The organism is Variovorax sp. 350MFTsu5.1 (assembly GCF_048302515.1).
Classification (GTDB): domain Bacteria; phylum Pseudomonadota; class Gammaproteobacteria; order Burkholderiales; family Burkholderiaceae_C; genus Variovorax; species Variovorax guangxiensis.
Genome location: NZ_CP157620.1, coordinates 5,419,169 through 5,529,806 on the forward strand (window position 1 = coordinate 5,419,169; position 110,638 = coordinate 5,529,806).

General features: G+C 67.7%; 109 protein-coding genes and 1 tRNA gene (1 of these 110 only partly in view). 56 read left to right on the plus strand and 54 right to left on the minus strand.

The features are described from left to right. Positions 1–39: 39 nt before the first annotated feature. A complete protein-coding gene (locus ABL843_RS24615) occupies positions 40–453 on the plus strand; it encodes a response regulator transcription factor (RefSeq protein WP_184642541.1) in 414 nt (137 codons plus the stop codon). Positions 454–514: 61 nt separating this feature from the next. Here ABL843_RS24615 and ABL843_RS24620 read toward each other — a convergent pair whose 3' ends face one another. After that, positions 515–1,147: a response regulator transcription factor gene (locus ABL843_RS24620; RefSeq protein ID WP_019656595.1), complete on the minus strand. Its 633-nt coding sequence runs from the start codon at positions 1,145–1,147 to the stop codon at positions 515–517. 131 nt (positions 1,148–1,278) lie between these two features. On the opposite strand from ABL843_RS24620, the gene ABL843_RS24625 reads away from it, so the two are divergent. From ABL843_RS24625 to ABL843_RS24650, 6 genes are all read left to right on the plus strand, one after another. Next, the gene (locus ABL843_RS24625; protein WP_126024801.1) at positions 1,279–2,598 is read left to right on the plus strand and encodes a CHASE3 domain-containing protein; all 1,320 of its coding nucleotides are present in this window, start codon (positions 1,279–1,281) and stop codon (positions 2,596–2,598) included. A gap of 208 nt (positions 2,599–2,806) precedes the next feature. Beyond that, entirely contained in the window at positions 2,807–2,971 is a 165-nt protein-coding gene (locus ABL843_RS24630; protein WP_093198217.1) for a DUF1328 domain-containing protein, read from the plus strand. Between the two features lie 54 nt (positions 2,972–3,025). After that, complete coding sequence (locus ABL843_RS24635) at positions 3,026–3,403, plus strand: hypothetical protein (protein WP_369661013.1); 378 nt, start codon at positions 3,026–3,028, stop codon at positions 3,401–3,403. A gap of 43 nt (positions 3,404–3,446) precedes the next feature. Continuing rightward, positions 3,447–3,830: a phage holin family protein gene (locus tag ABL843_RS24640; RefSeq protein WP_126024719.1), complete on the plus strand. Its 384-nt coding sequence runs from the start codon at positions 3,447–3,449 to the stop codon at positions 3,828–3,830. After that, positions 3,817–4,401 (plus strand): hypothetical protein, encoded by a 585-nt coding sequence (locus tag ABL843_RS24645; RefSeq protein WP_418117657.1) that lies wholly within the window; start codon positions 3,817–3,819, stop codon positions 4,399–4,401. Before ABL843_RS24640 ends, ABL843_RS24645 begins: the two co-directional genes overlap by 14 nt. Beyond that, a complete protein-coding gene (locus ABL843_RS24650) occupies positions 4,398–4,967 on the plus strand; it encodes a ferritin-like domain-containing protein (protein ID WP_126024717.1) in 570 nt (189 codons plus the stop codon). The genes ABL843_RS24645 and ABL843_RS24650 overlap by 4 nt, the downstream gene beginning before the upstream one ends. Before the next feature lie 73 nt (positions 4,968–5,040). Here the strand turns inward: ABL843_RS24650 and ABL843_RS24655 are convergent, their stop codons facing one another. The 20 genes from ABL843_RS24655 to serA all read right to left on the minus strand — a co-directional run bounded on the left by ABL843_RS24655 (position 5,041) and on the right by serA (position 25,013). Further along, complete coding sequence (locus tag ABL843_RS24655) at positions 5,041–5,571, minus strand: BON domain-containing protein (protein ID WP_418117658.1); 531 nt, start codon at positions 5,569–5,571, stop codon at positions 5,041–5,043. 101 nt (positions 5,572–5,672) lie between these two features. Further along, on the minus strand, positions 5,673–5,870 hold the full coding sequence (locus ABL843_RS24660; protein WP_093198234.1) for a CsbD family protein: 198 nt from the start codon (positions 5,868–5,870) through the stop codon (positions 5,673–5,675). A gap of 127 nt (positions 5,871–5,997) precedes the next feature. Further along, positions 5,998–6,822 carry a DUF429 domain-containing protein gene (locus tag ABL843_RS24665; RefSeq protein WP_418117659.1) on the minus strand — a complete coding sequence of 275 codons (825 nt, stop codon included), beginning with the start codon at positions 6,820–6,822 and terminating at the stop codon, positions 5,998–6,000. 4 nt (positions 6,823–6,826) lie between these two features. Then, positions 6,827–7,708 (minus strand): DMT family transporter, encoded by an 882-nt coding sequence (locus tag ABL843_RS24670; protein WP_418117660.1) that lies wholly within the window; start codon positions 7,706–7,708, stop codon positions 6,827–6,829. 102 nt (positions 7,709–7,810) lie between these two features. Then, the gene (locus ABL843_RS24675; protein WP_126024714.1) at positions 7,811–8,233 is read right to left on the minus strand and encodes a BLUF domain-containing protein; all 423 of its coding nucleotides are present in this window, start codon (positions 8,231–8,233) and stop codon (positions 7,811–7,813) included. Between the two features lie 3 nt (positions 8,234–8,236). Then, a complete protein-coding gene (folE, locus tag ABL843_RS24680; protein WP_126024713.1) occupies positions 8,237–8,968 on the minus strand; it encodes a GTP cyclohydrolase I in 732 nt (243 codons plus the stop codon). A gap of 73 nt (positions 8,969–9,041) precedes the next feature. After that, entirely contained in the window at positions 9,042–9,809 is a 768-nt protein-coding gene (locus ABL843_RS24685; RefSeq protein ID WP_418117661.1) for an endonuclease/exonuclease/phosphatase family protein, read from the minus strand. Further along, positions 9,806–10,282, minus strand: a complete 477-nt coding sequence (gene nudB, locus ABL843_RS24690; RefSeq protein WP_418117662.1) for a dihydroneopterin triphosphate diphosphatase — start codon at positions 10,280–10,282, stop codon at positions 9,806–9,808. Before nudB ends, ABL843_RS24685 begins: the two co-directional genes overlap by 4 nt. A gap of 119 nt (positions 10,283–10,401) precedes the next feature. Beyond that, positions 10,402–12,201 carry an aspartate--tRNA ligase gene (gene aspS, locus ABL843_RS24695; RefSeq protein WP_126024710.1) on the minus strand — a complete coding sequence of 600 codons (1,800 nt, stop codon included), beginning with the start codon at positions 12,199–12,201 and terminating at the stop codon, positions 10,402–10,404. Between the two features lie 39 nt (positions 12,202–12,240). Beyond that, entirely contained in the window at positions 12,241–12,873 is a 633-nt protein-coding gene (locus tag ABL843_RS24700; protein ID WP_126024709.1) for a DUF502 domain-containing protein, read from the minus strand. 18 nt (positions 12,874–12,891) lie between these two features. Continuing rightward, entirely contained in the window at positions 12,892–13,221 is a 330-nt protein-coding gene (locus ABL843_RS24705; RefSeq protein ID WP_126024708.1) for an FmdB family zinc ribbon protein, read from the minus strand. A gap of 103 nt (positions 13,222–13,324) precedes the next feature. After that, positions 13,325–14,776, minus strand: coding sequence for a sodium:solute symporter family protein (locus tag ABL843_RS24710; RefSeq protein ID WP_418117663.1), 1,452 nt, complete (start codon positions 14,774–14,776; stop codon positions 13,325–13,327). A gap of 13 nt (positions 14,777–14,789) precedes the next feature. Next, entirely contained in the window at positions 14,790–16,355 is a 1,566-nt protein-coding gene (gene ubiB / locus ABL843_RS24715; RefSeq protein WP_184642549.1) for a ubiquinone biosynthesis regulatory protein kinase UbiB, read from the minus strand. Next, positions 16,352–16,924: a ubiquinone biosynthesis accessory factor UbiJ gene (locus tag ABL843_RS24720; RefSeq protein ID WP_184642550.1), complete on the minus strand. Its 573-nt coding sequence runs from the start codon at positions 16,922–16,924 to the stop codon at positions 16,352–16,354. The genes ubiB and ABL843_RS24720 overlap by 4 nt, the downstream gene beginning before the upstream one ends. A gap of 56 nt (positions 16,925–16,980) precedes the next feature. Beyond that, positions 16,981–17,988: a Tim44 domain-containing protein gene (locus ABL843_RS24725; RefSeq protein ID WP_126024704.1), complete on the minus strand. Its 1,008-nt coding sequence runs from the start codon at positions 17,986–17,988 to the stop codon at positions 16,981–16,983. 34 nt (positions 17,989–18,022) lie between these two features. After that, positions 18,023–18,754 carry a bifunctional demethylmenaquinone methyltransferase/2-methoxy-6-polyprenyl-1,4-benzoquinol methylase UbiE gene (gene ubiE / locus ABL843_RS24730; RefSeq protein WP_126024703.1) on the minus strand — a complete coding sequence of 244 codons (732 nt, stop codon included), beginning with the start codon at positions 18,752–18,754 and terminating at the stop codon, positions 18,023–18,025. 148 nt (positions 18,755–18,902) lie between these two features. Further along, on the minus strand, positions 18,903–19,316 hold the full coding sequence (locus tag ABL843_RS24735) for a gamma-butyrobetaine hydroxylase-like domain-containing protein (RefSeq protein ID WP_184642552.1): 414 nt from the start codon (positions 19,314–19,316) through the stop codon (positions 18,903–18,905). Continuing rightward, positions 19,316–19,759, minus strand: coding sequence for an HIT family protein (locus ABL843_RS24740; RefSeq protein ID WP_184642553.1), 444 nt, complete (start codon positions 19,757–19,759; stop codon positions 19,316–19,318). The genes ABL843_RS24735 and ABL843_RS24740 overlap by 1 nt, the downstream gene beginning before the upstream one ends. Then, the gene (locus ABL843_RS24745) at positions 19,756–23,634 is read right to left on the minus strand and encodes a DUF3683 domain-containing protein (RefSeq protein ID WP_418117664.1); all 3,879 of its coding nucleotides are present in this window, start codon (positions 23,632–23,634) and stop codon (positions 19,756–19,758) included. Before ABL843_RS24745 ends, ABL843_RS24740 begins: the two co-directional genes overlap by 4 nt. A 146-nt stretch (positions 23,635–23,780) precedes the next feature. Then, on the minus strand, positions 23,781–25,013 hold the full coding sequence (gene serA, locus ABL843_RS24750) for a phosphoglycerate dehydrogenase (protein WP_019656569.1): 1,233 nt from the start codon (positions 25,011–25,013) through the stop codon (positions 23,781–23,783). 276 nt (positions 25,014–25,289) lie between these two features. Here serA and ugpB point away from each other — a divergent pair, with 276 nt between their 5' ends. The 6 genes from ugpB to ABL843_RS24780 all read left to right on the plus strand — a co-directional run bounded on the left by ugpB (position 25,290) and on the right by ABL843_RS24780 (position 32,645). Further along, positions 25,290–26,603, plus strand: coding sequence for a sn-glycerol-3-phosphate ABC transporter substrate-binding protein UgpB (ugpB, locus tag ABL843_RS24755; RefSeq protein ID WP_019656568.1), 1,314 nt, complete (start codon positions 25,290–25,292; stop codon positions 26,601–26,603). Between the two features lie 101 nt (positions 26,604–26,704). Then, positions 26,705–27,586, plus strand: coding sequence for a sn-glycerol-3-phosphate ABC transporter permease UgpA (ugpA, locus tag ABL843_RS24760; RefSeq protein WP_019656567.1), 882 nt, complete (start codon positions 26,705–26,707; stop codon positions 27,584–27,586). A gap of 1 nt (position 27,587) precedes the next feature. Beyond that, a complete protein-coding gene (gene ugpE, locus ABL843_RS24765) occupies positions 27,588–28,439 on the plus strand; it encodes a sn-glycerol-3-phosphate ABC transporter permease UgpE (protein ID WP_019656566.1) in 852 nt (283 codons plus the stop codon). Between the two features lie 3 nt (positions 28,440–28,442). Further along, on the plus strand, positions 28,443–29,450 hold the full coding sequence (locus ABL843_RS24770) for a sn-glycerol-3-phosphate import ATP-binding protein UgpC (RefSeq protein ID WP_418117665.1): 1,008 nt from the start codon (positions 28,443–28,445) through the stop codon (positions 29,448–29,450). A 3-nt stretch (positions 29,451–29,453) separates the two neighbouring features. Next, a complete protein-coding gene (gene ugpQ / locus ABL843_RS24775) occupies positions 29,454–30,200 on the plus strand; it encodes a glycerophosphodiester phosphodiesterase (protein WP_418117666.1) in 747 nt (248 codons plus the stop codon). A gap of 51 nt (positions 30,201–30,251) precedes the next feature. Beyond that, complete coding sequence (locus ABL843_RS24780; protein WP_418117667.1) at positions 30,252–32,645, plus strand: DUF3772 domain-containing protein; 2,394 nt, start codon at positions 30,252–30,254, stop codon at positions 32,643–32,645. A gap of 114 nt (positions 32,646–32,759) precedes the next feature. Here ABL843_RS24780 and ABL843_RS24785 read toward each other — a convergent pair whose 3' ends face one another. Further along, positions 32,760–33,230 (minus strand): Lrp/AsnC family transcriptional regulator, encoded by a 471-nt coding sequence (locus ABL843_RS24785; RefSeq protein WP_126024693.1) that lies wholly within the window; start codon positions 33,228–33,230, stop codon positions 32,760–32,762. A gap of 246 nt (positions 33,231–33,476) precedes the next feature. Here ABL843_RS24785 and ABL843_RS24790 point away from each other — a divergent pair, with 246 nt between their 5' ends. Genes ABL843_RS24790 through ABL843_RS24805 form a run of 4 tightly spaced genes read left to right on the plus strand, consistent with a single transcriptional unit; the run spans position 33,477 to position 36,657 of the window. Next, positions 33,477–34,421, plus strand: coding sequence for an ABC transporter substrate-binding protein (locus ABL843_RS24790; protein WP_418117668.1), 945 nt, complete (start codon positions 33,477–33,479; stop codon positions 34,419–34,421). A gap of 30 nt (positions 34,422–34,451) precedes the next feature. Next, positions 34,452–35,348, plus strand: coding sequence for an ABC transporter permease (locus ABL843_RS24795; RefSeq protein WP_418117669.1), 897 nt, complete (start codon positions 34,452–34,454; stop codon positions 35,346–35,348). Beyond that, positions 35,348–36,142: an ABC transporter ATP-binding protein gene (locus tag ABL843_RS24800; RefSeq protein WP_126024692.1), complete on the plus strand. Its 795-nt coding sequence runs from the start codon at positions 35,348–35,350 to the stop codon at positions 36,140–36,142. The genes ABL843_RS24795 and ABL843_RS24800 overlap by 1 nt, the downstream gene beginning before the upstream one ends. After that, positions 36,142–36,657 carry a GNAT family N-acetyltransferase gene (locus ABL843_RS24805; protein WP_418117670.1) on the plus strand — a complete coding sequence of 172 codons (516 nt, stop codon included), beginning with the start codon at positions 36,142–36,144 and terminating at the stop codon, positions 36,655–36,657. The genes ABL843_RS24800 and ABL843_RS24805 overlap by 1 nt, the downstream gene beginning before the upstream one ends. A gap of 13 nt (positions 36,658–36,670) precedes the next feature. Here the strand turns inward: ABL843_RS24805 and ABL843_RS24810 are convergent, their stop codons facing one another. After that, entirely contained in the window at positions 36,671–36,949 is a 279-nt protein-coding gene (locus ABL843_RS24810; RefSeq protein WP_126024690.1) for a hypothetical protein, read from the minus strand. A 112-nt stretch (positions 36,950–37,061) separates the two neighbouring features. On the opposite strand from ABL843_RS24810, the gene hemA reads away from it, so the two are divergent. The 6 genes from hemA (at position 37,062) to ABL843_RS24840 (ending at position 42,630) form a co-directional block, all read left to right on the plus strand. Beyond that, positions 37,062–38,333 carry a glutamyl-tRNA reductase gene (gene hemA / locus ABL843_RS24815; RefSeq protein ID WP_093302366.1) on the plus strand — a complete coding sequence of 424 codons (1,272 nt, stop codon included), beginning with the start codon at positions 37,062–37,064 and terminating at the stop codon, positions 38,331–38,333. Positions 38,334–38,430: 97 nt separating this feature from the next. Continuing rightward, complete coding sequence (gene prfA / locus ABL843_RS24820; RefSeq protein WP_418117671.1) at positions 38,431–39,519, plus strand: peptide chain release factor 1; 1,089 nt, start codon at positions 38,431–38,433, stop codon at positions 39,517–39,519. Further along, the gene (gene prmC, locus ABL843_RS24825) at positions 39,516–40,370 is read left to right on the plus strand and encodes a peptide chain release factor N(5)-glutamine methyltransferase (RefSeq protein ID WP_369661003.1); all 855 of its coding nucleotides are present in this window, start codon (positions 39,516–39,518) and stop codon (positions 40,368–40,370) included. The genes prfA and prmC overlap by 4 nt, the downstream gene beginning before the upstream one ends. Positions 40,371–40,399: 29 nt before the next feature. Further along, positions 40,400–40,729 (plus strand): Grx4 family monothiol glutaredoxin, encoded by a 330-nt coding sequence (gene grxD, locus ABL843_RS24830; protein ID WP_126024687.1) that lies wholly within the window; start codon positions 40,400–40,402, stop codon positions 40,727–40,729. Between the two features lie 17 nt (positions 40,730–40,746). Next, positions 40,747–41,265, plus strand: a complete 519-nt coding sequence (locus ABL843_RS24835; protein WP_369661002.1) for a cupin domain-containing protein — start codon at positions 40,747–40,749, stop codon at positions 41,263–41,265. Positions 41,266–41,319: 54 nt separating this feature from the next. Continuing rightward, the gene (locus tag ABL843_RS24840) at positions 41,320–42,630 is read left to right on the plus strand and encodes a hemolysin family protein (RefSeq protein WP_126024685.1); all 1,311 of its coding nucleotides are present in this window, start codon (positions 41,320–41,322) and stop codon (positions 42,628–42,630) included. A gap of 34 nt (positions 42,631–42,664) precedes the next feature. Here ABL843_RS24840 and ABL843_RS24845 read toward each other — a convergent pair whose 3' ends face one another. Both ABL843_RS24845 and ABL843_RS24850 read right to left on the minus strand, forming a co-directional pair. Beyond that, on the minus strand, positions 42,665–43,345 hold the full coding sequence (locus ABL843_RS24845) for a lytic transglycosylase domain-containing protein (RefSeq protein WP_126024684.1): 681 nt from the start codon (positions 43,343–43,345) through the stop codon (positions 42,665–42,667). Further along, complete coding sequence (locus tag ABL843_RS24850) at positions 43,342–45,087, minus strand: proline--tRNA ligase (protein ID WP_418117673.1); 1,746 nt, start codon at positions 45,085–45,087, stop codon at positions 43,342–43,344. Before ABL843_RS24850 ends, ABL843_RS24845 begins: the two co-directional genes overlap by 4 nt. 138 nt (positions 45,088–45,225) lie before the next feature. Between ABL843_RS24850 and ABL843_RS24855 the strand changes: the two genes are divergently transcribed. Further along, a complete protein-coding gene (locus ABL843_RS24855) occupies positions 45,226–45,897 on the plus strand; it encodes an RNA pyrophosphohydrolase (RefSeq protein WP_126024797.1) in 672 nt (223 codons plus the stop codon). After that, a complete protein-coding gene (locus tag ABL843_RS24860; RefSeq protein ID WP_184642158.1) occupies positions 45,842–46,438 on the plus strand; it encodes a CNP1-like family protein in 597 nt (198 codons plus the stop codon). The genes ABL843_RS24855 and ABL843_RS24860 overlap by 56 nt, the downstream gene beginning before the upstream one ends. 62 nt (positions 46,439–46,500) lie before the next feature. Here ABL843_RS24860 and proB read toward each other — a convergent pair whose 3' ends face one another. The 4 genes from proB to rplU form a co-directional block, all read right to left on the minus strand. Next, entirely contained in the window at positions 46,501–47,640 is a 1,140-nt protein-coding gene (gene proB, locus ABL843_RS24865) for a glutamate 5-kinase (protein WP_418117674.1), read from the minus strand. A 99-nt stretch (positions 47,641–47,739) separates the two neighbouring features. Next, a complete protein-coding gene (gene cgtA, locus ABL843_RS24870; protein WP_418117675.1) occupies positions 47,740–48,816 on the minus strand; it encodes an Obg family GTPase CgtA in 1,077 nt (358 codons plus the stop codon). Positions 48,817–48,887: 71 nt separating this feature from the next. Continuing rightward, complete coding sequence (gene rpmA, locus ABL843_RS24875) at positions 48,888–49,148, minus strand: 50S ribosomal protein L27 (RefSeq protein WP_093057448.1); 261 nt, start codon at positions 49,146–49,148, stop codon at positions 48,888–48,890. 21 nt (positions 49,149–49,169) lie between these two features. Beyond that, positions 49,170–49,481, minus strand: coding sequence for a 50S ribosomal protein L21 (gene rplU / locus ABL843_RS24880; RefSeq protein ID WP_019656543.1), 312 nt, complete (start codon positions 49,479–49,481; stop codon positions 49,170–49,172). Between the two features lie 196 nt (positions 49,482–49,677). On the opposite strand from rplU, the gene ABL843_RS24885 reads away from it, so the two are divergent. The 10 genes from ABL843_RS24885 (at position 49,678) to ABL843_RS24930 (ending at position 59,085) form a co-directional block, all read left to right on the plus strand. Further along, on the plus strand, positions 49,678–50,670 hold the full coding sequence (locus tag ABL843_RS24885; RefSeq protein WP_126024680.1) for a polyprenyl synthetase family protein: 993 nt from the start codon (positions 49,678–49,680) through the stop codon (positions 50,668–50,670). A 51-nt stretch (positions 50,671–50,721) separates the two neighbouring features. Then, positions 50,722–50,798, plus strand: a tRNA-Pro gene (locus tag ABL843_RS24890). A gap of 116 nt (positions 50,799–50,914) precedes the next feature. After that, positions 50,915–52,648 carry a type IV-A pilus assembly ATPase PilB gene (gene pilB, locus ABL843_RS24895; RefSeq protein ID WP_126024679.1) on the plus strand — a complete coding sequence of 578 codons (1,734 nt, stop codon included), beginning with the start codon at positions 50,915–50,917 and terminating at the stop codon, positions 52,646–52,648. Between the two features lie 26 nt (positions 52,649–52,674). After that, positions 52,675–53,904 (plus strand): type II secretion system F family protein, encoded by a 1,230-nt coding sequence (locus ABL843_RS24900; protein ID WP_418117676.1) that lies wholly within the window; start codon positions 52,675–52,677, stop codon positions 53,902–53,904. Continuing rightward, the gene (locus ABL843_RS24905) at positions 53,904–54,869 is read left to right on the plus strand and encodes a prepilin peptidase (RefSeq protein ID WP_418117677.1); all 966 of its coding nucleotides are present in this window, start codon (positions 53,904–53,906) and stop codon (positions 54,867–54,869) included. The genes ABL843_RS24900 and ABL843_RS24905 overlap by 1 nt, the downstream gene beginning before the upstream one ends. A 7-nt stretch (positions 54,870–54,876) precedes the next feature. Next, positions 54,877–55,488: a dephospho-CoA kinase gene (gene coaE / locus ABL843_RS24910; RefSeq protein ID WP_418117678.1), complete on the plus strand. Its 612-nt coding sequence runs from the start codon at positions 54,877–54,879 to the stop codon at positions 55,486–55,488. A 69-nt stretch (positions 55,489–55,557) separates the two neighbouring features. Then, positions 55,558–57,051 carry an MBOAT family O-acyltransferase gene (locus ABL843_RS24915; protein ID WP_126024676.1) on the plus strand — a complete coding sequence of 498 codons (1,494 nt, stop codon included), beginning with the start codon at positions 55,558–55,560 and terminating at the stop codon, positions 57,049–57,051. A 4-nt stretch (positions 57,052–57,055) separates the two neighbouring features. Further along, positions 57,056–58,090 (plus strand): hypothetical protein, encoded by a 1,035-nt coding sequence (locus tag ABL843_RS24920; RefSeq protein WP_418117679.1) that lies wholly within the window; start codon positions 57,056–57,058, stop codon positions 58,088–58,090. A gap of 30 nt (positions 58,091–58,120) precedes the next feature. Beyond that, entirely contained in the window at positions 58,121–58,876 is a 756-nt protein-coding gene (gene zapD / locus ABL843_RS24925; protein WP_418117680.1) for a cell division protein ZapD, read from the plus strand. After that, a complete protein-coding gene (locus ABL843_RS24930) occupies positions 58,873–59,085 on the plus strand; it encodes a DNA gyrase inhibitor YacG (RefSeq protein WP_184642167.1) in 213 nt (70 codons plus the stop codon). Before zapD ends, ABL843_RS24930 begins: the two co-directional genes overlap by 4 nt. Before the next feature lie 18 nt (positions 59,086–59,103). On the opposite strand, the gene ABL843_RS24935 is transcribed toward ABL843_RS24930, so the two are convergent. The 6 genes from ABL843_RS24935 to secA all read right to left on the minus strand — a co-directional run bounded on the left by ABL843_RS24935 (position 59,104) and on the right by secA (position 68,616). Further along, positions 59,104–61,074, minus strand: coding sequence for an acyltransferase family protein (locus ABL843_RS24935; protein WP_418117681.1), 1,971 nt, complete (start codon positions 61,072–61,074; stop codon positions 59,104–59,106). A 51-nt stretch (positions 61,075–61,125) separates the two neighbouring features. After that, entirely contained in the window at positions 61,126–63,093 is a 1,968-nt protein-coding gene (locus ABL843_RS24940; RefSeq protein WP_418120511.1) for an acyltransferase family protein, read from the minus strand. A gap of 7 nt (positions 63,094–63,100) precedes the next feature. Further along, positions 63,101–63,511 (minus strand): NUDIX domain-containing protein, encoded by a 411-nt coding sequence (locus tag ABL843_RS24945; protein ID WP_418120512.1) that lies wholly within the window; start codon positions 63,509–63,511, stop codon positions 63,101–63,103. A gap of 50 nt (positions 63,512–63,561) precedes the next feature. After that, entirely contained in the window at positions 63,562–64,437 is an 876-nt protein-coding gene (locus ABL843_RS24950) for an ATP-binding protein (RefSeq protein WP_369660995.1), read from the minus strand. After that, positions 64,434–65,663 carry a bifunctional glutamate N-acetyltransferase/amino-acid acetyltransferase ArgJ gene (gene argJ, locus ABL843_RS24955; protein ID WP_418117682.1) on the minus strand — a complete coding sequence of 410 codons (1,230 nt, stop codon included), beginning with the start codon at positions 65,661–65,663 and terminating at the stop codon, positions 64,434–64,436. Before argJ ends, ABL843_RS24950 begins: the two co-directional genes overlap by 4 nt. 166 nt (positions 65,664–65,829) lie before the next feature. Next, a complete protein-coding gene (gene secA / locus ABL843_RS24960) occupies positions 65,830–68,616 on the minus strand; it encodes a preprotein translocase subunit SecA (RefSeq protein WP_126024668.1) in 2,787 nt (928 codons plus the stop codon). A gap of 173 nt (positions 68,617–68,789) precedes the next feature. Here secA and ABL843_RS24965 point away from each other — a divergent pair, with 173 nt between their 5' ends. The 3 genes from ABL843_RS24965 to ABL843_RS24975 all read left to right on the plus strand — a co-directional run bounded on the left by ABL843_RS24965 (position 68,790) and on the right by ABL843_RS24975 (position 72,745). Then, on the plus strand, positions 68,790–69,098 hold the full coding sequence (locus ABL843_RS24965; RefSeq protein ID WP_126024667.1) for a hypothetical protein: 309 nt from the start codon (positions 68,790–68,792) through the stop codon (positions 69,096–69,098). A gap of 58 nt (positions 69,099–69,156) precedes the next feature. After that, complete coding sequence (locus ABL843_RS24970; RefSeq protein ID WP_418117683.1) at positions 69,157–70,143, plus strand: ornithine cyclodeaminase family protein; 987 nt, start codon at positions 69,157–69,159, stop codon at positions 70,141–70,143. Between the two features lie 607 nt (positions 70,144–70,750). Continuing rightward, positions 70,751–72,745 (plus strand): YadA family autotransporter adhesin, encoded by a 1,995-nt coding sequence (locus ABL843_RS24975; RefSeq protein ID WP_418117684.1) that lies wholly within the window; start codon positions 70,751–70,753, stop codon positions 72,743–72,745. Between the two features lie 119 nt (positions 72,746–72,864). Here ABL843_RS24975 and ABL843_RS24980 read toward each other — a convergent pair whose 3' ends face one another. Further along, positions 72,865–74,010 carry a threonine synthase gene (locus tag ABL843_RS24980; RefSeq protein ID WP_418117685.1) on the minus strand — a complete coding sequence of 382 codons (1,146 nt, stop codon included), beginning with the start codon at positions 74,008–74,010 and terminating at the stop codon, positions 72,865–72,867. 105 nt (positions 74,011–74,115) lie between these two features. On the opposite strand from ABL843_RS24980, the gene ABL843_RS24985 reads away from it, so the two are divergent. Next, complete coding sequence (locus ABL843_RS24985) at positions 74,116–74,745, plus strand: helix-turn-helix transcriptional regulator (protein ID WP_418117686.1); 630 nt, start codon at positions 74,116–74,118, stop codon at positions 74,743–74,745. Between the two features lie 12 nt (positions 74,746–74,757). Here the strand turns inward: ABL843_RS24985 and ABL843_RS24990 are convergent, their stop codons facing one another. Then, positions 74,758–75,750 (minus strand): tripartite tricarboxylate transporter substrate-binding protein, encoded by a 993-nt coding sequence (locus ABL843_RS24990; protein WP_418117687.1) that lies wholly within the window; start codon positions 75,748–75,750, stop codon positions 74,758–74,760. Between the two features lie 17 nt (positions 75,751–75,767). Continuing rightward, entirely contained in the window at positions 75,768–76,958 is a 1,191-nt protein-coding gene (locus ABL843_RS24995; protein ID WP_418120513.1) for a threonine synthase, read from the minus strand. A gap of 140 nt (positions 76,959–77,098) precedes the next feature. Here ABL843_RS24995 and ABL843_RS25000 point away from each other — a divergent pair, with 140 nt between their 5' ends. After that, entirely contained in the window at positions 77,099–78,019 is a 921-nt protein-coding gene (locus ABL843_RS25000) for a LysR substrate-binding domain-containing protein (protein ID WP_418117689.1), read from the plus strand. Between the two features lie 7 nt (positions 78,020–78,026). On the opposite strand, the gene ABL843_RS25005 is transcribed toward ABL843_RS25000, so the two are convergent. The 3 genes from ABL843_RS25005 to ABL843_RS25015 form a co-directional block, all read right to left on the minus strand. After that, complete coding sequence (locus ABL843_RS25005) at positions 78,027–78,749, minus strand: hypothetical protein (protein WP_240650789.1); 723 nt, start codon at positions 78,747–78,749, stop codon at positions 78,027–78,029. Positions 78,750–78,831: 82 nt separating this feature from the next. Beyond that, positions 78,832–79,839: a response regulator transcription factor gene (locus ABL843_RS25010; protein ID WP_126024792.1), complete on the minus strand. Its 1,008-nt coding sequence runs from the start codon at positions 79,837–79,839 to the stop codon at positions 78,832–78,834. 20 nt (positions 79,840–79,859) lie between these two features. Next, the gene (locus ABL843_RS25015) at positions 79,860–83,426 is read right to left on the minus strand and encodes an ATP-binding protein (RefSeq protein WP_418117690.1); all 3,567 of its coding nucleotides are present in this window, start codon (positions 83,424–83,426) and stop codon (positions 79,860–79,862) included. A 104-nt stretch (positions 83,427–83,530) separates the two neighbouring features. On the opposite strand from ABL843_RS25015, the gene ABL843_RS25020 reads away from it, so the two are divergent. The 7 genes from ABL843_RS25020 to ureG all read left to right on the plus strand — a co-directional run bounded on the left by ABL843_RS25020 (position 83,531) and on the right by ureG (position 88,576). After that, positions 83,531–83,833, plus strand: a complete 303-nt coding sequence (locus ABL843_RS25020) for an urease subunit gamma (RefSeq protein ID WP_042578881.1) — start codon at positions 83,531–83,533, stop codon at positions 83,831–83,833. 38 nt (positions 83,834–83,871) lie between these two features. Further along, positions 83,872–84,471 carry a HupE/UreJ family protein gene (locus ABL843_RS25025; RefSeq protein WP_418117691.1) on the plus strand — a complete coding sequence of 200 codons (600 nt, stop codon included), beginning with the start codon at positions 83,872–83,874 and terminating at the stop codon, positions 84,469–84,471. 10 nt (positions 84,472–84,481) lie between these two features. After that, positions 84,482–84,787: an urease subunit beta gene (locus tag ABL843_RS25030; protein WP_126024658.1), complete on the plus strand. Its 306-nt coding sequence runs from the start codon at positions 84,482–84,484 to the stop codon at positions 84,785–84,787. Beyond that, positions 84,787–86,505 (plus strand): urease subunit alpha, encoded by a 1,719-nt coding sequence (gene ureC, locus ABL843_RS25035; protein WP_418117692.1) that lies wholly within the window; start codon positions 84,787–84,789, stop codon positions 86,503–86,505. The genes ABL843_RS25030 and ureC overlap by 1 nt, the downstream gene beginning before the upstream one ends. A 92-nt stretch (positions 86,506–86,597) precedes the next feature. Next, the gene (gene ureE, locus ABL843_RS25040) at positions 86,598–87,233 is read left to right on the plus strand and encodes an urease accessory protein UreE (protein ID WP_418117693.1); all 636 of its coding nucleotides are present in this window, start codon (positions 86,598–86,600) and stop codon (positions 87,231–87,233) included. Further along, positions 87,178–87,906 carry an urease accessory protein UreF gene (locus ABL843_RS25045; RefSeq protein ID WP_418117694.1) on the plus strand — a complete coding sequence of 243 codons (729 nt, stop codon included), beginning with the start codon at positions 87,178–87,180 and terminating at the stop codon, positions 87,904–87,906. The genes ureE and ABL843_RS25045 overlap by 56 nt, the downstream gene beginning before the upstream one ends. Before the next feature lie 16 nt (positions 87,907–87,922). After that, complete coding sequence (gene ureG / locus ABL843_RS25050; RefSeq protein WP_369660984.1) at positions 87,923–88,576, plus strand: urease accessory protein UreG; 654 nt, start codon at positions 87,923–87,925, stop codon at positions 88,574–88,576. Between the two features lie 43 nt (positions 88,577–88,619). Here ureG and ABL843_RS25055 read toward each other — a convergent pair whose 3' ends face one another. Both ABL843_RS25055 and ABL843_RS25060 read right to left on the minus strand, forming a co-directional pair. Next, positions 88,620–88,799: a DUF3606 domain-containing protein gene (locus tag ABL843_RS25055; protein ID WP_126024654.1), complete on the minus strand. Its 180-nt coding sequence runs from the start codon at positions 88,797–88,799 to the stop codon at positions 88,620–88,622. After that, entirely contained in the window at positions 88,789–89,058 is a 270-nt protein-coding gene (locus ABL843_RS25060) for a hypothetical protein (RefSeq protein WP_418117695.1), read from the minus strand. Before ABL843_RS25060 ends, ABL843_RS25055 begins: the two co-directional genes overlap by 11 nt. Before the next feature lie 11 nt (positions 89,059–89,069). Between ABL843_RS25060 and ABL843_RS25065 the strand changes: the two genes are divergently transcribed. Together ABL843_RS25065 and ABL843_RS25070 are read left to right on the plus strand one after the other, a co-directional pair. Then, positions 89,070–90,551, plus strand: coding sequence for an ATPase domain-containing protein (locus ABL843_RS25065; protein WP_418117696.1), 1,482 nt, complete (start codon positions 89,070–89,072; stop codon positions 90,549–90,551). Then, the gene (locus tag ABL843_RS25070; protein WP_418117697.1) at positions 90,548–92,125 is read left to right on the plus strand and encodes an ATP-binding protein; all 1,578 of its coding nucleotides are present in this window, start codon (positions 90,548–90,550) and stop codon (positions 92,123–92,125) included. The genes ABL843_RS25065 and ABL843_RS25070 overlap by 4 nt, the downstream gene beginning before the upstream one ends. A gap of 39 nt (positions 92,126–92,164) precedes the next feature. Here the strand turns inward: ABL843_RS25070 and ABL843_RS25075 are convergent, their stop codons facing one another. The 8 genes from ABL843_RS25075 to ABL843_RS25110 all read right to left on the minus strand — a co-directional run bounded on the left by ABL843_RS25075 (position 92,165) and on the right by ABL843_RS25110 (position 99,398). Next, positions 92,165–92,695 carry a hypothetical protein gene (locus tag ABL843_RS25075; RefSeq protein ID WP_418117698.1) on the minus strand — a complete coding sequence of 177 codons (531 nt, stop codon included), beginning with the start codon at positions 92,693–92,695 and terminating at the stop codon, positions 92,165–92,167. A gap of 78 nt (positions 92,696–92,773) precedes the next feature. Continuing rightward, positions 92,774–94,285, minus strand: a complete 1,512-nt coding sequence (locus ABL843_RS25080) for a tripartite tricarboxylate transporter permease (RefSeq protein ID WP_418117699.1) — start codon at positions 94,283–94,285, stop codon at positions 92,774–92,776. 50 nt (positions 94,286–94,335) lie between these two features. Continuing rightward, positions 94,336–94,824 (minus strand): tripartite tricarboxylate transporter TctB family protein, encoded by a 489-nt coding sequence (locus ABL843_RS25085; RefSeq protein WP_418117700.1) that lies wholly within the window; start codon positions 94,822–94,824, stop codon positions 94,336–94,338. Between the two features lie 132 nt (positions 94,825–94,956). Continuing rightward, the gene (locus tag ABL843_RS25090) at positions 94,957–96,327 is read right to left on the minus strand and encodes a sensor histidine kinase (protein WP_418117701.1); all 1,371 of its coding nucleotides are present in this window, start codon (positions 96,325–96,327) and stop codon (positions 94,957–94,959) included. After that, positions 96,324–97,007: a response regulator transcription factor gene (locus ABL843_RS25095; RefSeq protein WP_369660977.1), complete on the minus strand. Its 684-nt coding sequence runs from the start codon at positions 97,005–97,007 to the stop codon at positions 96,324–96,326. Before ABL843_RS25095 ends, ABL843_RS25090 begins: the two co-directional genes overlap by 4 nt. A 233-nt stretch (positions 97,008–97,240) precedes the next feature. Beyond that, positions 97,241–97,852, minus strand: a complete 612-nt coding sequence (locus ABL843_RS25100; RefSeq protein WP_418117702.1) for an ATP-binding protein — start codon at positions 97,850–97,852, stop codon at positions 97,241–97,243. Beyond that, complete coding sequence (locus ABL843_RS25105) at positions 97,852–98,115, minus strand: hypothetical protein (RefSeq protein ID WP_418117703.1); 264 nt, start codon at positions 98,113–98,115, stop codon at positions 97,852–97,854. The genes ABL843_RS25100 and ABL843_RS25105 overlap by 1 nt, the downstream gene beginning before the upstream one ends. 122 nt (positions 98,116–98,237) lie before the next feature. Continuing rightward, positions 98,238–99,398, minus strand: coding sequence for a porin (locus tag ABL843_RS25110; RefSeq protein WP_418117704.1), 1,161 nt, complete (start codon positions 99,396–99,398; stop codon positions 98,238–98,240). A 202-nt stretch (positions 99,399–99,600) separates the two neighbouring features. On the opposite strand from ABL843_RS25110, the gene ABL843_RS25115 reads away from it, so the two are divergent. From ABL843_RS25115 to ABL843_RS25125, 3 genes are all read left to right on the plus strand, one after another. After that, positions 99,601–100,272, plus strand: a complete 672-nt coding sequence (locus tag ABL843_RS25115) for a nuclease-related domain-containing protein (RefSeq protein WP_184642194.1) — start codon at positions 99,601–99,603, stop codon at positions 100,270–100,272. 83 nt (positions 100,273–100,355) lie between these two features. Continuing rightward, the gene (gene bamA / locus ABL843_RS25120; protein WP_418117705.1) at positions 100,356–102,758 is read left to right on the plus strand and encodes an outer membrane protein assembly factor BamA; all 2,403 of its coding nucleotides are present in this window, start codon (positions 100,356–100,358) and stop codon (positions 102,756–102,758) included. A gap of 18 nt (positions 102,759–102,776) precedes the next feature. After that, entirely contained in the window at positions 102,777–103,496 is a 720-nt protein-coding gene (locus ABL843_RS25125; protein WP_369660973.1) for a response regulator, read from the plus strand. Here ABL843_RS25125 and ABL843_RS25130 read toward each other — a convergent pair. Further along, positions 103,462–104,322 (minus strand): intradiol ring-cleavage dioxygenase, encoded by an 861-nt coding sequence (locus ABL843_RS25130; protein WP_184642197.1) that lies wholly within the window; start codon positions 104,320–104,322, stop codon positions 103,462–103,464. The two genes, ABL843_RS25125 and ABL843_RS25130, sit on opposite strands and share 35 nt — an antisense overlap. Continuing rightward, complete coding sequence (locus tag ABL843_RS25135) at positions 104,319–104,480, minus strand: hypothetical protein (protein WP_369660971.1); 162 nt, start codon at positions 104,478–104,480, stop codon at positions 104,319–104,321. The genes ABL843_RS25130 and ABL843_RS25135 overlap by 4 nt, the downstream gene beginning before the upstream one ends. A gap of 176 nt (positions 104,481–104,656) precedes the next feature. On the opposite strand from ABL843_RS25135, the gene ABL843_RS25140 reads away from it, so the two are divergent. Next, positions 104,657–106,294 carry an ATP-binding protein gene (locus tag ABL843_RS25140; protein WP_418117706.1) on the plus strand — a complete coding sequence of 546 codons (1,638 nt, stop codon included), beginning with the start codon at positions 104,657–104,659 and terminating at the stop codon, positions 106,292–106,294. Beyond that, positions 106,291–106,992 carry a response regulator gene (locus ABL843_RS25145; protein ID WP_184642200.1) on the plus strand — a complete coding sequence of 234 codons (702 nt, stop codon included), beginning with the start codon at positions 106,291–106,293 and terminating at the stop codon, positions 106,990–106,992. The genes ABL843_RS25140 and ABL843_RS25145 overlap by 4 nt, the downstream gene beginning before the upstream one ends. Before the next feature lie 31 nt (positions 106,993–107,023). On the opposite strand, the gene ABL843_RS25150 is transcribed toward ABL843_RS25145, so the two are convergent. Beyond that, positions 107,024–108,241 (minus strand): acyl-CoA dehydrogenase family protein, encoded by a 1,218-nt coding sequence (locus ABL843_RS25150; protein WP_126024968.1) that lies wholly within the window; start codon positions 108,239–108,241, stop codon positions 107,024–107,026. A gap of 142 nt (positions 108,242–108,383) precedes the next feature. Between ABL843_RS25150 and ABL843_RS25155 the strand changes: the two genes are divergently transcribed. Both ABL843_RS25155 and yccS read left to right on the plus strand, forming a co-directional pair. Further along, positions 108,384–109,679 (plus strand): NUDIX hydrolase, encoded by a 1,296-nt coding sequence (locus ABL843_RS25155; protein WP_369660965.1) that lies wholly within the window; start codon positions 108,384–108,386, stop codon positions 109,677–109,679. 64 nt (positions 109,680–109,743) lie between these two features. Then, on the plus strand, positions 109,744–110,638 hold the 5' portion of the coding sequence (gene yccS / locus ABL843_RS25160) for a YccS family putative transporter (RefSeq protein WP_418117707.1). 1,325 nt of this gene lie beyond the right edge of the window; only the first 895 of its 2,220 coding nucleotides appear in the window; the start codon lies at positions 109,744–109,746; its stop codon lies beyond the right edge, outside the window.

Genomic DNA, 110,638 nt, shown 5'->3' on the forward strand with positions numbered 1-110,638 from the left:
GAAGGCGTCCGCAAAAGCTCAGAGGAAGAGTGGTTCGGCATGGATTCCAGATTGCAGACTTATGTTGTCGAAGACAACCTCACGATCCGTGAAAACCTCATCGGCACGCTGGAAGAGCTCACCTGTACCACCGTGGTCGGCTTCGCCGACACAGAGAGCGGCGCGCGCGCATGGCTGCTCGGCCACGACGGCGATTGGGACCTCATGATCGTCGACCTCTTCCTCAAGCAGGGCAGCGGCCTCGGCGTGCTGCAGGCCTGCCAGGCCCGCAAGCCGGTGCAGAAGGTGGTGGTGCTCAGCAACTACGCGACGCCCGACATCCGGCGGCGCTGCGCGGAATTCGGGGTCGATGCGGTTTTCGACAAGTCGAACGAGATCGACGCGCTGGTCGAGTTCTGCCTCGTGCAGGCCCGCGACCGGGCCTCGCGCTCCTCGCCCGGAGCCACCGGCTGAGCAATGAAAGAAGAAGCGAGAAGAAGCCCCCTTGGACCCCTTCGCCGCCCATCAGCCGATCTCAGTCGATCAGCTTGTTCTTCAGCGCGTAGTACGTGAGGTCGCTGTTGGAGGAGAGATTCATCTTCTCCATCAGGCGCGTGCGGTAGGTGCTCACGGTCTTCACCGACAGCGACAGCGTCTTGGCGATGTCACCGGCGGTCTCGCCCTTGGCGAGCTTGAGGAACACCTGGAATTCACGCTCCGAGAGCTGCTCGTGCGGCGCGGCGTCGTCCTTGCGGTCGAGCTGGCGGGCCAGCAGTTCGGCCACGGCGGGCGTGATGTAGCGCCGGCCCAGGGCGATGGTGCGGATGGCGTTGACGATCTCGATGGGATCGCATTCCTTGTTGAGGTACCCGCTCGCCCCCTGACGGATCAGGTTCATCGCGTAGTGCTCCTCGGGGTATCCGCTCAGGATGAGGATGCCCACGTCCGGCGCCTTGGCGCGGATCATGGCGAGTGCGTCGATACCGCTTTGCCCGGGCATCGAAAGGTCCATGACCAGCACGTCCAGCTCCGTGGTGCGCACCAGTTCGATGGCCTCGCGGCCGCTGGCAGCTTCACCCGCCACGCGCAGGTCCACGTGCTCGGAGAAGAACTGCCGGAGGCCCGATCGCACGATGGCGTGGTCGTCCACAATTCCGATTTTGATCATTTGTTACTTTCGTCGTTGTGTTGCGCACCCGAGGGTCGCAACATGCCAGGTCCCTGATTGTTGTCAATTATTCACGAACTTGCGCCGCAAGCAGCCTTGAAAGTTTCATGCACTGGTTAGCCCCACCAAGAATGGCCGTGAGCCTGCTGCTCGCGGCACTGGCCGCGCTGGCCCTCGTCGGCATCAACGAGGCCGGGTACCGGCAGTCCAGCCGCGCCCTCGCCGACATCGACGAGGCGCAGCAGGTGCGCGGCACGCTCAACCAGCTGCTGCAGAACATGCTGGACGCCGAGACCGGCCAGAGAGGCTACCTGCTGACCGGCGAGGCCGGCTACCGAAAGCCCTACGACGACGCGGTCAAGCAGGTCGACGGCCACCTCGCCACCTTGCGCCGCCTGTACGCCGGCCGGCCAGCCGAGCTCGCCCAGCTGACCGAGCTGTCGAAGCACGTGCTGCGCAAGATCGCCGAGATGGACATGAGCGTGCGCCTGCGCCAGGACGGCAAGGAGGACGCCTGGAAGTTCGTCATCACCACCGACGTCGGCAAGGAGGAGATGGAGGCCATCCGCACCACCGCCGGCGAGCTGGTGAAGATCAGCAACGGCACCCTGCACCAGAGCCAGGCGCAGGTGCTGCGCTCGCTGCAGCTGGCGCGCATCGGCACCTCCATCGTGGCGGTGGCCGCGCTGATCGCCTTCTTCCTGTATCTGCGGCAGACCCATGCGCTGCGCTCCATCGGCGAGCGCCAGCAGGAGGCCCTGCAGCGCGAGCGCAACGCCCTGGAAGACGAGGTGCGCGAGCGCACAGCCTCGCTGGCCGAACTGGCGACCCACCTCCAGGACGTGCGCGAGACCGAGCGCGGCTTCCTTGCGCGCGAACTGCACGACGAACTGGGCTCGCTGCTCACCGCCGCCAAGCTCGACGTGGCGCGGCTGAAGTCGCGGCTGGCGGACGCGCCCGACGCGATCCAGCGGCTGCAGCATCTGACCGAGCTGCTCAACAGCGGCATCGCGCTGAAGCGCCGGATCATCGAGGACCTGCGGCCCTCCTCGCTGGCCAACCTCGGGCTGGTCGCTTCGCTGGAGATCCTGGGGCGCGAGTTCGGCGAGCGCTCGGGCCTGCAGGTGGAGATGGTGCTGGAGCCGGTGACCATGGATGAATCGCGCCAGCTCACCATCTACCGGATGGTGCAGGAGAGCCTCACCAACATCGGCAAGTACGCCGAGGCCACCGAGGCCACCATCGTCCTGAAGAACTACGACAACCACGTGGTGGTGGAAGTGGCGGACAACGGCAAGGGCTTCGACACGCTTCGCGTGCGGCCCTCCACCCACGGCCTCGCGGGGATGCGGCACCGCGTGGAAGCCGCGCGCGGCAGGCTCACGGTGGCGTCGGTGCCGGGCAAGGGCACGCGGCTGAGCGCCATGCTGCCGATCGTCAAGCCGGCCTGAGCCCGGGCCGGGACGGTCGAGGCCGGCACTTCTGCACACGCCGCCGCAAGGCCACTCGGCCATCTCCTACGCACCCCAGCCACGGCCGCTGACAGGTCGGGGACGGCCCTCCACTTAAGGTTGCATCCATGGCGCCGGAGCCTTCCTTTTCTGGGGAGTCCGGTGCGATGTTTTCAAGACAACGAGCCAAGCCTCGAAGGAGTTCCACATGCTGCATTACGCCGTGGTGTTTCTGGTCATCGCCCTGATCGCCGCCCTCTTCGGGTTCGGCGGCATCGCCGCCAGCGCGGTGGGCATCGCCAAGATCCTCTTCGTGATCTTCGTGATCCTCGCGATCGCGAGCTTCCTTGCCGGCTTGCTACGACGCAAGTAGCGTCGTTACGATCAACAGGCTTGCGCATTTCACTTTTCCGGAAAGGACTTTCAAATGAACACGACGACCAAGACTCCCTCGCAACTCGCCGAAGAAGCGCGCCAGACCGCCCGTGACGCGGTCGAAACGACCCGCGCCTATGCACAGAACGCGGTGAATGCGGCGGGCGAAAAGGTCCGCGACCTGCAGCGCGATTCCGAGCCGGCCGTCGAGCAGCTGGCCGCCCGCGTGCAGCAAGCCGTTCAGCGCGGCCTGGACGCCGCGTCCACCACCAGCGCACGCGCGCAGCGCCGCCTCGAGCAGGCCGCCGACGTGACGGGCCGCTACATCTCCGACCAGCCCGTGCGCTCGGTGCTGCTGGCAGCGGCGGCCGGCGCCGCCATCACCGCGCTCATCGTGCTGGCCAGCCGCCGCAGCCGCGACGACTACTGATCGATACGGCAACAGGCGTTCATCGTCGATCGACCCCGGCACCATGCTCCATCCGATTTTTTCCACGGTGCTCGGGCATCCGGAACTCGTCGCTGAACACCTCGCCAACTACGCCGCCCTCATCCGGCAGGAATCCGCCCAGGCGGGACGCGGCATCGCCACGCGCATCGTCGCGGCCGTGCTGGCAGTGGCCACCATCACCCTGGCGCTCGGGCTGATAGGCGTTGCGATCCTGCTGGGCGTGATGCACGGCAGCTTCCACTGGGTGCTTGTGGCCGTTCCGGGCGTGGCCGTGGTGATCGCGGCCATCTGCACCTGGTACGCGGCGCGGCCCGCACCCCACTACGCCTTCGAGGATCTGCGCTCGCAGCTCGATGCCGACCTGCAGGCCCTGCACGAAGCCGGAGCACGCCATGACCGGTACTGAGCGCCGCCATTCGCATTCCGAGCAACTCTCGCCTCAGCAGCGCCTGGCCCTTTCGCGCCGCGCGCTGGTGCGGCAGCTGAACGGCGGCGTGGACGACGACAGCCATCAAGGCCGCGGCCACGCCGGCTCCGATCCCCGGTTGGACGACCTGGAATACGCACACGATGAAGCGCAGGCCACAGGCCGGCGCCAAGGCCACCCGCACGAAAGAGGAGAAGGAGATCCCACAGGGCAAGGGGAACGCGGAGGCAGCCGAAGAAGAAACGAGAACGTATGGCTCGCCGTGGGGCGCAGCGTGCTGGAACGCTGGTGGCGCAGGCATCCCGCGCATGCGGTCGGCCAGCTGGCGCGGCCGATGCTGGAGCACTACGCCCGCAAGGAGCCGGCCAAGCTGATGGCAGCCGCGGCCGCCACCGGCGCGCTGCTGGTGCTGGTCAAGCCCTGGCGACTGCTGTCGGCGACGGCGGTGCTCGCGGCCGTACTGAAGACATCCGACGTGGCCGACCTCGTCAACACCCTGATGAGCAAGACCCCGAATTCAACTCGCCCCCCACGAAAGGACTCTCCATGAAAAACGACGTTTCCTCCACGGCAGCCTCCTCCAAGGCCTCCGGCCACCAGCACCTGGCGCTCGACCAGAGCGGCCTCGACGCAGCCCGCAACAGCCTGGACGACGGTGCCGTCACGCCGAGCTACGGCCCCTGGCGCGACGACGTCGTGAAGCTCCTGAACGATGCGCTGGCCACCGAGCTGGTCTGCATCCTGCGCTACAAGCGCCACTACTTCACCGCCAACGGCGTGGAGTCGCCGGCCATCGCCGACGAGTTCCTGGTGCACGCCAACGAAGAGTCGGCCCATGCCGACCTCATCGCCGAACGCATCGTGCAGCTGGGCGGCGAACCCGACTTCGCGCCCACGCACCTGCTCGAACGCAGCCATGCCTCCTACGACGAATCGACCGACCTGCAGTCGATGGTGCGCGCCAACCTGATCGCCGAGCGCATCGCTGTGGAGTCGTACCGCCAGATGATCTCGCTCATCGGCGACAAGGACCCGACCACGCGCCGCATGCTCGAAGGCATCCTCGCCGATGAAGAGGAGCATGCCGACGAACTGAAGGACTGGCTCGGCCACTGAGCGACGAAGGCCCCGCCCATGAGAAAGCCCGGCAGCGCCGGGCTTTTTCGTTGCCGGGGGTCGAAGGGGATCTTCAGCCCTTCACCTCGAGCTGGTTGCTCACCGAGGTCACGCCCTGCACGCCCTTGGCGATCTCCTCGGCCCGCGCCTTCGCGGCGGCCGAGGGTGCCGGCCCCTTCAGGCTCACGGCGCCGGCCTTGGTGTCGACGTCGATCTTGATGGCGCTCAGGTCCGGGTCCCTGGCAAGGCCAGCCGAGACCGAGGCCGTGATGGCAGCATCGTCCATCGTCGCGCTCACTGCCGCGCCTGCCTCCTTGAGCGCTTCCTTGGCATTGGCGGCGCCTTCCTTCACCTCTGCGGTGGTGTTGGACGACTCGACCTTGGCCTTGGCGTCCTTCAGGGCCTCGCCCGTCTTTGCCGCGGCGGTGTCGGCCGCCTGCTCGGTCTTCGCCACGGCGCTGTCGAGCTTCTCGCCGGCAGTGCGGTTGTCGCCCTTGTCGCAGCCGGCCAGGGCCAGCGCGGCGCCGGCCAGCAGCATGGCAAGACAGACGTGCGCGTACGGCATGCCGGAGACGCGTTGTCGAATGTTCGATCCGTTGTTCATGGCAGTCCTCCTGTCGCTTCTTGGAAATTGGAAATGGGGAAGAAAAAGAGAGTGTGTGAACGGGGCGGCCGGGCTGGATGCATGCCCCCGCCCCCGACCGGTCACAGCTTGTCGGCGCCCGACTTGATCGCGTCCTTAGCCTTTTCCTTCACGTCGCCGTAGGTCTTCTGCACCTTGCCGGCGGCCTGATCGGCAATGCCCTCGCCTTCGAGCTTCTCGTTGCCGACAACCTTGCCGGCGACTTCCTTCAGCTTGCCCTTGGCTTCCTCGACGCGGCCTGCCACTTGATCCTTGTTCATGTCGCTTCCTTCCTGATGGATTGATGTTGAAACAGGTGGGCCGGGGTAGCCCACCGCAGTCAATCTAGGCGCCGCCGCATGGCGGCGAACGCCGACGGAAGCCCGAAGCGGTGTAGGACAACGAGGCTCAGGCGCTGACGATCCATCCTTCAAGCGGATCGAAGTCTTCCGGCAGGCCATGGCCCGGGCCGGGGCTTGCGGCGCGCTGCAGGCCCCAGGCGGCCTGCAGCAGGCACAGCACGGCGTCGATGTCGTCGCCGCGTTCGTCCGCGAGCAACTCCGCGCGCTGCGGCGCGGTGACGGCCAGCTTCAACCCGAGGCGGGACGAGCCGGCTTCGAGCGCCGCCAGCAGGTCGGCGCGCGCGGCTCGTCGCTCGGGTGTCTGCTTCGCCAGGTCGTCGCTCTTGTAGCTGCGCCGTCCGATCAGTTCGCGCGCCAGCAGGCCCGGATAAGCCTCCAGCGCGATGCGATCGGCCCCCCTGCCGGCATGCAGCCCCGGCATGCGCGCACCCGCCGCGAGCAGGCGCGGCACGCCGGCATGGAGCATGTAGGCCACCGGCGGGTTGACCCACTTCATCGAGGGGCTGGAGCCCGCGGGCCCATCGGCCTTGCGGTGCGCGAACTTGCCGCCCACCGGGCGCGCCGCGCAGAAGGCGGCGAAGGTCTGGCGGATCTCGGCGCGGCTCAGGCCGGCGTAGTGGGCCATCAGCGGCTCCCACTGCAGCGGCCATCGCAGCTGCTCGACGAGTTCCCGCGGCAGGCTGAACGGAAAGTCGAAACCGCCGGTCCAGGACGGCGTGGTGCACAGCCATTCGCCCCAGGCGTCGAGCGTGGAAAAGCGCTGCAGGCCACGCAGCACGACCCTGTCGGTGCCGCTCTGTTCGCCTGTTGCGATGACGATGGGCTTGCGTGCCGTCGGCGCGCTGGAGAAGTCGCAGCCGAACAGCAGCACTGGCTCAGCCCAGGGCGAGCGCCACCACGCCGGCGGCGATGAACATCGCGCCCATCAGCCTCAGCAGCCGGTCTCCCTCGCGCAGCAGATGGCCCCCGATGAGCGCCGCGAAGAGCATCGACACCTCGCGCGCCGGTGCAACGTGCGAGATCGGCGCCTGCTGCACCGCGTAGAGCACGAGCACGTACGAGACGGGGCTGATCGCCGCCACCAGCAGCGCGTATTTCCACTGGTCGCGCCACATGCGCACGGTGGTCGCGCGGTCCTGCAGCGCCGCGGGCAGCAGCAGCACGATGCGCACGAGGTTGCCCATGTAGTCGAGCAGGATCGGCGACATCGCGAGGAACTTGACCGCGTAGCTGTCGGCCACCGTGTAGGCCGCGATGAAGGCGCCGGTCAGCATGCCGTAGCGCATGCCCTTGTGCACCCGCGCGCGCTGCGCCGGGTCGTGCGCCTTCTGCCACAGGCGCGGGCCGCCGGCGATGAGGAACACGCCGGCCACCACGCCAAGGATGCCGGCCACGCCGACGAGGCTGATCTTCTCGCCGAGGAAGAGCACCGCCACCAGCGAGGACAGCAGCGGCCCCGAGCCGCGCGCCAGCGGATAGACCACCGTCAGGTCCGACTTGCGGTAGCCACGCAGCAGCACGATGAAATAGAAGACGTGCAGCACGCCGCTGAGCACGACGAAGCTCCACTCGGCCCGTCCCCAGTTCGGCACCACATTCCAGCCGAGCACGATGCCCAGCGGCGCCCAGATGACCATGTTGAACACGCTGGTCTGGAAACTGAAGCGCGCATCGCCGTTCGCCTTCTTGGCGGCGATGTTCCAGCTGGCGTGGATGATCCCGGCGAGCAGGATCAGGGCGAACGCGGAGAGCGGCACCTCGAGCTACGCGAGACCGAGCGCCGCCGGGCCGTCCCAAGGCGCGAGCGGCCCCCTCGGGGGGCAGCGAGGACACGAAATGCCGAGCGTGGGGACCACGTTCTAGTGGCGGCCGACGATGGCGGCAGTTGCCATCAGTTCCTCGAGCAGCGCCAACGAGACCTTGCCCGACACCGCGTACGGGTTGAGCTCGGGCTTCTCGGAATACTTCAGCAGCGTCGATGCGTTGAGCTTCGACAGGTTGACCTGGCCCATCGTCCAGCCGCCGAAGCGGCGCTCGGAGATCTCTTCGTAGTGCAGCAGCACCACGTCCTTGTGGCGCGCATCGCGCTGGATGTGGCCGTAGAGCTCGGAGATGGCCATGCGGCCGCCTTCGATGGCCTGCAGGAAGGTGCCCGCGCCATAGCAGAGGATGCCGGTGATGCCGCACGCGGTGTTGTGGGTGCGCGATTGCGCCAGGATCGACTCGATGGCCTCGGGGCTGGTGTCGACGGCGCGGCTGGCGTAGAGGAGTCGGACCAGCATGGCTCAGTCCTTTCTGGGCAGGAGGGAGAGGAATTCGCGGCGCAGGCTCGGATCTTTCAGGAACACGCCGCGCATCACGGAATTGATCATCTTGCTGTCCATTTCCTTCACGCCGCGCCAGGCCATGCAGAAGTGCTCGGCCTCCATGACGAGGGCCAGGCCGTCGGGCTGGGTCTTTTCCTGGATCAGGTCGGCCAGCTGCACCACGGCTTCTTCCTGGATCTGCGGACGGCCCATGACCCATTCGGCCAGGCGCGCGTACTTCGACAGGCCGATCACGTTGGTGTGCTCGTTGGGCATCACGCCGATCCAGAGCTTGCCGATGATCGGGCAGAAGTGGTGCGAGCAGGCGCTGCGCACGGTGATCGGGCCGACGATCATCAGTTCGTTCAGGTGCTCGGCGTTCGGAAACTCGGTGAGCGAAGGCGCCGCCACATAGCGGCCCCTGAACACCTCGTTGAGGTACATCTTGGCGACCCGGCGCGCGGTGTTGTCGGTGTTGTGGTCGTTCTCGACGTCGATCACCAGACTCTGGAGCACGTCCTTCATCTTGACCTCGACCTCGTCGAGCAGGGCCTCCAGCTCGCCGGGCTGGATGAACTCGGAGATGTTGTCGTTGGCATTGAAGCGCTTGCGCGCCGCGGTGATGCGCTCGCGGATCTTCACGGAGACGGGCGTGCCCTCGTCATCGTCGTTTCGATCGGGGCGCGGTTCGACGTCGGTTTTCCTCAGCATGGCAAAGATCGTACCAGTGAATGGCTCCAGACATTCGGGGCCGCAACGCCCGTCCCTTCTCGGAGCAATGCTATCAATTAAGGAGTGAAAAATCAGCCACCAGCGGCAGGTGGTCGGACATGCGGGCCCAGATCGGTCCGCGCGGCACCACGCAGGACAGCGGCTCCAGCCCGCGCCCGTAGACGAAGTCGAGCTGCGCCACCGGCAGGCGCGAGGGATAAGTGAGCGTGCGCGGACCGCGCAGATCGCTGGTGTCGCGCAGGCCCATGGCGTTCATGGCGTAGCGCATGCGCGCGCCCCAGTCGTTGAAGTCGCCCGCCACCACCACGGCCTCGCCGGGCGGCACCTCGCGGTCGATGAACTCGCGCAGCCGCGCGATCTGCCGCACTCGGCTGCCCTTGATGAGCCCCAGGTGCACCACGATGGCGTGCACCCGCCGGCCTTCCACGTCGATCACCACGTGCAGCAGCCCGCGCTGCTCGAAGCGGTGGTCGGAAATGTCCTGGTGGTTGGTGCCCAGCACCGGCCAGCGCGTGAGCAGCGCGTTGCCGTGCTCGCCATGGCGCGTGACGGCGTTGGTCTCGTAGACGGCGGTGTAGCCCTCGGGCGCGAGGAAGTCGGCCTGCGGCAGCTCGGGCCAGCGCGCGAAACGCGCCGCCGCCTGCCGGTTCATCTTGCGCACTTCCTGCAGGCAGACGATGTCGGCGTCGAGCTGCTCGATGGCGTGGCCGAGGTTGTGGATCTCGAGCCGCCGCGCGGGGCCGATGCCCTGCACACCCTTGTGGATGTTGTAGGTCGCGACGCGGAGGTTCTGCACCGCTGCTGCTGCCGGCTGGTTCATCGCGCAAATTCTGGCAGCAACAGAATGGCTTCGGCATTCGACGGGGAAAAGCAGGCGTCCGCCGCCTCGCGGTACGGCAGCCAGCGCCAGTCGGTGTGCTCGCAGGGGTCGAGCGTGGGCACGACGCGTTCGGGCACGCGCAGGCCGAAAAGGTGCTCGGTGTTGTGGGTGACGCCCGGTGCATAGCGGGCGCGCCAGCGCGGATAGATCTCGTAGACGTTGCGCAGCTGCCAGTCGACCAGTTGCGAGGCCAGCGGCGTGCCTTCGCCGCACAGGATGCCGGTTTCCTCGGCCACCTCGCGCGCCGCGGTGAGCACCAGGGGCTCGTCGGCCACGTCCTTGCTGCCGGTGACCGATTGCCAGAAGTCGGTCTCGGCATCCGCACGCCGGATCAGCAGCACATCGAGCGCCGGCGTGTGGATCACGACCAGCACCGACTCCGGGATCTTCCAGGGCCGAGAACCAGTCGTCATCGGGGGCGCTCAGTTTTCTTCGCGGAACACCGAGGAACCGGCTTTGCCGGGCCTCAGGTGTTGCCCCCGGTCGGGGGTTGGCGAAGCGACACGAAGTGCGCGCAGCCTGGGGGCGAGCCTCATGCTTGCGCGTTGCGCAGCTTGATGTGGAGTTCGCGCAGCTGCTTCTCGTCGACCGGGCTCGGCGCCTGCGTCAGCAGGTCCTGCGCGCGCTGGGTCTTGGGGAAGGCGATCACGTCGCGGATCGACTCGGCGCCGGTCATGAGCATGACCAGGCGGTCCAGGCCGATGGCGATGCCGCCGTGCGGGGGCGCGCCGTACTGCAGCGCATCCAGCAGGAAGCCGAACTTGAGCTGCGCGTCCTCGGCGCTGATCTTCAGCGCGCGGAACACCTTGCTCTGCACTTCCTCGCGGTGGATACGCACCGAGCCGCCGCCCATCTCGATGCCGTTGAGCACCATGTCGTAGGCCTTGGCGATGCACTTCTCGGGCGCGGTGTCCATGAGGTCTTCGTGGCCGTCCTTCGGCGCGGTGAACGGGTGGTGCACGGCGCTCCAGCGCTGGCCTTCCTCGTCGAACTCGAACATCGGGAAGTCCACCACCCACAGCGGCGCCCAGCGGTCGTCGAACAGGCCGCTCTTCTTGCCGAAGGCGCTGTGGCCGATCTTGATGCGCAGCGCGCCGATGGCGTCGTTGACGATCTTTTCCTTGTCGGCGCCGAAGAACAGGATGTCGCCGTTGCGCGCACCCGTGCGCGCGATGATCTCGGCCAGCGCGTTATCGTCGAGGTTCTTCACGATCGGGCTCTGCAGGCCATCGCGGCCGGCAGCAGCGTCGTTGACCTTGATGTAGGCCAGGCCCTTGGCGCCGTAGATCTTGACGAACTCCTGGTACGCGTCGATCTCGCCGCGCGAGAGACCGCCCTCGGCACCGCCGCCGGGCACGCGCAGCGCCACGACGCGGCCGCCGGCCATGGTGGCGGCGTTGGAGAACACCTTGAACTCGACACGCTTCATCAGCTCGGTGAGTTCGGTGAACTCGAGCTTCACGCGCAGGTCGGGCTTGTCCGAGCCGTACTTGAACATCGCGTCCGCGTACGTCATGGTCGGGAACACCGGCAGGTCGATGCCCGCGGCGTTGCGGAACACGTTGCGGATCATGCCTTCGAACATCTCGCGGATCTCTTCCTCGGCGAGGAACGAGGTCTCGATGTCGATCTGCGTGAATTCGGGCTGGCGGTCGGCGCGCAGGTCTTCGTCACGGAAGCACTTCACGATCTGGTAGTAGCGGTCGTAGCCGGCCACCATCAGCAGTTGCTTGAAGAGCTGGGGCGACTGCGGCAGCGCGAAGAAGCTGCCGTCGTGCACGCGGCTGGGCACGAGGTAGTCGCGCGCGCCTTCGGGCGTGGACTTGCCGAGCATCGGCGTCTCGATGTCGATGAAGCCGTTGGCGTCGAGGAACTTGCGCGTTTCCATCGTCACCTTGTAGCGCAGCAGCATGTTGCGCTGCATGGCCGGGCGGCGCAGGTCGAGCACGCGGTGCGTGAGGCGGGTGGTTTCCGACAGGTTGTCGTCGTCCAGCAGGAACGGAGGCGTGACCGAGGGGTTCAGCACCTTCAGCTCATGGCACAGCACTTCGATCTTGCCGCTCTTGAGCTGGTCGTTGGTCGTGCCTTCGGGCCGCGCGCGCACCAGGCCGGTGATCTGCACGCAGTATTCGTTGCGCAGGCTCTCGGCCACGGCGAAGGTCGAGGCGCGGTCGGGGTCGCACACCACCTGCACGTAGCCTTCGCGGTCACGCACGTCGATGAAGATCACGCCGCCGTGGTCGCGGCGACGGTTGACCCAGCCGCAAAGGGTGACGGTCTGGCCCAGCAGGGCTTCGGTCACGAGACCGCAATATTGAGTACGCATGGCCATAGGAATCCATTCCGGCGCCTCGAGGGCGCGTTCGTTCTTTTATGAGTTGGAAGACTTCACCGCCACCGTGGCGGGGCCGCCTGGAACGACCACCCCCATCGAGACGATGTACTTGAGCGCTTCGTCCACGCTCATCTTCAGTTCGATGCAGTCGCTGCGCTTGAGCATCACGAAGTAGCCGCCCGTGGGATTGGGCGTGGTCGGCACATAGACGCTGAGGAACTCGCCCTCGCCGAGATGCGCGGCGACCTCGTTGCCGGGCGCGCCGGTCACGAAGGCGATGGTCCACACGCCTTCGCGCGGCCATTGCACCAGCACCGCGGTGCGGAAGGCATTGCCGTTCTCGGAGAACAGCGTGTCCGACACCTGCTTGACGCTGGAGTAGATCGAGCGCACCACCGGGATGCGCCGGACCACGGCGTCACCCCAGCCGAGCAGGCGCTTGCCGACGAAGTTGCTGGCCGTGGCCCCCACCACCAGCAGGATCGCCAGCGTGAGCAGCACGCCCAGGCCGCGCACCTTGTGGTCGCTCAGCCAGGTCTGCCACTGCTCGGGCAGCAGCCACAGCGTCTGGTCGAGCGTGCCGATGATCCAGTTCAGCACGCCGAGCGTGATGACCAGCGGCACGATGACCAGCAGGCCGGACAGCAACCATTTGCGCAGGGCGAGCATGGCGGTCGGGGGGGCGTTTCAGTCGCCGCTCGTCGCGGCCGGCGCGGGAGCCGGTGCGGCGGGCGCCGGAGCGGGGCTCGGCGCGGCTGACGTGGTGGAAGAAGAGGAGGAAGACGAAGATTCGCCGGAGGCGGGCGACGTGGCCGGCTCGGACTTCTTGCCTCCGCCGTCACGGAAATCGGTCACGTACCAGCCCGAGCCCTTGAGTTGGAAGCCGGCGGCCGTGACCTGTTTTTCGAACGCACTCGCGCCGCACGCCGGACACACCGTGAGGGGTGCGTCGGACATCTTCTGCAAAGCGTCCTTGGCGAAGCCGCAGGCGCTGCACTTGTAGGCGTAGATGGGCATGGGAAATGAGGTCAAAAAAGCGGCGCAGCGGCCGCTCGCAAAGCCCTCGATTATAGGGGCGCCCCCGTGAAAGGACGCCCGGCCCGGCCGGCGGGCCCCGGCTTCAGGCCGGCTCCGTGGCCAGCGGGCGGTGCGGCGTGTGAGTGTTCGCCAACCATTGCGGCAGCAGCGAGCCGGCCACCATGCCCGCGAAAGAGCACAGAACACCCGCCAGCTGGGCCGGGAACACGGCTCCCCAGGACGGCACCTGCAGGAACAGCAGCCACACGCCGATGCCCAGGACGATCGAGGCGACCGCGCCCTGCGTGGTGGCCCGGCGCCAGTACAGGCCGCACACCAGTGGCACGAAGGCGCCCACCAGCGGCACCTGGTAGGCGCCCGAAACCAGTTCGTAGATCGGCGTGCCCTGCATGCGAATGGCGTAGGCCAGCACGGCGGCGCTGAACAGCAGCACCGTGATGCGCATGGTCATGAGGTTCTGGCGGTCGGTGCCGGCCGGGCGGAACTGGCGCCAGATGTTCTCGGTGAAGGTGACGCTAGGGGCCAGCAGCGTGGCCGAGGCAGTCGACTTGATGGCCGACAGCAGTGCGCCGAAGAACAGCACCTGCATCACGAAGGGCATCTTCTCCAGCACCAGCGTGGGCAGCACCTTCTGCGGATCTTCCTTCAGCAGCGCGCCGGTCTGCTCCGGCATGATGAGCAGCGCGCTGGCCACCAGGAACATCGGCACGAAGGCGAAGAGGATGTACGCCAGGCCGCCGATCACCGGGCCACGGCGGGCCGCCTTGACGCTGTTGGCCGACATCACGCGCTGGAACACGTCCTGCTGCGGGATGGAGCCCAGCATCATCGTGATGGCCGCGGCGAAGAAGAACACCATGTCGTGCCAGCTCGGCTCGGGCCAGAACTTGAAGAGGTCCTTGCTGACCGCGAAGGCCACCACCTTGTCGGCGCCGCCGGCCATGTTGCCCGCGAACATCGCGATCACGGCAAGGCCGGCCACCAGGATGATCATCTGGATGAAGTCGGTGACGGCCACCGACCACATGCCGCCGAACAGCGTGTAGGCCAGGATCGAGACCACCCCGATCACCATGCCCATCGGAATGCTGATGGCGCCGGCCGACAGCAGGTTGAACACCAGCCCGAGCGCCGTGACCTGCGCCGACACCCAGCCCAGGTAGCTCAGCATGATGATCAGCGAGCAGGCCACCTCGACGGCGCGGCCGTAGCGCTCGCGGTAGTAGTCGCTGATGGTCAGCAGCGTCATGCGGTAGAGCTTGCCGGCGAAGAACAGGCCCACCAGGATCAGGCAGGTGCCGGCGCCGAACGGGTCTTCGACCACGCCGTTGAGCCCGCCCTCGATGAACTTGGCCGGGATGCCGAGCACCGTTTCGGAGCCGAACCAGGTCGCGAAGGTGGTCGTGACGATCATGTAGAGCGGCAGGTGCCGCCCGGCGATGGCGAAGTCGGTGGTGTTCTTCACCCGCTTGGCGGCGTACAGGCCGATCGCGATGGTGACAAGCAGATAGACGATGACCAGCGTCAACAACACGGCACAGACTCCTCTAGAACAGACGCACGCGCACCAGCAATTGCATGGCGAGCAACCCCAATACAAAACCTATGCCACCGTAGACGATGGTCTGCAGCAACCGGTTGGTGCGCTTCTGTTCGGCCAGCAGCTCGAGCAGCTCGCGGCGGTTGTCGACCGGGCGATTCTCCAGGAAATCGTGCAGTAATCGAGGCAATTGGGGCAGCAATTTGGCGTACCTGGGCGCCTCGGCCTTGAGCTGCTGCAGCAGCTTCTTGGGGCCGATCTGGTCGACCATCCACTTCTCGAGGAAGGGCTTGGCCGTGGCCCAGAGGTCGAGTTCGGGGTCGATGTTGCGCCCCAGGCCCTCGATGTTGAGCAGCGTCTTCTGCAGCAGCACCAGCTGCGGCTGGATCTCGACGTGGAAGCGCCGCGAGGTCTGGAACAGGCGCATCAGCACCATGCCCAGTGAGATTTCCTTCAGCGGCCGGTCGAAGTACGGCTCGCACACGGTGCGGATGGCCGCCTCCAGTTCATCGATCCGGGTGCCCACCGGCACCCAGCCGCTTTCGAGGTGCAGCTCGGCCACGCGCTTGTAGTCGCGCCGGAAGAAGGCCACGAAGTTCTGCGCGAGGTATTCCTTGTCCGACTCGGTCAGCGTGCCGATGATCCCGAAGTCAAGCGAGATGTAGCGCCCGAAGGTCTCCGGCTCCAGGCTCACCTGGATGTTGCCCGGGTGCATGTCGGCGTGGAAGAAGCCGTCGCGGAACACCTGCGTGAAGAAGATGGTCACGCCGTCGCGCGCCAGCTTGGGAATGTCGACGCCGGCCGCGCGCAGGCGGTCCATCTGCGCGATGGGCACGCCCTTCATGCGCTCCATCACGATGACCTCGGGGTGGCAGAAGTCCCAGAACATCTCGGGGATCAGCACCAGGTCGAGCGCGGCCATGTTGCGGCGCAGCTGGGCCGCGTTGGCGGCCTCGCGCACCAGGTCGAGCTCGTCGTGCAGGTACTTGTCGAACTCGGCCACCACCTCGCGCGGCTTCAGGCGCTTGCCGTCGGCCGAGAGGTTCTCGAGCCAGCCGGCCATCATGGCCATCAGCGCCAGGTCCTTCTCGATCACGCCGCGCATGCTGGGGCGCAGCACCTTCACCGCCACCTCGCGCTCTTCGCCCTCGTTGGTGCGGATGGTCGCGAAGTGCACCTGCGCGATCGATGCGCTGGCTATGGGCGTCTCGTCGAACTGCACGAACACATCGCTCACCGGGCGGCGGAACGCGCGCTCGATGGTGGCGATGGCCACGGAAGAGGGAAACGGCGGCACCCGGTCCTGCAGGAAGGCCAGCTCGTCGGCGATGTCGGGCGGCAGGAGGTCGCGCCGGGTCGACAGAACCTGGCCGAACTTCACGAAGATGGGGCCGAGGCTTTCGAGCGCCTCGCGCAGGCGCTGGCCGCGCGGCGCATCGAGGTTGCGCCCGAAGGAAAGAACGCGCGTGACCCCGCGCACCCAGGGCTTCTGGAAGCTCGAGAGCACCAGCTCGTCGAGGCCGTAGCGCAGCGCGACCCAGACGATGAAAAGTCCGCGGTAGAAGCGCCTCATTCGGCGTTGCCTGCGGGGCCGACAGCAGAACCGCCGGCCTTGCCGGCCGTGCGGCTGCCGACGAACTGGCGCAGCGCACCGACAACACGGCGCACGGCGTTGCCCAGCGTATGCGCGGGCACGTCGCCGATCACGCGGGCCAGATCGTCCTCGACGTCCCAGCGCACATGGTCGACCAGCCAGTTGACCTCGGCCGCCAGCTGCACGTCGCCGATGATCTGCACGGCGGGCTTGTCGCCTCGAAGCGCGGCGCGGGCAATGTCGAAGGGGGAGTCGTCGGTGACGGTGAGCGTCAGCTCGGGCACCGAACCGGCCGGGGCCAGGTCGAGCAGGCCGGCCGGCGTGGCCACCAGCTCCATGGTCACGAAGCGCCACTGGAAGCGCACCACCCGCCCCTGCTGGCGCAGCAGCCGCTGCTGGGCCTCGGGCTCCTGCTGGAGCACATGGTTGAGGAACAGGACCGCGCGGTTCTGGATCTCGTGGACCGCCCAGTCCGGGGGCTGCAGGCGCTCGCCAATGGTGTTGAAGAGATCGCCTAGAAAGGAAAATGGGGACGATGGTGTGGCCATGTCCCCATTATCCCGCCTGCGTTGCGGCCCCGTGAGGGCCGCTTTTCAGCTTTTTATTACTGCAGTGCCTGTACGCCCGCGACCAGCCAGCCACTGTTGCCGCTGACCGGCTTGGTCATGTTCCACACTTCGCGGAACGGGCCCGGGCCGGCCGAGGCGTCTTCGCGGATCATGCCGGAGAACTCCACGCTGGCCATGTAGGCGTCTGGCAGCTCCTCGATGCCGAGCAGCTTGGCGTCGAGCATCACGACTTCGGTCTTGTTGGAGGCACCACCGGTGTGGCTGGCGCGGTCGGCCAGCTGGGAACGGATTTCGTCGACCATGCCGTCGGTCATCATCGAACGCAGCGTCGACACGTCGGCGCGGTCCCACGCGTCCTGCAGGGTCACGAAGTTGCGCTTTGCAGCGCCGAGGAAGCCGTCGACGTCGAAGCCGGCGGGAATGCCCCACGACTGCGAACCGCCGAGTGCCGAGCCGATCATGCTGCCGCCTGCCGCTGCGCCAGCCGCCGAAAGGCTGCTGCCGTGCGGCGTGGCATCGAAGGCAGCGTTGTTGCGCTCCCAGGGACGCGCCGATGCGTCGTTGCCCACGTTGTTGGGGCTGTACTGCGCCGGAGCGCTCGCGTTGCTCGGGCTGGCACCGGCGCCCTGGAAGGCGAAGCCGCCCTGGCGATTGGCAACGGGCTGCGAGCGCGACTTGATCATGCGCCACACCACCACGCCTGCCAGCACCAGCAGGCCGATCAGCAGGATGTTGGCGAAGCCGGCGCCGAGGCCCAGCGAATTGGCGAGCCATGCGAGGCCCAGGCCGGCGGCCAGGCCGCCGAGCATCGCGCCCCAGGGACGCTTCGGTGCAGCTGCCGCGGGCGCGGGCGTTGCGGGCTTGGCCGCTGCCGCGTTGGTCGCGTTCTGCTGCGCGGGTGCCGAAGGCGCTGCGGACTCGCGCTGCGTCACGTTGGACGACTGGCGACCCATCGACTTGCCGCCACCGATGCGCGCAGCCTCGGCCTGGACACTGACCAGGACCAGCGCGGCTGCCAGGAACAAAGAACCCAAACTCTTCATATCGTCGTCTCCTCTCGAGCGAAAGATCCGCTTTTCAACACTTGATTCCAACATGGAGGGCAGCGATTCCCCCAGTCATGTTGTGATAGTCCACATGTCCGAAACCGCCCTCTTTCATGAGGGTCTTGAGCTCCTCTTGCGAGGGGTGCATCCGGATGGATTCGGCGAGATAGCGATAGCTCGCATCGTCGCCAGCCACGAGCTTGCCGAGCCTCGGCAGCACGTTGAAGGAGTACCAGTCGTAGGCCTTCGCGAGCGGCTTCGCGACCTTCGAGAACTCGAGCACCAGCAGCTTGCCGCGCGGCTTGAGCACGCGGTTCATCTCCTTGAGCGCGGCGTCCTTGTGCGTCATGTTGCGCAGGCCGAAGGCCACGGTGACCACGTCGAAGTGGTTGTCCGGAAAGGGCAGCTTCTCCGCGTCGCAGACCATGGTGGGCAGCACCACGCCGGCGTCGAGCAGCCGGTCGCGGCCGGTGCGCAGCATGGCTTCGTTGATGTCGGTGTGGACCACCTGGCCGCTGGCGCCGACCTTCTTCGCGAAGGCCAGCGCGAGGTCGCCGGTGCCGCCCGCGATGTCGAGGACGCGCGAGCCTTCGCCCACGTTCGCGACCATGACGGTGTACGCCTTCCAGGCGCGGTGCAGGCCTGCCGACATCAGGTCGTTCATGATGTCGTAGCGCGATGCGACCGAATCGAAGACACCGCGAACGCGGCGGGCCTTCTCGCTTTCGTCGACCGTTTCGAAGCCGAAGTGTGTGGTACTCATGCGACCGATGTTAGGCCGGAAGCCTTCACATCAAGTCGACGACCCCGCGACCACGGCGGACATTTGTTGCTTTTTCAGCCCCGCCCTTTCTGGGCGTAGGGCTATCTTTTCAATAGCAGCGGCGGATTCTTTCGCTGCCTCGAAGGCCTCAGTGGCTGCCGCAGGCGTGGCCGCCCTTCTCGATCATCGGCGCGTCGCGGTCGACACCCGCCTCGGCCAGCCGGCGCTCATAGGCAGCCCACAGCTCGGCCTGCTTCTCGCCCAGTTCGTAGAGCAGGTCCCAGGAGTAGATGCCCGTGTTGTGGCCGTCGCTGAAGGTCGGCTGCACCGCGTAGTTGCCCACCGCCTCGAGCTCGACGAGCTCGACGTCGCGCTTGCCCGTCTGCAGCACTTCCTGTCCGGGACCATGGCCCTGCACTTCTGCCGAGGGCGAGTAGATGCGCATCAGCTCGAAGGGAATGCGGAAGGTCGCGCCGTCGGAGAAGCCGACTTCGAGCACGCGCGACTGCCCGTGCACGGTGATCGACTGCGGCGTCGGTGCGCCCGGTTTCAAGCCTGCCATCAGAAGCTCCTGTTGCCCAATCGCTCGATCATCGCAGCCTCGACGGCAGGCAGGTGCGCGGCGATGTCCGCCTCCAGCGCCGCATCTCGCTCGCGCTGCACGGGCGCCCACACCGAGCCGGGGAAGTGGCTGTCGTTCGGGAAGCGCGCGATCACGTGCCAGTGCAGGTGCGCGACCATGTTGCCGAGCGCGGCGAGATTGATCTTCGCCGGCTTCAGATGCTCGCGCAGGCACTGCTCGACCACTGTCACCGCTTCCATGCACAGGGCACGGTCGGCCGCGTCGAGATCGGAGAACTCCGGCGCGTGCTCGCGCCACACCACGCGATAGAAGGCCGGGAAGCCCGCCTCCTCGGCATGGATCACGCGCAGCTTCGCGCCCTCGAACACGAGGCGCCCGCCCGGGCCCTCGCACAGCACGCAGCCCTGCACCTTCGACGTCACACCAGCACCCGCTCGATGCCGCCCTGATTGGCGGCTTCCACGTAGTTCGGCATCCAGTCTTCGCCGAGGATCTTGTTGGCCATCTCGACCACGATGTAGTCGGCTTCGAGCAGGCCGTTGTTCAGGTCGTTGCCGTAGCGCGAGAGGCCCTGCAGGCAGCTCGGGCAGCTGGTGAGGATCTTCACGTTCTCCTTCTCGCCGACCTTGCCGGCTTCGCGCAGCGCGGCTTCGCCCTTCTTCAGCTCCTGCTCCTTGCGGAAGCGGATCTGCGTGGAGATGTCGGGCCGCGACACGCCCAGCGTGCCCGACTCGCCGCAGCAGCGGTCGTTCTTGAGCACGTTGTCGCCCACCAGCGCCTTCACCGTCTTCATCGGGTCCTGCTGCTTCATCGGCGAGTGGCAGGGGTCGTGGTAGAGGTAGCCGCCGCCTGCCGCATCGGCGAGCGTGATGCCCTTTTCGAGCAGGTACTCGTGGATGTCGACGATGCGGCAGCCCGGGAAGATCTTGTCGAACTGGTAGCCCTGCAACTGGTCGTAGCAGGTGCCGCAGCTCACCACCACCGTCTTGATGTCGAGGTAGTTGAGCGTGTTGGCCACACGGTGGAAGAGCACGCGGTTGTCCGTGATCATCTTCTCGGCCTTGTCGAACTGGCCGCTGCCGCGCTGCGGATAGCCGCAGCACAGGTAGCCCGGCGGCAGCACGGTCTGCACGCCCGCATGCCAGAGCATGGCCTGCGTGGCCAGACCGACCTGCGAGAACAGCCGCTCCGATCCGCAGCCCGGGAAGTAGAAGACCGCCTCGGTCTCGGAGGTGGTCGCCTTCGGGTTGCGGATGATCGGCACGTAGTCCGCATCCTCGATGTCGAGCAGCGCGCGCGCCGTCTTCTTCGGCAGGTTGCCCGGCATCTTCTTGTTGATGAAGTGGATCACCTGCTCCTTGACCGGGGCCGGCCCGAGCGACGCCGGCGGCGCGGAGGTCTGCTTCTTCGCGAGGCCGCGCAGCAGGTCGTTGGCCAGGCGCTGCGCCTTGAAGCCCACGCCCACCATGCCCGCGCGCACCGCCTTGATGGTCTGCGGATTGGTCGCGTTCAGGAAGAACATCGCTGCCGCATTGCCGGGGCGGAAGCTCTTCTGGCCCATCTTGCGCAGCAGGTTGCGCATGTTCATCGACACGTCGCCGAAGTCGATCTTCACCGGGCAGGGCGTGAGGCACTTGTGGCACACGGTGCAGTGGTCGGCCACGTCCTCGAACTCCTCCCAGTGCTTGATGCTCACGCCGCGCCGGGTCTGCTCTTCGTAGAGGAAGGCCTCCACCAGCAGCGAGGTCGCGAGGATCTTGTTGCGCGGGCTGTACAGCAGGTTGGCGCGCGGCACGTGCGTGGCGCACACGGGCTTGCACTTGCCGCAGCGCAGGCAGTCCTTCACGCTGTTGGCGATGTCGCCGATGTCGCTCTGCTGCATGATGAGCGACTCGTGCCCCATGAGGCCGAAGCTCGGCGTGTAGGCGTTGGTCAGGTCGGCGTGCAGCGTCTCGGGCTTGCCCGCGGGCGCGCGCAGCAGCTTGCCCTTGTTGAAGCGGCCTTCGGGGTCGACCTTGGCCTTGTACTCGGTGAAGGGGCGCAGCTCGTCGTCGCTCAGAAACTCGAGCTTGGTGATGCCGATGCCGTGCTCGCCCGAGATCACGCCATCGAGGCTGCGCGCCAGCGCCATGATGCGCACCACCGCGGCATGCGCGGTCTGCAGCATGTCGTAGTTGTCGCTGTTGACGGGGATGTTGGTGTGCACGTTGCCGTCGCCCGCGTGCATGTGCAGCGCGACCCACACGCGGCCCTTGAGCACGCGCTTGTGAATGGCGGTGCACTCCGCCAGGATCGGCGCGAACTCCGCGCCCGTGAAGATGGCCTGCAGCGGCTGGCGCAGCTGGGTCTTCCAGCTCGCGCGCAGCGAGTGGTCCTGCAGCTGCGGGAAGAGCGCGTCGACGTTCTGCAGCCAGCCGGCCCACAGCGCGCGCGTTTCCTGCACCAGCGCCACGGCCTGCGCGACGCGGTCTTCCAGCAGCTCGGCCGCGGGAATCTCGTGCGCGTCGTCGGTCTTGCCCAGCGGCAGGTTGCCGCGCGTGAGGAAGGCTTCGAGCTCGTCGGTGAGCGCGAGCTTGTTCTGCAGCGACAGCTCGATGTTGATGCGCTCGATGCCGTCGCTGTACTCGGCCATGCGCGGCAGCGGGATCACCACGTCTTCGTTGATCTTGAAGGCGTTGGTGTGGCGGCTGATGGCCGCCGTGCGCTTGCGGTCGAGCCAGAACTTCTTGCGCGCCTCGGGGCTGATGGCGATGAAGCCTTCGCCGCTGCGCGAGTTGGCAATGCGCACAACCTCGGAGGTGACGCGCGCCACCGCGTCGGCGTCGTCGCCCGCGATGTCGCCGAACAGCACCATCTTGGGCAGCCCGCCGTGCGTCTTCGACTTGGTGGCGTAGCCCACGGCCTTGAGGTAGCGGTCGTCCAGGTGTTCGAGGCCGGCCAGCAGCACGCCCGAGCGCTTCTGCTCGGCGAACATGAAGTCCTTGATCTCGACGATGCTGGGCACCGCATCCTTGGCGTTGCCGAAGAATTCCAGGCACACGGTGCGCGTGTGAGCCGGCATGCGGTGCACCACCCAGCGGCAGCTGGTGATGAGGCCGTCGCAGCCCTCCTTCTGGATGCCCGGCAGGCCCGAGAGGAACTTGTCGGTCACGTCCTTGCCCAGGCCCTCTTTGCGGAAGGTGCGGCCCGGAATTTCGAGGCGTTCGTTGCGCAGCTTCGTCCTGCCGTCGGCGGCGTAGTACTGCAGCTCGAACACGGCGCTGTCGACGTCGTGGATCTTGCCGAGGTTGTGGCCGATGCGCGTGACCTCGAGCCATTCGGCCTGCGGCGTGACCATGCGCCACGAAGCCAGGTTGTCGAGCGCCGTGCCCCAGAGCACGGCTTTCTTGCCGCCCGCGTTCATGGCGACGTTGCCGCCCACGCACGAGGCCTCGGCCGAGGTCGGGTCGACCGCGAAGACGAAGCCCGCGCGCTCGGCCGCGTCGGCCACGCGCTGGGTGACCACGCCGGCTTCGGTCCAGATGGTGGGCACCGGGTCGGCCAGTCCGGGCAGCGAGACGTGCTCGACCTCGGTCATCGCCTCCAGCTTCTCGGTGTTGATGACGACGCTGTTCCAGGTCAGCGGAATGGCGCCGCCGGTGTAGCCGGTGCCGCCTCCGCGCGGGATGATGGTCAGGCCCAGCTCGATGCAGCCCTTCACCAGCAGCGCCATCTCGGCCTCGGTGTCGGGGCACAGCACCACGAAGGGGTACTCCACGCGCCAGTCAGTGGCGTCGGTGACGTGGGCGACGCGCGAAAGGCCGTCGAACTTGATGTTGTCCTTGGCGGTGAGCCGGCCCAGCACGCGGGTGGCCTTGCGGCGCAGGGCGGCGACGTCGCGGAACTTGGTGTCGAAGGCGGCCACCGCCTCGCCCACGAGGGCCGTGAGCTCGCCCACCAGCTGGTCGCGCGGCAGGTCGCTGTCGGGGGTGCGGCGCTTCTGGACCTCGGCCAGGCGGTGCCTCAGGGCATCGACCAGCTGGCCGCGGCGGCGCGGGTTGTCGAGCAGGTCGTCGACCAGGTAGGGGTTGCGCTGGACCACCCAGATGTCGCCCAGAACCTCGTAGAGCATGCGCGCCGATCGGCCGGTGCGGCGCTCGGCACGCAAGGTCTGAAGCAGTTCCCAGCCGCGTTCGCCCAGCAGGCGAATCACGATCTCGCGATCGGAGAAGCTGGTGTAGTTGTACGGGATCTCGCGCAGTCGGACAGGCTCTGCGGCCTGTGCCAATAGCGTATTCAACGCGGTCGGAGCATTCATCGGGTGGGGCGCCTCGGCCGGGCGCTGCGCGCCCATAGCCGGGCTGGGGATTTTATTGCAGCGCTCGGGGTCTTGCCTCGTGACCGTGCTTGCGGCCTTGTGGTAGGCGCCGCTTCCGGGGCAATCACCTCCCCCCGGAGGCCGGGTCAGAACAGCACGCGACTGCGGATCGTCCCGCCCACCTTCGCCAGCTTCTCCAGCGCCAGGTCGGACGAGGCGGCGTCGATGTCCATCACCACGTAGCCGATCTTCTCGTTGGTCTGCAGGAACTGCGAGGAGATGTTGATGTGGTTGTCCGAGAAGATCTTGTTGATCTCCGACAGCACGCCCGGCACGTTGCGGTGCACGTGCAGCAGGCGGTGCTTGCCCGGGTGCGCCGGCAGCGCCACCTCGGGGAAGTTGACCGACGAGGTCGAGGTGCCGTTGTCGCTGTACTTGACCAGCTTTTCCGCCACTTCCAGGCCGATGTTGGCCTGCGCCTCCATGGTCGAGCCGCCGATGTGGGGGGTGAGGATCACGTTGTCCAGGCCGCGCAGGGGCGACTGGAACTCGTCCTTGTTGCTGCGCGGCTCCACCGGGAACACGTCGATGGCGGCGCCCAGCAGCTTGCGGGCCTTCAGGGCCTCGGCCAGCGGCTCGATCTCGACCACCGTGCCGCGCGAGGCATTGATGAGGATGGCGCCGGGCTTCATCGCCGCGATCTCGGCCGCGCCGATCATCCACTGGGTGGCCTGGGTCTCGGGCACGTGCAGCGTGACGATGTCGCTCTGGGCCAGCAGCTGGTGCAGGTCGCGCACCTGGCGCGCATTGCCCAGCGGCAGCTTGGTGACCACGTCGTAGAAGGCCACGTGCATGCCCAGCGCCTCGGCCAGCACCGACAGCTGCGCGCCGATCGAGCCGTAGCCCACGATGCCCAGCGTCTTGCCGCGGATCTCGTAGGCGTTGTCGGCCGACTTGAGCCAGCCGCCGCGGTGAGCCACCGCGCTCTTCTCGGGCACGCCGCGCAGCAGCAGGATGGCTTCGGCAAGCACCAGCTCGGCCACCGAGCGGGTGTTGGAGTACGGTGCGTTGAACACCGCCACGCCATGCTCGCGGGCGGCTTCGAGGTCGACCTGGTTGGTGCCGATGCAGAAGCAGCCTGCCGCCACCAGCTTGTGCGCCGCAGCGAACACCTCGGCGGTGAGCTGGGTGCGCGAGCGGATGCCCAGGAAATGCACGTCGGCGATCTTTTCCTTCAGCTCGGCATCGGGCAGCGCACCGGGCAGCGACTCCACGTTGGTGTAGCCGGCGGCGCGCAGCACCTCCACGGCCGAGGGATGGATGCCTTCGAGCAAGAGGAACTTGATCCTGCTTTTGTCGAGGGAGGTTTTGCTGCTCATGGAGGTTCTCTTCGAAGCCCCGGCCACGGCGACAGGCTAGGCCGAAAAAAGGGAGGGCGATGCTAGCATGGTGCGGCGCAGCAAGAAGGGCAGCGACCCGTGCCGGGCCTGATGCGAACAGGGCCAAATCCGCGAGGGAAGGCAAGGAGCGGCCCAAGGGCCCAAAGGGGTTTCCCCGATTGGAAGAAACCCGCCCCCCGTGCGCCAATGTGACGCGGCTGTGTCATGCACATGCCCTAGCATCCGCGCTTTCCATTTTTCCCTTCAGGAGTCTTCATGCGATTCAAGACGCTCGCGCTGGCATCGGCGCTGGCCGCCACCACGCTTTTCAACGTGGCGCACGCCCAGATCGAGATCCAGTGGTGGCATTCCATGACTGCCGTCAACAACGAGTGGGTCAACGACCTGGCGAAGCAGTTCAACGAGAGCCAGAAGGAATACAAGGTCGTCCCGACCTTCAAGGGCACCTACGACGAATCGATGACGGCCTCCATCGCGGCCTTCCGCGCCGGCAACGCCCCCCACATCCTGCAGGTGTTCGAGGTGGGCACCGCCACCATGATGGCCAGCAAGGGTGCGATCGTCCCGGTGGGCCAGGTCATGAAGGACGCGGGCGAGAAATTCGACCCGGCCGCCTACATCCCCGCCGTGGCCGGCTACTACACCGCCCCCAACGGCCAGATGCTGAGCTTCCCGTTCAACAGCTCGACCACCATCTTCTATTTCAACAAGGACGCCTTCAAGGCCGCCGGCCTGCCCACCGACAAGGCGCCCGCCACCTGGCCCGAAGTGGTCGCCGCCGCCGCCAAGCTCAAGGCCAGCGGCCACAAGTGCCCGTTCACCACGGCATGGCAGAACTGGACACAGGTCGAGAGCTTCTCGGCCTGGCACAACGTCGAGTTCGCGTCCAAGAACAACGGCCTGTCGGGCCTGGACGCGCGCCTGAAGGTCAATTCGCCGCTGCACCTGCGCCACATCGAGAACCTGGCGAGCATGGCCAAGCAGGGCCTCTTCGTCTACAAGGGCCGCGGCAACGTGCCCGAGGCTTCGTTCGTGTCGGGCGAGTGCGCCATGATCAACACCTCCTCGGGCTTCTACGGCAACGTGGCCAAGAACGCCAAGTTCGCCTACGGCCTGGCTCCCCTGCCCTACTACCCGGACGTGCCGGGCGCACCGCAGAACACCGTGATCGGCGGCGCCAGCCTGTGGGTCATGTCGGGCAAGAAGCCGGCCGAATACAAGGGCGTGGCCAAGTTCTTCAGCTTCATCTCCACGCCTGAAGTGCAGTCCGCCAGCCACAAGCGCACGGGCTACCTGCCCGTGACCACGGCCTCGTACAAACTCACCGAGGATTCCGGCTTCTACAAGCAGAACCCCGGCACCGACGTGGCCGTGACGCAGATGATCCGCAAGGTCACCGACAAGAGCCGCGGCATCCGCCTGGGCAACTACGTGCAGATCCGCGCCATCGAGGACGAAGAGCTCGAACAGGTCTGGAACGGCAAGAAGACCGCCAAGGAAGCCCTCGACGCCATCGTGACCCGCGGCAACGAGCAGCTCGAACGCTTCCAGAAGGCCAACAAGAGCTGACGCCCGGCCGCCGGACGGCGTCCGTGTCCGGCTAATATCGCCCGCCCCCGTCGGCTCTTGCGAAAGAGCGGGCGCGGCGGGATTTTTTACGTAGAGGGTTCATGGAAAAACGCGTTTTCTTTCGTTCGGGCTGGCTGCCGTGGCTGCTGCTCGCACCGCAGATGGCGGTGATATTCGTGTTTTTCTTCTGGCCGGCGGGGCAGGCCCTGCTGCAGTCGCTCCAGCAGCAGGACGCCTTCGGCACCTCGGTCGATTTCGTCGGCCTGCAGAACTTCAAGGACCTCTTCGAGGACCCGGCCTATGCCGAGTCGTTCAAGACCACCGCCATCTTCTCGGTGCTGGTGGCCAGCATCGGACTGACGCTGTCGCTGACGCTGGCGGTGTTCGCCGACCGCATCGTGCGCGGCGGCATGTTCTACAAGACCATGCTGATCCTGCCGTACGCCGTGGCGCCCGCGGTAGCCGCCGTGCTGTGGGTCTTCATGTTCTCCCCGTCGCTGGGCGTGGTCGCCTATGCGCTGGGCAAGATCGGCATCGACTGGAACCACCTGCTCAACTCGAAGCACGCCATGACGCTGATCGTGATGGCCGCCGTGTGGAAGCAGATCTCCTACAACTTCCTGTTCTTCCTGGCCGGGCTGCAGTCCATCCCGAAGTCGCTGATCGAGGCTGCCGCCATCGACGGCGCACGCCCGTGGCGGCGCTTCTGGACGGTGCAGTTCCCGCTGCTGTCGCCCACCACCTTCTTCCTGCTGGTGATGAACGTGGTCTACGCGTTCTTCGACACCTTCGCCATCGTGCACGCCGCCACCGAGGGCGGCCCGGGCAAGGACACGGAGATCCTCGTCTACAAGGTCTACCACGACGGCTTCAAGGCCCTGGACCTGGGCGGCTCGGCCGCGCAGTCGGTGGTGCTGATGGTGATCGTGATCGCGCTGACCATCGTGCAATTCCGCTACGTCGAAAAGAAGGTGCAGTACTGACATGGTTGAAAGAAGAAGCACCCAGGGCATCCTGGCCCACGTAGTGATGATCCTCGGCGTCCTGATCGTCGCCTTCCCCATCTACCTCGCCTTCGTGGCGTCCACGCATACCGCGCAGGAAATCGTGCAGCGGCCGATGCCGCTGCTGCCAGGCTCGCACATGCTGGAGAGCTACAAGGGCGCGCTCTTCGGCCGCGCGAGCAGCGCAGGCTCCAACGCCCCGGTGGCGCACATGATGTGGGTGAGCCTGGTGACGGCGCTGGTCATCGCCGTCGGCAAGATCGCCATTTCGCTGCTGTCGGCCTTCGCCATCGTCTACTTCCGCTTCCCGTTCAAGAAGATCTGCTTCTGGGCGATCTTCGTCACGCTGATGCTGCCGGTGGAGGTGCGCATCCTGCCCACCTACAAGGTGCTGTCGGACCTGAGCATGCTCAACAGCTACGCGGGCCTGACGGTGCCGCTGATCGCCTCGGCCACCGCCACCTTCCTGTTCCGGCAGTTCTTCCTGACGGTGCCCGAGGAACTCACCGAGGCCTCGCGCATGGACGGCGCGAGCCCGATGCGCTTCTTCTTCGACGTGCTGCTGCCGCTGTCGAAGACCAGCATCGCGGCGCTCTTCGTGATCCAGTTCATCTACGGCTGGAACCAGTACCTCTGGCCGCTGCTGGCGGTCACCAACGAGGACATGTACCCGATCGTGGTCGGCATCAAGCGGCTGATCGCCGGCGGCGACGGCCAGAACGAATGGAACGTGGTGATGGCGACCGCCATCCTCGCGATGCTGCCGCCGGCCCTGGTGGTGGTCCTCATGCAGAAGTGGTTCGTCAAAGGCCTCGTGGACACTGAAAAATAAGTTATGGCTTCCCTCTCCCTACGCAACGTCATCAAGCGCTACGGCCACGGGCCCAAGGCGAACCAGGTCATCCACGGCGTGAGCGCCGAGATCGCCGACCACGAGTTCATCGTCATCGTCGGGCCCTCGGGCTGCGGCAAGTCCACGCTGCTGCGCATGGTGGCCGGCCTGGAGGAAATCTCCGCCGGCGAGATCGCCATCGGCAACAAGGTGGTGAACAACCTGGAGCCCGCCGAGCGCGACATCGCCATGGTGTTCCAGAACTACGCGCTGTATCCGCACATGAGCGTGTTCGCGAACATGGCCTACGGCCTGAAGATCGCGAAGGTCCCGCCGGCCGAGATCAAGACGCGCGTCGACAAGGCCGCGAAGATCCTCGAGCTGGGCCACCTGCTGGAGCGCAAGCCGCGCGAGCTGTCCGGCGGCCAGCGCCAGCGCGTGGCCATGGGCCGCGCCATCGTGCGCCAGCCGCAGGTGTTCCTGTTCGACGAGCCGCTGTCGAACCTCGACGCCAAGCTGCGGGCGCAGACCCGCCTCGAGATCCAGAAGCTGCACCGCGAGCTCGGCATCACCTCGCTGTTCGTCACGCACGACCAGGTCGAGGCCATGACGCTGGCCCAACGCATCATCGTGATGAACGGCGGCGTGATGGACCAGTTCGCCACCCCCGAGGAGGTGTACTCGCGCCCCGCCACCACCTTCGTCGCGAGCTTCATCGGCTCGCCGCCGATGAACCTGCTGAAGCACGCGCCCGGCGTGCGCCCGGGCCAGATCCTGGGCATCCGCCCCGAGCACCTGAAGCTCGACGAGAGCGGCTGGTCGGTGCAGGTCGAGCAGGTCGAACTGCTGGGCGCCGAGCGGCTGGTGTACGGCCGCATCGGCGACGAGCAGATCATCATGCGCACCGACGAGGCCGACCATCCGCCGGTCGCGGGCGACACAGTGAAGATCGCGGCACGCGAAGAAAAGCTGCACTGGTTCGACGCCGGCTCCGGCAAGCGCGCGGACTGATCGATGGCCGAGCTGAATCCCTGGCCCTACCCCCGCTGGGTCGCCCACCGCGGCGCCGGCAAGCTCGCTCCCGAGAACACGCTGGCCGCGTTCCGCCTCGGCGCCTCGCACGGCTATCGCATGTTCGAGTGCGACGCCAAACTCAGCGCCGATGGCGTGGTCTTCCTGATGCACGACGCCACGCTCGACCGCACCACCAGCGGCCACGGCACCGGCGGCGCGCAGCCCTGGAGCGCGCTGGCGCAGCTCGACGCGGGTGGCTGGCATTCGCGCGCCTACGCGGGCGAGCCGCTGCCCACGCTGGAGAACCTGGCGCGCTTCTGCCTCGCCAACGGCCATCTGCTCAATATCGAGATCAAGCCCACGCCCGGCACCGAGCGCGAGACAGGCGAAGTGGTCGCCCGTGAGGCCGCCCGCCTCTGGAAGGGAGCCGCCGTGCCGCCGCTGCTCACCTCCTTCCAGGTCGAATCGCTCAAGGGCGCCCAGGCGGTGCAGCCCGGGCTGCCGCGCGGCCTGCTGCTCGACAAGCTCTGGGATGGCTGGCTCGAGGCAGCCAGACAGCTCGGCTGTGTCGCCATCGTCTGCAACCACGCGCTGTGGGAGGCCACCGTGGTGGCGCTGGTGCACGAGGCGGGCATGCGCGCGCTGAGCTACACGGTGAACGACGACTGGGCCGCGCAGCGGCTGATCGAGCTCGGCACCGACGGCATCATCACCGACAGGGTCGATCTCTTTCCTCCAGCCGCCTGACGCGGAGATTCTTACCAGTCCTTACGAAATGGCGGCTTCTATGATGCGGCCATGAGTTGGACCCAACGCTTCGCGAGCTTCTGCCTCGCGGCCCTGTTCATCTGCGGCGGTGCGCAGGCGCAACCGGACGCCGGCAACGGAAACAACGCCAACAGCGCCGCCGCGGCCGCCGCAGCCCCTGCCCCCACGATCGCCGAGCTGCGCGCGCAGTTCACCAAGCTCAGCAACGCCGCCGAGACGGACGACGACGCGCGCAAGCTGCTCGCCCAGATCAACGACATCGGCGTGCAGGCCGACAAGTTCGTCGCCGCGCGCACCGGCGATCTGGCCGATCTGAACGCCAAGCTCGGCGAGCTCGGCAATCCGCCCGCCGCCGGCACCACCGAAGACCCGGACATCACCCGCCAGCGTGCGAGCCTAACGAAGGAGCGCAACGCACTGGATGCCGACATCCGCCTCGCGCGCCTGCTGTCGGTCGACGTGCGGCAGCGCGGCACCGAGCTGGTCACGCAGCGGCGGGCGCTGTTCGAGGCGCAGCTCACCGAGCGCGCGGCCTCGCCGCTGACCACCGAGTTCTGGAGCGACCTGCGCGAGGCCTGGCCCGAGGACCTCGAGCGCCTGAAGGCGATGGCCTCCTCGGTGAACGACGGCCTGGTGGCCGCCACCCAGCCCGGGACCCGCCTTCCGGTGATCGCCGCGCTGGTCGGCGCGCTGCTGCTCACGCTGTTCGGCAACTGGGGCGCGGAGGTGCTGCTCGCCTGGCTGGCGGCGCGCTACCTGCCGGCGGGGCGGCTGCGGCGCTCGGTGCTGGTGATCGGCATCGTCGCCAGCCACGTGCTGCTGGTGGCGGTGGCGGCGCACGGCTTCGTCGAGATGCTGAAGGAGTTCGCCACCTGGGAGCCGCAGGCGCGCAAGGTGCTGCAGTCGGCTGCGCAGTTGCTGGTGTTCATGGCCTTCGTGATCGGGCTGGGCCGCGGGCTGCTGGCCACGCGCCGGCCCTCGTGGCGGCTGCCGCCCATTCCCGACGAGATGGCCAGCCGGCTCGCGCCCCTGCCCTGGATGGTGGCGCTGGTGGCGGTGCTGGCCTGGACGCCGGCCGAGGTCAACGCGCTCATCGACGCCAGCTTCGCCGCCGTGGTGGCCACGCACGTGCTCACCGCGCTGGTGCTGACGGCGCTGGTCGCCTCGGTGCTCTACCTCGTGAAGCCGCTGCGCGCCGACGCGGCCGAAGCCGGCCTGCCCGAGCGGCCGATGTGGGTCGGCCTGCTGGTGGCGCTGATCGGCATGCTGATGATCGCGATCTGGGTGCTGGTGGCGCTGGGCTACGTGGCGCTCGCGAGCTTCCTGGCCTCGCAGCTGGCCTGGAGCGGCATCGTCGCGGCCGCCTTCTACGTGCTCTTCAAGTTCGCGGACGACGTGTTCATGGCCACGGTGTCGTCTCGCGCCGGCTTCGGCCAGCGGCTGCAGAAGAGCTTCAACCTCGCGCCGCAGACGCTGGACCAGGCCGCCACGGTGCTCTCGGCGCTCAGCCGGGTGGCGCTCTTCTTCTACATGCTGGTGGCGCTGGCCGCGCCGCTGGGCACGGGGCCGGGCGAGGTGTTCCAGCGCAGCGGCAAGTTCGGCACCGGCGTGAAGGTGGGCGAATTCCAGCTGGTGCCGGGCGCGATCTTGAGCGCGGTCGCGGTTGCGGTGATCGGCTTCGTTGTCCTGCGGATCTTCAAGCGCTGGCTCGCGCGCAGCTACCTGCCCAACACCAAGTTCGAGCCGGGCATGCAGAGCTCCATCACCACGCTGCTGGGCTACGTGGGCGGCATCCTGGTGATCGCCTTCTCGCTGTCGGCGCTGGGCATCGGCATCGAGCGCATCGCGTGGGTGGCCAGCGCGCTGTCGGTGGGCATCGGCTTCGGCCTGCAGGCCATCGTGCAGAACTTCATCTCGGGGCTGATCCTGCTGGCCGAGCAGCCGGTGAAGGTGGGCGACTGGGTGGTGCTGGGCACGGCCGAGGGCGACGTGCGGCGCATCAACGTGCGCGCCACCGAGATCCAGCTGGGCGACCGCTCGACGCTGATCGTGCCGAACTCGGAGTTCATCACGAAGACCGTGCGCAACATGACGCTGGCCAACGCCGAGGGCCGGGTGCTGATCCGCCTGCCGATGCCGCTGACCACCGACGCGCAGCGCGTGCGCGAGCTGATCCTCGCGGCCTGCAAGGCGCACGAGGGCGTGCTGGAGACGCCCGCGCCTTCGCTCACGCTGGAGGGCATCGAGAACGGGCTCCTGATCTTCCAGGCCATCGCCTACGTGGCGAGCCCGCGGCTGGCGGGGGGCGTGCGCAGCGACCTGCTGTTCACCATCCTCGACGAACTGAAGAAGGCCTCGCTGCCGCTGGCGGTGCCGACGATGGTGATGACGGCGCCGCCGCCGGCGCCTGGCGGGGCGGGTTGAAAGCGAGATCGGGAGCGGACAGCCGAACGCAGAAGTCGCGAAGGTTTCGCAGAGGTCGCAGAAGAAAACTTTTTTGGTTCTCCTTCTGCGTTCGGCTGTCCGCCCCCGCCTCCTTCACTCCAGCGGCAGCGCCGTGGTGAACTTGATCTCGTTGAGGCAAACGCTGGAGCGCACCGCCGACACGCCGGGCATGTGCATCAGCGTGTGCATCAGGAACTGCGAGAGCGACTCGAGGTCGTGCGCGACGACCTTGAGCACGTAGTCGAAGTCGCCCGTCACCGAGTAGCACTCCAGGATCTGCTTCATGTCCGCGATCAGGTCCTGGAACTTGGGCAGCTCGTCGACATGGCCGCGCGCCATGGTCACGTGGATGAAGGCGGTCACGCCCAGCCCGATGTGGCGCGCGTTCAGCCGCGCCGCGTAGCCGTGGATCAGCCCCAGCTCCTCCAGCCGCCGGTGGCGCCGCAGGCACTGGGCGGGCGAGAGATTGGCTGCCTCCGCCAGTTCCAGGTTGGTGGCCCTGCCATGGGCCTGCAGGTGCTCGAGAATCTTCCGGTCGATCCGGTCGAGTGCGATGTCATGCAATTTCTTCTCCCAATGCACCAGATCGATGCAATTTTATGGCGCAAAGCGGGGTAAGCCCGAGGCTTTCATGCACCTTAATTGTGCAAAGTACGATCTAGACTCCGTGGCGCCCGGACCGCACGACGCGATGTCCAGCCGTTGAATCCCTCGCCGCCGGCACCCGCCGGCGGCTTCAGACGCATCCCAATCCCCACCCGGAGACCCTTTCCCGTGAAAAACGCTTTGCTTCGCACCCCCTTCAGCGCAATGGCCCTGGCCCTCGGCATGCTGGCCGCCGCGCCTTCGTTCGCGGCCGACACCAAGTCGGTGGCCGTGACCGCCATCGTCGAGCACCCGGCGCTGGACGCGGCGCGCGACGGCGTGAAGGCCGAGCTGAAGGCTTCGGGCTACGAGGAAGGCAAGAACCTCAAGTTCACCTACCAGAGCGCGCAGGGCAACGTGGGCACCGCCGCCCAGATCGCCCGCAAGTACGTGGGCGACCAGCCCGATGCGATCGTCGCCATCGCCACGCCGTCGGCGCAGGCCATGGTGGCGGCCACCAAGAGCATCCCGGTGGTGTATTCGGCGGTCACCGACCCGGTCGCGGCCAAGCTGGTGAAGAGCTGGGAACCCACGGGCACGAACGTGACGGGCGTGTCCGATCTGTCGCCGCTGGAAAAGCACATCGCCCTCATCAAGCAGGTGGTGCCCGCCGCCAAGCGCATCGGCGTGATCTACAGCCCCGGCGAAGCCAACTCGGTGGCCATCGTCGACTCGCTCAAGAAGGCCGCCTCCGCCGCCGGCATGACCGTGGTCGAAGCCGCCGCCGCCCGCACGGTGGACGTGCCGACCGCCGCGCAGAGCCTGGTCGGCAAGGCCGACGTGATCTACACGCCCACCGACAACAACGTGGTCTCGGCCTTCGAGGGCATCGTGAAGGTGGCGCAGCAGGGCAAGCTGCCGGTGGTGGCGGCCGACACCGCCACCGTCGAGCGCGGCGCCGTGGCCGCACTGGGCCTGAACTACACCGACATCGGCCGCCAGACCGGCAAGGTCGTGGTGCGCATCCTCAAGGGCGAGAAGCCCGGCGCCATCGCCTCGCAGACCAGCGCCAACTTCGAGCTGGTGGTGAACCCCGGCGCGGCCAAGCTGCAGGGCGTGACGCTGTCCGACGAGCTGCTGAAGACCGCCAAGGTCGTGAGCACGAAGTAAGAAGAAGCCGCCGGCTTTCCGCTTTTCCCCATGTCGCTCATCGCTTCGCTGGGCGCCATCGAGATCGGCCTGATATTCGGGCTGGTCGCGCTGGGCGTCTTCCTGTCGTTTCGCATCATCAACTTCCCCGACCTCACGGTGGACGGCAGCTTCCCGCTGGGCGCCGCCGTGGCCGCGACGCTGATCGTGGCGGGCTGGAACCCGGTCGCCGCCACAGCGGTGGCCTGCGTGGCCGGTGCCGCCTCGGGCTGGGTCACGGCCTGGCTCAACGTGAAGCTGAAGATCATGCAGCTGCTCGCGAGCATCCTGGTGATGATCGCGCTGTACTCCATCAACCTGCGCGTGATGGGCAAGCCCAACGTGGCGCTCATCACGGAACCCACGGTGTTCAGCATGGCCAGCTTCGGCGGCATGCCCGAGCAGTGGGCCAAGCCGCTGTTGCTGCTCTTGATCGTGATCGTCGCGAAGATCGTGGTCGACATGTTCTTCGCCTCCGAGGCCGGCCTGGCGATGCGCGCCACCGGCGGCAACGCGCGCATGGCGCGGGCCCAGGGCATCTCGACCGACTTCCACACCATGGCGGGCCTGGCGCTGTCGAACGCGCTGGTGGCGCTGGCCGGCGCGCTGTTCGCGCAGAGCCAGGGCACGGCCGACATCTCGATGGGCGTGGGCACGATCGTGATCGGCCTGGCGGCGGTGATCATCGGCGAGACGCTGATTCCCGCTCGAAGCATGATCATCACCACGCTGGCCTGCGTCATCGGCGCGCTGCTGTACCGCTTCTTCATCGCGATGGCGCTGAACACCGACTTCATGGGCCTGCAGGCGCAGGACCTGAACCTGGTGACCGCCGTGCTGGTGGCCTTTGCGCTGCTGGTGCCTGCCTACAAGCGCAGGCTGGGTGGCCTGTTCAAGGGGAAGAACTGATGCTGCGCGCCCAACAACTCGAAATGACCTTCAACCCGGGCACGCCGATCGAGAACCGCGTGCTGCGCGGCCTGAGCCTGGAGATTCCCACCGGCCAGTTCGTCACCGTGATCGGCTCGAACGGCGCGGGCAAGTCGACCTTCCTGAACGCGGTGAGCGGCGACCTGATCGTCGACAAGGGCCGCATCGAGATCGACGGCAAGGACGTGACACGCATGAACGCCTGGCAGCGCTCGGGCATGGTGGCGCGCGTGTTCCAGGACCCGATGGCCGGCACCTGCGAGGCGCTGACCATCGAGGAGAACATGGCGCTGGCCTGGAAGCGCGGCGAGCGCCGGGCCTTCGGCTTCGCGCTCAATCGCAACCTGCGCGAGATGTTCCGCGAGAAGCTGTCGATCCTGAAGCTGGGGCTGGAGAACCGCCTGGCCGACCGCATCGGCCTGCTCTCGGGCGGGCAGCGGCAGGCGGTGAGCCTGCTGATGGCGTCGCTCAGGCCCTCGCGCATCCTGCTGCTCGACGAACACACGGCCGCGCTCGACCCCAAGACCGCCGCCTTCGTGCTGGAGCTGACCGCCAAGATCGTCGAGGCTGGCCAGCTCACCGCGATGATGGTGACGCACAGCATGCGCCAGGCGCTGGACTACGGCTCGCGCACGGTGATGCTGCACGAGGGCCAGGTGATCCTCGACGTGGCCGGACCGCAGCGCTCGGGCCTCGACGTGCCCGACCTGCTGCGCATGTTCGAGCAGACCCGCGGCGAGAAGCTGGACGACGACAAGCTGCTGCTGGCCTGATGGCGCCCGACACCGTCATCGTGCGCGGCATGCGCGCCGACGACCTCGACGCGGTGCTGGCGATCCAGCTTGCCTGCTATGGCGCTGGCTTCGTGGAAGACGGCGCGCTCATCGCCAGGCGGCTCGCCGCCGCGCCGCACACGGGCTGGGTGGTGGAACATGAAGGCGGCGTGCGGGCCTATCTGGCGGGCTATCCGTCGGTGGCCGGCAAGCTGACGCCGCTGCACGGCGAGTTCGAGGTGGCGGCGCAGGCCGATTCGCTCTACCTGCACGACCTGGCGGTGCATCCGGACGCGTCGGGCCTGGGGCTGGGGCCCCGGTTGGTGCGCCATGCCTGGGCCCATGCGCTGCATGCCGGCTGGCGGCAGTCGACGCTGGTGTCGGTGCAATCGTCGGTGGGGTTCTGGGAGCGCCAAGGTTATGCGGCCACGCTGCCTCATGGCCCGCAGCAGCAGGCCCGGCTTGCCACCTACCCGGGCGAGTCGGTCTACATGATCCGGCGGCTGCCTGGCTGAGCGGGCGGAAATTTCAGCGGCGCCAGCCGCGCATCGCCAGCCACTGGACCGTGCCGCAGACCACGACCAGCGCGGCGTAGGTCGCCATCGCCCCATCGCGCCCGAACACCACCAGCCCGGCAACCAGCACCCCGACGCCGGCCGCGAAGGTCAGCGCGAACTGCAGCCACCAGCGCGGGACGCCGGCGCGCCCGCCGCCCAGGAAGCGCCCGGCAAAGGCCAGCACCAGCGCCAGGAAAGCCGCGGGTGCTACGAAATTAAGCAGGTGGTTCAGGAGGGCCGGCAGGTCCATCGGAGAAGGTTGCGCACGGGCTGGAACATGTGTCCAGGGTTATGGCTGTCATAGGGAAAGCCATTTGTCCCTCGTCAAGCCCCGTGGGGCTGCTGATTTTATAATCACGGGCATGTCAGTCTGGGCCCTCGGCTTGAACCACACGACCGCGCCGCTCGATCTGCGCGGTCGTTTCGCGTTCGCGCTCGACCAGATCGCCCCCACGCTGCAGAGCCTGCGCAGTTCCTTCGCCTCCGGCCGCCATCCCCAGGTGGAGGCCGCGATCATCTCCACCTGCAACCGCACCGAGATCTACTGCGCCTCGGAGCACGCCGCGCTCGACCACACCTTCGGCTGGCTCGCACAGAGCGGCGGCGTGGCCCCCGCCCTGCTGCGCTCGCACGCCTACACCCTGCACGACGGCGAAGCCGCCCGCCACGCCTTCCGCGTGGCCAGCGGGCTCGACTCGATGGTGCTGGGCGAGGCCCAGATCCTCGGCCAGATGAAGGACGCCGTGCGCGCCGCCGAGACGGCCGGTGCCCTCGGCAGCACGCTCAACCAGCTGTTCCAGCGCTCCTTCGCGGTGGCCAAGGAAGTGCGCACCGCCACCGAGATCGGCGCCCACTCCATCAGCATGGCCGCCGCCGCGGTGCGACTGGCCGGCCAGCTCTTCGAGGACCTGCGCAAGACGCGCGTGCTCTTCGTCGGCGCGGGCGAGATGATCGACCTCGCGGCCACGCACTTCGCGGCCAAGGAGCCGAAGGCCATCGCCATCGCCAACCGCACGCTGGAGCGCGGCGAGAAGCTGGCCTCGCGCTTCGGCGGCGAGGCGATGCGCCTGGCCGACCTGCCCTCGCGGCTGGCCGAGTTCGACATCATCGTGAGCTGCACCGCCAGCACGCTGCCGATCATCGGCCTGGGCGCCGTCGAACGTGCGCTCAAGGCTCGCAAGCACCGCCCGATGTTCATGGTCGACCTGGCCGTGCCGCGCGACATCGAGCCCGAGGTGAAGGCGCTGGAAGACATCTATCTCTACACCGTCGACGACCTCGCACAGGTGGTGCAGCAGGGCCAGGCCAACCGCCAGGCCGCGGTGGCGCAGGCCGAGGTGATCATCGACGCCGGCGTGCAGAGCTTCATGCACTGGCTGGGCCAGCGCGGCACGGTGCCGCTGATCCAGCAGCTCAATGCGCAGGCCGACGAGTGGCGCGCCGCCGAGATGGCGCGTGCGCGCAAGCTGCTGGCCAAGGGCGAATCGGTGGAGGCCGTGCTCGAGGCCATGTCTCGCGGCCTCACGCAGAAGATGATGCACGGCGCGATGGCCGAGCTGCACGCGGGCGATGCCGCCTCGCGCGAGCAGACGGCGCAGACGATCTCGCGCCTGTTCCTGCGCAAAGAGCGTTAGCGACGCTCATCGGCGGCCCGGCCTGCATGGCTGCGGCTTTCATGCGCCCTGCCTTCGCACGGCAGCACATCCCCATTTTTTCGAGCCTCCTTCCTCCGTGAAATCCTTTCTCCGCCACCAACTCGAACGCTACGCCCAGCGCCTGGGCGAGCTCGACTTCCTGCTCTCGCGCGAAGACATCATGAGCGACATGGCCCAGTACCGCACCATCTCGCGCGAGCACGCCGAGGTGACGCAGGTCGCGGGCCGCTACGAGCGCTACAGGCAGCGCGAGGCCGACATCGCCGGCGCGAAGGAGATGCTGGACGACCCCGACATGGCCGAGATGGCGAAGGAGGAAATCGCCAGCGGCGAGGCCGAGCTGGTGCAACTGGAGGACGAGCTGCAGCGCCTGCTGCTGCCCAAGGACCCCGACGACGCGCGCAATGCCTTCCTCGAAATCCGTGCGGGCACGGGCGGCGACGAATCGGCCCTCTTCGCGGGCGACCTGCTGCGCATGTACACGCGCTACTGCGATCGCGCCGGCTGGCGCTGCGAGATCGTCAGCGAGAGCGAGAGCGAGCTCGGCGGCTACAAGGAAGTGGTGGTGCGCATCGTGGGCGACGACGTGTTCGGCCGGCTGCGCTTCGAATCGGGCGGTCACCGCGTGCAGCGCGTGCCGGCCACAGAGACGCAGGGCCGCATCCACACCAGCGCCTGCACGGTCGCGGTGCTGGCCGAGCCCGACGAGACGGTCGCGGTGCAGATCAACCCGGCCGACCTGCGCATCGACACCTACCGCGCGAGCGGCGCTGGCGGGCAGCACATCAACAAGACCGACTCGGCCGTGCGCATCACGCACATCCCGACCGGCATCGTGGCGGAGTGCCAGGACGACCGCAGCCAGCACCGCAACAAGGCGAAGGCGCTGCAGGTGCTGTCGGCGCGCATCCAGGAGAAGGAGCGCAGCGAGCGCGCCGCCAAGGACGCCGCCATGCGCAAGGGCCTGATCGGCAGCGGCGACCGCTCGGACCGCATCCGCACCTACAACTTCCCGCAGGGCCGGCTCACCGACCATCGCATCAACCTCACGCTCTACAAGCTGCTCGCCATCATGGAAGGCGACCTGGGCGACGTGCTGGGCGCGCTGCGCGCCGCGCGCGAGGCCGAGCAGCTGGCCGAGCTGGAATCGAGCCTGCCGGCATGAGCACCGTCGAGAACCCGAAGCCGGCCACCGTGGCGCAGGCGCTGGCCGCGTCCATCGCGCTGGGCGTCGACCGACTCGACGCCCAGCTGCTGCTGCTGCATGCGCTGGGCCGTGCGCCGCACGACCGTGCCTGGCTGCTGGCGCACGACACCGACGCCATGCCCGATGCGGCGTGGTCCGCGCTGGCCGCGCAGCTCTCGCGCCGCCGGGCCGGGGAGCCGGTCGCCTACCTGCTGGGCGAAAAAGAATTTCATGGCCTCGCCCTGCAGGTCGATGCCCGCGTGCTGGTGCCCCGCCCCGACACGGAAACGCTGGTCGAATGGGCGCTGGAGTGCCTCGAAGGCCAGGCCGCGCCTCGTGTGCTCGATCTCGGCACCGGCAGTGGAGCGATCGCGCTGGCGCTGCAGCATGCCCGGCCCGACGCGCAGGTCGATGCGGTCGATGCCAGCGCCGATGCGCTGGCCGTCGCCCAGGCCAACGCCTCGCGGCTGGGCCTGCCCGTGCGCTTCGCCCAGGCCGACTGGCTGGACGGCGCTGGCGCCGGCTACACGGTCATCGCCAGCAATCCGCCGTACATCGCCGCCGGCGACCCGCACCTGCCCGCCCTGCGCCACGAGCCCTCTTCGGCGCTGGTTTCGGGCACGGACGGCCTCGACGACATCCGCCGCATCGTGCAGGACGCCCCCGCCCACCTCGCCGAGGGCGGCTGGCTGCTGCTCGAACACGGCCACGACCAGGCCCCGGCCGTGCGCGAACTGCTTGCGGCGCGCGGTTTCGCCGAAGTGCAAAGCCGCGACGACCTCGCCGGCATCCAGCGTTGCTCCGGCGGAATCTGGCGCACGGTGAAATAATCCCCCCAGCCTATTTTTCAGGAGTTCCCATGTCCGACGCCCAGCAACGCATCGACGATCTCGTCAAGACCAACGACCTCGTGCTCTTCATGAAGGGCAACGCCAGCTTTCCGATGTGCGGCTTCTCGGGCCGCGCGATCCAGATCCTGAAGGCGGTCGGCGTCGACACCAGGACGCTCAAGACCGTCAACGTCCTCGACGACGACAGCATCCGCCAGGGCATCAAGGAGTACAGCAACTGGCCCACGATCCCGCAGCTGTACGTGAAGGGCGAGTTCATCGGCGGCTCGGACATCATGATGGAGATGTACGAGTCGGGCGAGCTGCAGCAGGTGGTGAACGGGGCCGCAGCCTCCTGAGCCCCCGGGGAACGGTCATGAGCCACGATCACGCGGACCACGGCCATTCCCACGATGACGGCGGCAACGATGCCGCGCCGGCCTGGAAGCACGACGGCGTGCGCGTGATCCCGGCCGACCGGCTCGACGCCAACACCGCCCAGACGCCCGGCATGAACCGGGCAGCGGCCATCAACTTCGCCCGCGTGGGCGCGCAGAAGCTCTGGGCCGGCACGGTGACCATCCATGCCGACGCCAGGACCGGCGCCCACCATCACGGGCATCTCGAATCGGTGATCTACGTGGTGCGCGGCCGGGCCCGCATGCGCTGGGGCGAGAAGCTGGAATTCACGGCCGAGGCCGGGCCGGGCGACTTCATCTACGTGCCGCCGTACGTGCCGCACCAGGAAATCAACGCCAGCGCGACCGAGACGCTCGAATGCGTGCTGTGCCGCAGCGACGGCGAAGCGGTGGCGGTGAACCTCGACATCGAGCCCGTGGAGAAGCCCGAATCGGTGCTGTGGGTCGACCCGACCCACCCCCACGGCGGCGTCTGAGCGATTTCCGGTGCCGAGTCATGGCACCATGTTGGCCGTCTTCGACGTGCCACCATGACCCTCACCCAAAGCCTGCTCATCATCGCGCTGCTGATTGCGCTGAGCGCCTTCTTCTCCCTCGCCGAAATCACCCTGGCCGCATCGCGCCGGCTGCGTCTGCGCCAGATGGCCGACGAGGGCGACCCCCGGGCCGAGAAGGTATTGCGGGTGCAGGAGCAGCCGGGCCACTACTTCACGGTGGTGCAGATCGGGCTCAACGCGGTGGCCATCCTCGGCGGCGTGGTGGGCGAAGGCTCGCTGAGCCCGTACTTCGCGGTCCTCTTCGAGAAGTGGCTCAGCCCCGAGGCTTCGGCCAGCGCGGCCTTCCTGTGCTCCTTCGTGATCATCATCGCGGTGTTCCTGGTGTTCGCCGACCTGTTCCCCAAGCGGCTGGGCATGAGCAACCCCGAGCGGCTGGCGGTGCGCATGGTCGGGCCGATGCTGCTGCTGATCACCACCTTCAAGCCTCTGGTGTGGTTCTTCACGCGCTGCACCGACCTGCTGTTCAAGCTGCTGGGCATGCCGATGGCACGCGACGACAAGATCACCTCGGCCGACATCCTCGCGATGACCGAGGCCGGCGCGCAGGCGGGCGTGCTCGCGGCGCGCGAGCAGCAGGTGATCGCCAACGTGTTCGAGCTCGACACGCGGCTGGTCAGCAGCGTGATGACTGTGCGCGACAACATCACCTGGTTCCTGCACGACGACCCCGAGACAGTGCTGCGCGCGCGCATCATCGCCGAGCCCTTCTCGGCGTACCCGGTGTGCGACGGCGACATCGACCACGTGCTGGGCTACGTGGACGCCAAGGACATGTTCCAGCGCGTGCTCAGCGGCCAGCCGCTGGCTTTCGACCAGGGGCTGCCGCTGCACAAGGCGCTGGTCATTCCCGACCGGCTCTCGCTCACCGAGGTGCTCGAGCAGTTCCAGCAGGCGCACGAGGACTTCGCGATCATCGTCAACGAATACAGCCTGGTGGTGGGCGTGATCACGCTCAACGACGTGATGAGCACGGTGATGGGCGACCTGGTGTCCACGCCCGACGAGGAGCAGATCGTGCAGCGCGACGAGAACTCGTGGCTGATCGATGGCGTGACGCCCATCCAGGACGTGCAGCGCGCGCTGCAGATCGACGAGATGCCGCACGCCGAGGAGTACGAGACGCTGGCCGGCTTCCTGATGGTGATGCTGCGCCGGGTTCCGAAGCGCACGGACAACGTGAGCTGGGGCGGCTACACCTTCGAGGTGATGGACGTCGACAGCTACCGCATCGACCAGGTGATGGTCACCAAGGGCTCGGGCACCGCGAAGGCACCTGCGAACTGAGCAGACGGAAGAGGAAGGCGCCAGTCGGAAGGCGTCAGGCCGCCGAGCGGTCCTTGTCCTTTTCCTTCTCGCGTTCCCTGTCGTTGAACACCCAGAACCGCTGGTTGGCAAACACGGCGTTCGGATACGGCGACTTGCCGCGGCTGCCGTTGTAGCGGCCCAGCGTCATGAACAGGTCGCCGTTCTCCCGGTCGAGGTAGTGGCGAAGAATGACGCAGCCGAAGCGCAGGTTGGTCTGCATGTGGAAGAGCTTGGCCGGGTCGCTGTCGCCGATCACGCGCGTCCAGAACGGCATGACCTGCATGTAGCCGCGCGCCCCCGCGCTCGACACCGCGAACTTGCGGAAATTGCTCTCGACCTGGACCAGCCCCAGCACCAGGCTCACCTCCAGCCCCGAGCGCTTGGCTTCGTACCAGACGGTCTGCAGGAACTCGATGCGCGAGGGCGCGTCGGCGATCTTCTTCTTGAGCCGCTCGCTCATCTCTCCGAGCCAGCGCAGATAGGCCAGCCGGGCCTCGGTGCTCGCGAACTGCGGCACCGGCGGCGCCTTGTTGTGGATGGCCGAACTCAGCGCGGTGCGCACCGAGTCGATCAGCGGCTCCTCGATCTGCGCGCCGGCCATGGCAGCCCGCGGCAGCGACAGCACGGTGAGGGCGCCTGCGGTCACGGCGCCGCCCAGGCACTGGCGTCGCGAGAGGCCGCCCTCCAGGCTCATTGGGCGAGCTTGCCGGCGATGAAGTCGGCGATGCCGGCCGCGGGCACCTTGGTAGCCGCCGTGTCGCGGCGGTTCTGGTATTCGAGCTGGCCTTCCTTGAGACCGCGGTCCGAGATGACCACGCGGTGCGGCACGCCGATCAGTTCCCAGTCGGCGAACATCGCGCCGGGGCGTTCGCCACGGTCGTCGAGCAGCACGTCGACGCCCTTGGCGAGCAGCTCCTCGTAGAGCGCCTCAGCTGCCGCCTTGACCTCGGGGCTGCGGTCCATGCCGATCGGGCAGACAACCACGGTGAACGGCGCGATGGCGTCGGGCCAGATGATCCCGCGCTCGTCGTGGTTCTGTTCGATGGCGGCGGCCGGCAGGCGGGTGATGCCGATGCCGTAGCAGCCCATCTCGAGGAACTGCGGCTTGCCGCCTTCGTCGAGGTAGGTGGCGTTCATATCCTTGCTGTACTTGGTGCCGAGCACGAACACATGGCCCACCTCGATGCCGCGCTCGATGGCCAGCACGCCCTTGCCGTCGGGCGAGGCGTCGCCCGCGACCACGTTGCGGATGTCGGCGACGAGGTCGGGCTCGGGCAGGTCGCGGCCCCAGTTGACGCCGGTCATGTGGAAATCGACTTCGTTGGCACCCGTGATCCAGTCGGCCAGGACGGCGGCTTCGCGGTCGGCCACGAGCTTCACGGGCTTCTTGAGGTTCAGCGGGCCCAGGTAGCCGGGCTTGCAGCCGAAGTGGTCCTCGATCTCGGCCAGGGTCGCGAAGCGGAAGCCCTGGTTCAGGCCGGGCAGCTTGCCGACCTTGATCTCGTTCATGTCGTGGTCGCCGCGCAGCAGCAGCAGCCAGACCTGCGAGCCCTTGATGTCGCCAGCCTCGTCGAGGACGTCGGTGGCCAGCACCAGCGACTTGATGGTGGTGGAGAGCGGCACGCCGAGCAACTCGGCCACATCGGCGCAGGTGCTCTTGCCGGGGGTCGGGGTCTTCTCGAGCGCCTTGGCGGGCGCCGGGCGCGGGCCGGCCGGGGCCAGCGCCTCGGCCTTTTCCATGTTGGCGGCGTAATCGCTGTCGGGGCAGTAGACGATGGCGTCCTCGCCGGTGGCGGCGATCACCTGGAACTCCTCGCTCAGGTCGCCGCCGATGGCGCCGCTGTCGGCCGCGACGGCGCGGTAGCGCAGGCCGAAACGGTCGAAGATGTTGCGGTAGGCCTGCGCCATGACCTGGTAGCTCGCCTTGGCGGCGTCGAGGTCGCGGTCGAAGCTGTAGGCGTCCTTCATGATGAATTCGCGCCCGCGCATCAGGCCGAAGCGCGGACGGCGCTCGTCGCGGAACTTGGTCTGGATCTGGTAGAAGTTCTTCGGCAGCTGCTTGTAGCTGCGGATTTCCTGGCGGGCGATGTCGGTCACCACCTCTTCGCTGGTCGGCTGGATCACGAAGTCGCGGTCGTGGCGGTCCTTGATGCGCAGCAGCTCGGGGCCCATCTTGTCGAAGCGGCCGGTCTCCTGCCAGAGCTCGGCGGGCTGCACCACGGGCATGGTCATCTCGACGGCACCGGCGCGGTTCATCTCCTCGCGGACGATGGCTTCCACCTTGCGGATCACGCGCAGGCCCATGGGCATGTAGGTGTAAATGCCCGTGCCGAGCTTCTTGATCATGCCGGCCCGCATCATGAGACGGTGGCTCGCCACTTCGGCGTCAGCGGGCGCTTCCTTGAGGGTGGAGACGAAAAAACGGGAAGCTTTCATCGGAATGGTGGCGCTGGATTCGAGGTTCGGAAGTGGGGAACTGCTCCCCCGGAGAGACCCTGAGAGCCTGGCATCGGCAGCTTGCCGAGGGCAACCCGGCATGCATAATCGACTCAGTTCAAAAATTGGGGTTTGATTATGCTCGACCGGGACGGCTTCAGGCCCAACGTCGGCATCATCCTGCTCAACCAGAGAAACCAGGTTTTCTGGGGCAAACGCATACGCACGCACTCCTGGCAGTTTCCGCAGGGCGGCATCGACCGCGGCGAAAGTCCCGAGCAGGCCATGTACCGGGAACTGCACGAGGAAGTGGGGCTCCACCCGGAGCATGTGCGCATCGTGGCCCGTACCCGCGACTGGTTGCGCTACGAGGTGCCGGATCGGTTCATTCGCCGTGACGCACGGGGCCACTACAAGGGCCAGAAACAAATCTGGTACTTGCTGCAACTCATCGGCCACGATTGGGATCTCAACCTGCGTGCAACCGACCATCCCGAATTCGACGCCTGGCGCTGGCATGACTACTGGGTGCCGCTCGACGTGGTCGTCGAGTTCAAGCGCGGCGTCTACGAGATGGCGCTCACCGAGCTCGCTCGCTACCTGCCCAGGCAGGATTTCCGCAACCGCTTCCTGCGCAGCAACGTGCGCGCCCGAGAATTCGAGCGCCACTCGCCGGACGCCGGGGCGCCGCCCGGACTCGATCTGCCGCCCGGCGGCAGCTTCGATCCGCATCCCGACATTCCTTCCGCGAGCAATGAACCTCCTGTCCAAGACAACAAGGCACCCCCGCCCCTTCCGACGCAACGCTGAGCGCGTCCTCCTGCTGGCCTGCTTCGGCATCCTCGCCGGATGCGCCTCGGGCCCCCACGACACCGACAACCCCGACTGGGCACAGGCCGGCCTGCCGCCCCCGCCCAAGCGGTACGAGACGGACAAGGAGTGGGAAGAAACGGCCACCCCGCCCCCGCCGGCCTTCAGCGAAAGCCGCCTGCTGCCGATCGAAATGCCGCCCTACATGAGTCTGAAGTTCGGCGTCGACCCGCAGACGATCACGATCACGGGCGACGGCATCGTCCGCTATGTGGTGGTGGCCCAGAACCGCAGCGGCGGCGCGACCAACGCCTTCTACGAGGGCATCCGCTGCTCCACGGCCGAGATGAAGAGCTACGCGCGCTACAACAACGGCAGTTGGCAGGACGTCGCGAAGCCCGAGTGGAAGAAGCTCGGCGACATGAACTCCAGCTACACGCGCAAGCTGGCCACGCAGGCCCTGTGCCGCGGCAACGCCCCGCGGCCGTCGGTGGGCGACATGGTCCAGAACATCCGCAATCCGGTACGGGAAGTGCAGTAGGCGATCCGCACCGAGGATAAAAAAACGGGGCCCGCGGGCCCCGTTTTGTTTCTCGCGGCCTCTCAGCCCGGCATCAGTACCATGTTGTCGCGGTGAACCATCTCCGGCTCCGCCACATAGCCCAGCAGGCGTTCGAACTCCGACGAGGGCTTGCGGCACAGCAGGCGCGCCTCCACGCTCGAGTAGTTGGCAAGGCCGCGGGCCAGCTCGACACCGTCGGCGTCGCGCACCGCGATCACGTCGCCGCGCGAGAACTCGCCCGAGACCCCGGTCATGCCGATCGGCAGCAGGCTCTTGCCCTCGGCCCGCACCTTGGCGGCCGCGCCCGCGTCGACCACGACGGAGCCGCGCAGCTGCAAATGGTCGGCCATCCAGCGCTTGCGGGCCTGGTGCTTGGCGGTCTGCGCCACCAGCAGCGTGCCGATGGATTCGCCCTTCGCCAGCCGCAGCAGCGCGTCGGCCTCGCGGCCCCAGGCGATGACCGTGGAGGCGCCCGAGCCGGCCGCGCGCTTGGCCGCGAGGATCTTGGTGATCATGCCGCCCTTGCCGATGCTCGAACCCGCGCCGCCGGCCATCGCCTCGAGCGCCGGGTCGCCGGCGGCGGCCTCGTGCACGAACCTCGCGTCGGGGTCCTTGCGCGGGTCGGCCGTGTACAGGCCCTTCTGGTCGGTGAGGATGACCAGCGCATCGGCCTCGACCAGGTTGGCCACGAGGGCGCCGAGCGTGTCGTTGTCGCCGAACTTGATCTCGTCGTTGACGACCGTGTCGTTCTCGTTGATGACCGGCACCACGCCCAGCTTGAGCAGCGTGACCAGCGTCGATCGGGCATTGAGATAGCGCTCGCGGTCGGCCAGGTCGGCGTGCGTCAGCAGCACCTGGGCGCTGCCGATCTCGTTCTCGCGCAGCTTGGTCTCGTACATCTGGGCCAGGCCCATCTGGCCGACCGCGGCAGCGGCCTGGAGCTCGTTGATCTCGTGCGGCCGGGTGCGCCAGCCAAGGCGCTTCATGCCTTCTGCGATCGCGCCGCTCGACACCATCACCACCTCGCGCCCGTCGCGCACCAGCGCGGCCAGTTGCCGGCACCACTCGCCGATGGCGGCCTCGTCGAGACCGCGCCCCTCGTTGGTCACGAGGCTGGAGCCCACCTTCACGACGATACGGCGGGCATCCCGCAAGGCAGTGGATCCGGAGTTCGAGGTCATTTTTGGAGGGAGTAACGGTCTTTGGATGCTGCTTGGGTTGGCTTGGCTGTCCTGCGGCCGGCAGCACCGGGCCGCGGATGCTGCTGCGGCAGGTGCCGCTCAGGAGCCTTCGGGAGGCAGGGGTACGAAACGCGGGTCGACCTCGACCGGCTCATGCTCGGCCACCTGCTCGGCCTTGACCTGCTGGTAGATGGCCTGCACCAGGTGCTCGCAGCCTTCGCGCGTGAGCGCCGAGATTTCGAACACCGGACCCTTGAAGCGCAGGCGCTTCACGAAGTCCTTGATGCGCGCGGCGCGCTCGTCGGCGGGCACCATGTCCAGCTTGTTCAGCACGAGCCAGCGCGGCTTTTCGTACAGGTCGGCGTCGTATTTCTTGAGTTCGCCCACGATGGCCTTGGCCTGCGCCACGGGGTCGACGCTGTCGTCGAACGGGGCCATGTCGACCACATGCAGCAGCAGGCGCGTGCGCTGCAGGTGCCGCAGGAAGAGATGACCGAGGCCGGCGCCTTCGGATGCGCCTTCGATCAGGCCGGGCAGGTCCGCCACGACGAAGCTCTGCTCGGGACCGACGCGCACCACTCCCAGGTTCGGGTGCAGCGTGGTGAAGGGGTAGTCCGCGATGCGCGGGCGGGCGTTCGAGATGGCGCTGATCAGCGTCGACTTGCCCGCATTCGGCATGCCGAGCAGGCCCACATCGGCCAACACCTTGAGTTCGAGCTTGAGGCTGCGCTTCTCGCCAGGCCAGCCGGGGGTTTTCTGGCGCGGGGCACGGTTGATCGCGCTCTTGAAGCGCATGTTGCCGAAGCCGCCGTCGCCGCCCTTGGCGATGGTGATGACCTCGCCGTCCTTCAGCAGTTCGAACAGCACTTCGCCGGTCTCGGCGTCGGAAATGATCGTTCCGACCGGCATCTTGAGCGTGATGTCGTCGCCGGCGGCGCCGAACATGTCGGAGCCCATGCCGTGCTCGCCGCGCTTGGCCTCGTGGCGGCGCGAATAGCGGAAGTCGACCAGGGTGTTGAGGTTGGAATCGGCCACCGCGTACACGTGGCCGCCGCGGCCGCCGTCTCCGCCGTTGGGGCCGCCGAATTCCTTGTACTTCTCATGACGGAACGACACGCAGCCGTTCCCGCCATCGCCCGCGGCGATGTCGATGAAGGCTTCGTCGACGAACTTCATGGGATGTCTAGTTTACAAATGAAGAGGCCCCGGCAATGCGGGGCCTCGGATGGTCGGGGCTGACTCGGGGCTTAAGCCGCGGGAGTCACGTTGACCGTGTGCTTGTTCAGCGCACCCTTGGTACCGAACGACACGTGGCCGTCGACCAGGGCGAACAGCGTGTGGTCCTTGCCCACGCCGACATTCACGCCGGGGTGGAACTGGGTACCACGCTGGCGCACGATGATCGAGCCTGCGCTGATCAGTTCGCCGCCGAAAGCCTTCACGCCGAGCATCTTGGGCTTGGAATCGCGCCCGTTTCGCGTTGAGCCGCCGCCTTTTTTCTGTGCCATGGAATCTGCTCCTGTGCCGTGTTAAGCGGCGATCGCGCCGATTTGCAGTTCGGTGAACTGCTGGCGATGGCCTTGACGTTTCTGATAGTGCTTGCGACGGCGCATCTTGAAGATGCGAACCTTGTCGTGCTTGCCGTGCGACAGTACCGTGACCGTCACCGTTGCACCGGACACCAGGGGCGTGCCAACCTTGATCTCAGCGCCGTTGCCGACTGCCAGAACCTGGTCGATCACGATTTCCTGGCCTACGTCCGCAGCAATCTGTTCTACTTTGATTTTCTCGCCGGAAGCAACGCGATACTGCTTGCCACCGGTTTTTATGACCGCGTACATGTAAACCTCTTAGAAATGAGTCTCCACGGCGAATTCCGCAGAGCCCAAGATTATAGCGCGGTTTGCGCCCACTAGCTACTCTTGGGCCGGAGCCCCATCGGCAAGCCGCTTCGGCTCCATATAATTTGCGCCTTCCGGCCCTGCACCTGCCTGGGTCCCCCACATACAACACTCAGCAGCGCCCCGCGCCTTCGCTTTGCCAGTTCCAGCCGCCGACACCTCCCCCACCGCCACCGTGCTGGACCTGATTGCCGGCGACATGGTCGAAGTCGACCGCGTGATCGCCCGCCGCCTCGACACCGGCGTGCCGCTGGTCAGCCAGGTTTCCCGGTACATCATCTCCGCTGGCGGCAAGCGCCTGCGACCGGCGCTCCTGCTGCTGATGTCGGGCGCGCTGGGCTACACCGGGGACCAGCGATTCAATCTGGCGGCCGTGGTGGAGTTCATCCATACGGCAACCCTGCTGCACGACGACGTGGTCGACGAGTCGACCCTGCGGCGCGGACGCGCAACGGCCAACGAATCGTTCGGCAACCCGGCCAGCGTGCTGGTCGGTGACTTCCTCTATTCGCGCGCGTTCCAGATGATGTTGGACGCCAACAACATGCGCGTGATGCAGATCCTGGCCGAAGCCACCAACATCATCGCCGAGGGCGAGGTGCTTCAGCTGATGAACATGCACGATGCATCGCTGGACGAAGCGGCCTATCTGCGCGTGATCCGCTCGAAGACGGCGAAGCTCTTCGAGGCGAGCACCCGCCTCGCGGCCGTGCTGGCGAATGCCACCCCAGAAATGGAAGAGGCCTGCGCAACCTACGGCCAGGCCTTGGGCACCGCCTTCCAGGTGATCGATGACGTCCTGGACTACACCGGCGACGCCAACGAAACCGGCAAGAATGTCGGCGACGACCTGCGCGAAGGCAAGACCACTCTGCCGCTCATCTTCGCGATGCAGCGAGGCACTCCGGCACAGAGCGCGCTCGTGCGCGCCGCCATCGAGGCCGGCGACACCACCCAGCTGGGCAAGGTCATCGAGATCGTTCAGGAAACCGGGGCCCTGGATGCCTCGCGCGCAGCGGCAGCAGCCGAGGCGCAGCGTGCGATTCATGCATTAAAAGATTTCCCGGCCAATTTGCACGCTTCAGGTTTGCTACAATTAGCGGCTCAGTTGCTTGAGCGACGTGCCTGAACACCTCTCCTGAGTTGGCATCTAGGACGACTTCTTCTTTCTTGCAACCATCGGGGTGTAGCTTAGCCTGGTAGAGCGCTACGTTCGGGACGTAGAGGCCGGAGGTTCGAATCCTCTCACCCCGACCAGCCTTTGGCTGGCAATAATGGACAAATGGCCAGCCTGTTGCTGTGTAGCGATTTACAGCACAGGACTGTTCAGCGATGATCGTGAAGCAAATTTTCACATCTTTTTCACTCGCTGAATGGCTGCAGCCGAACTTCCTGTTAAAGAACCTTCGCAAATTGCCCTACCCGGGCTTGCGCGCGCCCTGGTTTCGGCCGGCAAGCTGCCTGCCAGGGCAGCCGAGGACATCTATCAGAAGTCCATCAGCGCTCGCACGAGCTTCATTGCCGAACTGACCGGCTCCGGCGCCGTTTCCGCCGCGGACCTCGCCCACACCCTTTCCACCGCGTTCGGCGCACCGCTGCTCGATCTCGATGCCATCGATCCCCAGCGCCTGCCCAAGGACCTGCTCGACCAGAAGCTGTGCCATGCGTACCGCATCGTCGTGCTCAGCAAGCGCAACAACCGTCTGATTGTTGCGACAGCCGATCCTTCCGATCAGCAGGCCGCGGAAAAGATCAAGTTCGCCTCCCAGATGGGCGTCGACTGGGTCATCGCCGAATACGACAAGCTGTCGCGGATGATCGAAGCCGCCGCCGTCAGCGCGGCCGAGACCATCAACAGCATCGTCGGCAGCGAGTTCGAGTTCGACGACGTCGCGGCCGAGACCGCGAACGAGGGCAATGACCAGGCCATCGCCGAAGTCGAAGACGCGCCGGTCGTGCGCTTCCTTCACAAGATGCTGCTCGACGCCGTCAGCATGCGGGCATCCGACATCCACTTCGAGCCCTACGAGCACAACTACCGCGTCCGCTTCCGGGTCGACGGCGAGTTGCGCGAAGTCGCCAGCCCGCCCACGGTCATCAAGGACAAGCTGGCCTCGCGCATCAAGGTCATTTCCCGGCTCGACATCTCCGAGAAGCGCGTGCCGCAGGACGGCCGCATGAAGCTCAAGATCGGTCCCGACCGCGTGATCGACTTCCGCGTGAGCACGCTGCCCACGCTCTTCGGCGAGAAGATCGTGGTTCGTATCCTCGACCCGAGCAGCGCGCGCCTGGGCATCGACGCCCTGGGTTATGACGCTGACGAAAAGGCGCGGCTGCTGCATGCCATCGGCCGCCCGTACGGGATGGTGCTCGTCACCGGCCCCACCGGCTCGGGCAAGACGGTGTCGCTCTACACCTGCCTGAACCTCCTGAACCAGCCGGGCGTGAACATCGCGACGGCGGAAGACCCGTCGGAAATCAACCTGCCCGGCGTCAACCAGGTCAACGTCAACGAACGCGCGGGCCTGACCTTCGCAGCCGCGCTGCGCGCCTTCCTGCGCCAGGATCCCGACATCATCATGGTCGGCGAAATCCGCGACCTCGAAACCGCCGACATCTCGATCAAGGCAGCCCAGACCGGCCACCTGGTGCTCTCCACGCTGCACACCAACGATGCGCCGACCACGCTCACGCGGATGCGCAACATGGGCATCGCGCCGTTCAACATCGCGTCGAGCGTGATCCTGATCACTGCCCAGCGCCTCGCGCGGCGCCTGTGCACCGTCTGCAAGCTGCCGGCCGACATCCCGCGCGAAACGCTGCTCGAGGCAGGTTTCAAGGAAGAAGAGCTGGACGGCTCCTGGAAACCGTACCGCCCTGTCGGCTGCTCCGCCTGCAGCAGCGGCTACAAGGGCCGCGTGGGCATCTACCAGGTGATGCCGATCTCGGAAGCCATCCAGGAAATCATCCTGCGCGACGGCAGTGCGCTCGACATCGCCGCGCAGTCGGAAGCCGAGGGCGTGCGTTCGCTGCGCCAGTCGGGCCTGCGCAAGGTCATGCAGGGCCTCACTTCGCTCGAAGAAGTGGTGGCCTGCACCAACGAATAACGAACACACCGAATACCGGAGATCGAATGGCTACAGTGGCATCCTCCCGCACCCAGCCCACACACAAGGAATTTGTCTTCGAATGGGAAGGCAAGGACCGCAACGGCAAGCTGGTACGCGGCGAACTTCGTGCTGCCGGCGAAAACCAGGTGCAGGCCGCGCTGCGCCGCCAGGGCGTGCTCGCCTCCAAGATCAAGAAGCGCCGCATGCGCTCGGGCAAGGCGATCAAGCCGAAGGACATCGCGATCTTCACGCGCCAGCTGGCGACCATGATGAAGGCCGGCGTGCCGCTGATGCAGTCCTTCGATATCGTCGGGCGCGGCAATGCGAATGCGAGCGTGGCCAAGCTGCTCAACGACATCCGCAGCGACGTGGAAACCGGCACCTCGCTGTCGGCCGCCTTCCGCAAGTTTCCGAAGTACTTCGACAACCTCTACTGCAATCTGGTGGAGGCTGGCGAGGCGGCCGGTATTCTGGAAGAACTACTGGACCGGCTGGCCACCTACATGGAGAAGACCGAGGCGATCAAGTCGAAGATCAAGTCGGCTCTGATGTACCCCACTTCCGTGATCGTCGTGGCCTTCGTGGTGGTGGCCATCATCATGATCTTCGTGATCCCGGCGTTCAAAGAGGTATTCACGTCCTTCGGTGCTGACTTGCCTGCGCCTACGCTATTTGTGATGGGCATTAGCGAATTTTTCGTCTCTTATTGGTGGCTCATCTTCGGCGGCCTGGGCGGCGGCATCTACTTCTTTCTGCAGGCTTGGAAACGAAACGAACGCGTACAAAGGACCATGGACCGCCTTCTGCTGAGAATTCCGGTTTTCGGCGTACTGATCGAAAAGTCCTGCGTCGCCCGCTGGACCCGCACTCTGGCCACCATGTTCGCCGCCGGCGTCCCGCTGGTCGAAGCCCTCGACTCCGTGGGCGGCGCCTCCGGCAACACCGTCTACGGCGACGCCACCGCGAAGATCCAGCAGGAAGTCTCCACCGGCACCAGCCTCACGGCGGCCATGACCAACGTCAACCTGTTCCCGTCCATGGTGATCCAGATGACCGCCATCGGCGAGGAATCCGGCTCCATCGACCACATGCTGGGCAAGGCCGCAGACTTCTACGAATCCGAGGTGGACGACATGGTCGCGGGCCTCTCCAGCCTGATGGAGCCGATCATCATCGTGTTCCTCGGCACCATCATCGGCGGCATCGTGGTGTCGATGTACCTGCCCATCTTCAAGCTCGGCCAGGTCGTTTGATGCTGGTTTCGCGGGAATTCGACACCGTCTTCGCCGGTGTCCTGGGGCTATTGATCGGCAGCTTCATGAACGTCGTCATCTACCGCGTGCCGGTGATGATGTATCGCGAATGGCTTGCCGACGCCGTCGCCAATCTCATGTCGTCGAAGGATGCGCCCTCGCTGTGGTCACTGGCCTTCGGGCCGAAGGTCGCGGCGCCCGCCGGGCTGGAGGCCTCCGCCGACAAGGCGGCCGAGGCCGTCGAGAAGCAGCCCCCCTTCGACCTGATGCGCCCCGCGTCGCGCTGCGGCGCCTGCGGCCACGAGATCCGCTGGTACGAGAACATCCCCGTGCTGAGCTATGCCGCGCTGCGCGGACGTTGCTCGTCGTGCAAGACCCCGATCAGCCTTCGCTACCCGTTGGTCGAGCTGATCACCGGTGGCCTGTTCGCCCTGTGCGCCTGGCGTTTCGGCATCACGCCGGCGGGGGCGCTGTGGGCGGCGTTCGGGGCTTTGCTGGTCTGCCAGTTCCTGATCGACTTCGACACGCAGTTCCTGCCCGATTCGCTCAACTACCCGCTGCTCTGGCTCGGCCTGATCGGCGCGGCCATGGGCTGGACCGGCGTTTCGTTGAGCTCGGCCGTCTGGGGCGCGGTGTTCGGCTACCTGAGCCTCTGGCTTGTGTACCATGCCTTTCGCTTGGTCACGGGCAAGGAAGGCATGGGCTATGGAGACTTCAAACTGCTGGCCGCGCTGGGTGCATGGCTCGGGGCGGACTACCTCATCGCGATCATCCTCGTCTCTTCGCTGGTGGGCGCGGTGATCGGCATCTCTTTGCGCATCGCCGGCAAGCTGGCGCACAAGGACATTCCCATCGCCTTCGGCCCCTTCCTGGCCGGCGCGGGCCTCGTCTGCCTCGTGGCGGGCCCCGAAGTCGTGAGGCAGTGGATTCCGTTCGCCTTTCCCCTGGACGCGCTGATGCGCTGACCTCCGCATGGCAGTGCGGCGCATCGGCCTGACGGGCGGCATCGGCAGCGGCAAGAGCACGGTCGCGGGCCTCCTGGTGGCCCAGGGGGCGGTTCTCGTGGACACCGACGCCATCGCGCGCTCCATCGCGCAGCCGGGCGGCATCGCGATGCCGGCCCTGGAAGCCGCCTTCGGCCCGGGCGTCATCGACCCGGCCGGCGGCCTGGACCGTGCCGCGATGCGCCAGATCGTGTTCGCGGACGCCGGCGCCAAGGCCCGGCTCGAATCCATTCTCCACCCCCTGATCGGCGCCGAAACCCAGCGCCAGGCCGCGGCGGCAGGCGAGGATGCCGTCGTCGTGTTCGACGTTCCCCTGCTGGTCGAATCCGGCCGCTGGCGCGCGATCGTCGACCGGGTGCTGGTGGTCGACGCCACCGAGGAAACGCAGCTGAAACGCGTCGTCGCACGCTCGGGCTGGGCGCCCGAAGCGGTAAAGGCGGTGATCGCCCAGCAGGCTCCGCGCCGGGCCCGGCGGGCCGCCGCGGACGCGGTCATTTACAACGAGTCCCTGACCCTGGAGGAACTCGCTCAGCAGGTCCGGGGTTTCTGGGAACGGTGGGCTAAGTCAAGCACGCGATAATTTGGGGTTGACGCCGCGACGGCAAAAAGACGGTCACGTCAAACGGCGCATGCCCAAGCGCCCCTCACGATGCTTTTCAATTCGTACCCCTTCATCTTCGTTTTCTTCCCGCTGGTCCTGATCGGCTTCTTCCTGATCGGTGCGCGCAGCCCCCGGTCGGCGGCCGGGTTCCTGGCACTGGCTTCCCTCTTCTTCTACGGGTGGTGGAGCGTCAAGGCGCTGCCGCTCCTGCTGGGGTCGATCTGCGTCAACTACTGGTTCGGGCTGCGGCTCACGCCCTCCCCCAGCCGGGAGGACAAGTACCGCAAGACGCTGCTGATCATCGCCCTGGTGGTCAACCTGGGGGTGCTGGCGGTCTTCAAGTACGCCAACTTCTTCCTCGAGAACGTCGATGCCGGCCTGGCCGCCGCAGGGCTTCCGCAGATCGACCTGGTCCACATCGTCCTGCCGATCGGCATCTCGTTCTACACCTTCACCCAGATCGCCTTCCTGGTCGACTGCTGGCAGGGCAAGGTGCACGAGCGCAGCTTCATCCATTACGTGCTGTTCGTGACCTACTTCCCGCACCTGATCGCGGGCCCCGTGCTGCATCACGCGCAGATGATGCCGCAGTTCAACAGCCCGGCCACCTACAGGATCAACGCCAACAACATCGCGCTGGGCCTGGGCATCTTCGTCTTCGGCCTGGCCAAGAAGATGCTCATCGCCGACCCGCTGGGCCAGTACGCCGACATGATGTTCAAGGGCGTGCACGAAGGCGTGCTGCCCTCGCTGTACACGGCCTGGTTCGGGGTGCTGGCGTACACGCTGCAGATCTACTTCGACTTCTCGGGCTATTCCGACATGGCCGTGGGCCTCTCGCTGTGCGTGGGCGTGCAACTGCCGCTCAACTTCAGGTCGCCGTACAAGTCGACCAACATGATCGAGTTCTGGCGCCGCTGGCACATCTCGCTGTCGACCTTCCTGCGCGACTACCTCTACGTGCCGCTGGGCGGCAACCGAAAGGGTCCGACGCGGCGCTACATCAACCTGTTCCTGACGATGCTGCTGGGCGGCCTGTGGCACGGCGCCGCCTGGACCTTCGTGCTCTGGGGCGCGCTGCACGGCTTCTACCTGATGGTCAACCACTTCTGGAACGCCAAGGTGCGTCGCGGCAAGACCGAAACCACCTGGTACGGCCGCGTGGCCGGCTGGTTCCTCACCTTCCTGTGCGTGATGATCGCCTGGGTGGTCTTCCGCGCCGACAGCATGTCGGCCGCCATCGAGATCTACAAGGGCATGCTGGGCATGCACGGCGCGCCCGTGTCGGCCTTCAGCGAGTTCCGCGTGCCGTTCCGCAAGCCGGAATTCTTCCAGACGATCCTGGTCGGCCTCGTGATCTGCCTGGCGCTGCCGCCCACCATCACGCTCGACCGCTGGATTCCCGCCGTCGCCGGCCTGGCCGGGCGCCCGCGCCTGCAGCGCCTGGCGACCTGGGCCACCGGCCTGGGCTGCGTCTACCTGTTTGGCCTGTGCGTGTCGAAGTTCGGCAGCTACAGCCCCTTCCTCTATTTCCAGTTCTGACGACATGGAAGACACGAAATCTGCCAGGACCTGGCTTCGCATCTTCGCCGCGGGCTACCTGGTGTGCTGCGCCCTGCTGCTGGTCAGCCTCTTCACGCCCATCCCCTACGGCGACCTGACCCGCATCGGGCGCATCTCCGAGCGCGAATTCGGCTGGCACGAGCCGCCGCCGCCCATCCCGGACGCCGACGTCAAGACCTGGCCCATCAACGAATCCGACATCCTGGTGATCGGCGACAGCTTCTCGGTGCGCTACGCGTGGCAGTCGAAACTGGTGGGCGCGGGCTACAAGGTCACGACCACGCACTGGGACAACCTGGGCGGCGTGCTCTGCGACGACTTCTCGGGCTGGCTCCAGAAGTCGGGTTTCAAGGGCAAGGTCGTGATCGTCGAGAGCATCGAACGGCTGCTGTACGACCGCATCGAGAAATCGCAGTCGTGCAAGACCATGAAGCATGCCTTCAAGCCCACCCCGCCGCCTTTCGAGAACCCGTCCAGGCCGGCCCCGGGCTTCCAGCTCAACTGGGACGCCCAGTTGCTCAGCGGCTGGTTGACATACCAAAACACGAAGGAGATCCTGGCCTCCGACAGTTGGACCAACACGCCCGACCGCTGGGGCCCGCTGATCGACGCCCGCGTGGTGCCCGAGGGCTGCAAGCAGTTCAGCCATCGCGCCTGCAACAAGCTCCTGATGACCGCCGAGGACCGCGTCAATCCGGCGCTGACAGCCGAGTCCGCGAGCTTCATGAAGCGCTTCGAGAGCACTGCAGCACCCTACAAGGTGGTGTGGATGGTCGTGCCGAACAAGACCAGCGTGTATTTGCAACAAAACCATGCCGATGCGTTCCGGGCCGCGTTCAACCCGCAAAATATCGGACCGGACCTGTTCGCGCTGGCCGAGCAGAACCGCTTCAAGATGAAGGATCTTTTCCCTGCCAACGAGACCCACGTGTCGACCCGGGGTTACATTCTTTTCGGGCAGCGTATGCTGGAGGCTGTGCGCGAGGTGTTCCCGCCACCGGCCGCCAAGACGCAATGAGCCCGAACCCGACGTGAAAAACCGATACGCGTGATCCTCTACGAGTACCCCTTCAACGAGCGCATCCGCACGTACCTGCGGCTAGAGCACCTGTTTCGCCGCCTCGGCGAGCTGGTGCCGGCCGAATCCCCCCTGTCCCACCACTACGCCCTGGTCACGATCTTCGAGATCATGGACGTCGCCGCGCGCGCCGACCTCAAGGCCGACGTGCTGCGCGACCTGGACAAGCACAAGAACGTCTTCAACAGCTACCGGGGCAATCCGGCCATCGCCGAGACGGTGCTCGACCAGGTCATCGGCCAGCTCGAAGGCAATTTCGCCTCCCTCAACGGCGTGGCCGGCAAGGCGGGCCAGGCGCTGACCGAGAACGAGTGGCTCATGAGCATCCGCAGCCGCGCCGGCATTCCGGGCGGCACCTGCGAGTTCGACCTGCCCGCCTACTACGCCTGGCAGCACCGCCCGGCCGCCAGCCGCCGCGCCGACCTCGAACGCTGGTCGAACACGCTGTCGCCCCTGGCCTCGTCGATCTACCTGCTGCTCAAGCTGCTGCGCGACGCCGACGTGCCCTACAAGGTGATCGCGGTCAACGGCCAGTTCCAGCAGAACCTGCCCCAGGGCCGCAGCTTCCAGCTGCTGCGCCTGCGCATCGACCCCAAGCTGGGCCTGATCCCCGAAATCAGCGGCAACCGCCTCATGGTCTCGGTGCGCCTGATGCGCCACGACAAGGACGACCGCCTGCACCAGAGCTCGGAAGACGCCCCGTTCGAGCTCACCCTTTGCGCATGACGACCGAGGTGAACAGCAAGGGCGAGCGCATCGTGCGCTGCCCCACTTGCGGCGGCGAGAGCGTCTATGCGCCGAGCAACGCCTACCGGCCCTTCTGCAGCGCGCGCTGCAAAGGCATCGACCTGGGCGCCTGGGCCAGCGAGGAATTCCGCATGCCCGCCGAAGCGCCGCCGGACGACGAGCCTTTCGGCGATCCCAAGATCCAGTAGGTCGGCAGGAAAAGCCGCTTACTTGCCGACGGCGCCTTCATCCAGCAGCGCCGGATCGATGTACGTCGCGAAGCTTCGCGCATAGCGCGGCCGAAGATGGCCGATGTCCTTGTAGGCTGGCGAACCGTCGTCCGGCATGCTGCGGATGCACTCGCCATCCGCGCACAGGCTGGCGAAAGGCTCGATGACCCTGGCGCCATTGGCCTGCGCCACCTGCTTCAGCCGCGCGTTGAACTGCGCCTGGTCCTGCGGCATCGGCGCCTTGAGCTGACCCGACTCCGCCGTCATGCGCCCCAGGCGGCTGCCCTCGATCTGCCGCAGCGGATCGAAATCCATGCCCACCGGATTGCCCAGCACCAGGTAGACCGGCTTGTGCGCCGACAGCCGCTTCAGCACCTCGCCCAGCGAATTGAGCGACTGATCGATGCCGTCGCCGCCGATGAACGGATGCACGGCCTTCCGGTCGTCGACGAAGTAGTTCACCGTCGGGCCGGCACCGGTGAAGTAGCAGCTCCAGCACGCTCCCAGCACGACCGAGTCGATTTCGGGCTTGAGCGCCAGGTCGAGCACTGCGGTGCGCCGCTCGTCGCAGCCGGTGTCGGGGCCGCTGAACAGGCCCGGCACCGGCGGGCACGAGCCCTTGGTCGCGAAGTAGATGGTGCGTGCCTTGTCGGGCTGCGTGCGCACCAGCTCGAGCGCGCGCGGCGCGTACTGCTCGACGTGGCTGTCGCCGATCAGCAGCACGTTGTGCTTGCCGTTGCCAGCGCGGTAGACGAACTGGTTGCCCAGCGCGGCCTCCTCGAAGCCGTCGTAGTAGTTGTCCTCGCGCGTCGCATCGGCCACCGCCTGCAGGGCCGGGCTGTCGTGGCGAGGCATGGGCGTGCCCAGGAAAACAAGAACACCGGCCAGCGCCAGCGCCGCGCCCGCACCCGCCAGCCCGCGCAGGACGGCCTGCGAGAGGTGCAGCTTCACGAAGCGCTCGAGGAAGCGATACGTGGCCCACGCCAGCACGACCGACGCCGCCACCAGCACGATGCGCAGCTGCAGCGGCGGCTCGCTGCCGGTCACGATGCGCGCGTAGGACAGCAGCGGCCAGTGCCAGAGGTACAGCGGATAGCTGATGAGGCCGATCCACACCATCACCCGGTTCGACAGCAGGTACCTGTTGAGCACCCCGCCCGGCCCTGCCGCGATGCAGCTCGCCGCGCCCAGCACCGGCAGCAGCGCCCACCAGCCCGGAAACGCCTTGGTGCTGCGCGTCATGAAGAGGCCGAGCACGATCAGCGCGATGCCGACGATCGACTGCAGGTGCTTCTTCCACGCGCGGGCGGTAGCGGCGCCTTGTGCAACTGACTGCAATTGCATGACCGCCAGCAACCCGCCCGCCATCAGCTCCCACGCGCGCGACAGCGGCGAATAGAAAGCCGCCGCCCGGTGCGCCTGCACCGTCAGCACATTGACCAGGAACGAGATCACGGCCACCGCCAGCACCACGCGCAGCATCGGCCAGCGCCTGCGCCATGCCAGCCCCAGCATCAGCGGCCAGAAGATGTAGAACTGCTCCTCGATGCCCAGCGACCACAGGTGCAGCAGCGGCTTGGTCTCGGCCGAGGCGTCGAAGTAGCCGGCCTCGCCCAGGAAGACGAGGTTGGCGAAGAAGGCGGCGCCGCCCGTGGTCTGCTTGCCCAGCTGCGAGAACTCGCCCGGCAGCAGCACATACCAGCCGAAGGCCAGCGTCGCCAGCAGCACCAGCACCAGCGCCGGGAAGATCCGCCGGATGCGCCGCGCGTAGAAGTCGCGGTAGCTGAAGTCGCCCGCCGCCAGACTCTGCAAAAGGATGGTCGTGATCAGGAAGCCCGAGATCACGAAGAAGATGTCGACCCCGATGAAGCCGCCCGGCAGCAGGCTCGGGAAGGCGTGGTACGCCAGCACCGAGCCCACCGCGATGGCGCGCAGGCCGTCGATGTCCGGGCGGTACTTGGGATGCATGGGCGCTTGCTCTTCTTCGATTTGTCGGTCGGTCGGCTGGCAAACGGCCGCTCAGCGCGACGGCTGCTGCGCCGGGGCGCTGCGCACGGTCCGGTCGAAGTAGCTCGCCTCTTCGCGCGTGTAGCGCGGACGCAGGTGGTCGGCGTCCTTGTACGCGGGCGCGCCGTCGGGCAGCGTGACCAGGCAATGGGCGCCGTCCTTGCACAGCACAGCCATCGCATCGATGGGCTGCGCGCCGCTCGCCTCGGCGATGGCGCGCAGCCTGTCGTTGAGCGCCTTCTGGTCGGCCGGCAGCGGCACCGTCGGCGAGGAGGTCATCGCCTCCATGTGCGTGAGGCGGCTGCCTTCGATCAGGCGCTTGGGCGTGAACTCGGGGCCGCCGGGGTTGTCGAGCAGCAGGAAGACCTTCTTGTGCCGTGCCAGCTCGCGCAGCGTGGCCTCCAGCGAGGCCAGCGAGCGCTCGATGCCGTCGCCGCCCTGGAACGGATGGACCTGGTTGTCGGGGCCGCGGAAGTAGTACTCCAGCGCCCCGTGGCCGACGAAGTAGCAGTTCCAGCAGCCGCCGATCACCACCGAGTCGACCTCGGGCGTCAGGGCATAAGCCAGCATCGCGTCGCGCCGCTCGGCGCAGCCGATGTTCTTGTCGGCCTGCACGCCCGGCACCGCGGGGCAGGCGCCCTGGGTGACGAACCAGGCGGACTTGTCGGGCATCGACAGCGTGCGGGACAGCTCCATGATGCGCGGCGCGTACTGCTGCACGTGGCTGTCGCCCACGAAGAGCACGCGCTTGGGGCCGCTTCCGGTCTTGTAGACCAGCTGCTCGCCGATCTGGTCGAGCTTGAAGCCGGCGTAGTAGTCGGCGTCCAGCGTGGCGTTGGCGACGACCTGCAGCCGGTCGCTGTCGTTGCGGGGGCCGGGCACACCGAAGAAGATCGCGGTGCCCAGCGCGGCAATCAGCACCATGCCACCGCCCAGCGCCTTGAGGATCCCCGTGCCGGGACGGCTTCTCGTGTAGCGTTCGACGAAGCGGTACGTGGCCCATGCCAGCAGTACGGCGGCCACCATCGCGCCCGCGCGGTAGACCGGCGATGGATGCAGAGGATCGGCCTCCACGATGCGCACGAAGGCCAGCAGCGGCCAGTGCCACAGGTACAGCGGATAGCTGATGAGCCCGATCCACACCATCACCCGGTTCGACAGCAGGTACTTGTTGAGCACGCCGTTCGGCCCGGCGGCGATGCAGCTCACCGCGCCCAGCGTAGGCAGCAGCGCCCACCAGCCCGGGAAGGACTTGTTGCTGCGGATCATCACCAGCCCGAGCACGATCAGCCCCACGCCCAGCACCGACTGCAGGTGGCTGCGCCACGCGCTCGGCGCCGGCGGCTTCAGCCGCATGCAGGCCAGGATGCCGCCCACCATCAGCTCCCAGAAACGGGAAGCCGGCGAGTAGAACGACGCCGCCGGCAGCGGATGCACCGTGGTCACGTTCACCAGGAACGAGACCGCCGCCACCGCCAGCACCACGCGCACGATCGGCCAGCCCTTGCGCCAGGCGAGCCCCAGCAGCAGCGGCCAGAAGATGTAGAACTGCTCCTCGATGCCCAGCGACCACAGGTGCAGCAGCGGCTTGGTCTCGGCGGCCGTGTCGAAGTAGCCCGACTCGCCCCAGAACACGAAGTTGGCGACGAAGGCCGCGCCGCCCACGGTCTGCTTGCCGAGCTCGGCGAACTCGTCGGACAGCAGCAGGTACCAGCCCGCGCAGAGCGTGGCGAACAGCACCACGATCAGCGCCGGGAAGATCCGCCGGATGCGCCGCGCGTAGAAGTCGCGGTAGCTGAAGTCGCCCGCCGCGAGGCTCTGGAGAATGATGGTCGTGATCAGGAAGCCCGAGATCACGAAGAAGATGTCGACGCCGACGAAACCGCCCATCAGCGCCGTCGGGAACGCGTGGTAGACCAGTACCGAGCCCACGGCGATTGCCCGCAGGCCGTCGATGTCCGGACGGTACTTGGGATGCATCAAGCGATCAGCTGGCCTGCTGCGCGTCGGCAGGCGCGACCACCGGCGGCGCCACGAACGGCAGGCCGCGCTCTTGCGACAGCCACTGCAGCACCGGGAACGCGCCCGGCAGCACCGGCGCCACGTCCAGCGGCAGCTGCTGCCAGGCCATGCGCTGGCCTTCGCGCATCTCGAATTCGCCGCTCCAGGCCGTGACCTTGCACCAGTGCAGGCGCACCAGCGCGTGCGGGTAGTCGTGCTCGGTCACCTTCCAGACCTCGGCGCCGTCGATGGTGATGCCGAGCTCTTCCTGAAGCTCGCGCCGCAGCGCCTGTTCGACCGTCTCGCCCGCCTCGATCTTGCCGCCGGGAAACTCCCAGAAGCCCGCGTAGGCCTTGCCCTCGGGCCGCGTCGAAAGCAGCAGCGCGCCGTCGGACATGCGGATCAGCACGCCGACCGCGACTTCCGTGTGCTTGCGGGTCTGTTCGCTCACGCCTTGCTCCGCCCCGCGTAGTCGCGCGCGAACTGGTAGGCCACGCGGCCGCTGCGCGAGCCGCGCTCCAGCGCCCACACGAGCGCCTCGGGCCGCGCCGCCGCGATGGTGGCCTCGTCCATGCCGAACGACGAGAGCCACTGGCCCACGATCGTCAGGTATTCGTTCTGGCTGAAGGGATAGAAGCTCACCCAGAGGCCGAAGCGCTCCGACAGCGAGATCTTTTCCTCGATCACCTCGCCGGGGTGGACTTCGCCATCCTCGGTGTGGGTGTACGACAGGTTGTCCTTCATGTACTCGGGCAGCAGGTGGCGCCGGTTGCTGGTCGCGTAGATCAGCACATTGGGCGTCGATGCCGCGATGGAGCCGTCGAGGATCGACTTCAGCGCCTTGTAGCCCGGCTCGCCCTCGTCGAAGCTCAGGTCGTCGCTGAACACGATGAATTTCTCGGGCCGCTGCGACACCACCTCGACGATGTCGGGCAGGTCGGTGAGCTCGGCCTTGTCCACCTCGATCAGGCGCAGCCCTTGCGGCGCGTAGGTCTGCAGGCAGGCGCGAATGAGCGACGACTTGCCCGTGCCGCGCGCGCCCGTCAGCAGCACGTTGTTGGCTGGCTTGCCTTCGACGAACTGCTGCGTGTTGCGCGCGATCTTTTCCTTCTGGACGTCGATTTCCTTCAGCGAATCGAGCGACATCGCCGCCACGTGCTTCACCGGCTCCAGCACGCCGTGGCCCGAGCTGCGGCGGCGGTAGCGCCAGGCGATGGACGCGTTCCAGTCGGCCGGCTCGGCCAGCGGCTGCGGAAGGATCGATTCGATGCGCCCGATGAGCTGTTCGGCTCGCTCGATCAGCCTCTGGAACTGCTCATTCATGACCGGTAATCGGCGTTGATCGTCACGTATTCGTGGCTGAAGTCGCAGGTCCACACCGTCTCGCTGGCATTGCCGCGGCCCAGGCCGATGCGCACCGTGATTTCGCTCTGCTTCATCACGCGCTGGCCGTCTTCCTCGCGGTAGGACGGGTTGCGCCCGCCCTTGACCGCCACATGGACGTCGTCGAGGAACAGGTCGATGCCGGTCTGGTCGAGGTCGGCGATGCCCGCATAGCCCACGGCCGCCAGGATGCGGCCCAGGTTCGGGTCGCTGGCGTAGAAGGCCGTCTTGACCAGCGGCGAGTGCGCCACGGCGTACGCCACCTGCTTGCACTCGGCAGCGTCGCGGCCGCCTTCGACCTGGACGGTGATGAACTTGGTCGCCCCCTCGCCGTCGCGCACGATGGCCTGCGCTAGCTGGCGCGCCACCTCCTGCATCGCGGCCACCAGCGCCTTGCCCTCGGCCGAGTCGAGCGAAGTGATGGTCGCGTGCGCGGCCTTCTGCGTGGCGATGACCACGAACGAGTCGTTCGTCGAGGTGTCGCCGTCGATGGTCACGCGGTTGAACGAGGCATCGGCCAGCTGCCTGGCCAGCGGCTGGATCAGCGAGGGGTCGATCTTCGCGTCCGTCGCCAGGAAGCCCAGCATGGTCGCCATGTTCGGGCGGATCATGCCGGCGCCCTTGCTGATGCCGGTGATGGTGACGGTGGCGCCGCCGACCTGCACCCGTTGGCTGAACGCCTTGGGAATCGTGTCGGTGGTCATGATGCCCTCGGCCGCGCGCGCCCAGTTGTCCTCCCTGGCGTCTGCCAGGGCGGCGGGAAGGCCGGCCTCGATGCGGTCGACGGGCAGCGGCTCCATGATCACGCCGGTGGAGAACGGCAGGATCTGCTCGGGCGAGATCTCCAGCTTGCGCGCCAGCGCGATGCAGGTGGAGCGCGTGCGCATCAGCCCGTCTTCGCCGGTGCCCGCATTGGCATTGCCGGTGTTGATGACCATCGCCCGGATGCCGTGGTTAGCGGCCAGGTGCTCGCGGCAGACCTGCACCGGCGCGGCGCAGAAGCGGTTCTGCGTGAACACGCCGCCGACGGCCGAACCTTCGTCGATCAGCACGACCGTCAGGTCCTTGCGATTGGCCTTGCGCACACCCGCCTCGGCCACGCCGATGCGGACGCCGGGCACCGCGAACAAGGCGGCAGGATCAGGGGCAGACAGGTTCACGGGCATGGCACTTATTCCTTCTTGCGTATCAATTTTTCATCGGCACCGACAAGACGCACTTTTCGTCGCCAGGGATACCGCGGAACCGGCTTTGCCGGGCCGCCGGTATCGCCCCCGGCGAGGGGCTGGCGGCCACACGAAGTGCGGCAAGCCTGGGGGGAGCATGTCTACTTCAGGTCAACTTGCCGTGGCACTGCTTGTACTTCTTGCCGCTGCCGCAGGGGCACGGGTCGTTGCGACCGACGCGGGCGAAGGCGGCAGCCTCCGCGCCGAGCGCGCCCAGCCCGGCGGCCGCGATGCGGCGCTGGTTTTCCTCGTCGACGCGCACCTCGACTTCGCCCGTCTCGGTCGGTGCCGAGTAGGTGATGTTCGAGACGTTCTCGCCGCGGCTTTCCATCGCTTCGGCGGCCTGTTCGAGTTGCTCGCTCGACTGCACGCGCACCGTCATGAGCTGGCGCGTGACTTCGTTCTTGACCGAATCGAGCAACTGGCCGAAGAGCTCGAAGGCTTCGCGCTTGTATTCCTGCTTGGGCTGCTTCTGCGCGTAGCCGCGCAGGTGGATGCCCTGGCGCAGGTAGTCGAGCGAGGCCAGGTGTTCGCGCCAGTGGGTGTCGATGCTCTGCAGCAGCACCATGCGCTCGAACTGGGTGAAGTTCTCCTGGCCGATCAGCGCGACCTTGGCGTCGAAGGTCTCGTTGGCGTTCTTGAGCACCTTCTCGACGATGTCCTCGTCGGCGATGGCCTCGGAAGCCTCGACTTCCTTCTTGAGCGGCATGTCGATGCCCCACTCGTTGAAGAGGCTCTTCTCCAGGCCGTCCAGATCCCATTGCTCTTCCACCGACTCGGCCGGTACGTACTGGCGCACGAGGTCGGTGAAGCAGCCTTCGCGCAGCGCCGCGATCTGCGCCGTCAGGTCGGCCGCGTCGAGGATGTCGTTGCGCTGCTGGTAGATCACCTTGCGCTGGTCGTTCGACACGTCGTCGTACTCGAGCAGCTGCTTGCGGATGTCGAAGTTGCGCGCCTCGACCTTGCGCTGCGCGCTCTCGATGCTGCGCGTGACGATGCCGGCCTCGATGGCCTCGCCGTCGGGCATCTTCAGGCGGTCCATGATCGCCTTCACGCGGTCGCCCGCGAAGATGCGCATCAGCGGATCGTCCAGGCTCAGGTAGAAGCGCGAGGAGCCGGGGTCGCCCTGGCGGCCCGAGCGGCCGCGCAGCTGGTTGTCGATGCGGCGCGACTCGTGGCGTTCGGTGGCGATGATGCGCAGGCCCCCGAGCGACTTCACGAACTCGTGGTCCTTGGTCCACTCGGCGCGGATGTGGGCGATGTCGGCCTGCCTGGCCGCCTCGTCGCGGCCTTCGTCGTTCTCGATGGCCTCGATCATCTTCTCGATGTTGCCGCCCAGCACGATGTCGGTGCCGCGGCCGGCCATGTTGGTCGCGATGGTGATCATCTTCGTGCGGCCGGCCTGCGCCACGATGTCGGCCTCGCGCGCATGCTGCTTGGCGTTGAGCACCTGGTGCGGCAGGCCCGCCTGGGTGAGCAGGCCGTCGATGATCTCGGAGTTCTCGATGGACGAGGTGCCCACCAGCACCGGCTGGCCGCGCTCGTAGCACTCGCGGATGTCCTGGATGGCCGCCTCGTACTTCTCGCGCGTGGTCTTGTAGACGCGGTCGAGCTGGTCCTCGCGCTTGCTCGTGCGGTTCGGCGGGATGATGACGGTCTCGAGGCCGTAGATTTCCTGGAACTCGTAGGCCTCGGTGTCGGCCGTGCCGGTCATGCCGGCGAGCTTGGAATACAGGCGGAAGTAATTCTGGAAGGTGATGGAGGCCAGCGTCTGGTTCTCGGCCTGGATCTCCACGCCTTCCTTGGCTTCCACGGCCTGGTGCAGGCCGTCGCTCCAGCGGCGCCCGCTCATCAGGCGGCCGGTGAACTCGTCGACGATCACCACTTCGCCCTGCTGCACCACGTAGTGCTGGTCGCGGTGGTAGAGGTGACGGGCGCGCAGCGCCGCGTTCAGGTGGTGCATCAGCGTGATGTTGGCCGGGTCGTAGAGCGACGCGCCCTCGGGCAGCAGCTTGAATTCGCTCAGCAGGCGCTCGGCGTTCTCGTGGCCGTCCTCGGTGAGGAACACCTGGTGCGTCTTCTCGTCGACCGTGAAGTCGCCGGGCACCGTGACGCCTTCGCCGGTGCGCGGGTCGGCTTCGCCTTCCTGCTTCTTGAGCAGCGGCACCACCTTGTTGATGGCCAGATACAGGTCGGTGTGATCTTCGGCCTGGCCGCTGATGATCAGCGGCGTGCGGGCCTCGTCGATCAGGATGGAGTCCACCTCGTCGACGATTGCGTAGTTCAGCCCGCGCTGGACCCGGTCGCCCGGCTCGTAGACCATGTTGTCGCGCAGGTAGTCGAAGCCGTACTCGTTGTTCGTGCCGTAGGTGATGTCGCTGCGGTAGGCCTGCTGCTTCTCCTCGCGTGGCATCTGCGGCAGGTTGATGCCCACCGTCAGGCCGAGGAAGTTGTAGAGGCGGCCCATCCAGGTCGCGTCGCGGTTGGCGAGGTAGTCGTTCACCGTGACCACGTGCACGCCCTTGCCGGACAGCGCGTTCAGGTACACCGGCAGCGTGGCGGTCAGCGTCTTGCCTTCGCCGGTGCGCATTTCGGAGATCTTGCCGTTGTGCAGCGCCATGCCGCCGAGCAGCTGGACGTCGAAGTGGCGCATCTTCATGACGCGCTTGGAACCCTCGCGCACCGTGGCGAAGGCTTCGGGCAGCAGGGCGTCGAGGGTTTCGCCCTTGGCGATGCGGTCCTTGAATTCCTGGGTCTTGGCGCGCAGTGCGTCGTCGCTGAGCTTCTCGAACTCGGGTTCGAGCGCATTGATGCGTTCCACCGTCTTGCGATACTGCTTGAGCAGCCGGTCGTTGCGACTGCCGAAAATCTGGGTCAGGAAGTTGGTTGCCATGGGTGGAGATGGGCGGGCGCCTGATGAGATACGGCAGGCACTTCGACCGGATTCCCTAAGATATGGTGAAAGCAGTTGGGCGCGCTTTCCATGAAAGCAAGCAGCCTTTTTCCGGCGCAATCGCCGGCAAACCGGGCATTTTAGCTGTCTTGTTTCTAACCCCTGGATTACCGATGTATCGCCGACTTCCCCCCGCCATTTCGCTGCAGCAGGCTGCGGAAGGCGCCCCGACGCTGGGCAGCCTGATGGCGCGCGCGCGCGACACCACGGAGCGGCTCAAGGCGGTGGAAGGGCTGATCCCGCCGGCCATGCGCGCGGCCGTGCAGGCCGGTCCGGCCGAGGGCGACGTCTGGTGCCTGCTGGTCAAGGGCAGCGCCGCGGCAGCCAAGCTGCGCCAGCTCTCGCCGATGCTCGTGACCCGGCTCAAGAACCGGGGCTGGGACGTGGCGACGATACGGATCAAGGTGCACACGGGGCGCTGACTGCCTCGGCCCTGCCGGTTGTTTTGATTTTTTGTCTGGAAATAGATAATATTTCCAGATGACATTCTTCGCCGCGGCCGCCGACGCCCAACTCCTGCTTCTCGACAAGAACCAGGTCGACGCCCTCCTCTCCCCCGATGAAGTGCTCGGGGCCGTGCGCGAAGCCTTCATGTTGCACAGCGAACGCGAGGGCCGCGTGTTCCCGGTGGTGCGCGAACCTCTCGGCACCGGCGGCGTGTTCGGCATCAAGTCCGGCGACGTGCAGGCCCAGGGGCTGCTCGGCTTCAAGGCCGCCGGCTTCTGGCCGGCCAACCGGCAGCGCGGCGGCGAGCCCCATCAGGCCACCATCATGCTGATCGACCCGGCGACAGGGCGGCCGCTGTGCGTCATCGACGGCAACACGGTGACCACCGCGCGCACCGGCGCGGCCGGCGGGCTGGGCCTGCAGCTGCTCGCACGGCCCGACAGTGAGCGGCTGTGCATCTTCGGCACCGGCGTACAAGCGCGGATCCAGCTCGACTTCGCGCTTCGGCTCATCCCCTCGCTGCACGAGGCTCTCTATATAAGTGCGAGCGGCGAATGCAATGCCGCCTTCGAAGCGCACTTCAGCGGCCGCTGCGACATTGCACCAGCCACGGACCGCAACGCCGCCGTGGCCGGCAGCGACATCGTGATCACCGCCACGCCGGGCGGCGGCGCGCTGTTCGATCTCGATGCCGTGCAGCCCGGCACGCACCTGAACTGCGTAGGCGCCGACACCCGCGGCAAGCGGGAGCTGCCGGAAGGCCTGCTGGCACGCGCGCGCCTGTTCGTCGACGACCGCACGCAGGCCCGGCAGATCGGCGAAACGCAATGGGCGCCCGACACCGAATGCATGGAGCTGGGCGACCTGCTCAGCGGCAAGACTGCCTTCGGGCGCGCCCCGAAAGACATCACCGTCTTCGACATGACGGGCCTCGCGCTGCAGGACCTCACCGTCGCACGCCTTCTTCATGCGCGCGCTGCCGAGACCCGAACAGGCACGCGCATCGCCTGGCCCTGGTAGCGCTGCTCGAAAGGCAGGGCGCAATGCCACGCCGCTTGCCTCGCATCTGAAAAGCGTGATTTTTTGTTGCGGACGGAGGAACATTTCGGCCCTTGGGCGCCGACTCCCTCCTGGCATTTTTCGTCATCAATGCGCCGCATGACTGTTTTGGCCGCGAGATTCTTCTGAAGAGAAAAATCGAAATCGCGGACTTCTTCTCGCCCAAAAAGCAAAAGTCGCAATCCGCAAATAATTCAATCCCGGAGGAATGCTATTAATTGACATCAATGGTCATTGTCTGAGTCAATTTCCAATCGATACATTCCGCAACCTTGAAGTCTTGGCGGAGCTTGCAACGCACCTCTGCGCGACTTTCATCGTCGAATAAACACAGAGAGGTTGGAATGATTTCACCCGAGCCCTGCGGCTAGCTCGCGCACCGCCACTTGCCTGCCTGAACCGCGCCCGCGCGCAGCCCATTGGCAAGGCCGATTTCCCGAAGTTGGGAAATCCATCTTTCACCCCCGCGAACCGAACGACGCCCGATCCCGGCAAGGGAATCAGGCCGTCTCGTCACGCGCATCGAATCCGCATTTCTTTTTCAGAAGATCGATTTCAAAGAAAATCCATGAGCAATTCCTACAGAAACACCCGCCGCGGCCACATCGGCTTCAGGCTGTCAGCCGTGACCGCAGTTCTCGCGAGCGGGCTCCAGCTCTCGCCGCTCACAGCAAGTGCATCGACCTACGCTCCGGCCAACTGCAACAGCTCGAGCACGGCAACCATCGGCCGAGTGACCGTCACCGGAACGAACAGCATGCCGGTCGACGGGACCGGTCCCTGGTCCAACATCACCGGCTGCAACTCGAGCGGCAACAACCTGGACGGCGTGACGGTGTACGGCAGCTACTCGCAGGGCACGGGTGACGGGGCCACCGCCGTCGGGTTCTCCAGTACCGCCGGCAAATGGGCCACCGCGGCCGGGCTTTCGAGCAGCGCCTCGGGAACCGGGAGTGCCGCCTTCGGCTACGACGCACAGGCACAGGGGCTGAACTCGGCCGCAATCGGCGCGGCGTCCAGTGCAGCCGGCCAGGGTGCCGTGGCCCTTGGCAGCGGCGCCTCCGCGAAGTACGACAACTCCGCCGCCATCGGCGCCGGCAGCACCACCGCCGACTCGCTGGCAAACCTGCAGGGTGCGCCCGCCTACACGCCGGCCGCGGGAACCGCGGTCGCAGCTGCAACGGCGGCTGGCGAAGTGTCGGTGGGCAGCGGCGGCAGTGAGCGCAGGCTCACCAATGTCGCCGCCGGCGGCTCTGCGACCGACGCGGTCAACGTCAGCCAGCTCTCGACCGCCACCGCTTCGCTGTCCACCAGCCTGGACACGGCCAACGGAACCATCGCCAGCCTGTCCACCTCCACCGCCGCCGGCATCGGCAGCCTGTCGACCGGCCTCAATACGGCCAATGGCGCCCTCGCCAGCCTGTCCACGTCCACTGCGGCAGGCATCGGAAGCCTCTCCACAGGCCTGTCCACCGCCAACGGCAACCTTCGCAGCCTGAGCACGTCGGTCAGCACCATCTACAACACGGGTACCAAGTACTTCCACACCAGGTCGACGGCGGGCGACTCAATGGCCAGCGGCGACAGTTCCGTTGCGATCGGCCCGCAATCGGAGGCCAGCGGCTCCAGCTCCCTTGCGGCCGGCACAGGCGCCAAGGCAGCAGCCAACAACGCGTTGGCCGTGGGCTCCTACGCCCTCGCGACAGGCGCGAACGCGATCGCCATCGGCACCGGCGCGCTGGCCACGGGCTCGCAGGCCATCGGCGCGAGTTCGCGCGCAGGCGGAGGCGGCACCGCTCTCGGCGACAACGCCGATGCCGGTGGAACGTCGCTGAGCCAGTCGCCGCGGATCGCCAAGGGCACCGCCATCGGCTTCGGCGCGGTGGTGCAGCAGAGCGAGGGCGTGGCGCTGGGCGCCGGCTCGGTGGCCGCCACCGCTGCCGGCGTGGCCGGATACGTGCCTCGCAACACATCAGCGCAGCAACAGGCCGCCGTCAAGGCCACCGCCAGCACACAGGCAGCCGCTTCGGTCGGCGACGCAGCCAGCGGCCGCTTCCGCCAGATCACCGGCGTGGCGGCCGGCACGGCGGACAGCGACGCGGCGAACGTAGCGCAGCTCAAGGCATCCGAAGCCGCCTCCCGGGCCAGCAGTGCGCAATACACGACCCGCGCCGATGGCTCCGTCGACTATAGCCAGATCGTGCTGGGCAACGGTCAGGCGCCGGGCGGCACGCGCATCTCCAACGTTGCGCCGGGCGTGCAACCCATGGACGCCGTCAACGTGAACCAGCTCAACCAGGTGCGCAGCCAGGTCGCCGACGTGGCACGCATCGCCTACACGGGCACGGCGATGGCCATGGCCATGTCGGGCACCTACCTGCCCACGCTCGCCCCGGGCGAGAAGACCGTGGGCGTCGGGGTGGGCAGCTACAAGGGCTACAGCGCCGTGGCGCTGACCTTCAAGGCGCTTGCCGGCGACGGAGGAATGTCGTGGGGCGCGGGCATTTCGACCAACGGCAGGGAATGGGGCGTGAACGCCGGCGTGGGCTGGAAGTGGAAATAAGGGAAATAGGGGCTCAGAGGAAATAGAGCCGATCAGGGAGCGAGCCGGCAACGAATCGGCAAGCAAGAGGATGGCCCCCATGCCGCGCGGCGTGGGGGCCATTTTTTTGAGCAGGCCCGCTATGCGACGGCCGCGTCCGCGAAGAGCCCGGTCATGAACTGCGTCGACTTCAGCCCGGTACCCGTCAGCAGCGCCACGGTCGTCTCCGTGCTCCTGATGTCGCCGCGCTGCGCCAGCACGTCGATGGCCGCGGCGGCCGATGCGGAAGTCGGCTCGGGGTAAAGGCCGCAGGCCGCGAGCCGGCGCACCGCCGCCGCGATCTGCTCCTCGGTCAGCGCCACGGTCCTGCCATTCGTCTCGCGCAGGGCCTGGATGATTTCCACCAGCCGCACCGGCCGCTTGATCGCCGTGCCCTCGGCGATGGTCGGCTGCACGGCGCGCTCCACGAGCGTGTCGACGCCAGCGGTGAAGCTCGCGTCGATCGGCGAACAGTTCAGCGGCTGCGCAACGAAGATGCGCGGCAACTTCCTGATCTGCCCCGCCGCCAGCAGCTCCTTGAAGCCGATCCAGCAGCCGAGCACGTTGCTGCCCGCGCCGGTCGGAATCACGACGTTGTCCGGCGCCACGAAGCCCAGGTCTTCCCACAGCTCGTAGGCCAGCGTCTTCGTGCCCTGCAGGAAGAACGGATGCCAGTTGTGGCTCGCGTAGAAGATCGATTCCGACTGCCGCACCGCCTCGTGTTCCGACTCCTCGCGCGGCCCCGGCACCAGTTGCACCTCGGCGCCGAAGGCGCGGATCTGCGCCACCTTCGGCGCGGGCGTGTAGCTCGGCGCGAGCACCTTCACGCGCATGCCGGCCGCGGCGCCCGCGGCGGCGATGGCCGCGCCGCCGTTGCCCGAGCTGTCTTCCAGCACCGCATCGACGCCGATCTGGCGCAGGAAGGACATCATCACCGCCGCGCCACGGTCCTTGAAGCTGCAGGTCGGGTTGAACCACTCCAGCTTGAAGTGCGGCTCGAAGTCGCCCCAGCGCTTCTGCACCAGCGGCGTGCAGCCTTCGCCCATGCTCGCGGGCCTGTCGATGGCCACGGGCAGCGCCGCGCGGTAACGCCACAGCGAGCGCGTACGCGAATCGATGTCGTCGCGCCCGATGCCCGGCAGCGGCGTGACCAGCATCGGGTTGCCGTCGTCCGAGCGCCAGCGGCGTTCGGACAGCTCGTGGCGCCGGCCGGTGCGGGGATCGACGTAGCGTGCGCGTTCTGTCATTCGTGGCTCCTGGATCAACAATCTGAACAAACTGGATAATACATCCAACACTGTACTTTTTGTATAAATCAGATTGTTCGTCCAGAGCTGGATACATTCCCCGGTATGAAGAAGAAGCCGAACAAGCAGCTGCTCGACATGCTCAGCAACATCGCCGAGGGCCTGGGCCAGACCTTCGCGCCCTTCTGCGAGGTGGTGGTGCACGACCTGAGCAACCCCAGGAACGCGATCCACGCGATCGAGAACGGCCTGAGCGGCCGAGACGTCGGCGATTCGGTCACCGAACTGGGCCTCGCGCGCATCCGCGATCCGGAGTTCCCGGCGGTGATCGCGAACTACGCCAACACCTTTCCCGACGGGCGCAAGGTCAAGAGCACTTCCATCGGCATCAAGGACGAGAGCGGCGAGTACGTGGCCGCGCTGTGCCTGAACGTCGACCTCACGCTGTTCCAGAGCTTCCAGGGCGCGATCTCGCAGTTCACGCGCATCGACGACAGGGACGTGCACGAGCACCTCGAAGCCGGCGGCGGCAGCCATTCAGACCGCATCCACGCGCGCATCGACGAGTTCGCCGCCGCGCGCGCGACCACGCCGCGCTCGCTGAAGCCGGCCGACCGCAAGCAGCTGGTGCAGGAGCTGAAGAAGGCCGGCATGCTCGAAGTCCGCCGCGGCGCCGAGATCGCGGCGGCGCACATGGGCGTGTCGCGCGCCACCGTCTACAGCGACGCGAAGTAGCCCTGCCGGGGCTTACTGCGGCTGCAGCCCGATCTCGTGCGCGGCCTTCTGCCAGCGCTCCGCCTCCGAGCGCAGGAAGGCGCGCAGCTCGGCCGGCGTCGACCCCTTCATCTGCACGCCGAGCACCGAAAGCCGCTCCTTCACCGACGGATGCTCCAGCGCGGCAATGGCCTCGCGGCGCAGCTTTTCGATCACGTCCAGCGGCGTGGTGGCCGGCGCCACCAGGGCCCACCACTGGTCGATCTCCAGGCCCCTGAGGCCGTTCTCGGCGAGCGCCGGCACGTTCTGCAGGCCGGGCAGGCTCACCCGCTGCGTGCTCGTCACCAGCAGCGGCCGGATGCGGTTGGCGCCCAGCAGGCTGGAGCCGCTGGCCAACGTCGCGAAATGCCCCGCCACCGTGCCCGCCGCCACGTCGGTGAGCGCAGGCGCCGAACCACGATACGGAACCATGTTGAACGGGATCTTCGTGCGGCTCGCGAGCAGCTCTCCCGCGAGGTGGCTCACCGTGCCCGCGCCGCTGTGCGCGATGGCAGGCGGCGAGCCCTTGGCGGCGGCAGCCGCAGCGGTCTTCAGGAAGGTCTTGAAGTCCTTGCTGTCGTCGCCCATGCCCGCGAAGAACACCAGCGGCGAGGTGCCGATCATGGTCACCGGCGTGAAGTCGCGCAGCAGGTCGTAGGGCAGCTTCGCCGTCACCGCCGGCGCGATGGCGTGCGGGAGCTCGACGATGGCAAGCGTGTAGCCGTCGGGCGCGGCCTTGGCCACGGCGTCGGTGCCGATCATGCCGGCGGCGCCGGGCCGGTTGTCCACGATCACCGGGCTGCCGATGGTCTGGCTCATGCGCTGCGCCATGGCGCGGGCAATGGCGTCGGTGCTGCCCCCGGCCGCCCACGGCACGACCAGCTTCACCGGCTTGTCGGGGTAGGCAGCCCACGCGGGGCTGACAAAAGAGGCGAGCAGGGCTGCAGAGCCGGAGGCCGCGAAGGCCCGGCGATTCATCGTCGGCATGTTGGATTCCTGGAAAGTTAAACCGGGCGGTCCGGCCAGCTCGGATCGCCGGTCGCGTTGGCCGTCAGCATCAGCACCACGTGCGCGTCCGCAGCGATGGAGTTGCTTTCTCGCAGTTGGCGCAGCGCGGCAAGGCCGCCGGCCGCGCACAGCTCGGCACTCACGCCGGCTGCGGTGAGCACGCGGCGTGCGGCTCGGGCTTCGTCGTCGTTCACCACCACGGCGCCGCCGCCGGTGGCGGTGGCTGCCTGCCACTGCAGGTAGGTGACGGTGGCACCCGCGGTGGAGAACTGCGCCGTGTGGCCCGGGTAGCTGCCGTTGATGGCGCCACCCGCGAACACGCGGGCCAGGCGCGGGAACGGCTCGACCAGCCAGAGCTTCGGCAGGCGCGCGATGCGCCCGGCTGCCAGCAGGTCGCGAAAGCCCGCGTAGATGCCCCACGCGAGGTCGCCGCGCGCGGTGGGGATCACGACGTGGTCGGGCAGGCCGCCCTCGTTCACGCACTCCAGCGCGATCGGCTTGTAGCCCTCGATCGCCAGCGGCGCGCTGCCCAGCGCGGGCAGGCGGTAGTTGGTGAGCGCGAAATAGCCGGGGTGCTGCGAGCGCTCGCGCACGAAGGCCCAGCGGCCGGCGTTGTCGGAGAACACGTAGCGCCGCGCGCCCAGCGCGTCGAGCTGCCGCGCGTAGGTGGCCGGCATGCCCTCGTAGGTCGCGACCTCGCAGCCCAGGCCCGCGGCCCATGCGTAGTGCGCCGCCGAGACGGCCGCGTTGCCGGAAGAGGCCAGCACCAGCGTGTGGGCGTCGAAGTCGAGCGCCTGCGCCACGCCCACCGCGGTCATGCGGTCCTTGTGCGAGCCGGTGGGGTTGCACGACTCGTCCTTGATCGACAGGCGTGACACGCCGAACTGCTGCGCCAGCCCGGGCATGTCCTGCAGCGGCGTCTGCCCTTCGCCCAGCGCGAAGCTGGAGGTGTAGGGCATGGGCATCAGCTCCGTGCTGTCGGGCAGGTAGCTGGCGCGCAACGCCACGTGAATGCCCTCGCGCCTGCATGCCGGGCAGCCGTCGTTCGTCAGCGTGACCGGGTAGAGCGCATCGCATCGCAGGCATTGCAGCCCGCGCAGGTTCGGGTTGCGCACGGGCTTGGGCGTGCGGTCGCGGACCAGCCCGGGGGGATGGCCCGGGGACGAAGGATGGCTCAGCGGATCCATCGGGGGAACGGCGAACTTGAAATCCAGAACGGGCGATGTCGTCACGGGGGTCTGCGCTTGATGAAGTTGTGACTAAATCTTATGCAATCGGAAATAAAATTACGCAGCCTCAGATACTCAACCGATAACAGAACTTATCGATGCGATTCGGCGAAATCGAAACGTTCCGGGCACTCATGCGCAGCAGTTCCACGCGCAAGGCCGCCGCGCTGCTGCACGTGACGCAGCCCGCCATCAGCCAGTCGCTCAAGCGCCTGGAGACCCAGGCCGGCATGCTGCTGTTCCAGCGCATCGGCGGGCGGCTGGTGCCCACGCCCGAGGCGCGCGCGCTGTGGGTGGAGGTGGAACGGGTCTTCATCGGCATGGACGCCATCGAGCACCGGGTGCGCAGCCTGCGCGACTTCGGCGTGAGCCAGCTCGAGCTCAGCTGCTTTCCGGCCTACGGCCTGGGCTTCATGCCGCGCGCGCTGGCGCGGCTGAAGGCGCACCGCGGCGCGAGCCCGTGGCCGCAGGTGTCGCTGCAGGTGCTGAGCTCGAAGGACGTGCGCGACCGCGTGGCCATGGGCATCTCCGACTTCGGGCTGATGGCCGACGAGCTCTCGCTCGAAGGCATCGACCATTCCACCTTCTCGCGCTTTCCCGGCGTGGTGGTGATGCCGCCCAACCACGCGCTGGCGCGCTTCAAGACCATCAAGCCCGAGCAGCTCGCAGAGGCGCCGTTTCTCTCGCTCAACCCCGAAGACCCCTCGCACCAGCGGCTCGAGGCTGCGCTGGCGCCGCACGGCGTGGCGCTGCGCGTGCTGGTGCAGACGCCCTACGCCGCCAGCGTGTGCGAGATGGCGCTGCGCGGCCTGGGCGTGGGGCTGGTCAACCCGATCACCGCGCTCGACTACGCGGAGCGCGGGCTGGTGGTGCGGCGGTTCTCGGTCGACGTGTACTTCACCTGCCTGCTGGCGCTGCCGGCGGGCAAGGTGCTTTCGGCCACCGCGCGCGACTTCATCTCGCTCATGCGCCAGCAGCTGGCCGAGGACGAGAAGCGCATCCAGCGCCACCTGCGCTAGGGCCGGCTCACTTCCAGCTGAACTCGTGGTTCAGCCCGATCACGAAGCCGCGCACGCCCTGCGGCCCGGTGCGCGATGCGCTCACGTCCACGCTGATCAGCGGCGTGATGCTGAAGCGCCCGCCCACGCGCGATGTCCAGGCGTTCGAGGCGCGGTTGCGCTCGGCGATGAGCGACACCGTGTCGTTCAAAGCCCACTCCACGCCGACGCCGCCGCGCGGCGTGCGCGCCCCGGTTCCGGTCGCCCAGTCGGCGCCGACGTTCGCGTGGATCTGCAGGCTGTCCAGCGGCCGCCAGGTGACGGGAACGACGAACTGCCCGCCCGCGCGGCCGCCGCGCTTGAAGTCGAACACAGCGCCCATCGACACGGCTGCGCTGAAAGGTGCGTCGGCCGCCTGTCCGTAGAAATTCCACTTGAGCTGCGGCCCGCCGGTGACCGAATGGACGCCGCCCACCGAGGTTCGGTCGAGGTTCAGGCCCAGTTCCACAGGCCCGACGCGGCAGGCCGGCCCGAAGTGGAAGCCCGTGACGGGCTCGACGCCGGTGCGGCCCCACCAGGTCTCGTACTGGCACTGGCCCGGGTCGAGCGTGCTGGCGTCGTCCACATCGAAATGCCCTGCCGCCTGTGCAACGGGAGCTGCGAGCAGCCCCGCTCCAAGGCAGGAGGCCGCGAGCATCCAGCCGCGCGATGGCGGTCGGGTCGTTGTTCTGCTGTGGCTGGTGTTCTTCATCGCTCGCGTCCCCGGGGCCTCGAACCATTCTAGGGACGCGGAAAGCAGGCGCCGTGACACGGCACCACGCGGTGAGTACCCTTCAGATCTCGAACTGGGGCTGCAGCTCGCGGATGCGCTTGATGGCCACGCCCGCCGCCGCGGTGCGAGTCTCCACGCCCAGCTTCACGTACACCCGCTCCAGGTGCTTCTTTGCCGTGGCGGGGCTGCTGCCGAGGATCTCGCCGATGTCCTTGTTGGTCTTGCCCTTGACCACCCAGTACAGCACCTCGGCCTCGCGCGCCGTGAGCTTGAGGCTCAGGCTCATGGCCTCGATGACCGCCGTGTCGGACACCTCGCGCATGATGATCATCCACTCGTCGCCGTCGTCGTCGCCGCCGGTCTGCTGGTGCAGCCGCAGCGTGAGGCTGCCGGCTCCCTGCACGATCGACAGCGCCGGCGGCTCGATGCCGCGCTCGCGCGCATCGGGCGTGTGGCTGCGCAGCCATTCGAGCACCGCCGGCGGCGTCTCGGGCGCGCGCGTGTCGCAGTAGCGCAGCAGCAGATCGCGCGCGAGCGCCGTCTGCCAGATGAGCTTGCCTTCGGGCAGGCGCACCGTGATGCTGGCGTAGCCGAAGGCGTCGAGCGCGTTTCGCGCCTGGCCGGCCTGCCGCGCGTCCTGCCTCGCGCGGCGCGCGCCCTGCAGGTGCACGTTCATGCGCGCCAGCACTTCCTTCGGCTTGATGGGCTTGGTGACGTAGTCGACGCCGCCCGCCTCCAGCGCGGCCACCAGGTGCTCGGTCTCGGTGAGCCCCGTCATGAACACGATGGGAATGTGCGCCGTCGCGGCATCGGCCTTGAGCCGCCGCGCGACCTCGAAGCCGTCGATGCCCGGCATCATCGCGTCGAGCAGCACGATGTCGGGCTTGGCCTGCACGGCGCGCTGCAGCGCCTGCTCCCCGTTGGTGGCGATGAGCACGGTGTAGCCCGATTCGTCGAGCGCATCGTGCAGCACCGCGAGGTTGTCGGGCACGTCGTCGACGATCAGCACGAGGTCGCTGTTGGCGCCCTGCTGTTCGCGCAGGGTCCTGGCGAGCGATGAGGTTTCCATGGCTGCGGATGGCTTCGTGGTCATGCTGCGCTTTCGACGGCCTCGGCCAGCGCGCGGCTCATGACTTCGAACTGGAACTGGCGGGCGAGCGTGCGCTGCGCTTCGGTCCATGCCGCGCACTCGGGCTGCGCGGCGTCGATGTCGTCGAGCTGGTTCATGATGCCCCGGAAGTAGCCCAGGCCGACGGCCTCCTCCAGCGCGCGCAGGCGGGCCAGCGAAGGCGCCAGCATCGCGCGCGGCTCGGCGATGGCGGCGGGCTTTGCGGCGGTCTCGGTCCAACGCAGCCCGAGCCGGCGTTCGAGCCAGTCGAGCAGCTCGGTGTGGCGCACGGGCTTGACGAAGAAATCTTCCGGCGCAATGCCCACGTCGTTGTCCAGCCCCTTGTCGAAGGCGTTGGCCGAGACGATGGCCACGGCAGCCTCGGTCAGGCCCAGCTTGCGCGCGCGGCGGATGGTCTCCCAGCCATCGATGCCGGGCATCGCCAGGTCGACGAACATCGCATCCGGCCGGTAGCCGGCGGCAACGAGGTCGAGCGCGTCGTGCCCGCTGGCCGCGCTGCGCAGCTCGAAACCCAGCGGCGCGAGCAGATGGCCGAGCAGGTCGCGGTCGGCTTCCTCGTTGTCGACCACCAGCAGGCGTCGGCGCGGCCCCTCGTAGCCGCGCCGCGCGCGCGGAACGGGTAGCGCGCGTCCCGCGCCGGCCGCCGCGTCATGCACGCGCGGCAGAAACAGCCGCACGCAGAAGAGCGATCCCACGCCCGGCGTGCTGCTCACCTTCATCTCGCCGCCCATCAGGTCGGTAAGCATCTTGGCGATGGTGAGCCCCAGCCCCGCGCCCGGCGCGGCTGCCGTGCCCGTGGCGTTGCCTCGCGCGAAGGGCTCGAAGATGCGCTCGATGTCCCCGGCCGGCATGCCCGGGCCCGTGTCCTCGATCTCGATGGAGGCGAACTCGCGCGCATAGGCCAGCCGCAGCGTGACCTGCCCCGCGGCCGTGAACTTGATCGCGTTGCCCAGCAGGTTGATGAGGATCTGGCACACGCGCTTCTCGTCGGCGCGCACCACCTCGGGCAGCTGCCCCGCTGCCTCGAAGCGGAACTGCAGGCCCTTCTCGGCCGCCTGCAGCTCGAACATGTCGGCCAGCTCGCGCAGCGTGTCGGCGAAGCGCATCGGCCGCGCGTGCAGCGTGAGCTTGCCGGCCTCGATGTGCGCGATGGCCAGCGTGCCCTCGATGAGCGAGAGCAGGTGCTCCCCGCCGCGCTTGATGACCGCCACCGCCTGTTGCCGGTGTGGCGGCACCGAGTGGTCTTCACCCATGAGCTGCGCGTAGCCCAGGATGCTGTTGAGCGGCGTGCGCAGCTCGTGGCTGATGGCGCTGATGTAGCGGCTCTTGGCCTGGTTGGCCTGGTCGGCGGCCTGCTTGGCCTGCTCTGCGATCTCGCGCGCTTCGTCGGCAGCCTGCTTGGCAGCCTGCAGCGCGCGGTCGGTCTCGCGATGCAGTTCGATCTCGCGCATCAGCAGGTGGGTCTGGCGGTTGGATTCCTCCTGCGCCACCTTGCGGCTCTGGTGCGCCAGCACCAGCCACCACGCGACGATGCCCGCGATGACCAGCAGCGCCATGTACGCCTTCAGGAAGCCCGAGCGCAGCGACAGCTTCTGCAGCCCCGCCAGCGCGGCCGTCACTTCCGATTCGGCAGCCAGCTCCAGCGCGCCCTCGGCGAGAGCGCGCAGCTCCTGCTGGTAGAGCACGCCGAACACCACCGCCAGCAGCGGCACGATCACCAGCATCAGCAGCAGGAAGTGCCCCAGCCCCGTGTCCAGGTAGCGCCAGCTGCGCCGCGGCAGCAGCCAGCGCAGCACCGCCGACCACTGCGACGACAGGCTCGCGTGCGGCTTGCACAGGTCGCCGCAGCGCGCGTCCAGCGTGCAGCACAGCGAGCAGATCGGGCCCTGGTAGGCGGGGCAGTGAGCCATGTCCGGCCCCTCGTACTCGCGCTCGCAGATCACGCAGTGCTGCACCTTCAGGCGCTGGTAGCTGCCCTCGTGCTCGACCCTGGCCCAGCGCACCACGCCGGCCCCGGAGGACGCCGCGCCACGCGCCAGGTAGTACTTGCCGCCGGTCGCCCAGGCCAGCAGCGGCGAGGCCACCAGCGCGGTGCCCAGCGCGATCAGCGCCGAAAAAGCCTGCGCCAGCGGCCCGAACACGCCCAGGTGCGCGGTGATCGACAGCCCCGAGGCCAGCGCCATCGCGCCCACGCCCACCGGGTTGATGTCCCACAGGTGCGCGCGCTTGAACTCGATGCCCGGCGGCGAGAGGCCCAGCGGCTTGTTGATGACCAGGTCGGCCACCACCGCCATCATCCAGGCGATGGCGATGTTGGCGAACAGGCCCAGCACGTCGCCCAGCGCCTCGAACACGTTCATCTCCATCAGCATGAAGGCGATGAGCGCGTTGAACACCACCCACACCACCCGCCCCGGGTGACTGTGTGCCACGCGCGAGAAGAAGTTGCTCCAGGCCAGCGAGCCCGCATAGGCGTTGGTCACGTTGATCTTGAGCTGCGAGATCACCACGAACAGCGCCGTGGCCGCCACCGCCCAGCCGTAGTGCGGAAACACGTACTCGTAGGCCGCCAGGTACATCTGGTTGGGGTCGACCGCCCGGTCGGCCGGCACCATGTGCGTGAGCGCCAGGTAGGCCAGCAGCGCGCCGCCCAGCATCTTGAGCACACCCAGCACCACCCAGCCCGGGCCGCCGGCCAGCACCCCGGCCCACCAGCGCCGCGCCGTGGCCGCCGTGCGCGCGGGCATGAAGCGCAGGTAGTCGGCCTGCTCACCCATCTGGGTGATGAGCGCGATACCTACCGTGAGGGCTGCGCCAAACAGGTGCAGATCGAAGCCCTTCGTGCCCGAGCGCACGCCGTTGTAGTGCACGATGCCCGCAAACGCACCAGGATCGCGCACAAGCACATACGCGAAGGGCACCACCAGCATCAGCAGCCACAGCGGCTGGGTCCACAGCTGCAGCCGGCTGATGGCCGACACCCCGTGCGTGACCAGCGGAATCACCACCAGCGCGCACACCAGGTAGCCCCAGACCGGCGGAATGCCCAGCGCCAGCTCCAGCGCATAGGCCATCACCGCCGCCTCCAGCGCGAAGAAGATGAAGGTGAAGCTCGCGTAGATCAGCGAGGTGAGCGTGGAGCCGATGTAGCCGAAGCCGGCGCCGCGCGTGAGCAGGTCCATGTCCACGCCGTAGCGCGCCGCGTACACGCTGATCGGCACGCCCGCCAGGAAAATGATGAGCCCGGTCGCCAGGATCGCCCAGAAGGCATTGGCGAAGCCGTACTGCACCAGCAGCGTGGCGCCCACCGCCTCCAGGATCAGGAACGAGGCCGCCCCGAACGCCGTGTTGGCCACCCGCCATTCGGACCATTTGCGGAAGCGCTGCGGCGTGTAGCGCAGGGCGTAGTCCTCCAGCGTCTCGCTGGCCACCCAGCTGTTGTAGTCGCGCCGCACCTTGACGATGCGCTGCGGGGCGTCGTCGGGGGTGGCGGTCGTGGCTTCAGGGTTCACACCGTTTCGGTGCATCTTCCGTGCCATCCATACGGCTTTTGGCGGACAAGGCACGACTGTTGCAAAGAAGCCGGCTTGCCCATAATGGCCGCCTCCTCCCGCCACCCGATGCCGATCCCATGGAACTGACCCCGCGCGAAAAAGACAAGCTGCTGATCTTCACCGCGGCACTCCTGGCCGAACGCCGCAAGGCCCGCGGCCTCAAGCTCAACTACCCCGAAGCCGTCGCCCTGATCTCCGCCGCCGTCATGGAAGGCGCGCGCGACGGCAAGAGCGTCGCCGAACTCATGAGCGAAGGGCGCAGCGTGCTCACCCGCGCCGACGTGATGGACGGCATCGCCGAGATGATTCCCGACATCCAGGTCGAAGCGACCTTCCCCGACGGCACCAAGCTGGTCACCGTCCATCAGCCCATCGTCTGACATTCGAAGAACAAGAGAAAGAACAGAAGGACTTTTCCATGCGCCACAGCACCTCCAAGACCCTTGCCCTGATCGCCCTCCTGCTGCCCTTGGCCGCCAGCGCCCACACCGGTGTCGACGGCGGCCTGCACCACGGCTTCGTCACCGGCTTCATGCACCCGCTGACCGGCGCCGACCACCTCGCGGCGATGATCGCGGTCGGCCTGTGGAGCGCGCTGGCCGCGCGCCGCGCCTGGCCCGACCTGCTCTGGGCGCCGCTGGCCTTCGCCGGCATGCTGCTCGCGGGCGCGCTGGCGGGGCTGGCCGGCGTGCAGCTGCCGGCGGTCGAGCCGATGATCGCGGCCTCGCTGCTGGTGCTGGGCCTGCTGGTGGTCACGCGCGTGCGCCTGCCGGCCGTGGCGGCGATGGTGGTGGTGGGCGTATTCGCCGTCTTCCACGGCGTGGCGCACGGCTACGAGCTGGCGAGCGAAGAAGGCGCCGCCCTCACGCTGGCCGGCATGGTCTGCGCGACCGTGCTGCTGCACGCCATCGGCATCGCATTCGGCTGGGCGCTGCGCCATGCCAACGCATGGCTGCCGCGCGTGGCCGGTGCCGCGGTCGTCGGCCTGGGCGCAACGCTGCTGGCGCAGGCCATCTGAGGCGGCCGGCATGATCCCCGGAGAACTCTTCACCGACGAGGGCGAGCACACGCTCAACCCCGGCCGCCGCACCCTCACGCTGGTGGTGCAGAACACCGCCGACCGGCCGATCCAGGTCGGCTCGCACTACCACTTCGCCGAGACCAACGGCGCGCTCGGCTTCGACCGCGAGGCCGCGCGCGGCATGCGGCTGAACATTGCCTCGGGCGCCGCCGTGCGCTTCGAGCCGGGCCAGCAGCGCACGGTCGAGCTGGTCGACTTTTCGGGCGATCGCATCGTCTACGGCTTTCGCGGCCTGGTTCAAGGAAAGCTCTGATGGCGACCATTTCAAGGCGTGCCTACGCCGAAATCTTCGGCCCCACGGTGGGCGACCGCGTTCGTCTCGCGGACACCGAGCTGGTCATCGAGGTCGAGGCCGACTACACGCTGCGCGCCGGCGGCTACGGCGAAGAGGTGAAGTTCGGCGGCGGCAAGACGATCCGCGACGGCATGGCGCAATCGCAGCGCACCCGGGCGCAGGGCGCGGTCGACACGGTGCTGACCAACGCGCTCATCCTCGACCACTGGGGCATCGTGAAGGCCGACATCGGCCTGAAGGACGGCCGCATCGCCGCCATCGGCAAGGCCGGCAACCCCGACGTGCAACCGGGCGTGGACATCGTCATCGGACCGGGCACCGAGATCATCAGCTGCGAGGGCAACATCGTCACCGCCGGCGGCATCGACAGCCACATCCACTTCATCTGCCCGCAGCAGATCGAGGAGGCGCTCTCCTCCGGCGTGACCACCATGCTCGGCGGCGGCACCGGCCCCGCCACCGGCACCTTCGCCACCACCTCCACGCCCGGCCCCTGGCACATCGAGCGCATGCTGCAGGCGGCCGACGCCTTCCCGATGAACCTGGGCTTCCTGGGCAAGGGCAATGCCAGCCTGCCGCACGCGCTGCACGAGCAGATCGAGGCCGGCGTCATCGGCCTGAAGCTGCACGAAGACTGGGGCACCACGCCCGCGGCCATCAGCAACTGCATGGACGTGGCCGACGCCACCGACACGCAGGTGGCCATCCACAGCGACACGCTCAACGAATCGGGCTTCGTCGAGAACACCATCGCCGCCGTGGGCGGGCGCGGCATCTGCGCCTTCCACACCGAAGGCGCGGGCGGCGGCCATGCGCCCGACATCCTGCGCGTGGTGGGCGAGGGCAACTTCCTGCCGTCCTCCACCAACCCCACGATGCCCTATACCGTGAACACGCTCGACGAGCACGTCGACATGCTCATGGTGTGCCACCACCTCGACGCCGGCATCGCCGAGGACCTGGCCTTCGCCGAGTCGCGCATCCGCAAGGAGACCATCGCCGCCGAGGACGTGCTGCACGACCTGGGCGCGATCAGCATGTTCAGCTCCGACAGCCAGGCCATGGGCCGCGTCGGCGAGGTGGTCATCCGCACCTGGCAGACCGCGCACAAGATGAAGCTGCAGCGCGGCACCCTGCCCGAGGACAGCGCGCGCAACGACAACTTCCGCGCGAAGCGTTACGTCGCCAAGTACACGATCAACCCGGCCATCGCGCACGGCATCGCGCACGAGGTGGGCTCGCTCGAAGTCGGCAAGTGGGCCGACATCGTGATCTGGAAGCCGGCCTTCTTCGGCGTGAAGCCCTTCACCATCATCAAGGGCGGCAGCATCGCGCTGGCGGCCATGGGCGACCCCAACGCATCGATCCCGACGCCGCAGCCGGTGCACTACCGCCAGATGTTCGGCGCCTACGGCGGATCGCTCGCGAGGAGTTCGCTCACCTTCGTCTCGCAGGCCGGCCTGGCCGCTGGCATCGGCGAGCGCTACGGCCTGAAGAAGCAGTTGAGCGCGGTGAAGAACATCCGCAACGTGCGCAAGAAGGACCTAGTCCACAACGACTACACGCCGAAGATGGAGATCGACGCGCAGACCTACGCGGTGCGCGCCGACGGCAACCTGCTGACCTGCGAGCCGGCGAAGCTGCTGCCGATGGCGCAGCGGTATTTCCTGTTCTGAAGCCCTGGGGAACGCGGCTGCTTGACAGGCTGCGTATCCTCGAAGGTATTCATCCAGCCAGCGGGCGCCCTCCGGAGCGCTCCATTTGCACCATGCTCACCGCCAACAAACTCATGCCCCGGGGCCGCGGCCTCGCGCCCGTGCTGCTCAAGCGTGCCGCCACCATCGAACTCGACTGGGACGTGCGCCAGAAGAGCCGCTTCGACGCCACCGACTCGCAGGGCCGCCAGATCGGCGTGTTCCTGCCGCGCGGCACGCTCGTGCGTGGCGGCGACGTGCTGGTGGCCGAGGACGGCTCGCTGGTGCGCGTGATCGCGGCGCCGCAGCCGGTGCTTCGCATCACGCACTGCACCGCCCACGGCACGCCCTTCGATCTGACGCGCGCGGCCTACCACCTGGGCAACCGGCACGTGCCCATCGAGCTGAAGCCCGACCACCTGAAGATCGAGCCCGACCACGTGCTGGCCGACATGCTGCGCTCCATGCACCTGATCGTCGTGGCGGTGGAAGAAGCCTTCGAGCCCGAGGGCGGCGCGTATGGATCGCACGAGCATTCGCATGGCCATGGCCACAGCCACGACCACGGGCATTCGCACGATCACGGTCACCCGCATGCCCACGGCAGCGGCCCGAAGCCGCTGGTGCTCGCGCCGGAGTTGTTGGACGACCACGATGGCCACGGCCACGGCCACGATCACGGCCACGGGCATCACGGTCACTCCCACTGACGACGTGTCCGCCCAAAGCCTCCTGCAGCTGATCTGGCTCGCCTCGCCCGCGCTGCCGGTCGGCGGCTTCTCGTACTCCGAGGGCGTCGAAGCCGCCGTCGAATGGGCCGGCATCGACACCGAACCGCGCGCGGCCGAGTGGATCTCCGACCAGCTGCACCTGAGCTTCGCGCGCGGCGACCTCGCCGTCTGCGCGCAGGCCATCGCGGCCTGGAGCGCCGGCGACGTGCCGCGCATTCGAGAGCTCAACCGCTGGGTGATGACCACCCGCGAGTCGGCCGAGTTCCTGCTGCAGACAGAGCAGATGGGCCGCTCCTTCGTCGAATGGCTGAAGCTGCACCACGCCGATACGGCGGAAGTCTTTGCCGACCTGGGTGCGAGCTACCCCGTCGCATTCGCCTTCGCCGCCAGCCGCGCGGGCGCCACGGCGCACGACGGCTGCCTGGCCTTCGCCTTCGGCTGGGCCGAGAACATGGTCGCCGCCGCGGTCAAGGCCGTGCCGCTGGGCCAGAGCGCGGGCCAGCGCATCCTGGGCCGGCTGGCGCAGGAGATTCCCGATGCCGTGACCCGCGCGATGGCCTTGGGCGACAACGAGCGCCAGGCCTTCGCGCCCCTGCTGGCGGTGCTGTCGGCTCGCCACGAAACACAATATTCCCGCCTCTTCCGAAGCTGAACCGAGCACCATCCTCATGACCTCCGCCCTGCACCACATTCCCAAACGCACCAAGAGACTTCCGCCCCTGCGCGTGGGCATCGGCGGCCCGGTCGGCTCCGGCAAGACCACCCTGCTCGAGATGCTCTGCAAGGCGATGCGCGACAAGTACGACCTGATCGCGATCACCAACGACATCTACACGAAGGAAGACCAGCGCCTGCTGACGGTGGCCGGCGCGCTGCCGGCCGAGCGCATCATGGGCGTGGAGACGGGCGGCTGCCCGCACACGGCGATCCGCGAAGACGCCTCGATCAACCTCGAGGCCATCGACCGCATGCTGGAAGACTTTCCGGACGCCGACGTGGTGTTCGTCGAATCGGGCGGCGACAACCTCGCGGCCACCTTCAGCCCCGAGCTGTCGGACCTCACCATCTACGTGATTGACGTGGCGGCCGGCGAGAAGATCCCGCGCAAGGGCGGCCCCGGCATCACCAAGAGCGACCTCTTCGTGATCAACAAGACCGACCTCGCGCCCTACGTGGGCGCCAATCTCGACGTGATGGAGCAGGACACGCAGCGCATGCGCCGCCAGCGGCCCTACGTGATGACGAACCTCAAGACGCTCTCGGGCGTGGCCGACGTGGTCGCGTTCATCGAGCAGAAGGGCATGCTGGCCGCAGCGGCCTGAGGTCCAAGGGCCCGAGGCATGGCACCCGCCGCCTCGGCAGCGGTCAGGGCAGCCCGAGATAGATCCGCAGGTCGTCCCTGTGCGTGCCGGCCGATGCCACGGCGGTGCGCAGCCTGGCCTCGCTCACGCCGAACCAGCGGGTCCAGTAGTCGACCTCCTTCAGGTCGGTGACGTCGATGCGTTCGTCGTCTTGCGGAATGCGGATCTCGCTGTCATCGGGCATCGTCGTCTCCTGGGCAATGAGTGAAATGTCTGGGGTTGAACGAAAGAAAGAAGGAAGCAGAAGCCGCAGTCTCTTTGCCGCGCACCGCGCGCCAACCGGACAGTTCCGACACGGCGTGCAGGACAACGCCTCTGCCTCGCACCACCCGTACCGCAATGTGCAAAGGGATCGCCGCCGACATGGGCTTGGCCTCCCGGCTGGCGCGGCGCGCATGCATTTTCAAACGCTCCATGATGGAATGAGTGTCCGCATGTTTCATGGAGAACGACGATGGAGCCGAACGCCAGCGGCCCCCTCAGCACCGGCGTACCAGGCCTGAACGATGTGCTGGGAGGAGGCCTGGAACCCAACCGCCTCTACCTGCTGGAAGGCATGCCCGGCGCGGGCAAGACCACCATTGCCCTGCAGTTCCTGCTGGAGGGCGTGAGCGCGGGCGAGTCGGTGCTCTACGTCACGCTGTCGGAAACCGAAACCGAACTGCGCGGCGTGGCCGCCTCGCACGGATGGGATCTCTCGGCGATCCACATCCGCGAGATGCTGCCCACCCAGGATGCGCTGCAGCCCGAAGAGCAATACACCATGTTTCACCCGTCCGAGATGGAGCTCAGCGAGACCACGCTGCGCATCCTCGGCGACGTGGAAACGCTCAAGCCTTCGCGCGTGGTGTTCGATTCGCTGTCCGAGCTGCGCCTGCTCTCGGGCAACTCGCTGCGCTACCGGCGCCAGATCCTGGCGCTCAAGCAGTTCTTCGCGGGACGCCAGTGCACCGTGGTGCTTCTGGACGACATGACGGCCACCGAGCACGACCTGCAGGTGCAGAGCATCGCGCACGCGGTGCTGCGGCTGGAGCAGTCCAATTCCGACTACGGCGCGGCTCGCCGCCGCCTGCTGGTTGTGAAGTACCGCGGCCAGTCGTTCCGCGGCGGCTACCACGACTACAAGATCGAGCGCGGCGGCCTGCATGTATTTCCGCGGCTGGTGGCGGCCGAGCATTCGCGCGAAATGATGCTGACCAAGCTGCCCAGCGGCATCGACAAGCTCGACGCACTGCTCGGCGGCGGCCTCGAGAAAGGCACGAGCACGCTCTTCGTCGGCGCTCCGGGCACCGGCAAGTCGTCGCTGGCGGTGCAGTTCGCCATCGCGGCAGCGCAGCGGGGCGAGAGCTCCGCGCTCTTCATCTTCGACGAAAGCATCAATACGCTGCGCACGCGCTGCATGGGGCTGGGCATGGAGATCGAGCCGCACCTTGCATCGGGCCTGATCCGCATCAAGCAGATCGACCCGGCCGAGCTCTCGCCCGGCGAGCTGGTGCACGAGATCAGGCTCGCGGTCACGCGGCATTCGGCGGCGGTGGTGGTGATCGACAGCCTCAACGGCTACCTCAACGCGATGCCGGACGAGCGCTTCCTGATCGTGCACCTGCATGAGCTGCTCACCTACCTCGGCCAGTCCGGCGTGGCGACGCTGCTGGTGGGCGCCCAGCACGGGCTCGTCGGCATGCAGATGCAGACACCGGTGGACGCCAGCTACCTCGCCGACGCGGTCGTGCTGCTGCGCTACTTCGAATCCGATGGCGAGGTGCACCAGGCGATCTCGGTGCTCAAGAAGCGCGGTGGCGTGCACGAGCGTTCGATCCGCGCCTTCTCGATGGACCACAACGGGCTCAACGTGGGCGAGCCGTTGCGCCGCTTCAGGGGCATCCTGACGGGGGTGCCCGTACCGATCGACGGCGTGTCGGCCGTTCCACCGTGACGAACACCGACGCCCCCGACGCCTCTCCCGTGCACACGCAGCTGCGCGTGCTGCTGCGCACAGCCACGTCGAAGGATGCGGCAATGACTACCGCCGTGCTGAAGCAGGCCGGCATCGAATCGCTTGCGTGCCCCTCGCTGCGCGACCTGCTGCAGGAAGTTCCGCATGGCGCGGGCGCGCTGCTGGTGTCGGAGGAAATGCTCTCTGGGACCGGCGCAGCGGAACTGGCCGATGCGGTCTCGGCTCAGCCGCCATGGTCCGACCTGCCTGTGCTGATACTTGCCCGGCAGGGGGCCGACTCGCGTGCCATCGGCGTCGCCATGGACGGCATGGCCAACGTCACGGTGCTGGAGCGGCCCATGCGCGTGGCCTCGCTGGTGAGCGCAGTGCGCAGCGCACTGCGCGCGCGCCGCCGGCAGTACGAACTGCGCCGGATCCTCGACGACCTGGGCGAAGCCGACAAGCGCAAGACCGAGTTCCTCGCCACCCTGGCGCACGAGCTGCGCAACCCGCTCGCGCCATTGAGCACCGCGCTGGCCATCCTCAAGCGCAAGGCCCCCACGCCCGAGGCGGCACTGCCCTACTACGAGCTCATGGGCCGCCAGGTGGAGCACATGGTGCGCCTGGTGAACGACCTGATGGAGGTCTCGCGCATCACCCGCGGCAAGATCGAGCTGCAGCTCGCCGAGCTGACGCTGGCGCAGGTGATCCGCGACGCGGTCGAACTGAGCCGGCCGTTGATGGAAGCCCGCAAGCACAACCTCGCGCTGAACATGCCCGATGCCTCGCTGGCGGTCGAAGGCGACAGCGTGCGACTCACGCAGGTGTTCGCCAACCTGCTGAACAACGCCGCCAAGTACACGCCCGAGGGCGGAACCGTCGAGGTGTTCCTCGAGCAGGGGGACCACGGCGATGCCGTGGTGCGCGTGAAGGACAGCGGCACGGGCATTCCCTCAGCCATGCTCGACGCGATCTTCGACATGTTCGTGCAGGTGAGCGACACGGCGCGCGCCGCGCAGGGCGGGCTCGGAATCGGCCTCACGCTGGTGAAGAGCCTGGTGGAGCTGCACGGCGGCTCGGTCGACGCGAGGAGCGCAGGCATCGGCCACGGCAGCGAGTTCGTCGTGTCGCTGCCGCTGCTAGGCCGCGGCGTGAAGGCCGGTACGCGGCCCGGCGTTGACGCGGAGGCCGCCGCCGCGCGGCAGCGCATCCTGGTGGTCGACGACAACCGCGACGCGGCGGAATCGCTCGCGGCGCTGCTGGACCTGCTGGGCGCCCAGACGGCCATCGCCTTCGGCGGCATGGAGGCGCTGCGCGCGGCGGAAGACTTCGGCCCGACGCTCGGCATCCTGGACATCGGCATGCCGGGCATGGACGGTTGCGAACTGGCGCGCCGGCTTCGCGCGCACCCGCGTCACCGGCACATGGGGCTGATCGCGCTCACCGGCTGGGGCCAGCCCGGCGACCGGGCCCGCATCGCGCAGGCCGGCTTCGATCATCATCTGCTGAAGCCGGTGAACGAGGATGCGCTCTCGGCCGCGCTGCGCGACCTGGGGCAGCGCCGGCGCAGCTGACGAAACAGCGGCACAGGCGAAGCTGCCCGAAAGCCGCGCTCAGAGCTCGCTGCCGTCGCGCAGCTGCCGCGCCTTGTAGACCAGCCGCACGCTCGCCCTGCGCGGATCGCCGGCCTGCTGCTGCACGTAGATGTCGGTGTCGTTGCTCGCCCATGCGGCGTACGCGCTGCCGGGGTCGCGCGACGCCAGCTCGTTGCCGAAAACGCCCCGGCCCCACTGCACCAGCGCCGCGAAGGCCGCCGAGCCGCCGTCGGGCGTGGATTGGGCCGAGGCCACGTACTCGACGCGCCGCAGTTCCGAGGCCGCGAAGAAGAAGGTCGGCTCGAACAGCAGGCCGGCCATCTCCACAGGCGCCGCGCGCCACGAGCCGACGAGCCCGCCGCCCAGGCGCTGCGGCCTCGGCACGCGCTCGGCGGCGGGCAGCGCGGCCTGCAGTTCCTCGGCCGACATGCCCAGCCGCACGCCGGGCGGCAGGGCCTGCGCGTGCAGGGCGCCTGCGGCGAGAAGGGTCGCGCTCAGGGCGAGCGAGCGAAGAAGGATCGAGAAGGAAGGAAGTCGCACGTCGGGCATCGGACAGAGGAAAGGCGGCGGCAGCGTGGGACCGCAAGTATCGCGCGGAGTTCCGACCAGCCGCCTTCCCCCTGCCCGTCAGTCCTCGACGAAGGCCTCTTCGCGCTTGGCCTTCACCGAAGGCAGCAGCACCACGATCAGCAGCAGCGCGGCGGCGACCAGCAGGCCCGCCGACAGCGGCCGCATCACGAACACGCTCCAGTCACCGCGCGACAGCAGCAGCGCCCGGCGCAGGTTCTCTTCCATCATCGGCCCGAGGATGAAGCCCAGCAGCAGCGGCGCGGGCTCGCACTTCAGCTTGAGGAACAGGTAGCCCACGATGCCGAAGATCGCCACCATCCACACGTCGAAGGTGTTGTTGTTCTCCGAGTAGACGCCCACCGCGCAGAACAGCACGATCGACGGGAAGAGCCACTTGTAGGGAATGGTCAGCAGCTTGATCCAGATACCGATCATCGGCAGGTTCAGCACGATCAGCATCAGGTTGCCGATCCACATCGAGGCGATCAGGCCCCAGAAGAGCTCCGGGTTGCTGGTCATCACCTGCGGGCCCGGCTGGATGTTGTGGATGGTCATGGCCCCGACCATCAGCGCCATCACTGCATTGGGCGGAATGCCCAGCGTCAGCAGCGGAATGAAGGAAGTCTGCGCACCAGCGTTGTTGGCCGACTCGGGGCCCGCCACGCCGCGGATGTTCCCCTTGCCGAAGGCTATCTCGCCCTGCTTGAGCTTGATCTTCTTCTCGATGGTGTAGGCCGCGAAGGCCGACAGCAGCGCGCCGCCGCCGGGCAGGATGCCCAATGCCGAGCCCAGCGCCGTGCCGCGCAGCACCGCTGGCGTCATGTCCTTGAAGTCCTGCTTGGTGGGCCACAGGCCCTTCACCTTGGCGGTGAACACTTCGCGCTCATGCTCGGGCACGGCCAGGTTGGCGATGATCTCGCCGTAGCCGAACACGCCCATCGCAATGGCGATGAAGCCGATACCGTCGGTGAGTTCCGGGATGTCGAAGCTGTAGCGCGCCACGCCCGAGTTCACGTCGGTGCCGACGAGGCCGAGCGCGAGACCCAGCAGGATCATCGTGATGGCCTTCAGCAGCGAACCCGAGGCCAGCACCACGGCACCGATCAGGCCCAGGATCATCAGCGAGAAGTACTCGGCGGGGCCGAACTTGAAGGCCAGCTCGGTCAGCGGCGGCGCGAAGGCGGCCAGGATCAGCGTGCCCACGCAGCCAGCGAAGAACGAGCCCAGGCCGGCAGCGGCGAGCGCCGGGCCGGCCCTCCCCTTGCGCGCCATCTGGTAGCCGTCGATCACTGTCACCACCGACGAGGATTCGCCCGGCAGGTTGACCAGAATGGCCGTGGTGGAGCCACCGTACTGCGCACCGTAGTAGATGCCGGCCAGCATGATGAGAGCCGACACCGGCGGCAGCGCATAGGTGGCCGGCAGCAGCATCGCAATGGTCGCCACGGGGCCGATGCCTGGCAGCACGCCGATCAGCGTGCCCAGCAAACAGCCCACGAAGGCATAGACGAGGTTCTGCGCCGTGAAGGCGACGCCGAAGCCGATCGAGAGATTGGTGATCAGGTCCATTTTTCTTGTCTTGTTCTTGTGTCTTGTTCTTGTGTCTTCTTTGCCGCGGATCAGCCCGAGATGAAGGTCGGCCACACCTGGAACTGCAGCTTCAGCGCGACCACGAAGGCCAGGTAGCTGCCGAGCGCGAGGATGGTGGCGAGGATGGTCACGCCCTTCCAGCCGAAGTTGTCGCCCGCGAGGCTGGCGATGAAGGTGAGTGCGTAGATGGCGACGATGAGTCCCATCGACGGCAGCCCGATGCTCGGCAGGCCGCCCAGCAGCACGCCGAACATCAGGTTCGCGCCGATGATGAAGACCAGAGGCTTCCATGCGATGCGCCCGATGGGCTCGCCGTCTTCCGTCTCCACGGCCAGCGCCTTGAGCGTGATGAGCACGCCCATCAGCGCGATGAGGATGCCCACGATCAGGGGAAAGTAGCCCGGCCCCATGCGGGCGCCGGTGCCGACGTTGTATGTGGTGGCGCCCCATGCGAAGGCCACGCCGAAGGCGCTGAAGAGCACGCCCGAGCAGAAGTCTCTCTGACTCTTGATTCTCACCGTTGATGTCTCCTGGAAGGAACTGCGTTGATCCGCACGGTATGTGCGCTCGGTCGATCCTAGGAATTCACGGCCCCGCTGTGCATGAACAGAACATTGCCATCCGGCAATGTCGGGAACGAAGGCGCCCGCTCAGCCGTCCGCCATCGGCAGGTCGATGCATGCGCGCAGGCCCGGTTTCGCGTCCGCGAAATCGAGCCGCCCGCCATGCAGCGCCACCACCGCCAGCACGCTCGCAAGGCCCAGCCCGTGGCCCGGCACGCTGCGGTCGAGCCGGTGGAAGCGCACGCCGATGCGTTCGTGCTCGGCCTGCGGAATGCCCGGCCCGTCGTCCTGCACGAAGAGCTGCGCCCTGCCGTCCACCGTGTGCGTGCCTATGCGCACCGTGGCGCCGGTGCCGGCGTACTTCAGCGCGTTGTCGAGCAGGTTGGCGGCCGCGCCAGCCAGCAGGTCGCGGTCGCCCAGGGCCACGGCCATGTCGGCGGGCTCGCGCAGCAGCGCGATGCCGCGCAGCTCGGCCACGGCCTCGTAGAGCTCCGCCACGTCGTCGGCGATGACGTGCAGCGCCACCGGGGCGAACTGCTGCCGCCGCGCGCCGGCCTCCACCTCGGCGATCTGCAGCAGCTTCTCGAACACCACGGCCAGCTCCTCCAGTTCGCGGATGGCGGTGCTCACGGCCTCGCGCTGCGGGTCGCCCGCATCGAGCCCTGCTTCCACCGCGCGCAGCCGCACCAGCACGCGCGTGAGCGGGGTGCGCAGGTTGTGCGCGATGGTGTTGGAGACGTGGCGCACGCCGTCCATTAGCGACTGGATGCGGTCGAGCATCGCGTTGATGTCGTGCTCCAGCAGCGCGAACTCGTCTTCCTCGCCCGAAGGCTCCACGCGCTCCTGCAGCTCGCCCTCGGCGATGCGCGCGGCAGTGCGACGCACCGCGCCCACGCTGCGCTCCAGCTCCTGGCGGAAAACGAAGGTGCCGCCGATCAGCAGCAGCACTGCCACGATGCCCGCCGCCGCGCTGGCGCTGGCCACGAGCGATTCGATGGACTCCTGGTCGCGCAGGTCGTGCCCCACCACCAGCATGCCGCCATCGGCCAGCGGGCGCATCACCAGGTACGCGATGACGGTCTGGCCCGTGCGCACCACGCGGCGGTGCACGCCGTCGCCCGCATCGGGGGCCTGCGATGGCATCTGGTCGAGGTTGCCCGCGAGCTTGCGGCCTTCGCGGTCGGTCAGCAGGTAGATCTCGTTGTCGGAGTTGCGGCCGTCCGAGAGCGCGTTCGCGATCTCCCCGGCCACGCCGTCGGCGCCGCGCGCGTCGTAGCGCACCATCAGCTGCTGCATGCTCGCGGCCACCTGCCGCACCATGCGCTGCTGCAGCACACCCACCGTCTGCATGTAGACGATGGCCAGCGCCGCCAGCATGGTGATCGCCACCAGCAGCCCGTAGTAGAAGGCGAGCCGGAAGCCGACCGAGCGCCATAGCCGGCGCAGAGCCGCGGTCATTGCGGCGCTGCCAGCGTGTAGCCCACGCCGCGCACGGTGTGGATCAGCGTGGGGGCGCCGCCCGCGTCGAGCTTGCCGCGCAGCCGGCTGACCTGCACGTCGATCACGTTGGTCTGCGGATCGAACTGGTAGTCCCACACCGCCTCCAGCAGCATGGTGCGCGTGACCACCTGGCCCGGATGCATCATGAGATAGGCCAGCAGCCTGAACTCGCGCGGCTGCAGCGCGATGGCCCGGCCGCCGCGCTCGACATGGCGGCGCGCGAGGTCGAGCGTGAGGTCGGCGATCTGCAGCATGCGTATCTCGGGCCCGGTGCGGGAGCGCCGTACCAGCGCTTCGGCGCGCGCTGCAAGCTCCGAGAAAGCGAAGGGCTTGGCCAGGTAGTCGTCGCCGCCGGCCTTGAGCCCGCGCACGCGCTCGTCGAGCGCATTCAGCGCGCTGAGCACCAGCACCGGCGTCTTCTTGCCGAGCGCGCGCATGGTCGAGAGGATCGAGAGGCCGTCCACCTCGTTGGGCAGCATGCGGTCGAGGATGACGATGTCCCACTGCTCGCCGGTGGCGCGAGCGAGCGCGTCGGCGCCGTCGCGGCTGATCACCGCCACGTGGCCGAGCGAGCGAAAGCCGTCGGCGATGTAGCGCGCGTTGTCGGCGTCGTCCTCGACGATGAGGCAGCGCCACATGGCGGTGGGGCCTAGCACCCCTGCGCGGCACTCCGGCAGGGAGCGGCGATGGAGGCTGGCGACGGAGGATGAAGACGGGGAAGAGGCTGCGTTCTGATGATGCTCATGGCGACGGGGTCGGCCGGCGCCCATCGTCACGTTCACGCGGGCACCGCCGGGGCCATCCTAGCCGCCATTGGATCAGAGAAAGCGCTGCCCCTTCATTACCGTTTGTCCATGTTCGAAAGCCGCGCTCAGGCCCGCAGCAGCGGCAGGCGCAGCGTGAGCCCCAGCACGCCGCCGCCATGCGGCGCCGAGTAGATGCGCCCGCCATGGTGGCCGGCGATGCGCTCGCAGGCCTTGGCGCTGGCCGCCATTGCGGCCGGGAGCCTGCCGTCGAAGAACCTCGCGAGCGGCGGATGGGCATCGACCGCATCGAGGTCTCGCCAGTGGACTACCGCCTGCTCGCCATCGGCATGCGCGGACACCTGCAGCGTCGTGCCGGCGCGCATCACGCTGGCCGCATAGGCCGTGACCTTCGCGAGCAGCTCGCGCAGCTCGGCCTCGATCGCGAACACGCGCACCGCTTCCTGCGGCAGCTGGATGTCGAGGCGGAAGGCCTTGCCGTCGGCCTGGGCCGAGGCGGCGTCGAGCAGCGCACCGATGTCCTGCGCGCGGCTCGCGCTCATGCGCTGCCGCGCTTCCCCGCGGGCCTGCGCGGCGAGTTCGCGCGCCTTGGCGCTCTGCCGCAGGTTGGCGACGAGCAGCGAGAACATCATGCCGGCCACGCCGCCGAGCCCCAGCAGGATCGCGGCGGCGATGATGAATCCGAGGTTGCCCGATTGCAGCTGCCCTCCGCCCGTCATCAGCGCGCTCCCGGCGGCTGCGGCGCGGGTTCGCCCGGCAGGTCGCGCGCGCAACGCTCCTGCGCCGGTGCGCGGCCGGCCTCGCATGCGCCCCAGCCCGGAGGCGGGCGGCGCGCATCGCCGAAGAACATTGGAGGCGGCGGTCCCTCGCCGCGGAAGCCGTGCGGCGGCGGACGATAGGGCATGGGCGGCGGGGGCAGCATGATGCAGCCGGCCAGCCCGGAGGCCGCCAGCACGCCCGCGAGAAGTCGGACTCGGTTCATCGGTCGAAGCTCACTGCTGGTTGTGTGGAATGAGGAATACAGGCGCAAACGAAAAAGCCGCGCGGAAGAAAAAAGGGCAGCGCGTGCATGCCCCTTCCCTTCCGCGCGGCGCGCGTTCGATATCAGAACGCGTGGCGGATGCCGAAGTCGTAGCCGGTGGAGGAACGCGGCAGGCCGGTGTAGCTGGTGCCCGTGCTGCCGTAGCCGGTGGTGCTGGCCGACACCAGGCTGCCCGTGTAGTTCACGTCGTTGCGGTTGTTCACGCGCGCCACCGTCGCATACAGCGCCGTGCGCTTGGACAGGTTGTGCACGTAGCCGATCGCGAACTTGCGCGCCAGCGGGTCCTCGCCCGTGATGCCGGCCGCGCCTTCGTTGTAGCGCACCTGCGAGTACGCCACGCGGATCAGGCCCGCGCCCACCGGCACCGTCGCGCCGATCAGGTAGCCGTTGTAGCTGTCGTGCGCGTCGGCCACTGCCGCGTAGTCGAACTTGTTCTTCACGTTCGACAGCTCCCCGAACAGCTTCACGGGACCGAAGTCGTACGAGGCGCCCAGGTTGATGGTCTGCACGCTGCGCTGCAGCGCGGTCGTGTCCACGACGGTGCTGCGGCCCACGCCCAGGGCGACGTCCAGCGGGCCGTTGGCGTAGCCGAAGCGGCCACCCACGTAGCGGCCCGCGCTGCTGCTCGAGGCGGCCGTGGTGCTGGTGGCGTCCGTGCTGGCGTTCTCGTGCAGCGCGTACTGGAACTGGCCGTAGAAGCCGCCCAGGTTCGGCGGCAGGAAGTAGCCGATCGAGTTGCTGGCGCGCACGTAGTTGGCGTTGTTGAGGGTGGTGTTGCCGCTGACGGTGCTGATGACGTTGGTGCCCGAGCCGTTGGTGCCGAACGGGTCGAAGACGGTGTCGTTCCAGAAGGTGGGCGTGTAGTCGCGGCCCAGGCGCAGCTCGCCGAAGCCACCCGACAGGCTCACGGTGGAGCGGCGCGCGAAGGTGGAGATGCCGGTGGCGCCGTCGTCGTTGGTGATGGGCGCTTCGAGCCAGAAGCTCGCGGCCAACCCGCCGCCGAGGTCTTCGGTGCCGCGGAAGCCGATGCGGCTGGAGTTGTAGCCGGAGTTGCCCAGGCTGGTCTTGCTTTGCTTGACCGACGCGCCGGTGGTGGTGTCGCGCGAGGTCGTCGACTGGTAGGTCAGGCCGGCGTCCACGACGCCGAACAACGTGACGGACGATTGGGCACAAGCCAGGCCGCAGACGGCCAGGGCAGCGAATGCCGTGAGGGTTTTCTTCATTCAGGTTCTCCAGTTGCAGCGGCTCTACATCGAGCAGCAGACACGCATGGTCCCGTTCAAATTCGGAGGAATCTTGTGATTGACCATTGCTTTGGGAGAACTGTTGTTTGCACGCAAACCATCGCGCTCCACCGAAGGAAACACCTCGTTCAAGAAGTCTCCCAAAAGCGGCGCGATGCTCCCTCGATCGAAGGAGCCCTCCATGACCATCGCCTTGCCGCCGAGCACGACCGCCACCTCGCTGGGCGTGCAGCAGCTCGCCAGCGCATTCAGCCCCACCTTTTCGTACCTGCGCATTCTTCGCAACCTCATCATCCCGATGCCGGAGGGCCACACGGTGCCCACCGCGCGCGTCGACGCGGTGCTGGTGTGCGAGACCGGCGTGTATCTCTTCGAGATCAAGGCCTGGCGCAACGCGTTCGTCTACCGCAAGAAATCGGACCAGTCGCCGCCGCGCTGGTTTCTGCGCCTGCACGGCGGCAAGAACGCGCGCGAGGTGAAAGACCCCGCATGGCAAGGGGGGCGCAAGACCACGCAGCTGCGCAGCCTGCTGTCCGACGAGCTGCGGCTGCAGTACTTCGTGCTGCTGCCCTGCGAGGGCATCGAGCTGGAAGGCGTGATGCCTGCGGCCGTCATCACGCAGCAGGACCTGCCCTACATCGCGCGCCTGGTGCGCAACAACGGCCGCCTCGCGCGCAATTACCCGCTGCTGGACGAGCGGGCCATCGACCGCACCGTGGAGCGCCTGCTGGAGATACAGGGCAGCCTGACGATCGAGGACCACCTGCGCAACTGCCGCGAAAGAAGCGCGCAGATGCCGGAAGCCGCCGCCGCGCCGGCATGGGCGGCATCGAACGCAATGGGGTTGCAGTAAGCCGCAGGTAAAGACCCCGGCCGGTCCGGGGCAGCCCGGAGAAAGTCCCAAATTTCTCCGACATTGGCGGGAACCATGCGGCGATGCAGTTTCCCAAGTCACTCGCAGCTGCCGCCGCGCTGCTTGCCTCCATCGCCACATCTTCCGCCTGGGCGGTCGAGCCCTTCACCGTCAGGGACATCAGGCTCGAAGGCCTGCAGCGCGTCGAGCCCGGCACCGTCTTCGCCACCGTGGGCCTGCGAGCCGGCGACACCTACAGCGACGAACGCGGCAGCGCGGCCATCCGCAAGCTGTTCGAACTCGGTCTCTTCAAGGACGTGCGCATCGACGTGAATGGCAACGTGCTGGTGGTGGTTGTGGAAGAACGCCCCTCCATCGCCGACGTGGATTTCGTGGGCACCAAGGAATTCGACAAGGCGGCGCTGCAGAAAGCGCTGCGCGAGGTGGGGCTGTCCGAAGGGCAGGCCTACGACAAGGCGCTGACCGACCGCGCCGAGCAGGAGCTCAAGCGGCAGTACATCAGCCGCAGCCTCTACAACGCGCAGGTCATCACCACCGTCACGCCGCTGGAGAGGAACCGGGTGAACATCACCTTCACCGTGACCGAAGGCGAGCCCGCTCGCATCAAGGAAGTGTACGTGGTCGGCAACAAGGCCTTCAGCGAGAGCACGCTGCTCGACCTCTTCGACCAGGACACGGGCGGCTGGCTCGACTGGTACACCAAGTCCAACCAGTACTCGCGCACCAAGTTCAACGGCGACCTGGAGACGCTGCGCTCCTACTACATCACGCGCGGGTATCTAGAGTTCCGCATCGACTCCACGCAGGTCGCCATCTCGCCCGACCGGCAGACGCTGACCCTCACGATCAACATCACCGAGGGCGAGAAGTTCGTGGTGGCCAGCGTGAAGCTCGCGGGCGACTACATGGGCCACGAGGACGAGTTCAAGACGCTGGTGACCATCCGCCCCGGCAAACCCTACAACGGCGAGGACGTGGCCGCCACCACCAAGGCCTTCACCGACTACTTCGGCACCTTCGGCTACGCATTCGCGCGCGTGAAGGCCGAGCCGGAGATCGACCGGCAGAACAACCGCGTGACGCTGGTGCTCAAGGCGGAAGCCTCGCGCCGCGCCTATGTGCGCCGAATCAACATCGGCGGCAACACCAGGACGCGCGACGAGGTGATCCGCCGCGAGTTCCGCCAGTACGAGGGCGCCTGGTACGACGGCAACAAGATCCGCGCCTCGCGCGACCGCATCGACCGCCTGGGTTTCTTCACCGACGTGAACGTCGACACCGTCGACGTGCCCGGCTCGCCCGACCAGGTCGACCTGGCGGTGAACGTGACCGAGAAGCCCACCGGATCGCTGCAGCTGGGCGCGGGCTACTCGTCGACCGACAAGGTCTCGCTGACCTTCGGCATCACGCAGGAGAACGTGTTCGGCAGCGGCAACTACCTGGGACTGAACGTGAACACCAGCTCGTACAACCGCACCATCTCGCTCACGGCCACCGACCCGTACTTCACCAAGGACGGCATCTCGCGCACGATCAACGTGTTCCACACCACCACGCGGCCCTACTACGAGGCCGACGGCAACTACAAGCTCGCGAGCGACGGCGGCTCCATCCGATTCGGCTTCCCGGTGGGCGAGCAGGACACGGTGTTCCTCGGCATCGGCCTGGAGCGCTGGTCGTTCACGCCGGGCACCAACGGCACCTACACGCTGGTCGACGGCTCGTACGTGTACACCGCCACGCCGCAGGCCTACCTCGACTACTTCAAGTGCACGGGCACCGCGCCGAGCGTGAGCTGCGCCAAGTCGAGCATGATCGCCATCCCGGCCACGCTGGGCTGGTCGCGCGACGACCGCGACAGCGCGCTGGTTCCCACGCGCGGACGCCTGCAGAGCGCCAACCTCGAGATGGGCGTGGGCAACGAGCTGCGCTACCTGAAGACCAACTACCAGTACCAGCAGTACTTCCCGCTGTCCAAGCAGTACACGCTCGCCATCAACGGGCAGCTGGGCTATGCGCGCGCGCTGGGCGACAGCACCTACCCGATCTTCAAGAACTTCTATGCCGGCGGCCTGGGCTCGATCCGCGGCTTCGAGCAGAACTCGCTCGGCCCGGCCGACTCGGTCACGGGAGGCGCGCTGGGCGGCACGCGCAAGGCGATCTTCAACATGGAGTTCAGCACGCCCTTCCCCGGCGCGGGCAACGACAAGACGCTGCGCCTGTACACCTTCCTCGACGCAGGCAACGTGTTCGCCGACCGCACCGCGAGCATGACCGACGCGCAGTGGAAGGCGCAGAACCGCATCCGCGCCTCCACCGGCATCGGCATCAGCTGGATCTCGCCGCTGGGCCCGCTGCGGCTGGCCTACGCGGTGCCGCTGATCTACCAGAAGGCCGACACCGCGAACAACATCGCGGCCGACCGCACGCAGCGCTTCCAGTTCCAGATCGGAACCTCGTTCTGAGCACGGGGGGTCCTGGCCATGGGTCGCATCCTGCTGGTGGAGGACAAGAGGCACGACAGCGCCTCGCTGCTGCTGGGCCACCTGCACGGCGCGGGCCATGAGATCGAACAGGTCGGCGACGGAGAGGCCGCGCTGGAGCGCATCCTGGGCGAGCCGCCCGCGCTCACCCTGCTCGACGTGGTGCTGCCGCGCATCGACGGCATCCAGGTGCTGGAGAAGGTGCGTTCCTGCGGCAAGCACCCGATCATCATGCTGACCGGGCGCACGCACGAGGCCGACCGGCTGCTGGCGCTGGACATGGGCGCGGACGACTATGTCTGCAAGCCCTTCTCGCCGCGCGAGGTGGTGGCGCGCATCCAGACGGTTTTGCGCCGGCATGCACAGTGGCGCGACAGCGTGGCGCGGCCCTCGACCGCCGTGCGCTTCGACGACCCTCGCGGCAACGCCTGCCTCGAAGGCCGCGCGCTGACGCTCACGCGCCGCGAGCTGCTGCTGTTGCAAGCACTGTCACGCGACCCCGGACGGGTGTTCACCCGCTCCAAGCTGCTGGAGGCAGCCTTTCCCGAGGCCTTCGACGTGAACGAGCGCGCCGTGGACGGGCACATCAAGAACCTGCGCAGGAAGCTCGCGGCGGCCGTGCCTTCGCACGACTGGATCCGCTCGGTCTACGGCGTGGGCTTCAGCTTCGCGGAACGGCCGATCGTCAGCTCGTGGTGCGCGGCGGCACCAGCGCCTTGAGGCGCGCGGCGCCGGCCAGCGCGCGCGGATGCATGGGCCTGCCACCGCCCGCGCCGCCCGCACCGCCCATCGGGGGCATGCCCTGGGGACGCGGCGGCATGTCGCCCGCGGGAGGCGGCGGCCGGTCGATCGCCGGGCTCGCAGCCGGGTCGACTACCAGCGCGAGCGTGGCCACGTAGCGCTGGCGCTCCTCGCGCACCGCGCCGAGCACCGTGTCGCCGGCCTTCAGCGCGATGCCGTCGACGCTGTTGAGCGTGTCGCGCACCCGCGTGCGCTGGTAGAGCGGAACCTGCGTGTACAGGAACTCGCTGAGCGCATCGGGCAGGAAGAACTGCGAGGTGAGCACCGCACGCGTTCCGTCGAGCACCTTCATGTGGATGTGCGTGGTGCGCCCCGCGTACCAGCCCGGATAGATGGTGGCGAAGGCGGCGACGCCCTCGCGGTCGGTGAGCTGGCTGCCCCGCAGGAAGGTCTTGCCCTCGAAGGCGAGCGAGCGGTCGTCGCCCTGCTCGCCGAAGCCGGAATAGCGCCCCTGCATGTCGCAATGCCAGATGTCCACGCGCAGCCCAGGCAGCGGCTTTCCGGTGGTGTCGCAGACGTTGAAGCGCACTTCCAGCGGCACGCCGTCGAGCCCCTCGGTGATGTCCCGGCGCATCCGGCCCAGGTCGAGGTAGTAGGGGCCTTCGGTGGTCTGCGCGGTCAGCGGCAGCTTCTTCGGCGCGGTGGCCCCGGCGGGCCGGACGGAGGCGGCTGCGGCCAGCGTGGCCGCGCCCAAGGTGGCCAGCAGGCCGCGGCGGCCGATGGCGGTGTCGTCGTGACTTGTCACTCTTCCTCCCTGTGAACGTTGGAGCCTGTGAGTTGCGTACCGGCCGGCCGCGTGACCCGGACCTCGGCCCAGAGCACCAGCAGCACCCACGCCTGGGCAAGAAGGCAGAAAGACACGACGATCGCCCCCTGCAGCGCAAGGCTCGGTTCCGGATTCATGGCCTCATGCTGGGGCCGCATGGTGGAGAAAAGATGGAGATCCCCGAGCGGATTTCCTCCCAGATTCCTCCACATTCGGTCGCGATGATCGGTGGCCGTCCCCTCCAGCCGTCCTCAGCCCGCCTCCCCTCGCCCGCCATGCATGCCGCAGAATGCGGCACTGCCCCTCCGAGCCCATGCCTCACCTGACCCTTTCCAGAAAGATCTTCCTGGCGCTGGCCGCCTTGTTGATCGTGCTGCTGATCAGCTTCGCGGGCCTGTCGATCATCGCGCTGCAGCGCGGACTGGGCTCCTACGTGGCCGAGATCGAGATCCGGCGCATGGACTGGCTCTCGCAGATTCTCCTGAAGTACTACGTGGCCAACGGCGACTGGAAGGGCCTGCACGACAACGAAGACGCATGGCGCCGCCTGCAGATGGGCCGGCTGGCCGCCGCGCTCGACAACGGCACCGGCGGCGCCGACGAAAGGCGCCTGCCGCCCTGGTACGAGCACCGCGCCATGCGCGGCAACCCGCCGCCGGAGGGCAATCGCGGCAACCGCGGCAATGCCGGCGACGGCAACAACGAGGACGAGGGCCGCCCGCCTCCGCCCCCGCCACCGCCGGAATCCGGCCTGCCATCGCAGCAGCTCGACCTGGTGCCGCGCCGGCTGCCGACGATGCCGCCGCCGTGGTTCTTCCGCGATCCGCGCGAGATGCCGGACTCCATCTTCCAGCGGCTGGCCCTGCTCGACGCGCATGGCGCGCGCGTGGTGGGCGCCGAGGGCGACCTGGCGAACGCCGCGCGCATACCGATACGGCGCGACCGAAGCGTCATCGGCTACCTGGCGCTGACGCCGATGCAGGGCCTGGAGAGCGAGGCCGACCGGGCCTTCGTCGCGCGGCAGTCGGGCGTGATCGTGCTCACCGGCCTGTGCGGGCTCGGCTTCGCGCTGGTGCTGTCGTGGCTCCTGGCGCGCCGGTGGTTCAGGCCCATCGACGAACTCACGCAGGCCGCGCAGGACGTGGCGCGCGGCCGGCTCTCCACCCGCGTCGCGGTGCAGGGCTCCGACGAACTGGCGCTGCTGGGCCGCACCTTCAACGACATGGCGCAGCGCCTGGACACGATGGAGGCCTCGCGCCGCGCCTGGCTGGCCGACGCGGCCCACGAGCTGCGCACGCCGCTGGCCGCCATGCGCGCGGAAATCGAGGCGCTGCAGGACGGCGTGCGCACCTTCGACGAGCGCACCGCGCTGCGGCTGCACCGGCAGGTGATCCGCCTGGGCCAGCTGGTCGACGACCTGCGCAGCAGCATGCGCGAGCCGCAGAGCGACCTGCTCGCGACCACCGTGTTCCCGCTCTCGCTGCTGAAGGAAGCGCTCGACCACACCCGCGACCGCTTCGACGCGCGCAACATCACGGTGGACCGCCGCGCGGTCGACCGCATCGGCGCCTCCGCGCAGCCCGTGATCGAGGGCGACGCGCATCGGCTGCACCAGGTCTTCATGAACCTGCTGGAGAACGCGCTGGCCTACACCGACGAGGGCGGCGAGCTGCGCATCGACGTCATCGTCGAAGGCGCGTGGACGGGCAACCGCCTCACGCTGGTGTTCGACGACAGCGCGCCGGGCGTGCCCGAGTCCGAGCTGCCGCGCCTGTTCGACCGCCTCTTCCGCGGCGAGAGCTCTCGCAGCCGCGAACACGGCGGCTCCGGGCTCGGCCTTTCCATCTGCCGCGCGACCGTCGAGGCGCACGGCGGCACCATCGACGCGTCGGCCTCGCCACTGGGCGGCCTGCGCCTGACCATCACCCTTCCACTGGCAGCAACGTCATGACACGCATCGTCATCGTCGAAGACGAAACCGACATCGCCTCGGTGGTGCAGGACTACCTGCGCCACGCGGGCTACGACACCGAACTCTTCACCGATGGGCAGAGCGCGCTCGAAAGCATCGTCGCCTCGCCGCCCGGCCTCACGCTGCTGGACATCATGCTGCCGCGTCTCGACGGCATCGAGGTGCTGCGCCGCGCGCGCGAGCACACGGCGCACCCGATCATCATGCTGACCGCGCGCATCGAGGAAGTCGACCGGCTGCTGGGCCTGGAGCTGGGTGCCGACGACTACGTGTGCAAGCCCTTCTCGCCGCGCGAGCTGGTGGCGCGGGTGCGCGCCGTGCTGCGCCGCACCGCGCCGGGCCTCGCACAGGGAGCGTCCCCGCAGGGCGACGCGCCGGGGCTGGTGCTGGACGACGTGCACTGGCGTGCCTCGCTCGAAGGCACGCCGCTGAACCTCACGCGGCGCGAATTCGGGCTGCTGCAGGTGCTCTCGCGGCACCCGGGGCGCATCTTCTCGCGCGCCCGCCTGCTCGAACTGGCCTACGACGACACGGTGGACGTGACCGAACGCGCCATCGACAGCCACGTGAAGAACCTGCGCCGCAAGCTCGGCGTGGTGACGCCGGAGCACGACTGGATACGGTCGGTGTACGGCGTCGGTTTCGCCTGGGAAGCACCGGCGGAGGCGAAGGACTGAGCGCGCGTTCTCGCGCACCCTTCTCGCCCACTTACTGGTACGCCGCCAGCTCCTGCTTCGCAATCGCGTTGCGATGCACCTCGTCGGGACCATCCGCCACGCGCAGGTGGCGCTCGTAGGCGTAGAAGTGCGTGAGCAGCGTGTCCTGGCTCAGGCCCATGGCGCCGAAGGCCTGCATGGCCCAGTCGACCACCTTCACGCAGTTGTTGGGCGTGAGCACCTTGATCATCGCGATCTCCTTGGCGGCGACCTTGTTGCCCACGGTGTCCATGCGGTAGGCGGCGTTGAGCACCATCCAGCGCGACTGCTCGATGAGCATGCGCGACTCGGCGATGCGCTCGCGCCACACGCCCTGCTCCGACAGCGGCTTGTGGAAGGCGGTGCGCGACACGAGGCGCTGGCACATCATCTCCAGCGCGGCCTCGGCCATGCCGATGGCGCGCATGCAGTGGTGGATGCGGCCGGGGCCAAGGCGGCCTTGCGCGATCTCGAAGCCGCGGCCCTCGCCGAGCAGGATGTTCTCGACCGGCACGCGCACGTTCTCGAACACGATCTCGGGGTGGCCGAAGGGCGGGTCGTACACGCCGAGCAGCGCCATGTCGCGCACGATGGTCACGCCGGGCGTGTTCTTCGGCACGAGGATCATCGACTGCTGCCTGTGGCGGTCGGCGTTGTCGGGGTCGGTCTTGCCCATGAGCACGAAGATCTCGCAGCGCTCGTTCATCGCGCCGGTGATGTACCACTTGCGGCCGTTGATGACGTACTCGTCGCCCTCGCGGCGGATGCTGCAGCGGATGTTGGTGGCGTCGCTGGAGGCCACCTCGGGCTCGGTCATCGCAAAGGAGGAGCGGATCTCGCCGGCCAGCAGCGGCTTGAGCCAGCGCTCCTGCTGCGCCTTGGTGCCGTAGCGCGCCAGCACTTCCATGTTGCCGGTGTCGGGGGCGGAGCAGTTGAAGATCTCGGAGGACCAGTAGCGCCGGCCCATGATCTCGCACAGCGGCGCGTACTCGACGTTGCTCAGGCCGGGGCCGTGCTCCGACTCGGGCAGGAAGAGGTTCCACAGTCCGCGCTCGCGCGCCTTGGCCTTGAGGCCGGCCATCATCGGCAGCTCGGCGTACGGCCGGCCGGCGCGGGCGTTGGCGGCGAGTTCCTCCTCGTGGCGCTTCTCGTTGGGATAGACGTACTCGTCCATGAACCTGAGCAGTTCCTCGCGCAGCGCGATCACCCGGGGCGTGAATTCGAAATGCATGGTGCGTCCTTCAGCAAGAGTCGGTGTTGTGCATGTGCGCCTTGAAGGTACGTTGCGCGCGGCGTTTCGCACGGTCTTCCGGGTGACAGCGCGGGGCCGGTGCTGTCACCTTGGCAGCACCGGCCGGCGCGACAATGGGTGCATGACAGCCAGCCCCACGCACGACACGCCCCCCTCCGCACAGCCACGCCCCGTGCGCATGGCGGCCACCCTCATCGTGCTGCGCGACGCAAGTGCCGGCCTGGAAGTGCTGATGCTGCGGCGTGCCGAGAAGGCCAACGACCAGAACAGCGGCGCGAGCGTGTTCCCGGGCGGTGTGATCGACGCGCACGACCGCGGCCTGCACGGCTGCTGCAGCGGCCTCGACGACCGGGCCGCGAGCGAACGGCTCGAAGTGCCCGAAGGCGGCCTCGACTACTACGCAGCGGCGATCCGCGAATGCTTCGAGGAAGCCGGGCTTCTGTTCGCGACCGATTCCACCGGACAACTGGTGACGCTCGACGGCCTGCCTCCAAGCCAGCTCGCCGAGATGCGCCATGCGGCGGAGCAAGGCACCGACGCGCTGCTGTCACTGTGCGCGCGGCACGGCTGGCAGCTCGCAGCCGACCGGCTCGCGTACTTCTCGCACTGGCTCACGCCGCCGGGCATGCCGCGCCGCTTCGACACCCGCTTCTTTCTCGCGGCCATGCCCGAGGCGCAGAGCGTGCAGCCCGACGGACGCGAGACGGTCGAGCACATGTGGCTGCGTCCCGCCGATGCCGTGGACCCGGCGCGCGGGCTCAAGCTGATGAACGTGACGCGCCGCATCCTGCTGGAACTCGCGCGGTTCAAAAGCGTGGGCGAGCTCATGGCGCATGCGCGCGGCCTGAAGCACATTCCTCGCGCGATGCCGCGGCTGGCGGACGGTCCGAAGGGACGGCGGCCGGTGAACATGGAGGAGCCTTCGTACGAGGAAGTCGGCTTTGTCGATCCCGATGGCGAAGGCGGCGGCCGCTACGCGCACGAGGCCGGACTGGCGATGCGGCTTTCTGCGCGGGTGCTGCGGGTGACAGGAGAAGCCGGCGACGGATCGGGCACGCTGGTGCACAGCTACTTCGTGGGAACGGCGGGCGGCGATTGCGCCTTGATCGACGCATCGCCCGCGGGCCCCGCGCATGCCGAGGCGCTTGCCTCCGCCGCGCCGGGACGCGTGCGATGGCTCCTGTCGACGCGGGCGGCTTCCGATGCAGGCACCGTGGTACTGGCGCCGGGCGAGCAGATCAGCGTCGGCGATGCGACGCTGCGCGTGCTGCCGGACGATGGCGATGCGCAGTCGCGCCGGTTCCTGCTGGTCGAGGAAGGCATGCTGTTCGCGGGCACTTCCGATGCGCCCACGGCCGACGACGAACAGGTGCGGTGGATCGCGCCGCGCCACGGATTCCTGCGCAGCCGGCGCTGACCACCCCCGCAGCGCCTCATCCCGCCACATGGCCGTGGCATGCATCGTGCAAGATCGGCCCATCATGCTTCCCCTGTCTCCCGACGCGCTGCGCCAGCGGCTGCGGTCTTTCGCCTCTCGCGCGCAACCCGTGCGCATCCTTCTCACCCTCGGCAGCCTCATGGCGGGCTGCGCCTGGAGCGGCCACGCCGATGCGGTGATCCCCCTCTTCCTCGGTGCCATCGCCAGCGCGCTCGCCGAGACCGACGACAGCTGGCGCGGCAGGCTGCGTGCGCAGGTGGTAACGCTGGCCTGCTTCGCGGCCATCGCGTTCGCGGTGGAGGCCGCCTTCGGCATGCCGCTGCTGTTCATCGCCGGGCTCGCGCTCGCGGCCTTCTGGCTCACCATGCTCGGCGCCGTGGAGGCGCGCTACAAGGCGATCGCGTACGCGACGCTGATCCTCGCGATGTACGCCACGCTGGGCATCGAGAACATGGGCGCGCACGGCGTGGCGCATCGCGGCCGCGAGCCCCTGCTGCTGGTGGCGGGCGCCGCCTGGTACGGCGTGTTCTCGGTACTGTGGTGCGCGGCCTTTCCGGCGCAGCCGGTGCAGGCGCGACTGGTGATGCTGTTCACGGTGCTGGGCAACTACGTGCGCTTCAAGGCGTCGCTCTTTGAGCCGCTGCGCGGCATCGACATAGAGCGCAAGCGGCTCGCGCTCGCGCAGCTCAATGCCGAGGTGGTGACGGAGCTCAACGCGGCCAAGGAAAGCATCTTCCGCCGCATCGGCGCGCGGGCGCCGACCGGACGCATCTCGCGCTACCGGGGGCTTTACCTGATCGCGCAGGACGTGCACGAGCGTGCCAGCTCCTCGCACGACGACTACAACGCGCTGGCCGATGCCTTCTTCCACAGCGACCTGCTCTACCGCTGCCAGCGCGTGCTGGGCCTGCAGGGGCTGGCCTGCCAGCGGCTGGCCG

Coding starts and splice junctions, on each gene's coding strand:
- ABL843_RS24615 (WP_184642541.1), top strand. CDS start 40: ATGGATTCCAGATTGCAGACTTATGTTGTCGAAGACAACCTCACGATC.
- ABL843_RS24620 (WP_019656595.1), bottom strand. CDS start 1,147: ATGATCAAAATCGGAATTGTGGACGACCACGCCATCGTGCGATCGGGC.
- ABL843_RS24625 (WP_126024801.1), top strand. CDS start 1,279: ATGGCCGTGAGCCTGCTGCTCGCGGCACTGGCCGCGCTGGCCCTCGTC.
- ABL843_RS24630 (WP_093198217.1), top strand. CDS start 2,807: ATGCTGCATTACGCCGTGGTGTTTCTGGTCATCGCCCTGATCGCCGCC.
- ABL843_RS24635 (WP_369661013.1), top strand. CDS start 3,026: ATGAACACGACGACCAAGACTCCCTCGCAACTCGCCGAAGAAGCGCGC.
- ABL843_RS24640 (WP_126024719.1), top strand. CDS start 3,447: ATGCTCCATCCGATTTTTTCCACGGTGCTCGGGCATCCGGAACTCGTC.
- ABL843_RS24645 (WP_418117657.1), top strand. CDS start 3,817: ATGACCGGTACTGAGCGCCGCCATTCGCATTCCGAGCAACTCTCGCCT.
- ABL843_RS24650 (WP_126024717.1), top strand. CDS start 4,398: ATGAAAAACGACGTTTCCTCCACGGCAGCCTCCTCCAAGGCCTCCGGC.
- ABL843_RS24655 (WP_418117658.1), bottom strand. CDS start 5,571: ATGAACAACGGATCGAACATTCGACAACGCGTCTCCGGCATGCCGTAC.
- ABL843_RS24660 (WP_093198234.1), bottom strand. CDS start 5,870: ATGAACAAGGATCAAGTGGCAGGCCGCGTCGAGGAAGCCAAGGGCAAG.
- ABL843_RS24675 (WP_126024714.1), bottom strand. CDS start 8,233: ATGCTGGTCCGACTCCTCTACGCCAGCCGCGCCGTCGACACCAGCCCC.
- folE (WP_126024713.1), bottom strand. CDS start 8,968: ATGCTGAGGAAAACCGACGTCGAACCGCGCCCCGATCGAAACGACGAT.
- ABL843_RS24685 (WP_418117661.1), bottom strand. CDS start 9,809: ATGAACCAGCCGGCAGCAGCAGCGGTGCAGAACCTCCGCGTCGCGACC.
- nudB (WP_418117662.1), bottom strand. CDS start 10,282: ATGACGACTGGTTCTCGGCCCTGGAAGATCCCGGAGTCGGTGCTGGTC.
- aspS (WP_126024710.1), bottom strand. CDS start 12,201: ATGGCCATGCGTACTCAATATTGCGGTCTCGTGACCGAAGCCCTGCTG.
- ABL843_RS24700 (WP_126024709.1), bottom strand. CDS start 12,873: ATGCTCGCCCTGCGCAAATGGTTGCTGTCCGGCCTGCTGGTCATCGTG.
- ABL843_RS24705 (WP_126024708.1), bottom strand. CDS start 13,221: ATGCCCATCTACGCCTACAAGTGCAGCGCCTGCGGCTTCGCCAAGGAC.
- ubiB (WP_184642549.1), bottom strand. CDS start 16,355: ATGAGGCGCTTCTACCGCGGACTTTTCATCGTCTGGGTCGCGCTGCGC.
- ABL843_RS24720 (WP_184642550.1), bottom strand. CDS start 16,924: ATGGCCACACCATCGTCCCCATTTTCCTTTCTAGGCGATCTCTTCAAC.
- ABL843_RS24725 (WP_126024704.1), bottom strand. CDS start 17,988: ATGAAGAGTTTGGGTTCTTTGTTCCTGGCAGCCGCGCTGGTCCTGGTC.
- ubiE (WP_126024703.1), bottom strand. CDS start 18,754: ATGAGTACCACACACTTCGGCTTCGAAACGGTCGACGAAAGCGAGAAG.
- ABL843_RS24735 (WP_184642552.1), bottom strand. CDS start 19,316: ATGGCAGGCTTGAAACCGGGCGCACCGACGCCGCAGTCGATCACCGTG.
- ABL843_RS24745 (WP_418117664.1), bottom strand. CDS start 23,634: ATGAATGCTCCGACCGCGTTGAATACGCTATTGGCACAGGCCGCAGAG.
- serA (WP_019656569.1), bottom strand. CDS start 25,013: ATGAGCAGCAAAACCTCCCTCGACAAAAGCAGGATCAAGTTCCTCTTG.
- ugpB (WP_019656568.1), top strand. CDS start 25,290: ATGCGATTCAAGACGCTCGCGCTGGCATCGGCGCTGGCCGCCACCACG.
- ugpA (WP_019656567.1), top strand. CDS start 26,705: ATGGAAAAACGCGTTTTCTTTCGTTCGGGCTGGCTGCCGTGGCTGCTG.
- ugpE (WP_019656566.1), top strand. CDS start 27,588: ATGGTTGAAAGAAGAAGCACCCAGGGCATCCTGGCCCACGTAGTGATG.
- ABL843_RS24770 (WP_418117665.1), top strand. CDS start 28,443: ATGGCTTCCCTCTCCCTACGCAACGTCATCAAGCGCTACGGCCACGGG.
- ugpQ (WP_418117666.1), top strand. CDS start 29,454: ATGGCCGAGCTGAATCCCTGGCCCTACCCCCGCTGGGTCGCCCACCGC.
- ABL843_RS24780 (WP_418117667.1), top strand. CDS start 30,252: ATGAGTTGGACCCAACGCTTCGCGAGCTTCTGCCTCGCGGCCCTGTTC.
- ABL843_RS24790 (WP_418117668.1), top strand. CDS start 33,477: ATGGCCCTGGCCCTCGGCATGCTGGCCGCCGCGCCTTCGTTCGCGGCC.
- ABL843_RS24795 (WP_418117669.1), top strand. CDS start 34,452: ATGTCGCTCATCGCTTCGCTGGGCGCCATCGAGATCGGCCTGATATTC.
- ABL843_RS24800 (WP_126024692.1), top strand. CDS start 35,348: ATGCTGCGCGCCCAACAACTCGAAATGACCTTCAACCCGGGCACGCCG.
- ABL843_RS24805 (WP_418117670.1), top strand. CDS start 36,142: ATGGCGCCCGACACCGTCATCGTGCGCGGCATGCGCGCCGACGACCTC.
- ABL843_RS24810 (WP_126024690.1), bottom strand. CDS start 36,949: ATGGACCTGCCGGCCCTCCTGAACCACCTGCTTAATTTCGTAGCACCC.
- hemA (WP_093302366.1), top strand. CDS start 37,062: ATGTCAGTCTGGGCCCTCGGCTTGAACCACACGACCGCGCCGCTCGAT.
- prmC (WP_369661003.1), top strand. CDS start 39,516: ATGAGCACCGTCGAGAACCCGAAGCCGGCCACCGTGGCGCAGGCGCTG.
- grxD (WP_126024687.1), top strand. CDS start 40,400: ATGTCCGACGCCCAGCAACGCATCGACGATCTCGTCAAGACCAACGAC.
- ABL843_RS24835 (WP_369661002.1), top strand. CDS start 40,747: ATGAGCCACGATCACGCGGACCACGGCCATTCCCACGATGACGGCGGC.
- ABL843_RS24840 (WP_126024685.1), top strand. CDS start 41,320: ATGACCCTCACCCAAAGCCTGCTCATCATCGCGCTGCTGATTGCGCTG.
- ABL843_RS24845 (WP_126024684.1), bottom strand. CDS start 43,345: ATGAGCCTGGAGGGCGGCCTCTCGCGACGCCAGTGCCTGGGCGGCGCC.
- ABL843_RS24850 (WP_418117673.1), bottom strand. CDS start 45,087: ATGAAAGCTTCCCGTTTTTTCGTCTCCACCCTCAAGGAAGCGCCCGCT.
- ABL843_RS24855 (WP_126024797.1), top strand. CDS start 45,226: ATGCTCGACCGGGACGGCTTCAGGCCCAACGTCGGCATCATCCTGCTC.
- ABL843_RS24860 (WP_184642158.1), top strand. CDS start 45,842: ATGAACCTCCTGTCCAAGACAACAAGGCACCCCCGCCCCTTCCGACGC.
- proB (WP_418117674.1), bottom strand. CDS start 47,640: ATGACCTCGAACTCCGGATCCACTGCCTTGCGGGATGCCCGCCGTATC.
- cgtA (WP_418117675.1), bottom strand. CDS start 48,816: ATGAAGTTCGTCGACGAAGCCTTCATCGACATCGCCGCGGGCGATGGC.
- rpmA (WP_093057448.1), bottom strand. CDS start 49,148: ATGGCACAGAAAAAAGGCGGCGGCTCAACGCGAAACGGGCGCGATTCC.
- rplU (WP_019656543.1), bottom strand. CDS start 49,481: ATGTACGCGGTCATAAAAACCGGTGGCAAGCAGTATCGCGTTGCTTCC.
- pilB (WP_126024679.1), top strand. CDS start 50,915: ATGGCTGCAGCCGAACTTCCTGTTAAAGAACCTTCGCAAATTGCCCTA.
- ABL843_RS24900 (WP_418117676.1), top strand. CDS start 52,675: ATGGCTACAGTGGCATCCTCCCGCACCCAGCCCACACACAAGGAATTT.
- ABL843_RS24905 (WP_418117677.1), top strand. CDS start 53,904: ATGCTGGTTTCGCGGGAATTCGACACCGTCTTCGCCGGTGTCCTGGGG.
- coaE (WP_418117678.1), top strand. CDS start 54,877: ATGGCAGTGCGGCGCATCGGCCTGACGGGCGGCATCGGCAGCGGCAAG.
- ABL843_RS24915 (WP_126024676.1), top strand. CDS start 55,558: ATGCTTTTCAATTCGTACCCCTTCATCTTCGTTTTCTTCCCGCTGGTC.
- ABL843_RS24920 (WP_418117679.1), top strand. CDS start 57,056: ATGGAAGACACGAAATCTGCCAGGACCTGGCTTCGCATCTTCGCCGCG.
- ABL843_RS24930 (WP_184642167.1), top strand. CDS start 58,873: ATGACGACCGAGGTGAACAGCAAGGGCGAGCGCATCGTGCGCTGCCCC.
- ABL843_RS24935 (WP_418117681.1), bottom strand. CDS start 61,074: ATGCATCCCAAGTACCGCCCGGACATCGACGGCCTGCGCGCCATCGCG.
- ABL843_RS24940 (WP_418120511.1), bottom strand. CDS start 63,093: ATGCATCCCAAGTACCGTCCGGACATCGACGGCCTGCGGGCAATCGCC.
- ABL843_RS24945 (WP_418120512.1), bottom strand. CDS start 63,511: ATGTCCGACGGCGCGCTGCTGCTTTCGACGCGGCCCGAGGGCAAGGCC.
- ABL843_RS24950 (WP_369660995.1), bottom strand. CDS start 64,437: ATGAATGAGCAGTTCCAGAGGCTGATCGAGCGAGCCGAACAGCTCATC.
- argJ (WP_418117682.1), bottom strand. CDS start 65,663: ATGCCCGTGAACCTGTCTGCCCCTGATCCTGCCGCCTTGTTCGCGGTG.
- secA (WP_126024668.1), bottom strand. CDS start 68,616: ATGGCAACCAACTTCCTGACCCAGATTTTCGGCAGTCGCAACGACCGG.
- ABL843_RS24965 (WP_126024667.1), top strand. CDS start 68,790: ATGTATCGCCGACTTCCCCCCGCCATTTCGCTGCAGCAGGCTGCGGAA.
- ABL843_RS24970 (WP_418117683.1), top strand. CDS start 69,157: ATGACATTCTTCGCCGCGGCCGCCGACGCCCAACTCCTGCTTCTCGAC.
- ABL843_RS24975 (WP_418117684.1), top strand. CDS start 70,751: ATGAGCAATTCCTACAGAAACACCCGCCGCGGCCACATCGGCTTCAGG.
- ABL843_RS24980 (WP_418117685.1), bottom strand. CDS start 74,010: ATGACAGAACGCGCACGCTACGTCGATCCCCGCACCGGCCGGCGCCAC.
- ABL843_RS24985 (WP_418117686.1), top strand. CDS start 74,116: ATGAAGAAGAAGCCGAACAAGCAGCTGCTCGACATGCTCAGCAACATC.
- ABL843_RS24990 (WP_418117687.1), bottom strand. CDS start 75,750: ATGCCGACGATGAATCGCCGGGCCTTCGCGGCCTCCGGCTCTGCAGCC.
- ABL843_RS24995 (WP_418120513.1), bottom strand. CDS start 76,958: ATGGATCCGCTGAGCCATCCTTCGTCCCCGGGCCATCCCCCCGGGCTG.
- ABL843_RS25000 (WP_418117689.1), top strand. CDS start 77,099: ATGCGATTCGGCGAAATCGAAACGTTCCGGGCACTCATGCGCAGCAGT.
- ABL843_RS25005 (WP_240650789.1), bottom strand. CDS start 78,749: ATGAAGAACACCAGCCACAGCAGAACAACGACCCGACCGCCATCGCGC.
- ABL843_RS25010 (WP_126024792.1), bottom strand. CDS start 79,839: ATGGAAACCTCATCGCTCGCCAGGACCCTGCGCGAACAGCAGGGCGCC.
- ABL843_RS25015 (WP_418117690.1), bottom strand. CDS start 83,426: ATGCACCGAAACGGTGTGAACCCTGAAGCCACGACCGCCACCCCCGAC.
- ABL843_RS25020 (WP_042578881.1), top strand. CDS start 83,531: ATGGAACTGACCCCGCGCGAAAAAGACAAGCTGCTGATCTTCACCGCG.
- ABL843_RS25025 (WP_418117691.1), top strand. CDS start 83,872: ATGCGCCACAGCACCTCCAAGACCCTTGCCCTGATCGCCCTCCTGCTG.
- ABL843_RS25030 (WP_126024658.1), top strand. CDS start 84,482: ATGATCCCCGGAGAACTCTTCACCGACGAGGGCGAGCACACGCTCAAC.
- ureC (WP_418117692.1), top strand. CDS start 84,787: ATGGCGACCATTTCAAGGCGTGCCTACGCCGAAATCTTCGGCCCCACG.
- ureE (WP_418117693.1), top strand. CDS start 86,598: ATGCTCACCGCCAACAAACTCATGCCCCGGGGCCGCGGCCTCGCGCCC.
- ABL843_RS25045 (WP_418117694.1), top strand. CDS start 87,178: ATGGCCACGGCCACGGCCACGATCACGGCCACGGGCATCACGGTCACT.
- ureG (WP_369660984.1), top strand. CDS start 87,923: ATGACCTCCGCCCTGCACCACATTCCCAAACGCACCAAGAGACTTCCG.
- ABL843_RS25055 (WP_126024654.1), bottom strand. CDS start 88,799: ATGCCCGATGACAGCGAGATCCGCATTCCGCAAGACGACGAACGCATC.
- ABL843_RS25060 (WP_418117695.1), bottom strand. CDS start 89,058: ATGAAACATGCGGACACTCATTCCATCATGGAGCGTTTGAAAATGCAT.
- ABL843_RS25065 (WP_418117696.1), top strand. CDS start 89,070: ATGGAGCCGAACGCCAGCGGCCCCCTCAGCACCGGCGTACCAGGCCTG.
- ABL843_RS25075 (WP_418117698.1), bottom strand. CDS start 92,695: ATGCCCGACGTGCGACTTCCTTCCTTCTCGATCCTTCTTCGCTCGCTC.
- ABL843_RS25080 (WP_418117699.1), bottom strand. CDS start 94,285: ATGGACCTGATCACCAATCTCTCGATCGGCTTCGGCGTCGCCTTCACG.
- ABL843_RS25090 (WP_418117701.1), bottom strand. CDS start 96,327: ATGACCGCGGCTCTGCGCCGGCTATGGCGCTCGGTCGGCTTCCGGCTC.
- ABL843_RS25095 (WP_369660977.1), bottom strand. CDS start 97,007: ATGTGGCGCTGCCTCATCGTCGAGGACGACGCCGACAACGCGCGCTAC.
- ABL843_RS25100 (WP_418117702.1), bottom strand. CDS start 97,852: ATGACGGGCGGAGGGCAGCTGCAATCGGGCAACCTCGGATTCATCATC.
- ABL843_RS25105 (WP_418117703.1), bottom strand. CDS start 98,115: ATGAACCGAGTCCGACTTCTCGCGGGCGTGCTGGCGGCCTCCGGGCTG.
- ABL843_RS25110 (WP_418117704.1), bottom strand. CDS start 99,398: ATGAAGAAAACCCTCACGGCATTCGCTGCCCTGGCCGTCTGCGGCCTG.
- ABL843_RS25115 (WP_184642194.1), top strand. CDS start 99,601: ATGACCATCGCCTTGCCGCCGAGCACGACCGCCACCTCGCTGGGCGTG.
- bamA (WP_418117705.1), top strand. CDS start 100,356: ATGCAGTTTCCCAAGTCACTCGCAGCTGCCGCCGCGCTGCTTGCCTCC.
- ABL843_RS25125 (WP_369660973.1), top strand. CDS start 102,777: ATGGGTCGCATCCTGCTGGTGGAGGACAAGAGGCACGACAGCGCCTCG.
- ABL843_RS25135 (WP_369660971.1), bottom strand. CDS start 104,480: ATGAATCCGGAACCGAGCCTTGCGCTGCAGGGGGCGATCGTCGTGTCT.
- ABL843_RS25140 (WP_418117706.1), top strand. CDS start 104,657: ATGCCTCACCTGACCCTTTCCAGAAAGATCTTCCTGGCGCTGGCCGCC.
- ABL843_RS25145 (WP_184642200.1), top strand. CDS start 106,291: ATGACACGCATCGTCATCGTCGAAGACGAAACCGACATCGCCTCGGTG.
- ABL843_RS25150 (WP_126024968.1), bottom strand. CDS start 108,241: ATGCATTTCGAATTCACGCCCCGGGTGATCGCGCTGCGCGAGGAACTG.
- ABL843_RS25155 (WP_369660965.1), top strand. CDS start 108,384: ATGACAGCCAGCCCCACGCACGACACGCCCCCCTCCGCACAGCCACGC.